Annotated in this window: 98 protein-coding genes and 1 riboswitch (2 of these 99 only partly in view); of the genes, 57 read left to right on the plus strand and 41 right to left on the minus strand. The window is 69.8% G+C overall.

Features of this window, described 5'->3' with window-relative positions; genetic code table 11:
- The 4 genes from ABD259_RS07250 to ABD259_RS07265 form a co-directional block, all read left to right on the plus strand.
- Positions 1 to 741, plus strand: the 3' portion of a protein-coding gene (locus ABD259_RS07250; RefSeq protein ID WP_344161068.1) for an acyl-CoA dehydrogenase family protein. The gene continues 609 nt to the left of window position 1, outside the view; the window shows 741 of its 1,350 coding nt (coding positions 610–1,350); the start codon falls outside the window, past its left edge; the stop codon is at positions 739 to 741.
- Positions 742 to 766: 25 nt separating this feature from the next.
- A complete protein-coding gene (locus ABD259_RS07255) occupies positions 767 to 2,404 on the plus strand; it encodes an AMP-binding protein (protein WP_344161071.1) in 1,638 nt (545 codons plus the stop codon).
- 9 nt (positions 2,405 to 2,413) lie between these two features.
- Positions 2,414 to 4,819: a bifunctional salicylyl-CoA 5-hydroxylase/oxidoreductase gene (locus ABD259_RS07260; protein ID WP_344161074.1), complete on the plus strand. Its 2,406-nt coding sequence runs from the start codon at positions 2,414 to 2,416 to the stop codon at positions 4,817 to 4,819.
- Between the two features lie 189 nt (positions 4,820 to 5,008).
- The gene (locus ABD259_RS07265; protein WP_344161077.1) at positions 5,009 to 5,746 is read left to right on the plus strand and encodes an alpha/beta hydrolase family protein; all 738 of its coding nucleotides are present in this window, start codon (positions 5,009 to 5,011) and stop codon (positions 5,744 to 5,746) included.
- A gap of 110 nt (positions 5,747 to 5,856) precedes the next feature.
- Here the strand turns inward: ABD259_RS07265 and ABD259_RS07270 are convergent, their stop codons facing one another.
- Complete coding sequence (locus ABD259_RS07270; RefSeq protein WP_344161080.1) at positions 5,857 to 6,738, minus strand: sulfotransferase; 882 nt, start codon at positions 6,736 to 6,738, stop codon at positions 5,857 to 5,859.
- Positions 6,739 to 7,127: 389 nt separating this feature from the next.
- On the opposite strand from ABD259_RS07270, the gene ABD259_RS07275 reads away from it, so the two are divergent.
- Positions 7,128 to 7,901: an SIR2 family NAD-dependent protein deacylase gene (locus ABD259_RS07275; protein WP_344106722.1), complete on the plus strand. Its 774-nt coding sequence runs from the start codon at positions 7,128 to 7,130 to the stop codon at positions 7,899 to 7,901.
- A gap of 16 nt (positions 7,902 to 7,917) precedes the next feature.
- On the opposite strand, the gene ABD259_RS07280 is transcribed toward ABD259_RS07275, so the two are convergent.
- Positions 7,918 to 11,394, minus strand: a complete 3,477-nt coding sequence (locus ABD259_RS07280; protein WP_344161083.1) for an NACHT domain-containing protein — start codon at positions 11,392 to 11,394, stop codon at positions 7,918 to 7,920.
- A gap of 143 nt (positions 11,395 to 11,537) precedes the next feature.
- Between ABD259_RS07280 and ABD259_RS07285 the strand changes: the two genes are divergently transcribed.
- Positions 11,538 to 11,939 carry a VOC family protein gene (locus tag ABD259_RS07285; protein WP_344161086.1) on the plus strand — a complete coding sequence of 134 codons (402 nt, stop codon included), beginning with the start codon at positions 11,538 to 11,540 and terminating at the stop codon, positions 11,937 to 11,939.
- Between the two features lie 99 nt (positions 11,940 to 12,038).
- Here ABD259_RS07285 and ABD259_RS07290 read toward each other — a convergent pair whose 3' ends face one another.
- Both ABD259_RS07290 and ABD259_RS07295 read right to left on the minus strand, forming a co-directional pair.
- Complete coding sequence (locus ABD259_RS07290) at positions 12,039 to 12,329, minus strand: DUF397 domain-containing protein (protein WP_344161089.1); 291 nt, start codon at positions 12,327 to 12,329, stop codon at positions 12,039 to 12,041.
- Positions 12,326 to 13,138 (minus strand): helix-turn-helix domain-containing protein, encoded by an 813-nt coding sequence (locus tag ABD259_RS07295; RefSeq protein WP_344161092.1) that lies wholly within the window; start codon positions 13,136 to 13,138, stop codon positions 12,326 to 12,328. Before ABD259_RS07295 ends, ABD259_RS07290 begins: the two co-directional genes overlap by 4 nt.
- Before the next feature lie 389 nt (positions 13,139 to 13,527).
- On the opposite strand from ABD259_RS07295, the gene ABD259_RS07300 reads away from it, so the two are divergent.
- Together ABD259_RS07300 and ABD259_RS07305 are read left to right on the plus strand one after the other, a co-directional pair.
- Positions 13,528 to 13,977: an ATP-binding protein gene (locus ABD259_RS07300; protein WP_344161095.1), complete on the plus strand. Its 450-nt coding sequence runs from the start codon at positions 13,528 to 13,530 to the stop codon at positions 13,975 to 13,977.
- Positions 13,974 to 14,183, plus strand: coding sequence for a hypothetical protein (locus ABD259_RS07305; protein WP_344161098.1), 210 nt, complete (start codon positions 13,974 to 13,976; stop codon positions 14,181 to 14,183). Before ABD259_RS07300 ends, ABD259_RS07305 begins: the two co-directional genes overlap by 4 nt.
- A 154-nt stretch (positions 14,184 to 14,337) precedes the next feature.
- On the opposite strand, the gene ABD259_RS07310 is transcribed toward ABD259_RS07305, so the two are convergent.
- From ABD259_RS07310 to ABD259_RS07320, 3 genes are read right to left on the minus strand one after another with little or no spacing between them, the layout of a single operon-like run.
- A complete protein-coding gene (locus tag ABD259_RS07310) occupies positions 14,338 to 15,510 on the minus strand; it encodes a lactate 2-monooxygenase (RefSeq protein ID WP_344161101.1) in 1,173 nt (390 codons plus the stop codon).
- A gap of 53 nt (positions 15,511 to 15,563) precedes the next feature.
- On the minus strand, positions 15,564 to 17,216 hold the full coding sequence (locus ABD259_RS07315) for an FAD-binding dehydrogenase (RefSeq protein ID WP_344161104.1): 1,653 nt from the start codon (positions 17,214 to 17,216) through the stop codon (positions 15,564 to 15,566).
- A gap of 28 nt (positions 17,217 to 17,244) precedes the next feature.
- Complete coding sequence (locus ABD259_RS07320) at positions 17,245 to 18,054, minus strand: SDR family oxidoreductase (protein ID WP_412759442.1); 810 nt, start codon at positions 18,052 to 18,054, stop codon at positions 17,245 to 17,247.
- A 244-nt stretch (positions 18,055 to 18,298) separates the two neighbouring features.
- On the opposite strand from ABD259_RS07320, the gene ABD259_RS07325 reads away from it, so the two are divergent.
- Complete coding sequence (locus ABD259_RS07325) at positions 18,299 to 18,910, plus strand: TetR/AcrR family transcriptional regulator (RefSeq protein ID WP_344161107.1); 612 nt, start codon at positions 18,299 to 18,301, stop codon at positions 18,908 to 18,910.
- 4 nt (positions 18,911 to 18,914) lie between these two features.
- Here ABD259_RS07325 and ABD259_RS07330 read toward each other — a convergent pair whose 3' ends face one another.
- Complete coding sequence (locus tag ABD259_RS07330; RefSeq protein ID WP_344161110.1) at positions 18,915 to 19,589, minus strand: uracil-DNA glycosylase; 675 nt, start codon at positions 19,587 to 19,589, stop codon at positions 18,915 to 18,917.
- A 464-nt stretch (positions 19,590 to 20,053) separates the two neighbouring features.
- Here ABD259_RS07330 and ABD259_RS07335 point away from each other — a divergent pair, with 464 nt between their 5' ends.
- Positions 20,054 to 20,614, plus strand: a complete 561-nt coding sequence (locus ABD259_RS07335; protein WP_344106699.1) for a YcxB family protein — start codon at positions 20,054 to 20,056, stop codon at positions 20,612 to 20,614.
- A gap of 81 nt (positions 20,615 to 20,695) precedes the next feature.
- On the opposite strand, the gene ABD259_RS07340 is transcribed toward ABD259_RS07335, so the two are convergent.
- From ABD259_RS07340 to ABD259_RS07350, 3 genes are all read right to left on the minus strand, one after another.
- Complete coding sequence (locus tag ABD259_RS07340) at positions 20,696 to 21,412, minus strand: MgtC/SapB family protein (RefSeq protein ID WP_344161113.1); 717 nt, start codon at positions 21,410 to 21,412, stop codon at positions 20,696 to 20,698.
- Positions 21,413 to 21,531: 119 nt separating this feature from the next.
- Entirely contained in the window at positions 21,532 to 23,325 is a 1,794-nt protein-coding gene (locus ABD259_RS07345; RefSeq protein ID WP_344161116.1) for a glycoside hydrolase family 15 protein, read from the minus strand.
- A 366-nt stretch (positions 23,326 to 23,691) separates the two neighbouring features.
- Positions 23,692 to 24,369, minus strand: a complete 678-nt coding sequence (locus tag ABD259_RS07350; protein ID WP_344106696.1) for a Uma2 family endonuclease — start codon at positions 24,367 to 24,369, stop codon at positions 23,692 to 23,694.
- A 346-nt stretch (positions 24,370 to 24,715) separates the two neighbouring features.
- Here ABD259_RS07350 and yczR point away from each other — a divergent pair, with 346 nt between their 5' ends.
- Together yczR and ABD259_RS07360 are read left to right on the plus strand one after the other, a co-directional pair.
- Positions 24,716 to 26,152 (plus strand): MocR-like transcription factor YczR, encoded by a 1,437-nt coding sequence (gene yczR, locus ABD259_RS07355; RefSeq protein ID WP_344106695.1) that lies wholly within the window; start codon positions 24,716 to 24,718, stop codon positions 26,150 to 26,152.
- A 216-nt stretch (positions 26,153 to 26,368) separates the two neighbouring features.
- The gene (locus ABD259_RS07360; protein ID WP_344161119.1) at positions 26,369 to 28,231 is read left to right on the plus strand and encodes an AMP-dependent synthetase/ligase; all 1,863 of its coding nucleotides are present in this window, start codon (positions 26,369 to 26,371) and stop codon (positions 28,229 to 28,231) included.
- 140 nt (positions 28,232 to 28,371) lie between these two features.
- Here ABD259_RS07360 and ABD259_RS07365 read toward each other — a convergent pair whose 3' ends face one another.
- Positions 28,372 to 29,199, minus strand: coding sequence for an alpha/beta hydrolase (locus ABD259_RS07365; protein WP_344106694.1), 828 nt, complete (start codon positions 29,197 to 29,199; stop codon positions 28,372 to 28,374).
- A 377-nt stretch (positions 29,200 to 29,576) separates the two neighbouring features.
- Between ABD259_RS07365 and moaA the strand changes: the two genes are divergently transcribed.
- Positions 29,577 to 30,566: a GTP 3',8-cyclase MoaA gene (gene moaA / locus ABD259_RS07370; protein ID WP_344106692.1), complete on the plus strand. Its 990-nt coding sequence runs from the start codon at positions 29,577 to 29,579 to the stop codon at positions 30,564 to 30,566.
- Between the two features lie 136 nt (positions 30,567 to 30,702).
- The gene (locus ABD259_RS07375) at positions 30,703 to 31,890 is read left to right on the plus strand and encodes an RtcB family protein (protein ID WP_344161122.1); all 1,188 of its coding nucleotides are present in this window, start codon (positions 30,703 to 30,705) and stop codon (positions 31,888 to 31,890) included.
- A 142-nt stretch (positions 31,891 to 32,032) separates the two neighbouring features.
- On the opposite strand, the gene ABD259_RS07380 is transcribed toward ABD259_RS07375, so the two are convergent.
- Complete coding sequence (locus ABD259_RS07380) at positions 32,033 to 32,281, minus strand: hypothetical protein (RefSeq protein ID WP_344104968.1); 249 nt, start codon at positions 32,279 to 32,281, stop codon at positions 32,033 to 32,035.
- Positions 32,282 to 32,957: 676 nt separating this feature from the next.
- Here ABD259_RS07380 and ABD259_RS07385 point away from each other — a divergent pair.
- On the plus strand, positions 32,958 to 33,230 hold the full coding sequence (locus ABD259_RS07385; RefSeq protein WP_344161126.1) for an SAV_915 family protein: 273 nt from the start codon (positions 32,958 to 32,960) through the stop codon (positions 33,228 to 33,230).
- Between the two features lie 241 nt (positions 33,231 to 33,471).
- A complete protein-coding gene (mobA, locus tag ABD259_RS07390) occupies positions 33,472 to 34,107 on the plus strand; it encodes a molybdenum cofactor guanylyltransferase (RefSeq protein ID WP_344161129.1) in 636 nt (211 codons plus the stop codon).
- Here mobA and ABD259_RS07395 read toward each other — a convergent pair.
- Positions 34,035 to 34,247, minus strand: a complete 213-nt coding sequence (locus ABD259_RS07395) for a hypothetical protein (protein ID WP_344104975.1) — start codon at positions 34,245 to 34,247, stop codon at positions 34,035 to 34,037. The two genes, mobA and ABD259_RS07395, sit on opposite strands and share 73 nt — an antisense overlap.
- 456 nt (positions 34,248 to 34,703) lie before the next feature.
- Here ABD259_RS07395 and ABD259_RS07400 point away from each other — a divergent pair, with 456 nt between their 5' ends.
- The gene (locus ABD259_RS07400) at positions 34,704 to 34,913 is read left to right on the plus strand and encodes a dodecin (protein ID WP_344104977.1); all 210 of its coding nucleotides are present in this window, start codon (positions 34,704 to 34,706) and stop codon (positions 34,911 to 34,913) included.
- A gap of 219 nt (positions 34,914 to 35,132) precedes the next feature.
- Here ABD259_RS07400 and ABD259_RS07405 read toward each other — a convergent pair whose 3' ends face one another.
- The 4 genes from ABD259_RS07405 to ABD259_RS07420 form a co-directional block, all read right to left on the minus strand.
- Entirely contained in the window at positions 35,133 to 36,581 is a 1,449-nt protein-coding gene (locus tag ABD259_RS07405) for a metallopeptidase TldD-related protein (protein ID WP_344161133.1), read from the minus strand.
- Complete coding sequence (locus ABD259_RS07410; protein ID WP_344104980.1) at positions 36,578 to 38,065, minus strand: TldD/PmbA family protein; 1,488 nt, start codon at positions 38,063 to 38,065, stop codon at positions 36,578 to 36,580. The genes ABD259_RS07405 and ABD259_RS07410 overlap by 4 nt, the downstream gene beginning before the upstream one ends.
- Before the next feature lie 146 nt (positions 38,066 to 38,211).
- Complete coding sequence (locus tag ABD259_RS07415; protein WP_344104982.1) at positions 38,212 to 38,967, minus strand: VldE C-terminal domain-containing protein; 756 nt, start codon at positions 38,965 to 38,967, stop codon at positions 38,212 to 38,214.
- A 53-nt stretch (positions 38,968 to 39,020) separates the two neighbouring features.
- On the minus strand, positions 39,021 to 39,773 hold the full coding sequence (locus ABD259_RS07420; protein ID WP_344104984.1) for a cell wall anchor protein: 753 nt from the start codon (positions 39,771 to 39,773) through the stop codon (positions 39,021 to 39,023).
- Between the two features lie 251 nt (positions 39,774 to 40,024).
- On the opposite strand from ABD259_RS07420, the gene ABD259_RS07425 reads away from it, so the two are divergent.
- On the plus strand, positions 40,025 to 40,558 hold the full coding sequence (locus ABD259_RS07425) for a flavin reductase family protein (protein ID WP_344104988.1): 534 nt from the start codon (positions 40,025 to 40,027) through the stop codon (positions 40,556 to 40,558).
- 36 nt (positions 40,559 to 40,594) lie between these two features.
- Here ABD259_RS07425 and ABD259_RS07430 read toward each other — a convergent pair whose 3' ends face one another.
- The 3 genes from ABD259_RS07430 to ABD259_RS07440 all read right to left on the minus strand — a co-directional run bounded on the left by ABD259_RS07430 (position 40,595) and on the right by ABD259_RS07440 (position 43,448).
- Positions 40,595 to 41,203 (minus strand): OmpA family protein, encoded by a 609-nt coding sequence (locus ABD259_RS07430; RefSeq protein ID WP_344161136.1) that lies wholly within the window; start codon positions 41,201 to 41,203, stop codon positions 40,595 to 40,597.
- Positions 41,203 to 41,763 (minus strand): hypothetical protein, encoded by a 561-nt coding sequence (locus ABD259_RS07435; RefSeq protein ID WP_344104993.1) that lies wholly within the window; start codon positions 41,761 to 41,763, stop codon positions 41,203 to 41,205. Before ABD259_RS07435 ends, ABD259_RS07430 begins: the two co-directional genes overlap by 1 nt.
- 116 nt (positions 41,764 to 41,879) lie before the next feature.
- Positions 41,880 to 43,448: an LCP family protein gene (locus ABD259_RS07440; RefSeq protein ID WP_344104995.1), complete on the minus strand. Its 1,569-nt coding sequence runs from the start codon at positions 43,446 to 43,448 to the stop codon at positions 41,880 to 41,882.
- Positions 43,449 to 43,769: 321 nt separating this feature from the next.
- Between ABD259_RS07440 and ABD259_RS07445 the strand changes: the two genes are divergently transcribed.
- From ABD259_RS07445 to ABD259_RS07455, 3 genes are all read left to right on the plus strand, one after another.
- Positions 43,770 to 44,741 carry an Lrp/AsnC family transcriptional regulator gene (locus ABD259_RS07445; RefSeq protein WP_344104997.1) on the plus strand — a complete coding sequence of 324 codons (972 nt, stop codon included), beginning with the start codon at positions 43,770 to 43,772 and terminating at the stop codon, positions 44,739 to 44,741.
- A gap of 176 nt (positions 44,742 to 44,917) precedes the next feature.
- Positions 44,918 to 45,799 carry a dihydropteroate synthase gene (gene folP, locus ABD259_RS07450; RefSeq protein WP_344104999.1) on the plus strand — a complete coding sequence of 294 codons (882 nt, stop codon included), beginning with the start codon at positions 44,918 to 44,920 and terminating at the stop codon, positions 45,797 to 45,799.
- A gap of 179 nt (positions 45,800 to 45,978) precedes the next feature.
- A complete protein-coding gene (locus ABD259_RS07455; protein ID WP_344105149.1) occupies positions 45,979 to 46,665 on the plus strand; it encodes an RraA family protein in 687 nt (228 codons plus the stop codon).
- A gap of 497 nt (positions 46,666 to 47,162) precedes the next feature.
- Here ABD259_RS07455 and ABD259_RS07460 read toward each other — a convergent pair whose 3' ends face one another.
- A complete protein-coding gene (locus tag ABD259_RS07460; protein WP_344105001.1) occupies positions 47,163 to 47,843 on the minus strand; it encodes a FadR/GntR family transcriptional regulator in 681 nt (226 codons plus the stop codon).
- A 253-nt stretch (positions 47,844 to 48,096) separates the two neighbouring features.
- On the opposite strand from ABD259_RS07460, the gene ABD259_RS07465 reads away from it, so the two are divergent.
- Positions 48,097 to 49,281, plus strand: coding sequence for an MFS transporter (locus ABD259_RS07465; protein WP_412759417.1), 1,185 nt, complete (start codon positions 48,097 to 48,099; stop codon positions 49,279 to 49,281).
- Here the strand turns inward: ABD259_RS07465 and ABD259_RS07470 are convergent.
- Together ABD259_RS07470 and aceA are read right to left on the minus strand one after the other, a co-directional pair.
- Positions 49,244 to 50,068 (minus strand): CPBP family intramembrane glutamic endopeptidase, encoded by an 825-nt coding sequence (locus ABD259_RS07470; protein ID WP_344161235.1) that lies wholly within the window; start codon positions 50,066 to 50,068, stop codon positions 49,244 to 49,246. The genes ABD259_RS07465 and ABD259_RS07470 overlap by 38 nt on opposite strands.
- A 322-nt stretch (positions 50,069 to 50,390) precedes the next feature.
- Positions 50,391 to 51,689 (minus strand): isocitrate lyase, encoded by a 1,299-nt coding sequence (gene aceA / locus ABD259_RS07475; RefSeq protein WP_344105005.1) that lies wholly within the window; start codon positions 51,687 to 51,689, stop codon positions 50,391 to 50,393.
- Between the two features lie 214 nt (positions 51,690 to 51,903).
- Between aceA and ABD259_RS07480 the strand changes: the two genes are divergently transcribed.
- From ABD259_RS07480 to ABD259_RS07500, 5 genes are all read left to right on the plus strand, one after another.
- Positions 51,904 to 53,340, plus strand: coding sequence for a helix-turn-helix domain-containing protein (locus ABD259_RS07480; RefSeq protein ID WP_344105007.1), 1,437 nt, complete (start codon positions 51,904 to 51,906; stop codon positions 53,338 to 53,340).
- 317 nt (positions 53,341 to 53,657) lie between these two features.
- On the plus strand, positions 53,658 to 56,276 hold the full coding sequence (locus ABD259_RS07485) for a S8 family serine peptidase (RefSeq protein WP_344105009.1): 2,619 nt from the start codon (positions 53,658 to 53,660) through the stop codon (positions 56,274 to 56,276).
- Between the two features lie 176 nt (positions 56,277 to 56,452).
- A complete protein-coding gene (locus ABD259_RS07490; protein ID WP_344105011.1) occupies positions 56,453 to 57,427 on the plus strand; it encodes a helix-turn-helix domain-containing protein in 975 nt (324 codons plus the stop codon).
- A 285-nt stretch (positions 57,428 to 57,712) separates the two neighbouring features.
- A complete protein-coding gene (locus ABD259_RS07495; RefSeq protein WP_344105013.1) occupies positions 57,713 to 58,951 on the plus strand; it encodes an acyl-CoA dehydrogenase family protein in 1,239 nt (412 codons plus the stop codon).
- Between the two features lie 344 nt (positions 58,952 to 59,295).
- On the plus strand, positions 59,296 to 59,439 hold the full coding sequence (locus tag ABD259_RS07500) for a Scr1 family TA system antitoxin-like transcriptional regulator (protein WP_344105015.1): 144 nt from the start codon (positions 59,296 to 59,298) through the stop codon (positions 59,437 to 59,439).
- 262 nt (positions 59,440 to 59,701) lie between these two features.
- On the opposite strand, the gene ABD259_RS07505 is transcribed toward ABD259_RS07500, so the two are convergent.
- Positions 59,702 to 60,826, minus strand: a complete 1,125-nt coding sequence (locus ABD259_RS07505; protein ID WP_344161139.1) for a methyltransferase domain-containing protein — start codon at positions 60,824 to 60,826, stop codon at positions 59,702 to 59,704.
- Between the two features lie 240 nt (positions 60,827 to 61,066).
- Between ABD259_RS07505 and ABD259_RS07510 the strand changes: the two genes are divergently transcribed.
- Entirely contained in the window at positions 61,067 to 61,447 is a 381-nt protein-coding gene (locus tag ABD259_RS07510) for a VOC family protein (RefSeq protein WP_344105019.1), read from the plus strand.
- Between the two features lie 41 nt (positions 61,448 to 61,488).
- Here the strand turns inward: ABD259_RS07510 and ABD259_RS07515 are convergent, their stop codons facing one another.
- Positions 61,489 to 62,328 carry a CDP-alcohol phosphatidyltransferase family protein gene (locus ABD259_RS07515; RefSeq protein WP_344161142.1) on the minus strand — a complete coding sequence of 280 codons (840 nt, stop codon included), beginning with the start codon at positions 62,326 to 62,328 and terminating at the stop codon, positions 61,489 to 61,491.
- 485 nt (positions 62,329 to 62,813) lie between these two features.
- Here ABD259_RS07515 and ABD259_RS07520 point away from each other — a divergent pair, with 485 nt between their 5' ends.
- The 5 genes from ABD259_RS07520 to ABD259_RS07540 all read left to right on the plus strand — a co-directional run bounded on the left by ABD259_RS07520 (position 62,814) and on the right by ABD259_RS07540 (position 67,462).
- Entirely contained in the window at positions 62,814 to 63,662 is an 849-nt protein-coding gene (locus ABD259_RS07520) for an SAM-dependent methyltransferase (protein ID WP_344161145.1), read from the plus strand.
- A 326-nt stretch (positions 63,663 to 63,988) separates the two neighbouring features.
- Positions 63,989 to 64,831 carry a PaaI family thioesterase gene (locus ABD259_RS07525; protein ID WP_344105025.1) on the plus strand — a complete coding sequence of 281 codons (843 nt, stop codon included), beginning with the start codon at positions 63,989 to 63,991 and terminating at the stop codon, positions 64,829 to 64,831.
- A 93-nt stretch (positions 64,832 to 64,924) separates the two neighbouring features.
- Positions 64,925 to 66,043, plus strand: a complete 1,119-nt coding sequence (locus ABD259_RS07530; protein WP_344161148.1) for an acyltransferase — start codon at positions 64,925 to 64,927, stop codon at positions 66,041 to 66,043.
- Positions 66,044 to 66,170: 127 nt separating this feature from the next.
- The gene (locus ABD259_RS07535) at positions 66,171 to 66,803 is read left to right on the plus strand and encodes a TetR/AcrR family transcriptional regulator (RefSeq protein ID WP_344161151.1); all 633 of its coding nucleotides are present in this window, start codon (positions 66,171 to 66,173) and stop codon (positions 66,801 to 66,803) included.
- 107 nt (positions 66,804 to 66,910) lie between these two features.
- The gene (locus tag ABD259_RS07540; protein WP_344105031.1) at positions 66,911 to 67,462 is read left to right on the plus strand and encodes an SRPBCC domain-containing protein; all 552 of its coding nucleotides are present in this window, start codon (positions 66,911 to 66,913) and stop codon (positions 67,460 to 67,462) included.
- Here ABD259_RS07540 and ABD259_RS07545 read toward each other — a convergent pair.
- Positions 67,396 to 69,831: a HelD family protein gene (locus ABD259_RS07545; RefSeq protein ID WP_344161154.1), complete on the minus strand. Its 2,436-nt coding sequence runs from the start codon at positions 69,829 to 69,831 to the stop codon at positions 67,396 to 67,398. The genes ABD259_RS07540 and ABD259_RS07545 overlap by 67 nt on opposite strands.
- Before the next feature lie 331 nt (positions 69,832 to 70,162).
- Between ABD259_RS07545 and ABD259_RS07550 the strand changes: the two genes are divergently transcribed.
- The 3 genes from ABD259_RS07550 to thyX all read left to right on the plus strand — a co-directional run bounded on the left by ABD259_RS07550 (position 70,163) and on the right by thyX (position 74,344).
- On the plus strand, positions 70,163 to 72,397 hold the full coding sequence (locus tag ABD259_RS07550; protein ID WP_344105036.1) for an anthranilate synthase component I: 2,235 nt from the start codon (positions 70,163 to 70,165) through the stop codon (positions 72,395 to 72,397).
- A gap of 99 nt (positions 72,398 to 72,496) precedes the next feature.
- On the plus strand, positions 72,497 to 73,303 hold the full coding sequence (locus ABD259_RS07555) for an NAD-dependent epimerase/dehydratase family protein (RefSeq protein WP_344105038.1): 807 nt from the start codon (positions 72,497 to 72,499) through the stop codon (positions 73,301 to 73,303).
- 243 nt (positions 73,304 to 73,546) lie between these two features.
- Positions 73,547 to 74,344 carry an FAD-dependent thymidylate synthase gene (gene thyX / locus ABD259_RS07560; protein WP_344105040.1) on the plus strand — a complete coding sequence of 266 codons (798 nt, stop codon included), beginning with the start codon at positions 73,547 to 73,549 and terminating at the stop codon, positions 74,342 to 74,344.
- A 152-nt stretch (positions 74,345 to 74,496) separates the two neighbouring features.
- On the opposite strand, the gene ABD259_RS07565 is transcribed toward thyX, so the two are convergent.
- Both ABD259_RS07565 and ABD259_RS07570 read right to left on the minus strand, forming a co-directional pair.
- Positions 74,497 to 74,943 (minus strand): GNAT family N-acetyltransferase, encoded by a 447-nt coding sequence (locus ABD259_RS07565; protein WP_344105042.1) that lies wholly within the window; start codon positions 74,941 to 74,943, stop codon positions 74,497 to 74,499.
- 34 nt (positions 74,944 to 74,977) lie between these two features.
- Positions 74,978 to 75,805 (minus strand): hypothetical protein, encoded by an 828-nt coding sequence (locus ABD259_RS07570; protein ID WP_344161157.1) that lies wholly within the window; start codon positions 75,803 to 75,805, stop codon positions 74,978 to 74,980.
- A gap of 168 nt (positions 75,806 to 75,973) precedes the next feature.
- Between ABD259_RS07570 and ABD259_RS07575 the strand changes: the two genes are divergently transcribed.
- From ABD259_RS07575 to ABD259_RS07625, 11 genes are all read left to right on the plus strand, one after another.
- Positions 75,974 to 77,734: a carbon starvation CstA family protein gene (locus ABD259_RS07575; protein ID WP_344105047.1), complete on the plus strand. Its 1,761-nt coding sequence runs from the start codon at positions 75,974 to 75,976 to the stop codon at positions 77,732 to 77,734.
- A gap of 50 nt (positions 77,735 to 77,784) precedes the next feature.
- Positions 77,785 to 78,072 (plus strand): cory-CC-star protein, encoded by a 288-nt coding sequence (locus ABD259_RS07580; RefSeq protein WP_344105153.1) that lies wholly within the window; start codon positions 77,785 to 77,787, stop codon positions 78,070 to 78,072.
- A gap of 213 nt (positions 78,073 to 78,285) precedes the next feature.
- The gene (locus ABD259_RS07585) at positions 78,286 to 79,227 is read left to right on the plus strand and encodes an ArsA family ATPase (RefSeq protein WP_344161160.1); all 942 of its coding nucleotides are present in this window, start codon (positions 78,286 to 78,288) and stop codon (positions 79,225 to 79,227) included.
- Positions 79,228 to 79,640: 413 nt separating this feature from the next.
- Positions 79,641 to 80,351 (plus strand): cardiolipin synthase ClsA, encoded by a 711-nt coding sequence (gene clsA / locus ABD259_RS07590; RefSeq protein ID WP_412759418.1) that lies wholly within the window; start codon positions 79,641 to 79,643, stop codon positions 80,349 to 80,351.
- A gap of 55 nt (positions 80,352 to 80,406) precedes the next feature.
- Positions 80,407 to 82,905, plus strand: coding sequence for a sugar phosphate nucleotidyltransferase (locus tag ABD259_RS07595; RefSeq protein WP_344105052.1), 2,499 nt, complete (start codon positions 80,407 to 80,409; stop codon positions 82,903 to 82,905).
- A 591-nt stretch (positions 82,906 to 83,496) separates the two neighbouring features.
- Positions 83,497 to 84,039, plus strand: a complete 543-nt coding sequence (locus ABD259_RS07600; RefSeq protein WP_344105054.1) for an FHA domain-containing protein — start codon at positions 83,497 to 83,499, stop codon at positions 84,037 to 84,039.
- A 340-nt stretch (positions 84,040 to 84,379) separates the two neighbouring features.
- A complete protein-coding gene (locus ABD259_RS07605) occupies positions 84,380 to 84,850 on the plus strand; it encodes a bifunctional nuclease family protein (RefSeq protein ID WP_344105157.1) in 471 nt (156 codons plus the stop codon).
- A gap of 328 nt (positions 84,851 to 85,178) precedes the next feature.
- Positions 85,179 to 85,775, plus strand: a complete 597-nt coding sequence (locus tag ABD259_RS07610) for a MerR family transcriptional regulator (protein ID WP_344105056.1) — start codon at positions 85,179 to 85,181, stop codon at positions 85,773 to 85,775.
- A 418-nt stretch (positions 85,776 to 86,193) separates the two neighbouring features.
- A riboswitch (glycine riboswitch) is annotated at positions 86,194 to 86,283 on the plus strand.
- Between the two features lie 120 nt (positions 86,284 to 86,403).
- A complete protein-coding gene (gcvP, locus tag ABD259_RS07615; RefSeq protein WP_344105058.1) occupies positions 86,404 to 89,295 on the plus strand; it encodes an aminomethyl-transferring glycine dehydrogenase in 2,892 nt (963 codons plus the stop codon).
- Between the two features lie 333 nt (positions 89,296 to 89,628).
- Positions 89,629 to 90,873, plus strand: a complete 1,245-nt coding sequence (locus ABD259_RS07620) for a tetratricopeptide repeat protein (RefSeq protein WP_344161163.1) — start codon at positions 89,629 to 89,631, stop codon at positions 90,871 to 90,873.
- Between the two features lie 25 nt (positions 90,874 to 90,898).
- Positions 90,899 to 91,576 (plus strand): alpha/beta hydrolase family protein, encoded by a 678-nt coding sequence (locus ABD259_RS07625; RefSeq protein WP_344161166.1) that lies wholly within the window; start codon positions 90,899 to 90,901, stop codon positions 91,574 to 91,576.
- A gap of 135 nt (positions 91,577 to 91,711) precedes the next feature.
- Here ABD259_RS07625 and ABD259_RS07630 read toward each other — a convergent pair whose 3' ends face one another.
- The 6 genes from ABD259_RS07630 to ABD259_RS07655 form a co-directional block, all read right to left on the minus strand.
- Positions 91,712 to 91,909, minus strand: coding sequence for a DUF5999 family protein (locus ABD259_RS07630; RefSeq protein ID WP_344105064.1), 198 nt, complete (start codon positions 91,907 to 91,909; stop codon positions 91,712 to 91,714).
- 238 nt (positions 91,910 to 92,147) lie between these two features.
- Positions 92,148 to 92,867, minus strand: a complete 720-nt coding sequence (locus ABD259_RS07635; RefSeq protein WP_412759419.1) for an endonuclease V — start codon at positions 92,865 to 92,867, stop codon at positions 92,148 to 92,150.
- Positions 92,868 to 92,961: 94 nt separating this feature from the next.
- Positions 92,962 to 94,389 carry a threonine/serine exporter family protein gene (locus ABD259_RS07640; protein ID WP_344105068.1) on the minus strand — a complete coding sequence of 476 codons (1,428 nt, stop codon included), beginning with the start codon at positions 94,387 to 94,389 and terminating at the stop codon, positions 92,962 to 92,964.
- 352 nt (positions 94,390 to 94,741) lie between these two features.
- A complete protein-coding gene (locus ABD259_RS07645) occupies positions 94,742 to 95,425 on the minus strand; it encodes a response regulator (protein ID WP_344105070.1) in 684 nt (227 codons plus the stop codon).
- A gap of 47 nt (positions 95,426 to 95,472) precedes the next feature.
- Complete coding sequence (locus ABD259_RS07650) at positions 95,473 to 96,657, minus strand: sensor histidine kinase (protein ID WP_344161169.1); 1,185 nt, start codon at positions 96,655 to 96,657, stop codon at positions 95,473 to 95,475.
- A gap of 320 nt (positions 96,658 to 96,977) precedes the next feature.
- Positions 96,978 to 97,826, minus strand: coding sequence for a RecB family exonuclease (locus ABD259_RS07655; RefSeq protein WP_344105075.1), 849 nt, complete (start codon positions 97,824 to 97,826; stop codon positions 96,978 to 96,980).
- 76 nt (positions 97,827 to 97,902) lie between these two features.
- Between ABD259_RS07655 and ABD259_RS07660 the strand changes: the two genes are divergently transcribed.
- Positions 97,903 to 99,066 carry a site-2 protease family protein gene (locus ABD259_RS07660; protein ID WP_412759420.1) on the plus strand — a complete coding sequence of 388 codons (1,164 nt, stop codon included), beginning with the start codon at positions 97,903 to 97,905 and terminating at the stop codon, positions 99,064 to 99,066.
- Positions 99,067 to 99,098: 32 nt separating this feature from the next.
- On the opposite strand, the gene ABD259_RS07665 is transcribed toward ABD259_RS07660, so the two are convergent.
- Together ABD259_RS07665 and ABD259_RS07670 are read right to left on the minus strand one after the other, a co-directional pair.
- A complete protein-coding gene (locus ABD259_RS07665; protein WP_344105161.1) occupies positions 99,099 to 99,572 on the minus strand; it encodes a hypothetical protein in 474 nt (157 codons plus the stop codon).
- 219 nt (positions 99,573 to 99,791) lie between these two features.
- Positions 99,792 to 101,063 carry a helix-turn-helix domain-containing protein gene (locus tag ABD259_RS07670; RefSeq protein WP_344105077.1) on the minus strand — a complete coding sequence of 424 codons (1,272 nt, stop codon included), beginning with the start codon at positions 101,061 to 101,063 and terminating at the stop codon, positions 99,792 to 99,794.
- Positions 101,064 to 101,226: 163 nt separating this feature from the next.
- Here ABD259_RS07670 and ABD259_RS07675 point away from each other — a divergent pair, with 163 nt between their 5' ends.
- Complete coding sequence (locus ABD259_RS07675; protein WP_344105079.1) at positions 101,227 to 101,595, plus strand: hypothetical protein; 369 nt, start codon at positions 101,227 to 101,229, stop codon at positions 101,593 to 101,595.
- 40 nt (positions 101,596 to 101,635) lie between these two features.
- Here ABD259_RS07675 and ppgK read toward each other — a convergent pair whose 3' ends face one another.
- Positions 101,636 to 102,418, minus strand: coding sequence for a polyphosphate--glucose phosphotransferase (gene ppgK, locus ABD259_RS07680; RefSeq protein ID WP_344105081.1), 783 nt, complete (start codon positions 102,416 to 102,418; stop codon positions 101,636 to 101,638).
- A gap of 283 nt (positions 102,419 to 102,701) precedes the next feature.
- On the opposite strand from ppgK, the gene ABD259_RS07685 reads away from it, so the two are divergent.
- Complete coding sequence (locus ABD259_RS07685; RefSeq protein WP_344105084.1) at positions 102,702 to 103,685, plus strand: tRNA (adenine-N1)-methyltransferase; 984 nt, start codon at positions 102,702 to 102,704, stop codon at positions 103,683 to 103,685.
- Between the two features lie 236 nt (positions 103,686 to 103,921).
- The gene (gene arc / locus ABD259_RS07690; RefSeq protein WP_344105086.1) at positions 103,922 to 105,688 is read left to right on the plus strand and encodes a proteasome ATPase; all 1,767 of its coding nucleotides are present in this window, start codon (positions 103,922 to 103,924) and stop codon (positions 105,686 to 105,688) included.
- A 53-nt stretch (positions 105,689 to 105,741) separates the two neighbouring features.
- Here arc and ABD259_RS07695 read toward each other — a convergent pair whose 3' ends face one another.
- Positions 105,742 to 106,203, minus strand: a complete 462-nt coding sequence (locus tag ABD259_RS07695) for a nuclear transport factor 2 family protein (RefSeq protein ID WP_344161172.1) — start codon at positions 106,201 to 106,203, stop codon at positions 105,742 to 105,744.
- Between the two features lie 325 nt (positions 106,204 to 106,528).
- Between ABD259_RS07695 and dop the strand changes: the two genes are divergently transcribed.
- Positions 106,529 to 108,049, plus strand: coding sequence for a depupylase/deamidase Dop (gene dop / locus ABD259_RS07700; protein WP_344105091.1), 1,521 nt, complete (start codon positions 106,529 to 106,531; stop codon positions 108,047 to 108,049).
- Between the two features lie 177 nt (positions 108,050 to 108,226).
- Here the strand turns inward: dop and ABD259_RS07705 are convergent, their stop codons facing one another.
- Positions 108,227 to 109,387: a S1 family peptidase gene (locus ABD259_RS07705; protein WP_344105093.1), complete on the minus strand. Its 1,161-nt coding sequence runs from the start codon at positions 109,385 to 109,387 to the stop codon at positions 108,227 to 108,229.
- Positions 109,388 to 109,933: 546 nt separating this feature from the next.
- On the opposite strand from ABD259_RS07705, the gene ABD259_RS07710 reads away from it, so the two are divergent.
- The 5 genes from ABD259_RS07710 (at position 109,934) to ABD259_RS07730 (ending at position 114,850) form a co-directional block, all read left to right on the plus strand.
- Positions 109,934 to 110,137 carry a ubiquitin-like protein Pup gene (locus tag ABD259_RS07710; protein ID WP_344105095.1) on the plus strand — a complete coding sequence of 68 codons (204 nt, stop codon included), beginning with the start codon at positions 109,934 to 109,936 and terminating at the stop codon, positions 110,135 to 110,137.
- A 269-nt stretch (positions 110,138 to 110,406) separates the two neighbouring features.
- Entirely contained in the window at positions 110,407 to 111,252 is an 846-nt protein-coding gene (prcB, locus tag ABD259_RS07715; protein ID WP_344105097.1) for a proteasome subunit beta, read from the plus strand.
- An 85-nt stretch (positions 111,253 to 111,337) separates the two neighbouring features.
- A complete protein-coding gene (gene prcA / locus ABD259_RS07720; RefSeq protein ID WP_344105163.1) occupies positions 111,338 to 112,090 on the plus strand; it encodes a proteasome subunit alpha in 753 nt (250 codons plus the stop codon).
- 188 nt (positions 112,091 to 112,278) lie between these two features.
- Positions 112,279 to 113,637, plus strand: coding sequence for a Pup--protein ligase (gene pafA, locus ABD259_RS07725; RefSeq protein WP_344105100.1), 1,359 nt, complete (start codon positions 112,279 to 112,281; stop codon positions 113,635 to 113,637).
- Positions 113,638 to 113,743: 106 nt separating this feature from the next.
- A complete protein-coding gene (locus tag ABD259_RS07730; protein WP_344105102.1) occupies positions 113,744 to 114,850 on the plus strand; it encodes an FKBP-type peptidyl-prolyl cis-trans isomerase in 1,107 nt (368 codons plus the stop codon).
- Positions 114,851 to 114,922: 72 nt separating this feature from the next.
- Here ABD259_RS07730 and ABD259_RS07735 read toward each other — a convergent pair whose 3' ends face one another.
- Positions 114,923 to 115,343: the 3' end of a DUF3866 family protein gene (locus tag ABD259_RS07735; RefSeq protein WP_344105104.1), read on the minus strand. 740 nt of this gene lie beyond the right edge of the window; 421 of the gene's 1,161 nt are visible here — the last part of the coding sequence; its start codon lies beyond the right edge, outside the window — the gene reads right to left on this strand; the stop codon is at positions 114,923 to 114,925.

Genomic DNA, 115,343 nt, shown 5'->3' on the forward strand with positions numbered 1-115,343 from the left:
GCCGACATCTACACCGTGTTCGCCCGCACCGGCCCCGACGCCGGGGCGCAGGGAGTCTCCGCGTTCCTCGTCCCTGCTGACCGTCCCGGGCTCTCCGGCGAACCGCTCGACATGATCGCGCCGCACGCGCTGGGGCACCTCACCTTCGACGGGGTCCCGGTCACGCGCGACGACCTCCTCGGCGCCCCCGGGCGGGGCTTCGGCGTCGCCATGCGCACCCTCGACCTGTTCCGCCCCAGCGTCGGCGCGTTCGTCGTCGGCATGGCGCAGGCCGCCCTCGACCTCGCGCGCGACCACGCCGCCCGCCGCACCGCCTTCGGCGGTCCGCTCAAGGACATGCAGAGCGTCGCGCACACCCTCGCCGAGATGGCCACCCGGACCGAGGCCGCACGCCTGCTCGTCTACGCCGCCGCCACCGCCCGTGACGACCGCGGCGCCACTGCCTCCGGCCCGGCCCGGGCGCCCGCCTCGAACCCCCCGGGCTCCACGAGCACAGCGGAGGAGCCGCACGTCGGCGCGAACGGCGCCCTCTCGCTCACCGCACGCGCCGCCATGGCGAAGCTGTACGCCACCGAGACCGCCCAGTACGTCGTCGACGCGGCCGTCCAGCTGCACGGCGCACGTGCCCTGCGACGCGGCCACCCGCTGGAGGAGCTCTACCGCGAGGTGCGCGCACCGCGCATCTACGAGGGAGCCTCCGAAGTCCAGCGCACCATCATCGCGCGGGAGCTGTATCGCTGACCCGCACCGGACCAGGAGATCCGCGATGGAGCCGACCCTCTCACCGTCCGCCTACACCGACACCTTCGCCCGAGACCACCTCCCCCCACCCGACCAGTGGCCCCACCTCTACTTCCCCCTCCCCGAACTCCGCTACCCCCACCACGTGAACTGCGCTGAGGAACTCCTGGACCGCACCATCGAGCGCCATGGGCCCGAACGCCCCGCCATCCGCGGCGAACGCGAGTCGTGGACGTACCGGGAACTGCGGTGGCTGGTCGACCGCGCGGCGCGCGTCCTGACCGACGAACTCGGCGTGTGCCCCGGCAACCGGGTCATGCTGCGCGGCCCCAACTCGCCGTGGCTGGCCGCCTGCTGGCTGGCCGTCCTCAAAGCCGGCGGCATCGCCGTCACCGTCCTGCCAGTGCTGCGCGGCGGAGAGCTCACCGACATCCTGCGCTCCGCCCAGATATCCCACGCGCTGTGCGACGCCCGGTTCGCCGACGACCTCGAAACCGCCGTCGATCGCGCGGAGCCCGACCTGGCCGCCCGCACCCGCGTCACCCTCTACGGCTCCGGTCGCCCCGACGACCTCACCGCACGCGTCGCCGCCGCGCCCGGCACGCCCTTCCCCGCCTTCCCGGCCGCGGCCGACGACGTCGCCCTCATCGCCTACACCTCGGGTACCACGGGCCGCCCCAAGGGGTGCGTGCACTTCCACCGCGACGTTCTGGCCATCGCCGACACCTTCTCCGCGCACGTGCTCCGCCCGCACACCGACGACCTGTTCGTCGGCAGCCCCCCGCTGGCCTTCACCTTCGGCCTGGGCGGACTGCTCGTCTTCCCGCTGCGCGCCGGTGCCTCCACCCTGCTGTTGGAGAAGGCCGGACCCGACCGCCTCCTGCGCGCGATCGAGGACGACCACGCCACCGTCGTCTTCACCGCTCCCACCGCCTACCGCGCCATGCTCGGCCGGGCCGCCGGACACGACCTGTCCTCGCTGCGCCGCTGCGTCTCGGCGGGCGAACACCTCCCCGCCGCCACCTGGAAGTCCTGGCTCGACGCCACCGGCATCCGGCTCATCGACGGCATCGGCGCCACCGAGATGCTGCACATCTTCATCTCGGCGGCCGACGACGACATCCGCCCGGGCTCCACCGGCATCCCGGTCCCCGGCTTCACCGCCGCCGTCCTCGGCGCCGACGGCGACCCCGTGCCCGACGGGCAGCCCGGCCGCCTCGCCGTACGCGGCCCCGTGGGCTGCCGCTACCTCGCCGACGACCGCCAACTCCGCTACGTGCGCGACGGCTGGAACATCACCGGCGACACCTACGTCCGCGACGCCGACGGCTACTTCTGGTACCGGTCCCGCTCCGACGACATGATCGTCTCGGCCGGATACAACATCGCCGCCATCGAGGTGGAAGAGGTCCTGCTGCGCGCGCCGCAGGTCGCCGAGGCGGCGGTCGTCGGCATCCCCGACCCCGAACGCGGCCAGATCGTCAAAGCGTTCGTCGTCCCCCGGGACGGCGTCCCCGCGTCCGAGGACACCGCCGACGAGCTCAAACGGTTCGTCGCCGCCGAGATCGCCCCCTACAAGGCGCCGCGGGCCGTGGAGTTCGCCCGGGCCCTCCCGCGCACCCCCACCGGCAAGCTGCAGCGATTCAAACTGAGGGAGGGGTGAACGGCGTCCATGCGCATCGCCTGCATCGGCGGCGGCCCCGGGGGCCTGTACTTCGCCGCGCTGATGAAACGGCTCGATCCCGCCCACGAGATCACCGTCTATGAGCGCAACGCGCCCGACGACACCTTCGGGTTCGGCGTCGTGCTCTCCGACGAGACCCTCGGCGGGATCGAACACGCCGACCCCGCGGTGTACGCGGCCCTCAGCGCCGAATTCGCCCGCTGGGACGACATCGACATCCACTACCGGGGCCAGGTCATCACCTCCGGGGGACACGGCTTCTCCGCCATCGACCGCGGACGACTGCTGCGGATCCTGCGCGACCGCTGCGCCGACCTCGGCGTCGGCCTGCGCTTCCGCGCCACCGCGCCGCCCGCCACCGATCTCGCCGCCACCCACGACCTCGTCGTCGCCGCCGACGGGGCCAACAGCACCACCCGTCGCACCCACGCCGCCGACTTCGGCGAACACCTCGACCGCCGCCACTGCAAGTACATGTGGCTCGGTACCGACCTCGTGTTCGACGCGTTCAACTTCCACATCGTGACCACGCCGCACGGGACCATGCAGGTACACGGCTACCCCTACTCGGCCGACGCCAGCACCTTCATCGTGGAGATGCACGAACGCGTGTGGCGCGCCGCCGGCTTTACCAGCCGCCCCGACCTGCGTCCCGGCGACAGCGACCACGACGCCGTCGACACCTGCGAAAAGCTCTTCGCCGACATCCTCGGCCGCGGCCACCGCCTCGTCCCCAACAACTCGCGGTGGCTCGCGTTCACCACCGTGCGCACCGACACCTGGCACCGCGGCAACGTGGTGCTGCTCGGCGACGCCGCCCACACCGCCCACTTCTCGATCGGCTCGGGCACCAAGCTCGCCATGGAGGACGCCCTCACACTCGCCGCCTCCCTCCATGAGAACCGGGGCGTCCGCGCGGCCCTGGCCGCCTACGAGGAGGAGCGCCGCCCCGTCGTCGCCAGCACCCAGCGCGCCGCCCAGGCCAGCCTGGAGTGGTTCGAGGACATCGAACGGCACACCGCGCAGGAACCGCGCCGGTTCGCGTTCAACCTGCTCACCCGCAGCCGCCGGGTCACCTACGACAACCTCCGGGTGCGCGACCCCGCCTTCGTGGCCGACGTCGACGCGTGGTTCGGCGCGACCGCGTCCTCGCCCCAGCCTTCGGCCCCGTCCTCGCCCGCGCCCATGTCCTCGCCCGCACACCGGCCGCCCATGTTCTTTCCGTTCCGGCTGCGCGGCCTGGAGCTGAAGAACCGGGTCGTCGTCTCCGCCATGGACATGTACTCCGCGACGGACGGCACCCCGGGCGACTTCCACCTCGTCCACCTCGGCTCCAAGGCGCTGGGCGGCGCAGCGCTGGTCATGACCGAGATGGTCTGCGTCTCCGCCGAAGGGCGCATCACCCCCCGCTGCGCCGGGCTGTACGCCCCCCACCACGAGGCCGCCTGGAGCCGCGTCACCGATTTCGTCCACCGCCATACCGACGCCGCCATCGGCGTGCAGATCGGACACTCCGGGCGCAAGGGCTCGACCCGCGTGATGTGGGAGGGCATCGACCAGCCCCTGGAGGAGGGCAACTGGCCGGTCGTCGCCCCCTCCCCGCTGCCCTACCGGCCCGGCGTCAACCAGGTCCCGCACGAGCTCACGCCTGCCGAACTCGACGCGATCCGCGACGAGTTCGCAGCGTCGGCCCGCGCGGCCGACCGCGCCGGATTCGACCTGCTGGAACTGCACTGCGCGCACGGCTACCTGCTGTCCAGCTTCATCTCGCCGCTCACCAACCGGCGCACCGACGCCTACGGCGGGGACCTGGCGGGACGGCTGCGCTTCCCCCTGGAGGTGTTCGCGGCCGTCCGCGCAGCCTGGCCCGGCGACCGGCCGATGACCGTCCGCATCTCCGCCACCGACTGGGTCGACGGGGGAACCACCGCCGACGACGCCGTCGCCATCGCCCGCGCCTTCGCCGACGCCGGGGCCGACGCCATCGACGTCTCCACCGGGCAGGTCACCCCGGACGAGGAACCCGCCTACGGGCGCAGCTACCAGACCCCGTTCGCCGACCGAATCCGCGGCGACACCGGAATCCCGACGATCGCCGTCGGCGCGATCTCCTCCTACGACGACGTCAACTCGCTCATCCTCGCCGGCCGCACCGACCTGTGCGCGCTGGGCCGCCCCCACCTCTACGACCCGAGCTGGACGCTGCACGCGGCCGCCGAGCAGGGCTATTCCGGTCCCGGCGTCACCTGGCCGGTTCCGTTCCGAGCAGGCTCCCGTCGGCCGCAGACCGGGCGGACGGACGGCCCCCGCCCGCGACTGGAGCTGGTGCGGGGGAACGACGACGCGACTACGGCCCACCGCCGATGGCGCCCGCAGCGGTCCGCGGGGACGTGAGCCCGTCCGCGAACTCCCGGGTGCCCGCTGGCGGTCGCGTGTACCGCGAGCGGGCCGCCGCGGATTGAGCGGTGCCTGCCTTATCGCCTCTTCAGCGGATATTCGACCCTGGCGGCGGCGGATATCGGGCGCTACGGTCGGACCCAGCGGCGGCTCACAATTGTGAGAACTGAGGAAAGGGGCGCGCCCATGACGGTGACAGATACGCTCTGCTATGGGAAGCACCCCAGCCAGGTGATCTACGTCCGGCAGCCCGACGCCGACGCGGACGCCCCCTTTCCCGTCGCGGTGCTGCTGCACGGCGGATGGTGGCGCGACCGCTTCGACGCCCGGTTGATGGAACCGATCGCCGCCGACCTGGCCGACGCCGGGTGGCTCGTGTGGAACATCGAGTACCGCCGCACCGGCGGCGATGACGACGGCGGCTGGCCCCAGACGCTGGACGACGTCCGCGCCGCTCTTGACCTGCTCAAGGTCAGGCTCACCGAGGGCGCCGAACCTGGCGATCCCGCCCGCGTGGTCGCGATCGGCCACTCGGCCGGAGGCCACCTGGGTCTCATGGCCGCCCCCAATTCGCCGCTGACGGCCATCGTCGGTCTCGCCCCCGTCACCGACCTGCGGGCCAGCCGGGAGGCGGGCCTCGGCGAGGGTGCCGTGACCGCCTTCCTCGGACCGGACCCGGGCGAGTCCCTGGTGGAGGGCTCCTCCCCGCGGTACCGCGTCCCCATCGGCCTCCCCCAGATCATCGTGCACGGAAAACGCGACGACCGCGTCCCTGTCGAGCAGAGCCGCGCCTATGTGGAGGCCGCCCGCGCCGCCGGGGACCGGGTCGACTACGTCGAACTGCCCCACGCCGACCACTTCGACGTCATCGATCCCGCCCACGAGGCGTGGTGGGCGACCCGGGAGCGGCTGGACGCCGGGTGACCGCGGTCGGGCGGGTCAATCCCCCGTAGCGGCGGCCCCGGGCGGGACGTGGAGCGCGGGGGAGAGGGCCGAGGGGAGCAGGCGGGACCCCGGCCGCGGGAGCGCGCGGATCAGGCGTAGCCGAGGCGGGACAGCTCGGCGTGCGCCGCCGACTGCACGTCCTTGCGCTGCCCGCCGCTGAGCCGGTTGCGCCACGAGCCGATCCCGGAGGCGTCGGTCCGCACCAGTTCCACGGCCGACACCCGCGCCCCCGTAACCGCGCGGAGCCGTTCCGCGGTCGTGACCTCGCCCCCGAACATGTCCTCGTAGCGAAGCGTCATCAGCCGGTCGGCGCCGAGCATCTTGCGCAGCTGGGCCGACAGCCGCACCGCCCCCCGCCAGCGCATCGCGCACTTGGCCGCGATCGACAGGTTCGGGTACTCCTCGCGCTCCTGCTCGGTCTCGATGCCGAAGAACGGGTTGGGCAGCTCATGGTCCAGGTTGGCCATGCTGGGCCGGAACCACGCCAGCGACTGCTCGTCGTCGAGCATGTCGGCGACGACGTCCCGGCCATCGCGGATGACCTGCACGAACACGGCGTCGCTGAACGCGGCGTTGAGGGCCGTCGCGCTGTAGAGCAGGTCCGGGCTGGCGTCCCCGAAGCGGGTCACCTGTCTGGCGTGGCGACAGGGTTCGGCCGACTCGCGCGCCGCCACCCGGCGGCCCGGCGGGCACAGCGGGCAGGTGAGCGGGGTCAGCAGCCAGGACTCGGCGAACGCGTCGCGCAGCAGGCTGGCCGTGCCGGAGGCGCGCTGCTCGACGACGGAGGGGCGGCGGGCGACCGCGTAGATCGCGTTGAGTACGCCGGCGTCGCCCTGGCCGACATGGAAGCCGGGCGCGCGACGCAGCGCCCTGGCGATCAGGTTCACTCCTGAGTGCGGGGCGCCGAGGACGAAGACCGGGCGGTGGACCTTCGTCCCATTGACGACGAGGATGTAGGACGGCTGCTTCATGATGTATGTAGATTTTGACATCGTTTGACGGACTTCGGTCCATCCGGCCCTCTTTTTGCCGGAGAATGCGGTCAATTCCGACAGCCGCGCGGGGATCACCGTCCCGAGTTGCCTACCCCGGGGTGACGCGGCTGGGTCTGCGGCGGATCAGTGACACCTACTCCCAGCCGGTGTGACGTGAGCGTACCGCGTCACACCACGTCCGGGCGGTCGGTCCGGCCGCCTTCGTTGTTCTTCGCCGGGTAACACATTCGCCAAGCGCGGGGAAGGACCGTCCGTAACCGACCGGGGGTCCAGAAGTCCCAACCCAGGGGTAGACGGGCGGCGGACAGGGTGACGCTGCCACAATGGGCGAACAGTGTGTGAACGAGACCACCGAGGATCCCTCTATGCCCCCACCCTCACGCCACACCGAGGTCGCTGCGCTGCTGGGCCAGACCGACCGGGTCACCGTGCTCACGGGCGCGGGCATCTCCACCGACTCCGGGATTCCGGACTTCCGCGGCCCGCGGGGTGTGTGGACCGTGAACCCCGCAGCGGCCGCGATGTTCGACATCGACACCTACATGGCCGATGTCAACGTCCGGCGGGAGGTGTGGCTGATGCGTCGCGCCCATCCCGCGTGGACAGCGAGTCCGAACGCGGCGCACTACGCGCTGACCGAACTCGACCGCGCCGGGCGGCTGCGCGCCCTCGTCACACAGAACGTCGACGGCCTGCACCAGGCGGCGGGCATCGACCCCCGGCGCGTGATCGAGGTGCACGGGACGATTCACTGGGTCGTGTGCATGTCCTGCGGGCTGCGGACGGCCAGCCCCGAGGTTCTGGCCCGGCTGGACGAGGAGTCCGACCCGCACTGTCTGGAGTGCGGCGGTATCCAGAAGGCCGACACCATCTCGTTCGGACAGCGGCTGAAACCGGAGGTGCTGGAGGCCGCCGTCGAGGCCGCGGAAGACTGCGACGTCTTCGTGGCCGTCGGCACCTCGCTGACGGTGCACCCGGTGGCGGGCCTGTGCGACCTCGCCCTGGAGTGCGGCGCCCGGCTGATCGTCATCAACGCCGACCCCACCCCCTATGACGGGGTAGCGGCGGCGGTGCTGCGCGAACCTATCGGGGAGATCCTGCCCGAGATCGTCAAGGAGTCCCTGGCACGGCGGACATGATGGCCGCGGGACCGGGCTAGTTTCCGCTGTCCTGAGTCGGGTGGTGCAGGCGGCGGTCCGTGGGTCGCGGACGGGCGCCCTCCCCGCTGCCGCCCCCGGAGACGCGCCCCTCGGATGCCTCCACCCTGCGGGTGGCACCCGGCCCGGAATCGCCGTTGAAGGCGATGTAATGCCAGTGCGGATCCTCCTGGGGTGCGGTGTTGCCTTTGGCGAGGTCCAGGATTCCCTCGAAGAGCTGCTCGGGGTTCTGGCTCAGCTCGTCCAGGAACTCGAAGAAATAGGGCTCCAGCGCGATCAGGACGGGCCGAATCGCCTCCGGCGACAGCCTCGTGCCGTGCACCACTTGGCGGACCCGCCCCAGATACGACCAGACCTCCGAGGCGACGTCCGCCATGTAGGAGGGGTCGATTCCCGCGGCCTGGCCGAACCGGAGGTCCTCGGCTGCTTGCCGGAGCACCAGGAGTTCCAGGCGGCCGAGCCATTCGGTGTTGAGGAGTCGTGTATACCGCTGCAGGCGTTCGGCGCCGCCGTCCCCGGGCGGGGCGAGACGCAGTTCCACGACATCGTGCATCTCTCCCCACACCGAGTCATCGTTGAGAACGGCGGACCCGGTGTACCACGCCAGCATGTCGGACGACGCGTGGAGGAAATACGGCCCGAGCATGAGGAACATTCGCGCCGCGGTGCCGTTGGCCCGCAATGCCGCGGCGCGCAGCAGACTCGATGTCACTCCCGTGAAGGGGATGGTGATCCCATAGGGGTCGGTGATGGCGGGAGCTTGCCGGAACGAGTTCGCCCTCAGCTCGAATCCGATGCACTCGCCGACATTGACGTCGTCGCCGTTTTCGAGCTCGATGAAGGTCGAGCCGTCCCCGCCCCACGTGTAGTTGTGGCGGACGCGGATGACGTCGACCAGCCCGTGCCACTCGTGGTCGACGATTCCCCGCCACTGGTTGGCCAGCACACGCCAGTCCTGCCACGGGTTCTGGGAATCCGGGAAGAGCTCGGTGACGCTGATCTTCGTGCCGCCGAGAACGAGCATCAGGACAAGGTTGGCCGTGTAGGTCGACTGCCGTGTGACGATGGGAAGGCGGACCGGCATGTAGCCGCTGAACGACCGATTGGGCTGCGGGAACGGCGCTTCGTGGAAGAGTTCGAGGAGTAGCGAGCGGTACTCCTGCTGCTCCTCGGGGTGCTGCTCGAACCGTCGCTCGAAGTGGTCGCCAAGGAACTCCACGATCGCCTGGCGTCCGGACAGCGCGGCGAACGAGGCGATCGCGTACAGCAGCCCGTCGTCCAGGGGCGTGGAGAAGCGGCGGCGCCGGGCGTTGGCCCGATCGATGACGAGATCGTGGAGTGTCGCCGCCACATGTCGTGCGACGAGGAACTCGCCGAACGTGGAGTGCAGGAACTCGTACACGCTTTCCGTGCGCGCGTCGCGCTGAGCCTGTGATTCGTGTACGAAGAAGAAGCGCCCGAAGACCTGGTGCGCGTCACTGATCGTGCCGCTGAGGTCGGCGTCATGCCTTCCCACGTTCGTCTCGGGGATCAGCACCGATAGGTCGGAGTCGAGCTGGTCCGCCGTCACCGTCTGCCGACGCCGGGTGAACATGGCCACGGCGACGATTTCCAGTCGACGTAGTTCGAGGTCGATGGCGTAGCCCATCCCGTCATCACTGAGATGCGGCTGGTGCTTGCGTACCTCGCGCCGGGCGAAGGAGGTAAGGAGTTGTTCGTAGAGCTCTCCCTTGGACCCGCTCCCGGCCTCCGCATGGGGAGCGGGGTCACCGGCCCCGCCCGATGCGTCCTCGCCACTCCACGCGATGTGGCCGGATGGATCGCGCTCGGGTGGCCAGGATGACCGAGGAGGGGCCGCCTGTCTGGTCTCACCGGCCGATCGCTGCAGCGCGTTCTCGTCGGCGTCGTAGATCAGCAGCATCATGAGCAGAAGCGGCTGCTCGGCGAGGTCTTGGAACCGGAGCACGGCGTCGACCGATAGCGGCCGTAGCCCGCGGGATTCGAAGACGTCCTGGTTGGCCCGGTTCCACACCTCGATCATCCGGCCGATCTGGTGCTCGTCGAACGCCTCCAACCGCACGATGAGCGACCCGTCGGGGATCCGGGCGCGGTTGGCGACCGCGGTGCGCGTCGTCACGATGACGGCGGTGGGCCGGTCGAGCTCGGCCTCGCGTTCCTGGAAGAGGCGGACCTGTTCCAGGTAGTCGGACTGGCTGGCGCCAGTGGCCTGCAGCAGTTCGTCGAATCCGTCGAGGATCACCACGGGCAGCGCGCCACTGGCGGAGCGGACGAGGTCAGGCCAGGACACCCGTTCGCCAATGGTGGCGTAGATGCCCTGTTCGATCTGGTCCTGAAGCGGGGCGTCGGCCGTCACGGAGCGCAGCTCCACGAGGACCGGCAGGAAGTCGGCGGCAGGGAGCCGCGCGGCGAGGACCTGGCTGAGCTTGGACTTTCCCGAACCCGGCTGTCCGAGGACGACGATCGGGTGGGTGATCGCCGATGGGCCGGTCAGCGCACCGGCGATCACGCCTTGCAGATCGTCGATGACGGGGTGATCGTTGCCCCACTCCTCGGTGGACGGCTGACTGTTCGCCGCGGCCCGTCCCACGCGGCCGCGCGGGTTGATGTAGGCCGTGCCGAGGGCGGGCAGAGTGAAGTCGGCGGGGGCGTCATCCGAGGCGAGGACGGGGCGCTCCAGCGCCTTGGCGTAGCGGTGGGAGAGCGCGGCGCGTTGCTGGCTGGGCCTCGCCCCCGTCGTCATGTCGGCGAGCAGGTCGCGGAGCCCGGCGAGCCCGGTGTCCAGGTGGGCGCGGGTGCTCTGATGCTCCCGCATCTGACTCCACACCATGAACTCGGGAACGTCTACGGCGAGCTGCCGGTAACTCTCGGTGTAGCGGAGCCGGGCACGCTCAGGGACACCCATCACCAGAACCCGTCGGACACGGTCCTGATCGGTCCGTGACAGCGACTCCCAGCAAGCGAGACCCGAGAGGAACCGGAACAGTCGCGTTCCCAGGCCCACGCGGTAGTAGTCGTCGAGGACGTTCTGGTGTGCCTCGAACGTGTGGTGCGGCTCGGGGAGCGGTACCTGCCGCGATCCCAGAAGCCCTTCGGAGAAGCCGGACAGCTGCGCCTGTTCGTCCGCGGTGAGTTCGAGATCGTCCAGCGCGAGCGGAGAGCCCTCCTCCGCCAGGCATTCGTCTACGGCCTCGAAGAAGGCGACCACCACCAGCACGGTGTGCGCGGCGGTGATGCGTTGGGTGCGGTCCAGGCGCCCTATCCCGTTGACGCGCTCCCGCACCGAGGTCAGCAGCTTGCGGCCGTGCTTGATGACGGCGCCTCCTGCACCGAAGAGGTCCGGGATGCCGACCACACTCAGCGCACCGTCGGCGGCCTGTTCAGCGAAGTCCAGGACGGCGGAGTCGTCCTTGCCCAGGATCTTCAGTGCGTCGGCGTAGCTGAGCCTTTTCGCCATCTGGGTAAGGGCCTCTCACGTGGTCCGTCTGCGGCAGCGCGCACCATTCAAGTACGGGAAGTACCGGTGGCTCAAATCCGTTCTCGGAATGACCATTATGAGAGGATGCGCCGACAATCGAACCACCACATCGGAGGACCACAGTGCCGTCGCCCATCCGCAACGTGACCATCGACTGTGCCGACCCGTATGAGCTGGCCAAATTCTGGAGCCAGGTGATCGGTGCGCCGCTTCACCCGGAATGTGAGCCCGGTGAGGAGGAGGCATTCATCGCGACCCCGGACGGGCAGCCGGGTCTGCTGTTTCTGCGTGTGCCAGAAGGCAAGAAAGTGAAGAACCGAATCCACCTTGACCTTGGTCCCAACGGAAACACGCGCGACGGCGAGATGGAGCGGCTCCTCGGGATCGGGGCCACATTCCTGTCCGACTTCCGGAGGGACGACGGCACGGGCTTCGTGGTCCTGGGCGATCCCGAGGGCAACGAGTTCTGCATCGAGCTCAGCGACGAGGAACTTGCCGCTGTGGGCAACAGGGGAGCCAAGTGAGCTTGGAGGACTGAGCGGCCTGCTGCTTGTGCGTGTCATAGGCCCCCGACCGCGAACGGTAGGAGGCCCCCTGAAGCGCCGGGAGCGGAGGGAGGACAGTTACAGGCGGTCGGCGCGGACCCCCGAGAGGAAGGCGCTCCACTCCTGGGCGGGGACGGTGAGGTGGCCGAGGTGGCGGTTCTGCGTGTCCCGTACGTGGGCCGCAGCGGGGCGTCTGGCGACCTCCACACAGTTCGGGTTTCCTCCGCCGCTGTAGCTGCTCTTTCTCCAGTGGTCTTGGTTCTGCGTGTCGCGCACGTGGGCCGCAGCGGGGCATTTGGCGACCTCCACGCAGTTGGCCTCTGCCTTGCTGTAGCTGGACTTATGCCATTCGGATTCGGTGATGTTCACGTGTACTCTCCTTGCGCGCCCTCAAGCAGGGCGCGCGACTGATCAGGGGGAAGGGCCACCGCTCGAAGGTCGCCCATGAGGGAAACGTGTTCATCAACCGCCTCAGGGTCAATGATCACGCCACCGGTGGACCCTGCCTCACGATAAAGGATCGTCCCAGCTCCGGGGACTTTGAGGAGTCGGAAGCTGCCGTCGACACCCGGAGGATTCCATGTGCTGCTCGGCACGATCAGTACTTCGACGCGGTCCCAGGTCGACGCCTTGCACAGGTGCTGAAGCTGCTCCCGCATGATCTTGGGGTCTCCCAGCCGTCGTGACAGCACCAGCTCGTCAATGACGGCCACCAGGAAGGGCGCATCTGTGCCTTGCAGGATCTCTTGACGTGTGAGTCGCTCTCGGACCTTTGCCTCTACCTGGTCGTCGGAGGCCAGCCTGTCCCCGGCTCGTATGGTGGCTCGCGCGTAGTCCTCCGTTTGGAGGAGTCCAGTCACTACAAGTGCCTGATAGTCCTGGATCTGGCTGGAGCGGCGTTCCATCTCAGGAACCTTGCGGTACCAGTCCGGAGGCTCGTAGCCGTCGTAGTGGCTTTTCCATAGAGCTAGTAGCTTTCCGTCGCTGGCAAGCTCCTTGTCGATACGTACCGCTTGATCCTCTTTTGCGTGAATCTTTCCTAGCTCAATGTCGCTGATCGCGGATTGAGATGTCGGGATCATCTCAGCGAGGCGCGTCTGGGAAATCCCAGCTTGAACACGACGTCGGCGCACCTCTGCGCCGAACTTACGGCTCGCTCCATCGCGCTCTATCGCCATGTATTGAAATCTACCAGCACTCTATCTGGCTTCATTTTTCCGCATAGTAGATAATCGCAGCTCAAGGATATATCTGGAGAACCGCCGAATGGCGGTGACACGATATTGGCGGGATGCGGGCCACCCCTGATCACGTGAATCCGCGTCCGTTTGGCCTATGGGCGTCACAAGTGGTTCGCCCACATGAAAAGCGGCCCTGGTCGGTGCCGAGAACACCTGACGCAGGGCCTTGATCCCCAGGCGAGGTGAGGATCCAGCATGAACACTAGCGTCCGTCCACCCAAGCAAGTGACCAGGACAGCGAATCATCGCGTTCGGAATGTGGGCCACCGACGGGCCGCACGGGTGCGCCCCTACATCCGAGTCGTCACGGGGGAGGCGGCCTGACCATGGACGTCTTCACTCGCAGCTTCCCCGGGCATCCCAAACAGGTGGCCGAGGCCCGCCACTGGGTCGAGGAGGTGCTGACCACCGCACCCCGTGGATCCGGTGTCCCGGACGACACCGTCGCAACCGCCGTCCTGCTCCTGTCGGAGCTGTGCACGAACGCCGTCCGGCACAGCCGGAGCGGAGAGCACGAAGGGCGGTTCACCGTCCGCCTCGTCCTCACATCCGGTGAGCTTGAGGCACGCGTCGCTGACAACGGCGCAGCGAATAGCGTGCCCCACCTGACGGACTGCGACCCGGACACTGAGGGCGGCCGAGGGCTGCGGCTCGCACTGCACTTCGCCGACGAGTTGGGCACCCTGCCCAACGGCCGCGGAATGTACTACCGCCTCGTCTGGGACGCCACCCCGGCGGGGGATGCCCCCACGGCGGCAGAGGAGCCGTGCCAATGAGTGGCGACCAGGGCGACCGGCGCACCCAGGCCAGGGCCGACAGGCTGCGACGCGAGATCGAGGAGTTGCGCGTCCTCGTCATCTTCGGCAAGTCCTACCCGGTCGAGCCCCGGGAGCCGCCCTATTTCATCGGGGACGAGGTCGCCTATCTGGAGTGGCAGCGCGACGACATCGAGTGGCGCCGCTTCTGGATCAACAAGGGTTGACCGACTGTTGATTCACCTGCTGTGAGAGGGCCGCCGATCAGGACTCGGCGGCCTCGCAGCAGATACGGAGCTGACGTCGCGGGGACCGCCCCCGCGTGCCCGTCCGCCGTGCGGTCCGGCACCCGGGCCACCGGGCCGCGAGCAGTCCCCGCCGTCAGGTCCCTGGGACCCTCATGAGGGTGCCCCGGCTCAGTTCGGCGGGGGTGCGGTATCCGGCAAGCCCCAACGTCAGGTCGAGGTCGGCCAGTACGCCCCGCAGGACATCCCGCACCCCCTCCTCGCCGCCGTGGGCCAGCCCGTAGACATAGGGGCGCCCCAGCAGCACCGCACGCGCGCCCAGTGCCAGCGCCTTGATCACGTCGGATGCGGAGCGGATGCCGGAATCGAACAGCACCTCCATCCGGTCGCCCACGGCCTCCACGATCGGTGGCAGGGCGTCCAGCGACGCGATGGCCCCGTCGACTTGGCGGCCGCCGTGGTTGGAGACGACGACGCCGTCCATGCCCGCGTCCGCCGCCCGGCGCGCGTCGTCGGGGTGCAGGATTCCCTTGAGGACGATCGGGCCGTCCCAGAGTTTCCGTAAGAGGGACAGCTGCCCCCAGCTCTTGTCGGTCCCGGTGAACATCGCCACCCATTGCAGCACCGCCCCGGCCAGGTCTTCCTCGGGCGGGCGCTCCAGCAGGGCGCGGAAGGCGGGGTCCGAGAACGGAACGGCTGTGCCCACACCCCGGACGAACGGCACGTAGGCGTTATCGAGGTCGCGCGGCCGCCAGGCCAGCGTCCACGTGTCCAGGGTGACCACGAGCGTGGTGAAGCCCGCGTCGCGGGCGCGCCGCAGGATGCTGGCGGTCACGTCGTCGTCGTTGGGCCAGTACAGCTGGAACCACCGCGGCCCATCGCCGCAGGCGTCGGCCACGTCCTCGATGGTGTGCGATGAGGCCGTGGACAGCACGCTGGTCACCCCCAGTCCGGCCGCCGCCCGCGCCGTGGCGAGCTCGCCGTCCGGGTGGACGATGGACTGCACCCCCACCGGAGCGAGCAGCACCGGAGCGGGCAGGTGTTCGCCGAAGACGGTGGTCCCCAGGTCACGCGTTGTCGCGTCGGTGAGCATCCGGGGCACGATCCGCCACTGGCCGAACGCGTCCTCGTTCGCCCGCGCGGTGGAGCCGGTGCCGGCACTGCCCGCCACGTACCCGAACGCGTGCGGTTCGAGGAGGGCGCCCGCCGCGTCCTCCAGGGCAGCCGGGTTGGTCGTGATCTTCGGGGTGTGCCCTTCCAGCCCTTGCGCGTAGATCTCGCTCTGGAAGTTAGCGAACGATGTGCCCATGGGTCCTCCTTCAACGCTTCGCCATTGGTGCGGGCATGTGCCGGGGGAAGCGTTCAGCCGAGATCGCGCGCGATGGCGCGGCCGGCGGTTCGACCGGAGAAGATGCAGCCGCCCAGGAAGGTCCCTTCCAGGGCGTTATAGCCGTGGACCCCGCCGCCGCCGAACCCGGCGGCCTCGCCCGCTGCGAACAGGCCGTCGAAGGGGCTGCCGTCGGGACGGACGACCTGGGAGTCGAGATTGGTCTCCACACCACCCAGGGTCTTGCGGGTGAGCAGCCGCAACCGCACCGCGATCAGGGGCCCGTGCCGAGGATCGAGGATCCGGTGCGGCTTCGCGATGCGGACCAGGCGGTCGCTGAGGAACCGCCGTGCCGTGTGGATGGCGGCGATCTGCAGGTCCTTGCCGTAGCTGTTGCCGAACTGGTGATCACGTGCGACCACCTCCCGCTTGACCTGCTCGTGGTCCAGCAGCGGTGTTCCGGTGACGGCGTTCATCCCCTCGACCAGCTCCCGGAGACTGTCGCGGACCACGAAGTCCTCACCGTGCCGCAGGAACGCCCGGATCGGTCCGGGAACGCCCCCGCCCGCGCGGCCCAGCGACGCCGTGAGGCTCTTGCTCGTGAAGTCGGGGTTCTGCTCGGAGCCGGAGAGCGCGAACTCCTTCTCGATGATCGACCGGTTCAATACGTACCACGTGTGGCCGTATCCGGTGCCGAGGATGTGCCGGAACGTGCCCAGCGTGTCGAAGCCGGGGAAGTACGGGGCCGGGAGCCGGTGACCGGTGGCGTCCAGCCACAGCGATGACGGCCCGGGGATGATCCTGATCGCGTGGTTCGGCCAGATCGGGTTCCAGTTGGCGATGCCCTCGGTGTAGTGCCACATGCGGTCGCTGTTGACGATGTTGCCGCCGGCGGCTTCGGTGATCGCCAGCATCCGCCCGTCGACGTGGGCGGGAACACCGGTGAGCATGGGCTCCGGCGGCCTGCCGAGCGAGCTGGGCCAGTTCTTCTCGACGAGTTCGGGGTTTCCGCCGATGCCGCCCGAGGTGACCACCACCGCCTGGGCGCGGAACTCGAAGTCGCCCGCGGGTGTGCGCGAGGACCGCACACCCCGGGAGGCCGTCGACGGCTCCAGGATGGTCCCGCGGACCCCCTGGGTGCTGCCGTCGGCCACCAGCACCTCGTCCACCTGGTGGCGGTACCGGAACACGACCCGGCCGGCACGCGCCGCCTCCAGGACGCGGTCGGCGAACACGCGGACCACTTCGGGCCCGGTTCCCCAGGTCATATGGAAACGCGGGACGGAGTTGCCGTGGCCGGACGCGGTGCCGCTGCCCCGCTCGGCCCACCCCACGGTGGGCAGGACTCGCAGCCCGAGGTCGTGCAGATACTCCCACTTCTCCCCAGCCGCGAACGCGACGTAAGCGCGGGCCCATTGCCGCGGCCAGTGGTCGTCGCGCTCCCGATCGAAGCGGGCCGAGTCGAACCAGTCCTGAAGCGCCAGCTCGTAGGAGTCGTTGATCCCCAGGCGCCGCTGCGCCGGACTGTCGACGAAGAACAGCCCGCCCAGTGACCAGAACGCCTGCCCGCCCAGGTTGTCGGCGCTCTCCTGCTCCACGACGAGCACTGTGCGCCCGGCCCGCACGAGCTCGTAAGTGGCCACCAGGCCAGCCAGGCCCGCACCGACCACGATCACGTCCGCATCCATCGTGCTGCCCCCGTTCGACCGATGTTCTCTAGAGCCCGAAGCGGCGGGAGACCAGCCGCTCGACAGTCTGCCGCGGCAGCAGCCGCCGCAGAGCGAAGATGAGGGGCGCGTTGCTGCCGACGGCGTAGAGCGGCTTCGGCTTCCGCGCCTCGACGGCCTGCACGATCGTCTGGGCGACCCTGGAGGGCGGGGTTCCGGTGGCCTCACCGGCATCCAGCATCGCCGAAACCCGGAAATAGCGGTCGGCGTAGGGGGAGGGGTCAGCGATGAAGCGGTCGCGGCGGGAACTGATACCGGTGTTGATCTGCCCCGGCTCGACCACAGTGCAGGCCACGCCGAACGGTTCGAGCTCCTTGCGGGCCGCGAGGGCGAATCCCTTCAGCGCCGCCTTCGATGCAACGTAGCTGGAGCGGAAGGCCAGCGGGAAGCTCGCCTGCATCGAGCCCACCATGACCACCCGCCCGTACCCCTGCTCGCGCATTCCCGGCAGCAGTAGTTGCGTGAGCCGGACCGGACCGAGCACGTTGGACGCGAACTGCTGCTCCAGGACCGCCGGCGGCAGCTCCTCGAAGGGGGCGAGCTGACTCTGGCCGGCGTTGTTCACCAGCACATCGACGACGCCGGCGCGGTCCGCGCAGCGCGCCACGCTGTCCGGGTCGGTGAGGTCCAGGGGGAGGTAGCGCACCTCCGGCACCTGCTGGTCGGCGCGCAGGCTCTCCGGATCCCGACAGGTCCCCAGCACCCGGTAGCCCCGCTCGGCCAGGAGGGCGGCGGTCGCGCGCCCAATCCCCGACGACGCACCGGTCACCAGGGCAGCTTTAGCTCCTGACGTGCTCATCTCCGCCCCCGCATCGGAAAGATGCATGAATGAATCGGATACACCACTGTATTCTCGATCACACGGATGCGCCAGTAAGGGTGTCCTGTATCACATCGAGGTGTGTCGCGGCGGCAGGGGCGACGGGGCCCACGGGCGGACTGCCGCCGAGCGCTTGGATACAGCAGCGCATCGGATACGATCGCGTATGAAAGATGGTTGCGGAACTCGCGGAAGTCAACGTGCCGACCAGCAGGGGGAACCGGTGCCCAAGGGGTCCACGAAGCGGCGTCCGCGGACGCTGGCCAAGCTGCTGGACGCGGCCCTAGAGGTCTTCGCGGAACGCAGCTTCTACGGCGCCTCCATCGAGGAGATCTGCGACCGCGCGGGCTACACCCGCGGCGCGTTCTATTCCAATTTCACCAGCAAGGAAGAACTGTTCCTGGCCCTGTTCGACCGGCACAGCCAGCAGACACTCGACGGGCTGGCCGAAGCCGTGACCCGGGCGGAGAACGCCGCGGATCCGGTCGCGGCGCTGGCCGAGTGGGCCGGCGCGCAGGCGCCCGCCGAGCGCAGATGGCAGCTGGTCTCGACCGAGTTCTCCCTGCTCGCCGCGCGCGCTCCGGAGACCGCCGCCCGACTGGCGCAGTACGAGGCGGAGGTGCGCGCTGGGATCGTACGGCTGCTCGAACTGCTGTTCCGGCGCATGGGCGTCCAGCCGCAGGTCGATTTGGAACTCGTGGCGCGGCTCGCTATCGCGGTCCGGGAAGGTGGGATCCTGCAATCACTCGTGGAACCCGACGCCCTGCCCGCGGGTGAACTGGAGCGGCAGTTCTTCCCCCTGCTCCTGCGAGCCGTCGCAACGCACCAGGAGTGAGGTCCTAGGGAAGCCTCCAGTCGACCGCCTCGGCGCCCTGTTCCTGGAGAAGGGCGTTCGCCTTGCTGAAGGGGCGGGAGCCGAAGAAGCCGTACTTCGCCGACATCGGGCTCGGGTGCGGCGCCTCGACGCAGGGCACGCCCGGCATGAGGGGACGCAGGTTGCGGGCGTCGCGGCCCCACAGGATCGCCACCAGCGGTTTTCCGCGCTCCGCCAGCGCGCGGATCGCCTGTTCGGTCACCTCTTCCCAGCCCTTGCCCCGGTGCGAGGCGGGCTTGCCCGGCATCACCGTCAGGGCGCGGTTGAGCAGCAGCACCCCCTGCTTGGTCCACGGGGTGAGGTCACCGTTGGACGGCTTGGGCAGGCCCAGGTCGTCCATGTACTCCTTGTAGATGTTGCGCAGGCTCCCCGGAAGCTTCACGTCGGGAGCGACGGCGAAGCTCAGCCCGATGGCGTGCCCGGGGGTGGGGTAGGGGTCCTGGCCCACCAGCAGCACCCGCACGTCATCGAAGGGCTGCTGGAACGCCCGCAGCACGTTCTCTCCGGAGGGCAGGTAGGTGCGTCCCTCGGCGACCTCCTTGCGGAGGAACTCGCCCATCTCGGAGATACGGCCGGCCACCGGCTCCAGGGCCTTGGCCCAGCCGTCATCCATGATCTCGTTCAAAGGTCGTCCGGACATGGTTCAGAACCCTAGCGGTGAGCGGCGACAGCTACGCCGTGTTCGCTGTGTGGGACGGGTGACCCGCCCCACACCCGCTCAGCAGCGAGGTCGAGGGCGGTCGCACCAAGGAACCTCTGCCTACCTTTCGTATCCGTGCCCGTCACGCCAGCGGCACGAAGCACGCCGTGCCCGGTGCCCGGTGCCCCGTGCCCCGTGCCCCGCGCGCTGCACGTCGGGCGTGGGCCGAGCCGACGCGTCAGCAGTGCGCTGTCTTCATCGTCGCACTGTCGTCCGCGGCGCACCGGGCGCGGAGGCGATGCGTTCCTGGTCAGCGACAGTGGCCAAGCCGAGATCATCGAGCGGCAAAGTTGATCACACATGGGCAGAGGCGACAGTGGCGTCGAGGCCGAAAAAGCGCCACCGTCTTCCTTAGCCCGATCACCGAACGAGACGTGCCGAGGCGGCGTCGGCGGGAAGGGAACATGAGCGAGCAGCGGACCGAAGCGGAACCGATCGAACTGGTCTATCGGCCGACGAAGAGGGACCTCCGCGAGGCGATGCGGGCGCGGGACCGGGTGACCGGGGTCAGACGGTACGCCCTGGGGGGAGCTTTGGCGACATGGGCGATGACCGCCGCGCTTATCCTGGCCGCCGTCATCTTCGACTACCCAGCCGTGCTGGTGCCTATTATCGGCGGCGTCGGCGGCGCCCTGTTCGTGCTCGTGCCGTGGGCGCTGCGCGGCATACACCTGCGCGCCATGTACCAGGCCCTGGAACCCGAGGGCGAAGTGCGCACGGTGGCCGACAACGGAGGACTCCGCTGTGAGTCCCGCGCCTCGACCGTGACGTTCACGTGGGGCTCGTACACCGAGTACGTGGAGACGATCGACCAGTTCGTCCTACTCGGCGGTCTCCTCGGGGCTGACTGCGTCGCCGTGCTCCCCAAACGCGGACTGCGGGCAGGGGAGGATGTCGATCGTCTGCGACGGCTTCTCGATGGGAAGCTGAGATGTGCTGACTCTCCCCGCAGCCCAGACCATTAACACAGGCCACACCATCGGCTCCGCAATATGTTCGGCGAAGTTTCTTGATGAGGGTGGACCGGAACGCGGGCGCTGCTCCCGCTACTCCTTCTCGTTCTCCTCGTCCGGCCCCACGTCCACGCGGTGCACTCCGGGGATGTCCGACAGGTCGGCCGCCAGCTCGTTGACATCGCCCTTGCCCTGGACCCGCAGGGCCAGGTCGATCTGCGCCGGGCCGGGGCGGCTCGACTCGGCGCGCTGGCTCCGCACCTCCTCGATGACGAAGCCGCTGCGGGTGGCCTGGGTGACGATCGAGCGCAGGATGCCCCGTCCGTCCTCGTAGCCGACCTGGATGAGGGCGGTGGCCGGTTTGCCCCGGGCGAGCCGGTCGAGGATCAGCGGGTAGCAGAAGGCCACCACGAAGTACGCGGCGGTGACGGCGACCGCGACGAGCCACAGCCCGGCCCCGGCCGCCGTGCCGACAGCCGCCGACAACCACACGGCGGCGGCCGTGGTCAGCCCGCGCACGATGTCGCGCCGAACGAAGACAAGACCGGCGCCGATGAAGCCGACACCCGAGACGATCTGGGCCGCGACACGGGAGGGGTCGAGTACCACACCCGGTGGGTCGAGCACGTCCCCGAAGCCGTACTTGCTCACGATGACGAACAGTGCGGCGCCGAGCCCGACGAGGGTGTGGGTGCGCAGCCCCGCGCTCTTCTGCCGGAGCTGGCGCTCCAGGCCGATCAGGCTGCACAGCACGAGTGCCAGGAGCAGCGCCACCAGCTGCTCCCACCCTTGCACGGCGAGGCTCTGCATGGGGCTCTCCTACCCACTGGCACGAGTCCATCCCCACCCCGGTCCGGGGTGATGGGGGAGCGGTGGTCGGTGGGCTCCGGCCGGGGCGCGCTCATCCCGCCGCGCCCCGCCGAGCCGCGTCAGTTCCCGCCGCGGCGGTGGCCGTCGTGGTGGGAGAGGTTGAGCGCGGTCGTGACCAGGGGCACGTGGCTGAACGCCTGCGGGAAGTTGCCGACCTGGCGCCCCTGCTTGGGGTCGAACTCCTCGGCGAGCAGCCCGACGTCGTTGCGCAGCGACAGCAGCCGCTCGAAGAGGTCGCGCGCCTCCTTCTCCCGGCCGATCGACAGCAGGGCGTTGGCCATCCAGAAGCTGCAGGCCAGAAACGCGCCCTCCTCGCCGGGGAGCTTGTCGGCGGCGTCCTCGCGGTCGGTGCGGTAGCGCATCACGAAGCCGTCGATCATCAGGTCGTCGCGGATGGCCTCGATGGTGCCGACGATGCGGGGGTCACTGTAGGGGAGGAAGCCCACTTCCGGCAGCAGCAGCAAGGCGGCGTCGAGCTCCTTGCTGCCGTAGTACTGGGTGAACGTGTTGCGCCGCGCGTCGTAGCCGTACTCGCACACCTCGGCGTGGATGGTGTCGCGCAGTGCCTTCCACCGCTCGATCGGGCCCTCCTTGCCGAACTCCTCGATCGCCCGGACGGCGCGGTCGGCGGCCACCCAGGCCATCACCTTGGAGTGCACGAAGTGCTGGCGCGGGCCGCGGACCTCCCACAGGCCCTCGTCCGGTTCGTCCCAGCACCACTCCAGGTAGTTCACCAGTGACCGCTGCAGGCCCCACACGTGCTCCCCGCCGTGCAGCCCCGAGGTGCGGGCGAGGTGCAGCACGTCCATGACCTCGCCGTAGACGTCGAGCTGGTACTGGCCGACGGCGGCGTTGCCGATGCGGACCGGACGCGAGCTCTCATAACCGGGCAGCCACTCGGCCTCCCACTCGGCGAGGCGCCGCTCCCCACGCACGCCGTACATGATCTGCATGTGCTGGGGTTCTCCGGCCACCGCGCGCACCAGCCACTCGCGCCAGGCGCGCGCCTCGTCGTGGTAGCCGCTGCGGATCAGCGCCTCCAGAGTGATCGTGGCGTCGCGCAGCCAGCAGTAGCGGTAGTCCCAGTTGCGCACGCCGCCGATCTCCTCGGGCAGTGAGGTGGTGGGGGCGGCGACGATGCCGCCGGTGGGGCGGTAGGTCAGCGCCTTGAGGGTGATGAGGGAGCGCACCACGGTGTCGCGGTAGTCGCCCTCGTAGCGGCACTGCTCCACCCACCTGTGCCAGAAGCGCTCGGTGCGGGACAGCGCCTTCTCGGCGTCGAGGTGATCCGATTCCTCGATGTGCGACGGGTGCCAGGTCATGACGAAGGGGACGCGCTGGCCCTCGCTGATGGTGAAGGTGGTGTCGTGGGAGAAGTTGTGGCCCTCCATCGGGATCGGTGAGCTGAGCCAGACGGAGTCGGGGCCCGCGACCGCCACCATTTCGGTGCCGCTGCGGCGGATCCACGGCACGACGTTGCCGTAGTCGAAGCGGAGGCGCAGCGCGGTACTCATCCGGACGCTGCCGCGCAGCCCGACGACGATGCGCACGATGTGCGGGGCGCCGCCGCGCGGCGGCATGAAGTCGATGACCCGGACGCTGCCCTCGGGTGTGTCCCAGTCGCTCTCCAGGATGAGCGTCTCGTGCCGGTAGCGGCGGCGGGTGGCGTGGGTGGCTCCGCTGGCGGGGCGGATCCACCAGTTGCCGTTCTGCTCGTCGCCCAGGATGCCGGCGAAGCACGCGGGTGAATCGAAGTGGGGGAGGCACAGCCAGTCGATAGAGCCGTCGCGCCCGACCAGCGCAGCGGTCTCCATGTCGCCGATCAGCGCGTAGTCTTCAATCCAGCCGGACACGCGGCTTCACCCCCTGAGTATCCAAGATCACGTTCTCGCGGACGTACCGTATCCAACTCCGGTCAGCCCCGTGGTCATCCCCTGAACAGGCCCAGGGCCTGTGTTCCCTATGCCCGGAACGTTGTTACGGGGGCGGCTGATGTCGCGGCGCCGCGCCCTGGCCATGGTCACGGATTCGTGTGGCTTTAACGTCACGCTACCCGCTGTTGATCCTGGACTGGAGGGAACAGAGCGCAAATGTGGGGGAGTTAAGGGGTTCGTCCCCGAAAGATTCCCGCAGACGTTACCCGTGCGTGATCAGATGCCTCCGACGCTGCCGTCGGAGGTTGCGGGGACCGATCGCGGGCGGGAGAAGGCGGTCGGCGATCAGTACTCGTCCATCTCCGCGAGGTCGATGTCGATGTCGAACGGCACCGTGAGCTTCAGCCGGTCACGGTAGATTCCGGTCGCGACATAGGCCTGAGTGGCTGGGTCCAATTCGTAAACGTAGACCACCGGCATCCCCCCGTCGTTCTCGACGCGCCAGAAGTGGGGGATCCCTGCCTTGGCGTAGAGCTGCGGCTTGCGCTCCCGGTCGCGCTCCTCGGACTCCGGTGAGACGACCTCAACGGCGAGTTCCACTGCCTCGCGAAGGTAGTCGGAGGTCGCCGCGCCTTCGTCCTCCGCTGCGTCCTTCCTCACCACCAGCACATCCGGCTCGGGGCGCTGGCGCTTTCCCAGCGTCACGGTCATCTCGCGGCGGACACGGAGGCGGGTTGGGGCCTGGCGTCGAAGCTTGTCCTTCAGCAAGTCCACGACCTGCATGTGGAAGAGCATCTGTGGACTCACGAATACGAGGCTCCCGTCGATGAGCTCGGTGTGTGGGGGGAGATCCGGAATCCGGTCGAGGTCGTCGGCGGTGTAGCCCTCCGGAGGGGGCACTGGCCATGTGACACCCTCCGATTCCGATGGTGGGGACGCCGCCGCTGACCGCTCGACACCAGGAGCTGTGGTCATATCACTGCCTCCGCGTGTCGGATCCTTGTCGTCGCCCACCGTAGCCATTCGCACCCCTCCGTCCCCGTCGGTTCTTCAATTCTCGCATTAAGACCCCCTCCCCGGGAGAACCGTTAACCGCAGATTGGCCTGACCAGAACAGGCCGGTCGGTGGAGTCAGCACGAGGCGGCCGAGCGCCCTGCCGCCGGTCACTCGTGTCGAGGGCCGCAGTGACGGAGACACGGGGGATGTGGGGCCGACGAGCGCTGTGGTGTCAGTGGGACGGAAGTGGCGGAGGAACGCGGACAACTGCTCAGGTACTGCCTATATCGGTGTAGCGCGCTGTGACAGCGAGGTAAGAATGGCCTGATACGGCTGCGACCAGTGCAGAGCCAATCGGGGGAAAGTGGTGCCATGCCGGTCGGCGAACGAAGGATCAACGGACAGCTCCTGGCCCGTCTGATCGGGCGAAGTGCGTACGAGCGCCCCTACTACATCGCCGTGGGGAGATCGATCAGCGGTCTCATCCTGGACGGCCGGATTCCCACCCACACGCGGCTGCCCGCCGAGCGCGACCTCGCGACCGCGCTCAAGCTGAGCCGCACCACCGTCACCGCCGCCTACGGGTGGCTGCGCGAGAACGGGTTCCTGGACAGCCGCCAGGGGTCGGGCAGCTGGACCGTGCTGCCCGACGTGGGAACCGGCGCCGGACGCGGGGGATCGATCGTTCCGGACGCTGAGCACATCGATCTGGGAGTCGCGGCCCCCTCGGCCATCGACGGGCTGCGCGACGCCGCCCGGCTGGCCGTCGGCCAGCTCGACGCCCACGTCGGCGGGCTCGGGTACAGCCCGCACGGCCTGCCCGAGCTGCGTCATGCCATCGCCCGCCGCTACGTCGAGCGCGGCCTGCCCACCACGCCCGAGCAGATTTTCGTGACCAACGGGGCCCAGCACGGCCTGGCGCTCCTCATGGACCTGCTGATGGAACCCGGCGACGGGTTCCTGGCGGAGTCGCCGACCTACCCGCACGCCCTCGACATCGCGCGCCGCCACGGGGCGCGGGTGCGCACCGTCGGGGTGACGCCCCGCGGCTGGGACATGGAGTACGTCGTCGACGCCTTCCGCGCCACCAAACCGCGGATGGCCTTCCTCATCCCCGACTTCCACAACCCCACCGGCGCGCTCATGGACGACGACGAGCGGGCCGCCGTGGTCACCGAGGCGCGCCGTTCCGGAACCTCGCTGATCATCGACGAGAGCGTCGCCGAACTCGCCATCGACTCCGGCGACCAGCCGGCCCCCGTCGCCGCGCACGACACCGACGGCCGCGTCTTCACCCTCGGCTCCGCGGCGAAACTGCTGTGGGGAGGGCTTCGCATCGGCTGGATACGGACCACCCCGCCGATGGTCTCCCGGCTCATGGCGGTGCGGCAGCGCGGCGACCTGTCCAGCCCCGTCCTCGACCAGCTGATCGTCACCCACCTGCTCTCCGACGTCATGCGGATCCGGGCCGAGCGCAGCAGCGGGCTCCGCAGGAACCGCGACGCGCTGATCGCGGCACTGCGCGACCGTCTGCCCGACTGGCGGTTCACCCCGCCCAGCGGGGGCCTGGTGCTGTGGGCCGAGCTTCCGATGCCCGTGGCCACGGTGCTGCGCGAGAACGCGGTACGCCACGGCGTGCACTCGGCTCCCGGACCCGTTTTCGGGGGCGAGGGCACGCTGGAGCGCTTCATGCGCTTCTCCTACACCCAACCGCCCGACGTGCTCGTCGACGCGGTCGACCGGCTTGCCGACGCCTACGCCGACACCGTGGCGCGGCCGGTCCCGCTGAATCGGGACCTGTTCGTGTGACCGGAATCGGCCACGGTGCGTCCTCGGCGGCGCCGGCAGAGCGAGCCGACGGCGGAGAACGCGTGAGCGGCGGCGCGCCGCCGCTCACGAGAGGCGGTGGGAAACGCGGCGCGCCACCGAAACCCGGCGCCCGCGTCTTGCCGCGTGGGCGCGAGCGTGGTGCGATTGGCCACCGGGGGTGAGCCAGGCCACACATCACGCATAGGAGTGCGAGTGATGGAGCAGACGGACGTCCTGCGGGCGCGCAAGAGCGTCGAAGCCGAGATCGAGGGCCTCACCCTGGTGGACCTGCTCCACCGGACCGCCACGGAGCACGGCGGCCTGCCGGCTCTCTCCGACCGGGTGGGCGATGGATGGACCACCCTCACCTGGGGGGAGTACCGCCAGGCCGCACTGGAACTGGCCGCCGCCTACACCGACACCGGCGTCGACCCGGGCGACGTCGTCGCCCTGATGATGCCGAACCGCTCCGAGCACCTGATCGCCGACATGGGCGCCGTGCACGCCGGAGCGGTCCCGTTCAGCGTCTATTCCACGTTCTCCGCCGAGCAGATCGAGTTCGTCGCGGCCGATTGCGGCGCCAAGGTCGCCGTCCTCGACGGCGCGGACGAACTCGCCCGCTGGAGACCGGGGCTGGCGCGTCTGCCCCGCCTGCGCACGGTGGTGCTCTTCGATGCCTCGGCGGTGCCGGAGACCCGGTCCGAGGGCGAACCGGAGTTCGTGTCCTGGGCGGAGTTCACCGCGACCGGGCGGCGCGCGTACGCGGCCGACCCCGCCACCGTCGAAGCCCGGACCGCCGCTGTGACACCCCAGAGCAACGCCACCCTCCTCTACACCTCCGGCACCACCGGCAACCCCAAGGGCGTCTTCGAGACCCACCGCCAGGTCCTGTACCAAGTCACCATCACCCAGCGGACCAGTGGACTGCCGCACGGCGGGGCCTCGCTGTCCTACCTGTCCATGGCGCACATCGCCGAACGGATTCTCAGCGCCTACCTGCCGATCACCCTCGCCGGCCACATCCACTTCTGCCCCGACGTCCTGCGCCTGGGCGAGTTTCTGGGCCTGGTCCGGCCGCACGGCCTGTTCGGTGTCCCGAGGATCTGGGAGAAATTGCAGGCCAAGCTGTCGGCCGCACTCGCCGCGGCGCCGGAGGAGCAGCGCAGGGCGATGGAGTCCGCGGCGGAGGTGGCGCGCGCGTACGCCGAGGATGGCCAGTACGGCCGCACCCGCAGCCCCGAGCTGGAGAAGCACTTCGCCCGCGTCGATGCGGAGGTGCTCCAGCCCATCCGCGCGCTGATCGGGCTCGACCGCGCCGTCGCGTGCATCGTCGGGGCCGCCCCGATGCCCGCGGACACGCTGCGGTTCTTCGCCGGTCTGGGCCTGCTCATCCGGGACGTGTACGGGATGACGGAGAACTGCGGAGCCGTCACCGCCAACCGCGAGGACGCCTACCGGTTCGGAAGCGTCGGCAGGCCCCAGGACGGGATCGAGCTGAGCACCGGCGCCGACGGCGAGCTGCTGGTGCGCGGCCCCGTTAACGTCAGCGGCTACCTCGACCGCCCCGAGGAGTCCGCCGCGCTCGTCGACGCCCACGGCTGGCTGCACACGGGGGACATCGGGCACATCGACGACGACGGATTCGTCTACGTCGTCGACCGCAAGAAGGAGCTCATCATCACCTCCGGCGGGGAGAACATCGCGCCGGCCACGATCGAGAACCAGCTCAAGGCGCACCCGCTGATCGGGCAGGCCCTGGCCTACGGCGACGGCCGCCCCTACCCCGTGGCCCTGCTGACCCTGGACCCCGATACCGCCCCCACGTGGGCGGCGGCCCAGGGCGTGGACTCCGCCGACCTGGCCGAGCTCGCCGCACACCCGCGCGTGCTGGAGGAGGTGGGCCGGGCCGTGGAAGCGGCCAACGGCAAGTTGGCCCGGGTCCAGCAGGTGAAGAAGTGGTGCCTGCTGCCGACGGAGTGGACCGTGGAGACCGAGGAGCTCACCCCCTCGCTCAAGCTCAAGCGGCGGGTGATCCAGAGCAAGTACGTCGACGAGATCGGGCGCCTGTACAGCGAGTGAGCTCCGGCGGCGTCGCTGCGGGCGGCTGCCGGAGGACAGCCCCCCACCAACGCCCAGAGCACGGCCCGGGAGTCCGGCGAGCACTCGCGGCCTTCGGCGGATGCGGGTCGGCGGCGCGCCCGTCACCGACCCGTCGCGTCTCAGCCGCGATCTGCGAAGCGCCGGGCGAACCGCACGACCTCGTCGAGTACCTCGCCCCGGTTGGTCTCGTTGAAGACCTCGTGCCGGGCGTCCGGGAAGATCCGTGCCGTCACGTCGTTTCCGGCCAGGGCGTCGATCCCGGTCCGGGTTCCGTCGATGGGCACCACGCGGTCGTCGGAGCCGTGCAACCACAGCAGCGGCATCGTGCCGACGCAGCCGTCGGCGGCGATGAGCTTCAGCTCGGTGTCGATGGCCTGCAGGGTGGGGCGCTTGAACGGGCCGTGCCAGACCAGCTCGTCGGCGGCGTAGGCGGCGCCCACTTCGGGATCGCGCGAGAGCGCGCCCGGATCGATGGGGGTGTGCGGGATCTCGTCCAGCGGCAGCAGTTCCTCCAGCACGTTCCACCTGCCGAGGACCGGTCCGGACAGCACCAGTCCGGCGACCTCGGCGGGGTGCACCTGCGCGTAGCGCGACGCGATCATGCCGCCGAGGGAATGTCCGATGAGGACGAGCGGGAGGGAGCGGTAGGCCGTACGGGCCTGGGTGATCACCCGGTGCACGTCCTCTACGACCCCGGAGAAGTCGTCGATCAGCACCCGCTCACCCGAGGAGTGGCCGTGCCCGCGGTGGTCCAGACCGTAGACGGCCGCGCCGTGCCCGCACTGGTGGCGCGCCACGTGCTCGTAGCGTCCGATGTGCTCGCCGTAGCCGTGGACGAGCACCGCCAGCCAGTCGGGCTCCTCGTCGGTCGCCACCCAGGCCCGCGCTGACAGGTGACCCGATCCGTTCGGCCCTCCCGGCAGCCGCCACTCCCTGGTACTGATCACCGTGCCCCCTCGATCCCGGTCCCGGATTCGCCGTCCATCGCCCAACCGCGATGTCATCGGCAGGGTAGCGGGGACACCGCCCCGCTCTCGCGCACCTCCGCGGAGAGGTGACGGCTGTCACATGATCTGAATCCTCTGAACGGGAACGACGCCTCTTTGTGCGGCTCGACGAGTGGATTCAACTGAAAATGGGGTAATTGTCGGTATTGCTGATGTTCGTTGCTGTTCATCCTGCGGCGTGGCGGACGAACCCGGTTTCCACCGTCTTCTAGGCTGGAGATCACATGGCGGGGCGCCACGGCACGGCATCCCGCCCGCAGACACGTATCCGTACCGGACCGCAGCTGGACTGCCACCGGAAATGGGAGGTGACGCCCATGCTGACCGATTCCTACGGAAGAGTGGCTACCGATCTCCGAGTCTCGCTCACCGACCGTTGCAACCTGCGGTGCACCTACTGCATGCCCCCCGAAGGCCTGGAATGGCTGCCCAAACCCGAGCTGCTCACCGATGACGAACTCAACCGTCTGATCCGCATCGGCGTCACCATCCTGGGCATCGAAGAGGTCCGCTTCACCGGCGGCGAACCGCTGCTCCGCCGCGGGCTGCCCGGCATTATCGCCGCGGCCACCGCCCTCAGCCCGCGCCCCAGAACCGCACTCACGACCAACGGCATCGGGCTGGACCGCATGGCGCCCGCGCTCGCCGAGGCCGGGCTCGACCGGGTCAACGTCTCCCTAGACACGCTGCGCCCTGAGGTCTTCGAGAAGCTCGCCCGCCGCCGCCGACTCGGTGACGTCCTGGACGGCATGGCGGGTGCGGCCGCCGCCGGGCTCACCCCCGTCAAGGTCAATGCCGTGCTCATGCGCGACATCAACGACGACGAAGCGCCGGAGCTGCTGCGCTACTGCATCGAGCACGGCTACCAGCTCCGCTTCATCGAGCAGATGCCGCTCGACGCCCAGCACGGGTGGCGGCGCGACACCATGATCACCGCCGACGAGATCCTGGACCGGCTGAGCGCGGCCTTCACCCTGGAAGCCGCCGACGCCTCCACCCGCGGCAGCGCCCCGGCCGAACTGTTCTATGTCGACGGCGGGCCCGCGACGGTAGGCGTGATCGGCTCGGTCACGCGGCCCTTCTGCGGCGCCTGCGACCGGGTCCGGCTCACCGCCGACGGCCAGATCCGCAACTGCCTCTTCGCCCGCGAGGAGTCCGACCTGCGGTCCCTGCTGCGCGACGGCGCCACCGACGACGAGATCGCCGACCGCTGGACCGCCGCCGTGGCCACCAAGCTGCCCGGACACGGCATCAACGACCCCACGTTCCTGCAGCCGGCCCGGCCGATGTCGGCGATCGGAGGCTGAGGCCGGGGGCCCGGCAGCGGGCATAACGGGAGAAAACAGGTTGCCGCCGCACCGCGCCTTGTGGCTTTATACAGGGGCGCGAAAGCGTTGGGCCGTCGCGCGACCGATTCCCCGTTGTGAAAGGGAGGTGGCCCTCATGCCGTACACCGAAGCTCCGGGTGCGCGTGTTCCGATCCGGATGTGGGCCGACCCACACACGGTCGAGGCCGCGGCCATGGACCAGCTCCGCAACGTCACGCGCATGCCGTGGGTGCACGGGCTGGCCGTGATGCCCGACGTGCACTACGGGAAGGGCGCCACCGTCGGCTCGGTCATCGCCATGCGCGACGCGGTGTCCCCGGCCGCCGTCGGCGTCGACATCGGCTGCGGCATGACCGCCGTCCAGACGTCGCTGACGGCCCAGGACCTCCCCGACGACCTGCACCGCCTGCGCTCGGACCTGGAGAAAGCCGTCCCGGTCGGGTTCCAGATGCACAAGACGCCGGTGAACCCGCGCCGCATCCACGGGCTCAAGACCGGTGACTGGTCGAAGTTCTGGGACCGCTTCGACGACCTCGCCCCCGCGGTCCACGCCCGGCGCCAGCGCGCCGAGAACCAGCTGGGCACGCTGGGCGGCGGCAACCACTTCCTGGAAGTCTGCCTGGACGACGCGGGCACGGTGTGGGTCGTGCTGCACTCCGGGTCCCGCAACATCGGCAAGGAGCTCGCCGAGTGCCACATCGAGAAGGCCCGCAAGCTGCCGCACAACCAGGACCTGCCCGACCGCGACCTCGCGGTGTTCGTCGCCGACACCCCGGAGATGGAGGCCTACCGCCGCGACCTGTTCTGGGCCCAGGAGTACGCGCGCCGCAACCGCGACGTCATGATGGGCCTGGCCTGCGACGTCGTGCGCAGGGCGTTCCCGAAGGTGCGCTTCGAGCAGTGGATCTCCTGCCACCACAACTACGTGGCCGAGGAGAACTACGACGGTGTCGACGTGCTGGTCACCCGCAAGGGCGCGATCCGGGCCGGGGCGGGGGATTTGGGGATTGTTCCTGGAAGTATGGCGAGCGGCACGTACATTGTGCGCGGTCTGGGCAACCCGGCCTCGTTCAACTCCGCCTCGCACGGCGCTGGCCGCCGGATGAGCCGGAACAAGGCCAAGAAGACCTTCACCCGGGCCGACCTGGTCGAGCAGACCCGGGGCGTGGAGTGCCGGAAGGACACCGGCGTGATCGACGAGATTCCCGGCGCGTACAAGGACCTTTCCGAGGTGATCAACGCCCAGTCCGACTTGGTCGAGGTCGTCGCCCACCTGCGCCAGGTCATCTGCGTCAAGGGTTAGGGGCCTGGTGCGCGGACGCTCGCACGGGACGGCCGGGAGCTGGAAACATTGGGCGTACGAACCATCCCGAGATTGGGGCGCCTGAGGGCGCGTGGCGTGCCGCCGGTGCTGGTCAGCACCGGCGGCACGGGGCGTCCGGATGTCAGCGGAAGTGGATCATCAGCGCCCACACTCGGTTCCCGTCGACGTCGGTGGCCGGATTGCAGGCCCACTTGTCCGCGGCGGTATGGGTTTTGACGTAGGCGCGGCCCGTCTTATCGCATCCGATGGCGGTCCGCTGCAGACTGTGGAACCTCCACGAGTCGGCCACGGCCGTTCCCGCCAGCAGGGTGAGGCTCATCAGCGACGCCGCGGCGACCGCCGCCGCGCGCTTCACCAGCATTCCGGTCATAGATGCCCTCCTGTGCTACGTCGGCAAGTCGAAGCCGGAACCATAGTGGCGAGGGCTTGCGAGGGATAGGGGACGCGGATGTCCGGACGCGGCCACGGCCAGCGGGCGTGACGCGGTGGATCATTCGCGGGAGAAATCGACCGGGAATTCCCCCGCCACCGACCCTGCCATCTTTTGGGAGATTCCTTCCGGCTCCGGCCGCAGATCCCGCTGGGCGCGCTGGCTATCCGGCACGGTGTAGCAGCAATGGCAAAATTCGGTCACCTGGCCGATTCCGCCCCGGGTTTCCGGCCGACCGCGGGTACTTTTCCTCGCTGTGCCAGCCAGCCGGCGCATCGGCGCGATTGGGGGTGATCCAGTCGTCAGCTGCTGGTCGAGGCGATACACGACCGTCATCGGAGTGCGCCGCGTCACACCGCCGTTAACACGTCGTCAATATGGCCTGGCCGTGTGTTGCGCCCGCGTTAACGAGCCTTCTGTCTGGGCAGAGGACTCTTAGCTTGGGCACGGGTCCCCTCCGGCGGGGCCCGAAGCACACCTACGAGGAGGCATTCCCACGATGGAACCGGGAACAGGACCGGAACCGGATGAAGAAACGCCATTACGACCGGGCGGACCGGGAGCCACGGCCACCACGGTGTGTGTACCGGTCCGCGTCACGAACGGTGTCGAGTGCGTGCGGCTGGCACGCCTCGGGAGCGGAGAGCGCGTCGCGCTCGAATTCAGTAGCCCGGAGCGGCTGCGCGCCGCGATGGGCCCCCGGCAGCGGTGGATCCGCATGGCCGAACCGGCCCTGCGCTCGCTGGTCCGGCCCCTGGGCGTGACCCGCATCCAGTCCGACCCCAATGTGGTGGCGACCCCCGCGAGGACACCGCGGACCCGTACCGTCGTCCGCCCCATGAACCAGCGGGCCGTCGGAGCAGCGACCCGACACACGCGGCGCGGCTGACGGACCGCCGATACCCCCGCCACCTCGCCCCTTCCCATCGGCGGCCCATGCCGCCGGGCGTCGTGGCCGCGCGCCCCCGGGCACCGGCCGGTGCCCGGGGGCGCGCGTGTGGCGGATCCGCGGGGGCATATCTGGGATGCTGGGAATGACATGGGCGGTCGGCCGCCGATCGCCGCGCTGACGCCGCACCGCGGGGACGACACCGTTCCCGGTCCGGCACCCGCCATCCCAGGAGCGCCCGATGTCCATCTCCGACCCCTTCGACGCTGTGATCCTCGCCGGAGGCGCGGCACGGCGGATGGGCGGGGCTGACAAGCCCGGTATGGACGTCGGCGGCGCGACCCTGCTGGAGCGCGTGGCGGCGGCAGTGCCCGACGCGGAACGGCTGATCATCGTGGGCCCGCACCGCACCAGCCCCCCGGCCCACTACGTACGCGAGGATCCTCCGGGCGGCGGCCCGGTTCCCGCCCTGCGTGCCGGGCTCGCCGCGGTCGAGGCGCCCTTCTGCGCCCTGCTCGCGGGGGATCTGCCCTTCCTGCGCATCGAGCACATCGGCCTACTCCGGCGCGCGGCCGCTGGGCGCAGCGGCGCCGTGTTCGTCGACTCCGACGGTCGGCAGCAGTGGCTGGCAGGGGTCTGGAACACCGCTGGGCTGCGTGCCGCACTCGACTCCTACACGGGGCGGTCCCTGCGCGGGCTGCTCAGCCCTCTCGACCCGGTGCAGGTCGCTCCGGTCGGACCCGACGACCCCGTGGTGCACGACTGCGACACCCCCGATGAGCTGGCGCGCGCCCGCGCGCTGCTTCACCCCTCGAACTCGGAGAAGGGGACGACCTCGCGCAGGAACCCCCGCATGTCCAGGAACCTCGACAGGTAGTCGCGGTGCTCCTCGCAGGCCGACCAGGTCTTGCGGCGGTCGGGGGTGTGGATCTTGGGGTTGTTCCACACCAGGACCCACTCGGCCGGCGCCCGGCAGCCCTTGCGGGAGCACTGCACCGGCTCGTCGTCGAAACTCATCGTTTACCCACACGGTTGTCGGCCGTCGTCACGGCCAGGGATCAGTCAGCAAAAGGTCACGGCGGCTTCAGCGCCAAAGAAAAAGCGACGCCGGGTGGCTACGGGGGCAAACCACCCGACGTCGCGCACGGTGTTCCGACGGGGGCTCGAAACACCGGCCAAGCGCTCCGACGGGGGACCGAAGCGCTGAATCCCAATGTACACCGCCAGTCCCCTCTGTACGTCAAGAGTCTGTTACGACGTTATCTCGGGAGAGTCCCGTAGAAACGAGGCCAACGCCCACAACCGGAAACTAACCTTCGTGCGCCCCACAGACATCGAAATCGGTTGTCAAAAAACCGACAAATCGCGGGTGCTCCCCTGGTCAAGGCAGTTTCAGCGGTCACACGGCTCGCTGATTGAGCGCAAGCGCGGTGGGAAATGTGCCAGAAGACACACGGAAAGGGGAGCGGTGCCATGACCGAGCACACCTATCGGGTCACCGAGATCGTCGGAACGTCCACCACTGGGCTGGATCAGGCCATTCGCAACGGAATCGACCGTGCTTCGTCCACCTTGCGCGGTCTGGACTGGTTTGAGGTCACCGAGATCCGCGGCCACCTTGAGGACGGTGCCATCGCGCACTTCCAGGTGGGCATGAAAGTGGGTTTCCGGCTCGAAGAATGACCCGGACACCGCCCCTCGCCCGCCCCGCCCCGTCCACGCGCCGTGGCCGGAGCGGGGCCCGGACCGCCTTCGCCCGGGTGAGAGACCGGCGTCGGCAGGCCGCCACACGGTCCACCACGTGAGCCGACACGTGCGTCGGCGGAACCGTCAGAAGCGGCCCGGGGCACCGCCCCGGGCCGAGCATCTCGTCGTCCCGCGGCGCACAGGCGGACGACGCCGTCAGAACGCCTGGCTCACCGTGGACATGTTGAAGTCCGGGATCCGCAGCGGCGGCATGGCGGTGCGCGAGAAGAAGTCGCCCGTCTCGCGGGCCAGCGTACGCGTCGGCGCCCCGGCCTCGGTGGCCCGCTCCAGCAGGCTCACCGGTGACTCGTTGAACCGGAAGTTGTTCACCGCTCCGCTGACCTTCCCGTCCTCCACCAGGTAGACGCCGTCACGGGTGAGGCCGGTCAGCAGCATCGTCTGCGGGTCGACCATCCGGATGTACCACAGGCACGTCAGCAGCAGACCGCGCTCGGTACCGGCGATCATGCCGTCCAGCGTCGCCGACGCCCCCGGGAGGTCTAGGACGAGGTTGTCGATGTGGCCGGTCATGGGCAGACCGGTCAGAGCGGCCGAATGCCGGGTCTGGTTCAGCGCGGCCAGCTCACCGCCGGAGATCCACTCCGTGCGCCGTAGCGGCAGCCCGTTGTCGAACGCCGTGGCGCGCCGCCCCGGCGCGTCGGTCAGCACGAACGGAGCACACTCCAGGCCCGCGGCGGCCGGGTCGCTGTAGAGGGTCAGCGGCAGCCGCGCCAACCGCTCGCCGAGCCGGGTCCCGCCATCGGCACCGGAGAACACCGTCCGGCCCTCGACCGCGTCCCGCGCGCCGTTCTCCCCGTACAGCTCGATCATCATGTCGGCGACGGCCGACGGCGGGAGAAGCGTCTCGTACCGGCCCGCCGGGAGGTCCACCCGGTTGCGCGCCCACTCCATCCGCCGGTTCAGCTCCGCGCCGAGCGCCTCGGTGTCCACGTCGGCGAAGTCCCGGGTGGCCTGCCCCACCCACGTCGAGTGGCCGCCCGCCACTCCCGGCGCCGCCGACTTCGCGTTCAGCTCCACCGTCCCGGTGGGTTGGTCGTGGCGCAGCCGCAGCCCGCTGGAGGTCCCCAGGAACGTCGAGGTCACCTCGTGCTCGGCGTACCCGTAGAGCAGGTGGTTCGCGGCACCGTAGCGATCGAACTCCCGCCCCAGCCCCGGAGCGAACTCGGCGAACACCGAGATGTCCGTGGTCGAGGGAGCGGCGTCCCATTCGCCGCCGGCACCCGCCTCCTGCGGCGTCACCATCGGCTGGGCGTCCTCAGCCGGGACCGCTTCGCGGCTCGCCCGCTCGGCCGCGCGGACCAGCTCCTCCAGCTCATCCGGAGCACCGGGGACCGCCTCCCCGTCGGCGCCCGTCCGCAGCCCGCTGCGCTCCATCACGCCCACGGACGTGCCGTGGGAGCCCTCGGTCAGCGCGATCACGGTGACCGTCCGGCCTTCGGTGACGCCGTTGGTCGTCAGCGAGTTCCCGGCCCAGCGCAGGTTCGCGGTGCTCCGCTCCTCGACCAGCACCATGCAGCCGTCGCCGCGGGACAGCTTCAGCGCCCGCTCCACGATCTCCTGGGCGGTCGACGACGATCGGCTCACTTTCCCGCCTCCTGAACCGTGTTGAGGACCCGCACATCGGCGAACAGGGCGCTCGGGCAGCCGTGGCTGACGGCTGCCACCTGACCGGGCTGCCCCTTGCCGCATCGGAACGTGCCGCCGAGGACGTAGGTCTGCGGACCACCGAGCGCCGTCATCGAGTTCCAGAAGTCGGTCGTGGTCGCCTGGTAGGCGACATCTCGCAGCATCCCCGCGAGCCGGCCGTTCTCGATCCGGTAGAAGCGTTGCCCGGTGAACTGGAAGTTGTACCGCTGCATATCGATCGACCAGCTGCGGTCGCCGATGATGTAGATGCCGCGCTCCACACCGGAGATGAGCTCCTCGGTGGAGGGCCCGTACTGCGCGGGCTCCAGCGACACGTTGGCCATGCGCTGGATCGGCATGGTCGCCGGGGAGTCGGCGAACGCGCACCCGTTGGAGGCGGGCTCGCCCCGCAGCGCCGAGATGCGGCGGTCGCGCTGGTAGCCGACGAGGACGCCGTCGCGCACCAGGTCGAAGGAGGACGTGGCCACGCCCTCGTCGTCGTAGCCGATGCTGGCCAGGCCGTTGGTGACGGTCCGGTCGCCGGTGACGTTCATGATCGGCGAGCCGTACCGCAGCGAGCCGAGCTTGTCCACGGTCGCGAACGAGGTCCCGGCGTAGGCGGCCTCGTAGCCCAGTGCGCGGTCCAGCTCGGTGGCGTGGCCGATGGACTCGTGGATCGTCAGCCACAGCTGGGACGGGTGGATGACCAGGTCGTAGTTGCCCGGATCGACGCTGGGCGCGGCGAGCTTCTCGGCGAGGAAGTCGGGGAGCTCGGCCAGTTCCGCCTCGACGGTCGGCATGTACTCCCAGCCGCGTCCCGCGGGCGGCGAGATCGTGCGCATACTGTCCAGCAGGCCGTCCCGCGTGGCCAAGACCTCGGCCTCCGGAGCGATGCGCACACGCTGCTGCGTGGTGACCGTGCCGGCGGTGTCGGCGTAGAACTTCTGCTCCTTGGCCTGGGAGAGGTTCGCGTCCACGTGGTCGACGCGGGCGTCCTCCAGGAGGCGTCGGCTCCACGCGGCCAGGAGTGAGGTCTGCTCCCGCACCGGGATGTCGAAGGGGTCGACCTCGTAGGCCGATACCCAGGTGGCGTCGGGGTGAGCGGGTTCCGGGGCCAGCTCGATGCGTTCGGTGGTGACGTCCGCGGCCACTTTGGCGACCTCGATGGCGCGGGCGGCGACCGCCGCCGCGGCGTGAGGCGTCAGGTCGGCCCCGGCGGCGAACCCCCAGACGCCGTTGTGGATGACGCGTACCGCGAACCCGAGGGTGTCGGAGTCCGCCGCGGTCTCCACCGCGCCGTCGCTCAGGGAGAGCCGCCGCTCACGGACGCGTTCCAGTCGGAAGTCCGCGTGGTCGGCGCCGAGGTCGCGGGCGCTCTGAAGTGCGGCGTCGGCCAACCCGCGGAGTGGGAGGGCGAGGAAATCCGGGTCGATATCAGGCACGGTTCCCCAACCTAACGGGGGAACCGGCCGAGAACCAGGGGGTGACGCGCGGGTCGCCCTCTGTGACGGTTCCGCCCGATCGCGGCACACGGCCCCACCGGCACGGACATCGCCGCCGGTGTCGTCGGCTCCCCCGGGAGCCCGGGTCACGCGGCGTCGGATCCGCGCTGCACGTCGACATGCACGTGGTCGAGGTGGCGCAGGATCTCGTTGTCCGGGTCGGGGGCGTCGTAGTCCCACCATCCGCCGCGCGAGCCGTGCACGTTCCAGATCTTGTCGTCGAAGATGACGTTGGCCAGGTGCAGCTCCTCGGCGTGGGCCACCAGCCAATGGGCGAGGAGCCAGCCCTCGCGCCGGTTCTCCTCGCTCACCGGGCGGTAGAAGACATCGATGGCGCGGCCGTCGTAGTGCGCGGAATCCGTGCCGTGGCCGTCGCTGATCCCGCCCGGCTCGAAGCCACCGAGGCTCTGCTCGCCGAACACCTCGGCCATCGCCTCGCGCACCTTTGCGGCGCGCGGGGTCAGCCCGGACTCGGTGAGCCCCTCGGCGCCGAGATCGGACGTGGTGGACGCCCGACAGGTGAGGACGGGGCCGGCGTCGCCTCGCGGCCCCTCGGAGAGACGGCGCAGCACGGCCTCGCTGATGCCGGAGGTGTCGGGCGCGTCAGCGCCCCGCGCCCGCAGGGCCACGGCCGTGGTCGCCAGCCGGGCGTCGTCCACGGACAGCGCCACACTGCCCTCCTCGGTCCGCACCGAGCACGGCGGCCCCCACGGTAGCGCGGTCGCGTCGAGCCCAGCGCGCTCCATCAGCCACGGACCGGCCACCACGAGCGATCCGATCAGGGCCACGGCGATCGCCGCGACGACCAGCGTCCGGCGCCCCCCGCAGCTTCGTGCGCGCATGTACATGACTCTAGTGGCTTCCGTGGGGCGGGCGGGGTGGTCGGGAGCCGGCCTCACATGGCGGTCCACAGCACGAACACACCGCCGACGATGAGGGTGAACGCCCACACGCGGTCCAGGGTGACCCACCGCAGCCGCATGGCCTGCACCCCGAGGAAGTCGTAGGCGATCAGCGCGGTCACGGCGGCCGCCACGAACATCGCGGCCGTGTGGACGACGGTGGCGAACACGCCCAGGAGCGTCAGGTCCACGAGGCTCCACCCTCCGCCAGCGGCTATGGCGTCTGATGCCGCTCCGGCGTCGGGTGGACCGGGATCGGCGGGAGCGGTGTCGTCCGCGGGAAGGTGGGCCTGACCGGACGGGGCCGCATGCCCGCCGTGGCCATGGTCTGAGGCATGGCCTTCCCCGATGTTGCCCGCGAGGACCGGAAGCAGCATCAGGCCGGCCCCGTGCATCGATGCCATCAGGAACGACCAGCCGGTCAACTGCCACAGGGACATCCGCACGTCCCGCCAGTGGAAGCTGTGCCGCGCCAGCAGCACCCACAGCCCGGCGGCGACCACCAGGGCACCGCCGACCGCGGGGAACCAGCGCGAAACGATGAGGGAACCGGTGACCGTGATGACGACGGCGACCAGCGCGATCGACGCCGCGTGCCCCGCGGCGAGTGCCGGCAGCGCCCCCAGCACCGCCGCTCTTCGGTGTTCCTGAAGCCCGCGGGCTGTGGCGAGCAGCCACCCCATGGCGGGATTCACACCGTGCAGGGCGCCAAGTCCGACCAGTAGCCACAACTGGGCGACGCTCATGGGGGCTCCCGTCGCTGGGTACGTGCCCGTGAGCGTCACACGGATGGATTATTCCGATCAACGGAAGGGTGTGGTATTGGCCGTTTCCGGCCATATATGTGAGGTGTGTCGTGGCGGTCGATATCGGATCGGGAATACGGTGTTGACGGCTCCGGCTGTCCCAAGAAGGCCAGGGAGGCCCGGATACGACGAAGGCCGAGATGGAGGCGTGCGTGCGGATATCGCCGATAACAGGGGCGTGGGCAGGAACGATGGCCGAACCCGACCGCGCGGAGGAGCCCGAGCGGCTGTCGCGCGAGGCGGGGGTAGGCGCCGAGACGTTCCGCCGCGCCCTGGGCTCGCACGCCGCCGGGGTGGTCGTGGTGACCGCGGCTCCGGCGGAGGGCCCGGTGGGCGTGACCGCGACCTCCTTCACCAGCGTGAGCCTGGACCCGCCCCTGGTCTCCTTCTACATCAACGCGCGGTCGGGCACCTGGCCCGGCATCCGCGACGCGCCCGCTTTCGCGGTCAGTCTCCTCGCTGAGGACCAGTGGGAGATCGCGCAGCGGTTCGCCACCAAGGGGGTCGACCGGTTCGCCCCGCCCACACGGTGGCGGCGCGGAGCCGAGGGACTCCCGCTCATCGAGGGCGCGGTGGGGCACGTCCTGTGCCGCCGCCACGACCTACTGGCCGTGGGCGACCACTGGCTGGTGGTGGGCCGCGTGGCCGCGGCCGAGGTTCGAGCCGAAGACGGCGGCCGCCCGCTGCTCTACCACCGCGGCCGATACGGGCGCTTCGAGGCCTGAGCGGGCCGGCGCGGGCGCGGTGCTGCGCCCGCGCTGTTAGGACCCGTCGAAGCTGATCTCCACGCGGCGGTTCTTCGCGCGGGCGGAGGGGACGTCGTTGCCGTCGTCGTCCGTCTCCTCGGCGACAGGCTCTGACGAGCCCTTCCCGCTCGCCTCGATGTCGGGGCCGTCCGATCCGAGTTCGTCCTCCAGCGCCTTCTTCACGGCTTTGGCGCGGTCCTCGGAGAGCTTCAGGTTGTAGTCGTTGTCGCCGACCCCGTCGGAGTGCCCGACGACCTCGACCGTGCCCGAGACGTTCTTCAGTCGCTGGGCAATGCTCGTCAGCCGCTTCTCCGCGCCCTTGTTGAGCGTGGCCTCGTCGAACTCGAAGAGCACGTCGGCGGAGATGGTGACCGTGGTGGTGGAGCCCTCGACCTCCTCCTGCTCCAGCTTCTCCATGAAGCCCGAGGGGTCAATCCCCGTGACGAACTCGGAGGGGGTGATGTCGGAGACGGATTCCTCCACCGCGCTGCGCGAGATGTCGTTCGGATTGAGATCGCTGAAATCGGGCGGTGCGTCCGCCGTAGCGGGCCCGGTCAGGGCGACGATGAGGCCCAGCGCGGGCACGGCCGTCAGGGTGCGGCGGGCCGCGACTCCTCCGCGCATCAGGAAACCCCCTCGGCCCGGGTCACGGGCACGTTCATGATCGGCGGGAACTGGTAGAAGTAGACGTCCATCGCGTCGGTGTCCTCCGCCGGGGCGGCGAAGATGGCGCTCAGCTGCGTGGGCTCGTCGTAGGAGAGGTGTGTCTTGACGATGTCGGGGGCGAGTCGCCCGTCGGCCCGGACGATGGAGTGCCGCCGCAAATTCTGGGTGTCGACGAGGTAGACGAATTCGGAGACGTTGCCGAACTGGTTGTACAGGTTCAGCCTGCTCCTCCCGTCCGGCCGTTCCGGGGCGATGCTGAAGTCCATCTGCAGCAGCTCGCCGCGGACGGTCAGCGCGTGGATTTCGAACTTCGCGTCGGTCTCGTACTGCGTGGTGAATGTGGCCTCGCCGATGACGTCCTCTGCATCGGGCGCTGACCCCGGGTCCTGGGCCGCTTGGTCCTGGCCCTTCTTCTCGTCTTTGTCGTCCGCGCCGTCGCTACCGCCGAACATGCCGCAGCCGCTCAGCAGGGCCGCGAGCGCGACCGCGCAGACCGATGCCTTCAGGGGGGTTCTCACTTACTTCGTCACTCCTCAGGGGGAAGGGGGAATGAGGGTGGTGCACCGGAAACGCCGGCGCCGGCTGGTACGACGCCGACGCCCGGCACAAGGTTCCGTCGCACGCGCGGGTCAGCCTAGGGGCAGAGGGTGTCCAGCGACGCGGCCGCGTCGCCGACCTGCCGACCGGGTGTCGTCGGCGACGGGCTGGACTGACCGGGGTGCTCCTGCCACTCGGTGGACTCGCCGACCTGGCTGTCGTCCTGGTGAGCGGGGCCGACGCCCTGGCCGCCTTCCTGCTTCTCGCCGCTGGGGCCGACCGACGGGACGGGGGAGGACGCATCCTTGGGCGTGCCCTTGGCCGTGTCGGGGCCCTGCTTGCCCTGCTGGCCCTCCTGCTCCTGGATAGCGTCGGAGACCAGGCGCTGGATCTCCTTCCAGTCCGGGTAGGCCGTGTTCACCTGCGGTGGCGAGAGCTGGAACGTCCGCATCTCGCCTTCGTTCTTCACGCGGTCGGCGAGTGCGACGAATGCGGGCAGACGCGACGCCGGGATGTCGGTCCGCAGCGTCTGCTTGGCGGCGCCAGCCAGCGACTGGAAGCTGGTGAGGATCTTGGCGGGCTCGGCCTGCTCGGCGACGTACTTGATGAGGCAGCCCTGCCGCCCCATGCGGGTGTAGTCGTCGCTGTTGACCCGGCTGCGCCCGTACCACAGTGCCTCGTTGCCGGTGAGGACCCGGTCTCCGGGCTCCAGGATGTCGCCCCGCTGGCCGTAGGGGATCGGCTTGTCGATGTGCACCCGGATGCCGCCGATGGCGTCGATCAGGCCTTCGAAGCCCTTCATGTCGACCAGCGCGTAGTAGTCGAGGTCGATGTCGAGGAGGTGGGCGATGACGCCCTTCAGGGTGTCGGCGGCGGGGTCCTTGGCCGTGGGGTCAAAGGCCAGTTCCCGCGGGTTCTCGGCGACGGTCTGGTAGACCTCGTTGAGCAGGTCGTTGAAGCCGTGCGGCGGCGGAAACCGCTGGGCGAGCGCGGTGCCCTTCGGGAACTGCGCGTTCTCCAGGTTGCGGGGGATTCCGATGAGGACCACATCGCCGTACTCGATGTCGATGCTGGCCACCATCATCGAGTCGGTGCGCATGCCGTAGCGGTTGCTGCCGGAGTCGCCGCCGATCAGCAGGACGTTGACGCGGGCCTGGTCGTCGCCCCAGCGGCTGGCGAGCTCACCGTGCGGGTCATCGGGTTCCGGGCCGAACACCGAGGAGATGGCGTCGTGGGTGGTGTAGGTGGCGTACATGACCGCCCCGGCGGGTGCGGCGATCATCAGGCACAGGGCGACCACGAGTGTCCCGCCGGCCAGCTTCGTCCCCACTCCCGCGGACTCCGGCCGGGTGATGACCCATGAGTGGACGACGACGGTCATCCACAGCACGGCGATGGCGAAGGCGACAGCGGCGGCGGTGAGCAGCCAGCGCCCTTGGACGGCGATGGCGGCGCTCATCGTGAGGTCGCCGCCCGCCACCAGGGCGGCGGCGACGGCGGCCGCGATCAGGACCAGGTAGACGGCGAGGATCACCCATCCGAGTGTTCTTCGCCCGGTGCGTAGGTGAGCGACTCCCGGAAGAACTGCGGAGCCTGCGGTCCACAACAGCGCACGACCAGTGCCGGCAGGGCGGCTCTCGTTCTCCTTCTGCCGTCCTGCTGCCATAGTCGTCCTTCCTGTTGGTCGTAAGCATGTCCGGATGCCGCCGACCCATACATCTCCGGTGGTGGCATTCCGGAGATACAGTGTCTCGCTTTGCCGGAGTTGTTCGCACACGGGTCCCTGGCGGGAGCATGTTCGGACGATGTCCAACATGTCACGCGGGGGGCTCTAATGTCCTGTTCTCCGCGTGTCGCGCGCCAAAGTAGTCCTTGTTTCTTTCGTGATCAGTAGTTAAGTGACGCTACAACTGCCATGATCTGGCCGCAGGAGGGGGCGGTGTCCGGGGGGAAAGGGCGCCGTCATGGGAACGAAAGGCATGCCATCGTGCTCGATGCGGTCGATGTCGCGCTCATGCGGGCGCTTCAGGGGGACGGAAGAGCTACATATCAGGCGCTCGCGGACGGAGTCGGGCTGTCGCGGACAGCGGTGCGCGCGCGGGTCAGGCATCTGGTCGGGACCGGTGCGATCCGGATCGTGGGCGTGCTGCACGCCGGTGTTCTCGGCATGGAGGTGTTGGGCCAGGTTTCATTCAATGTTTCGGGTCCCGTAGCGCCGGTTCTACGGGAGATCGCGCCGCGGGACGCGGTGACGTTCGCCGCGCAGACGGCGGGCCGCTTCCCCCTGGTCGCGGACCTGCGGGTGCGCGACGACGAGGCGCTGGCCAACGAACTCGCCGCCCTCCGCGCTCTGCCCGGTGTGACCGGCGTGGAGGTGTTCCGCGCCGACTCCGTCATCAAGGACGCCTACAGCAGTGTGCGCAGGCTGCGGGACATCGTCATCGACCCGCTCGACTGGCGCCTGGTGCGCCACCTGCAGCGCGACGGCCGCGCGTCCTACGCCGAGCTGGCGCGGCAGGTGGGCCTGTCGCAGGCGGCGGCACGCTCTCGGGTGGTGCGGCTCATCGACGCGGGGGTGGTGCATGTCACCGCGCTCGTGGAACCGTCGATGGTGGGCGCCGACGAGCAGCTCGGATTCGGCGTGCGATGCCGGGGGGACGCGAGCGCGGCCGCTGTGCACATCGGTACGCTGTCCGGAGTGTCCTTCCTGGCGACGGGGTTCGGCCGCTACGACATCGTCGGTGGTGTGACCGCGGCTGACCGCCACTCCCTGATCGAGGCGGTGGAGGCGATCCGCTCGAACGGGGAAGTCGCCTACGTCGAGACTTGGGAACATCTCTCGGTGGCCAAGGAACGGCGGCGCGGAGACCCGGGAGTCTCGGTCGCGTCCGCGGCGACTGCGGAGCAAGGCGGCCTGCTGCGGCAGGGAGCGTGCTCGGGGGATCCGGTGACGGTGTAGGCGGCGCCCAGCCAGCGGGACCGCTGACGTGTGCTTGCGCCCGCGGCGGTGCGGGCGCGACCAACAGCGTCCACCTGGTTCGCGGGGCGGGGGCGGGCGGATTCCGGCTGGGTACCGGAACGCCCGGAGCCCGATTCCGGTGCGGCGCGGTGAGCAACGGACGGGGGAGTCGGGTTATGCGGGAATCGGTGACCACGCCGCCGGGGGGCGTGCTCCGGCTGCGCGGGCGCGAGTTCGGGCCCGGCCGGTACGCGGTGATGGGGGTCATCAACCGGACCCCCGACTCGTTCTACGACCGTGGCGCGACCTTCGCCTTCGACGCCGCCCTGCGCGCCGCCGACGTGGCCGTGCGGAACGGCGCGGACATCATCGACGTGGGCGGCGTCAAGGCGGGCTACGGCGAACACGTCCCGCCCGAGGAGGAGATCCGCCGCACGGTGCCGTTCGTGGCGGAGCTGCGCGAGCGCCACCCCGACGTGATCATCTCGGTCGACACCTGGCGCGCGCGGGTCGGCCGCGAGTGCGCCGCGGCGGGAGCCGACCTCATCAACGACACCTGGGCCGGGGCCGACCCGGACCTGGCGCTGGTGGCCGCGGAGTTCGACGCGGGGCTGGTGTGCAGTCACAGCGGCGGTCTCGCACCGCGAACCGACCCCCACCGGGTCGCCTACGACGACGTCATGGCCGACGTCATCGCGACCGTCACCGGGCTGGCCGAGCGTGCCGTGGCGGCGGGGGTGCGTCCCGACCGGATTCTGGTCGACCCAACCCACGACTTCGGCAAGAACACCTACCACTCCCTGGAGCTCACCCGCCGCCTGGCCGAGATGGCCGCCACTGGCTGGCCGGTCCTGGTGGCGGTCTCCAACAAGGACTTCATCGGCGAAACGCTCGACGCGCCGCTCACCGACCGGCTGGCGGGCACGCTCGCCACACTGGCCGTATCGGCGTGGGAGGGGGCGCGTGTGTTCCGCGTGCACGACGTGGGTGCCGCACGGGTCGCGCTGGACGCCGTCGCGGGACTGGTTCTCGAAGACGCCCAGCACGAGCGCGTGTAACCGCCAGTAGCATTTTTTGCTCAATTTCGACCGGTATGTCTTGCATCACGCTGAAGTTACCCGTGAGTATGAGGGGGTCGGGTCGATTTCAACCGCGCAGCGCGCTGCGCTGCGGGGCGGCCCGCTCAGGCGCGGTGTAATGGGAGGCAGACGTGGCGCTTGCGGATACCTTGACGGCGGTGGGCACAGCGGCACTGACACGCTGCGGGGCCCGCCCCCTCGGTTCGCACCTCTTCCCCGTATGGCCCGAAATGGCGTTCGCGGCCACAGCACTGCCGGTGCGGTGTGCCCCGGGCGACAACCTCGCCATCCACGTGGCCATCGCCCAGGCACGGCCCGGAACTGCACTGGTCATCGACGTCGCGGGTGAATCCGAATACGGCTACATCGACGCGATCCTCGCCGTGGCGGCCCAGATGCGCGAGGTGGCCGGCGTGGTGGTCGACGGATGCGTCCGCGACGTGGCGGGCATCGCCCGCGCCCAGCTCCCGGTCATGAGCGCGGGCGTCTCCGTCCGCGAGCCCAGCCGCGAGGCGGGCGGCACGGTCGGCGAGGAGATCGTGATGAACTCCGGCAGCGCTCCGGTCCCGGTGCGCCGTGGCGACTGGATCACCGCCGACGACGACGGTGTGGTGTGCCTGCCCCGCGGCCGGGCCACCGCCATCGTCGCCAAGGCCGTGGAAGCGGTCTCCCACGACCAGGAGGTCCTCGACGCGCTGTGCTCCGGCCGCAGTACCCTGGACATCCTCGACCTCGACCCGTCCCGCGTCGCCGGCTGGGAGGGCGGCCACGTGCCCGGAACCGCGCCGTGGCCCGAAGCCCCCACCGCCGACGGCCCCCGCTCGGCGGCCCCAGGCCACCGCTGACGCGGGGCCCGCGCGAAGGCGCGCGCCGGACATCATGTCCGGGCCGCTACGGCCTCGACGTGAACCGGGAGCCGTCCGCAGGACTGACGGCTCCCGGTTCGGTGGGAAGTGCGCTTGGCCTGCCCCGGCCGCGGACGATCACGCGTTCGTCCCTCCGACAGGACGGACGACAACAGCGACAGGCGCGTCATCGCGGGGCGCTGTGGGACACCGGGCGGCGAGCGGTCAGGCGCGTCGTGCGGCCGGGCGGCTGGTCGCGGCCCCATCCGTCGTCCGCGTCACGCACCCCGCCGGGCAGCTTCCCGGAATCAACGCCTCAGCGACTCGATGACTCGGCGCCTCGATGCCTCAACGTCGGCTTGGCTGCGGCGCTTCTCGGCGGCTCTGTTCGACGGGGTCGGGCCGAAGGGGTGGCGTGGGGCCTCACTGCGCCACTGTGCCCCCGTGGTGGGCGCAGCGAGGTCTTCCTCACACCTTCTTCGCGTGCGGGGTCGGGGTCAGTCGTCTCCGGCGCGGGCGATGAGCTCGTCCAGGTAGCACGCCGCCTCGCGCAGGGCCCGTTCGGGGTCGGAGGCGCGGACGGCTTCGGTCAGGCCGGCGTGGTCGATGCCTTCGTCGCTCTCCGGCTGTGCGTAGGCCGTATGGGCGATGCTCTCGTAGACTGTTTGGGCGATGTCGTCGTAGAGCTCGATGAGCAGCGTGTTGTGCGTCGCGTTCACGATGGCGCGATGGAACGTGAAATCGGCCTCGACGAAGGCCCCCATGTCCTTCTCGCGCCAGGCGGCGTCGCGCAGCGCCATAGCGCGGTCGATGTCGGTGAGGTCCTCCTCGGTGTGCCGCAGCGCCGCCAAGCGGGCCGCCTCCATCTCCAGGGCGCGGCGGACCTCAAGGTTTTCGCGTAGCTCCGAGCGCTCCAGACGACGGCGTAGCGCGCCGCCCAACTCGCTGGATGCGCGGATGAAGGTCCCGGCCCCCTGCCGGATCTCCAGCAGGCCTGCGTGCGCAAGCGCCCTCACCGCCTCGCGGACGGTGTTCCGCCCGACTTCCAGCTGGTCGGAGAGTTCGGATTCGGTCGGGATGCGATCGCCCACTCGCCACTCTCCGGAGTCGATCTGGGCTCGTAATTGGCTGATGACCTGGTCGACAAGGCCGGTCCGACGCGTCGAGGCGAGGGGCACGCGGATACCTCCTGGGAAGGTGACGGCCGCCATAGGGGGAGGCCGATCGGATGTGCGGTCGGTTAAAGCCGGAGCTTAGACCAGTTCCGGGCGCGAAATAGTCCGGCATGGCCAATGCGTTACGCTCATGAAGCAGATCCTGTCATCCTACGAATGTGAGAGTCGTGTGACAAGCGCCACGGTAACCAGTTCGGGAAAGTCCGATATTGAACCTTCGGCGCCAGGGGGCGCGCGTCCGCGTTCCGTGGCGTGGTTGCTGATCGCGGGTGTCGGGCTCGCGGCCCTTAACCTGCGTACCGCTATCACCAGCGTCGGCCCACTGCTCGACGAGGTCACCGGCGGGCTTCACATGTCCGGCACGCTCGCGGGCGTGTTGACCACGCTCCCGGTGCTGTGCTTCGCGGTGTTCGGGGCGCTGACCCCCACCCTCATCCGTCGCTTCGGCGAGCACCACGTCCTTGTCGCGGCGCTGGCGGCGCTCGCCGCGGGCCTGGGCGCCCGCGCCTTCTCCGCCGACCCCTGGCTGTTCCTCCTCCTGAGCGTGATCGCCCTGTCCGGCGGCGCCGTCGGCAACGTGCTGCTGCCCACCCTGGTCAAGCAGCACTTCCCGGCCCGTGTCGGGGCGATGACCACCCTCTACACCACGACGCTGGCGCTGGGGACCACCATCGCGGCCGCCGCCACCGTGCCCGTCCAGCAGGCGGCGGGCAGCTGGCGGGTGGCCCTGGGCTCCTACGCCGTCTTCGCGGTGATCGCGATCGTGCCCTGGCTGCTGGTGCTGCGCCACGAGCCGCCGCGGGCCGACCCCGCCGAGGCGCTCAGCCTGGGCCGCGTCCTGCGCACCCGCATGGGCTGGCAGAGCGTGCTCTACTTCGGCACCCAGTCCACGGTCGCCTACATCCTCTTCGGCTGGTTCGCGCAGATGCTCCGCGACCAGGGCATGGACGCGACCAACGCGGGCCTCATGCTCTCGTACCTCACCGCCCTGGCGGTGCCGATCTCGCTGCTCCTGCCCGGGCTCATGGCCCGCGTCCGCGACCACCGCGGGTTCGTCGCGTTCTTCTACGCCGCCTACGTCGTGGGCCTGGTGGGTATGTGGTTCTCGCCCCTGCAGGGCATCTGGATCTGGACGACGTTCCTGGGCCTGGGCATGGGCGCCTTCACGCTCGCGCTGACCTTCTTCGCGGTGCGGACTCGGACCGCCCCCGCCACCGCCGCGCTGTCAGCGGCTAGCCAGAGCCTCGGCTACCTCATGGGCGGTCTGGGGCCGTTCCTGTTCGGCACGCTGCACCATCTCACCGGCGGCTGGCACGCGCCACTGGCGCTGGTCTTCGTCATCATGACGGTCAACTTCTGCATGGGCCTGCTGCTGGGTCGTCCCCGTTATCTGGAGGACCAGCTCACGCCGGCCCCGGAAGCCAGTCGACCCGTCCGATGAGGTACACCGACCCCACAAAGGCGATGATGTCGATCAGGGAGTGGGCGATGACCAGCGGCATCACGCGGCCGTAGCGGTGGTAGAACCAGCTGAACACGAGCCCCATGACGAGGTTGCCGAAGAACATCCCCACCCCCTGGTAGAGGTGGTAGGTCGCGCGGAGGAGCGAACCGGTCACCGCCGCGCTCACCGGCGACCAGCCCAGCTGGCGCAGCCGCAGCATCAGGTAGCCCACGACGATGACCTCTTCCAGCACACCGTTCTTGACGGCCTGCAGGATGAGCACAGGGAGCTGCCACCAGTGCTCGTTCAGGGTGCTGGGGGCCACGGTCACCGTGAGCCCCAGCTGCCAGGAGACCAGGTAGACGGCGAGTCCGCCGATACCGATCAGCGCCGCCAGTCCGGCACCCGACGCCAGATCCCCGCCGGGGCGGCGCACGTCGAACCCGATCGTGGCGGCCGACTCCCGTGACCGGTGCAGCAGGTAGACCGCCAGCAGCACCGGAGTGACCGCGAAGGCCAGGGAGAACAGCTGCCGGGAGAGGTCCAGCCACGGGCGCTCGGCGCCGGCCTGCGAACCGATGAGACTCGCCGTCTGCTCGGCCAGGGCCTCCGGCGCGGTCAGCGCCCCGACGAAGGAGATCGTCGACGAGACGGCGGCGGCACCCAGCGACAGCGCCAGCACGCACGCGATCTCCATGCCGATGAGACCGCGCGTCAGCTCCGCGGGCCGCGGCGGTCCACCCCCGGCCGCACGCGCCGCGTTCGACGCGCCCTCCGCGGGCATCGCGGGCGCCGAGCGGGATCCGGTGGACGGGCTGCCCGATGATGTGCTGCCCTCGGACGTTGTGGGTCGAGGATCGAAGGCGGGGTCGGCCATGTGCCAGATCATGCCATCAACGCGCCATGTCCCACGCCACGGGTCCGTTGTCGGGCCGACAGCGGAAGCGGGCAGGGGGCGAAGGGCACCGGGCGGCGGACAGCAAAAAGCCGCCGGTCTCGCGAGTGACACGGTTTCCGCGAGACCGGCGGCGGGGGGACGGCGACCCGCCGCGCCCCAGCCACGAAAGCGGGGCGGGTCGCCATCAGGGAAACGAAGACCTGATGTCTCAGTGAGCCTCTGAGAACTGGTCTTCTTCGGTGGAGCCGGTGAGGGCGGTGGTCGAGGCGTCCGGTGTGATGGCCGTGCTCACCTGGTCGAAGTAGCCGGTGCCGACCTCGCGCTGGTGGCGGGTCGCGGTGTAGCCCTGCGCCTCGTCGGCGAACTCGGCCTCCTGCAGCTCCACGTAGGCGCTCATGCCGTTCTCGGCGTAGCCCTTGGCCAGGTGGAACATGGAGTGGTTCAGGGAGTGGAAGCCGGCCAGCGTGATGAACTGGAACTTGTAGCCCATGTGGCCGAGTTCGCGCTGGAACTTGGCGATGGTGGAGTCGTCCAGGTGCCGCTTCCAGTTGAAGGACGGCGAGCAGTTGTAGGCGAGCATCTGGTCCGGGTACTCGGCCTTGATCCGCTCGGCGAACTGGCGGGCGACCTCCAGGTCGGGGGTGGAGGTCTCCATCCACAGCAGGTCGGAGTAGGGGGCGTAGGCCAGACCGCGGGCGACGCAGGCCTCCAGGCCGTTGCGGACCCGGTAGAAGCCCTCGCCGGTGCGCTCACCGGTGACGAAGGGGCGGTCGCGCTCGTCGATGTCGCTGGTGATCAGCGTCGCGGCCTGGGCATCGGTCCGCGCGACCACGAGGGTCGGGACACCCGCGACGTCGGCCGCGAGACGGGCGGAGTTCAGCGTCTTGATGTGCTGGCTGGTTGGGATGAGGACCTTGCCGCCCAGGTGGCCGCACTTCTTCTCGGAGGCGAGCTGGTCCTCCCAGTGGACGCCCGCGGCGCCGGACGCGATCATGCCCTTCATCAGTTCGAAGGCGTTGAGCACGCCGCCGAAGCCGGCCTCGGCGTCGGCGACGATCGGCGCCAGCCAGTGCGGCGCGTCGTCGTCGCCCTCGGACCAGGAGATCTGGTCGGCGCGGAGCAGGGCGTTGTTGATGCGGCGGACCACCGCCGGAACCGAGTTGGCGGGGTACAGGCTCTGGTCGGGGTAGGTGTGACCGGACAGGTTGGCGTCGGCCGCGACCTGCCAGCCGGAGAGGTAGATGGCCTTGAGGCCGGCGCGGACCTGCTGAACCGCCTGGTTGCCGGTGAGCGCACCGAGGGAGTTGACGTAGTCCTCGCTGTGCAGCAGGTCCCAGAGCCGCTGGGCGCCGTGGCGGGCCAGCGTGTGCTCTTCGGTGACCGAGCCGCGCAGTCGGATCACGTCTTCGGCGGAGTACGTGCGCTTGATGCCGGCCCAGCGCGGGTCGTTGTTCCACTCCTGCTGCAGCGCGGCGGCTGCTTCCTTCTGCCGACCAGTGATGCTCATGGTCTGTCCTGCCTTCGGTTCGTCCCCTGGAAAAGTGCCCCGGCTGGAGACACTGGACGGGGGAGCTGGGGCGCCCCCGGCGTCATGTTCCCCGCCGGTAACTATGATTCTGAGCAAAGATCCAGCGTTTTTCGAGACCAATGTTTGCGAAGAACCTTGATTCTTTCCTTATGATGAACGCATGGCGTACTTTGGGAACGAAGAAATACCGTCTTTGCCGGGTGACCTGGATCTCGTCACCTTTGGCCAGAGGCTTCGTCATCTGCGGCGCAGCCGCAAGATGACCCTTGCTGACCTGGGAGAACGCGTCGGCCGGGCGCCATCCCAGCTGTCGCTGCTGGAGAACGGCAAGCGCGAGCCCAAGCTCTCCCTCCTCACCTCCCTCGCCCAGGCGCTTGGCGTCTCCGTGGAGGAGCTGCTGTCCCGACAGCCCCCGAGCCGCCGCGCCCAGCTGGAGATCGCGGTGGAGGAAGCGCAGCGCGACCCCGTCTACCAGACGCTCAACCTGCCGCACCTCAAGGTCGGCAAGCGCGTGCCCAACGACGTCCTGGAGCACATCGTCGGCCTGTACGACGAGCTCAAGCGGCGGAACAACAAGCCCACCGCCACCCCCGAGGAGGCCCGGCTCGCCAACGCCGAGCTGCGTCGGCAGATGCGCGAGCGCGGCAACTACTTCGAGGCCATCGAGAAGTCCGCGCAGGAGACGCTGGACGCGGTCGGCTACAGCGGGGGCGCCCTGTCCCAGGGACAGATCCTGTCGATCGTGACCCACCACGGGTTCACCCTGCGCTACGTGCAGGACCTGCCCCGCTCGGTCCGCTCGGTCACCGACATTCGCAACCGGCGGCTGTACCTCAAGCGCGAGTCACTGGGGATGCACAGCCCCCGCACCATCCTGTTGCAGACGCTGGGGCACTTCGTGCTCGGCCACAGCCAGCCCCGCGACTTCGCCGACTTCCTGCGCCAGCGCGTCGAGGCCAACTACTTCGCCGCGGCGGTGCTCATCCCCGAGTCCACGGCCGTGCCCTACCTGCAGGAGGCCAAGCAGGCGCGCGACCTCTCCGTTGAGGACCTGCGCGACGTCTACTCCGTCTCCTACGAGATGGCCGCGCACCGGTTCACCAACCTCGCCTACCGCCACTTGGACCTGGTCTGCCACTTCATCCGCAACGACGAGACCGGGATCATCTACAAGGCCTACGAGAACGACGGCCTGGTCTTCCCCACCGACGACACCGGGGCCATCGAAGGCCAGCGGATGTGCCGGTACTGGTCGGGGCGCCAGGTGTTCGCGTCGCCCGACCGCTACTCGATCTACTACCAGTACACCGACAAGCCCAACGGCACCCACTGGTGCGTCGCGCACGTCGACCCCAGCCGGGAGCGCAACTTCGCGATCACGCTCGGCGTCCCCTACAAGGAGTCCCGCTGGTTCCGCGGGCGCGAGACCACCAACCGCACCCAGTCCAACTGCCCCTCCGGTGAGTGCTGCGTGCGCCCGCCCTCCGAACTCGCCGCGCGGTGGGAGGGCAACGTGTGGCCCTCGGCGCGCGCCCACTCCCACGTGCTGTCGGCGCTGCCGTCGGGGACCTTCCCCGGCGTCGACGAGACCGACGTCTACACGTTCCTGGAGCGGCACGCGGCCGAGTAGCGACTGGGGCGGCCGCCGCGGAACCGGGCACTCGGGCAACGCGACAACCGGACTCGCTGGCGCGAACCGGGCAGCGGCCGGCCCTCACACGAAAAGACCGAAAAGATCGACCAAACTGTGGTGGCCGGGGCGCGTGCGCCCCGGCCACCACCCCTGCGCGGCCCCGTTCCGGGGCGCGGATGCCCTGTGGCGCCGGCTGTCCGGTTTCCGCCATGACGTATGTACGACATAGCGCGCATCTACCGGTTGATCACTCTCTGCTGCAACGTTAGCGCTGTTGGCCCGCTTCCGACCCCCAATGACCCACGGGAAGAGGCATGCAGCAGAATTCCCCCACAATTCCCCCTGCCCAACAACCCCCCCGTTCCTCCCGTTCCCCCCGCTCATCCGGTGCCGCCCTGCTCACGGCCGGCACACTTATCGCCGCGACCCTCACTGCGGTCGCGCTGCCCCAATCCGCGTCGGCCGAGCCCCGGGCCGACAAGATCGGTGACCACGGCCGGGCACTGCTGGAGGAGTACAAGAAGCAGCCCTGGATCCTGCCGAAGTCCACGAAGAGTGACTTCGCCACCCTGATCCTGGCCACCGACGACGGCCGCGCCGACGAGGTCCGCAGCGAACTGGAGTCCTTCGGCGCCGAAGTCACAACGGTCGCGGAGGAGATCGGCTACATCAAGGTCAACGTCGACTTCGGCGACGTGGACAGGGTCGAGGCGATCGACGACGTCGTGGCCATCGACGTCGACGAGCTGCTCCCCCTGCCCGACCCCGCCCCGGCCGACACGGGCGCGGACACAGGCGCCGCCACCGAAGGACCGTCGGCCGAGACCCCCGACGACAACCCCTACATGCCGACCAACGAGATCGGCGCCGTGGACTTCCGGAAGAAGAACCCGGAGGCGGACGGGCGCGGCGTCACGATCGGCGTCCTGGACACCGGCGTCGACCTGGAGCATCCCGCACTCCAGAAGACGACCACGGGCGAGGACAAGATCGTCGACTGGGTCAACGCCACTGACCCCACCAACCTCATCGACCTCATCTACGACCCGACGTTCGTCGTGACTACGGGCGTGACCGGGCCGACCTTCGAGCGCCGGGGCCGCACCTGGACCGCACCCGCGGGTGACTGGCGCTTCGGCCAGTTCGACTTCCAAGTCGCCGGGTCCGACGACGACGCCTGGGGCGTGCTCTACCGGCCCGCCGACGGAACAGTCCTGGTCGATCTCAACCAGAACCGCGACTTCACGGACGACGACGCGATCGGCGACTTCGGCGACACCCGGGACTTCGGCAAGTTCGGCACCGACGACCCCGACACCCCGATCAACGAGGCCCCCGCCTTCGTCGTCTCGGCCCTGCCCGATGTGTTCCGCGGCACCGTGCACATCGGTCTCGACACCCACGGGCACGGCACCCACGTGGCCGGGATCGCCGCCGGAAACGGCCTGTTCGGCGGGGAGATGAACGGCGCGGCGCCCGGCGCCAAGGTCGTCTCGATGCGTGCCTGCCACAACCGCGGCTGCTCCTCGGCCGCCCTCACCGACGGCATGATCAAGCTGGCCACCGACCTCGACGTGGACGTCATCAACATGTCCATCGGCGGCCTGCCCCCGCTCAACGACGGACAGAACGCCCGCGCCCTGCTCTACAACCGGCTCATCGCCGAGACCGGCGTGCAGATGTTCATCTCCGCCGGGAACTCGGGTCCCGGCATCAACACGGTCGGCGACCCATCGGTGGCCGGTGACGTCATGAGTGTGGGTGCGACCGTCTCCGGTGCGACGTGGAAGGCCAACTACGGCCGGGACGTCGACTACGACCGGGGCCTCTTCTCCTTCTCCTCGCGCGGCCCCCGTGAGGACGGCGGGTTCAAACCCGACATCACCGCTCCCGGCGCGGCCATCTCGGCCATCCCCACCGACCAGGAGGGCGACCCCGTCCCCGGCGCCGGATACGGCCTGCCCCCCGGCTACGGGATGAAGAACGGCACCTCCATGTCCGCCCCGCAGGCGACCGGGGGCGCGGCGCTGCTGCTCTCCGCCGCCGCGCAGAACGGACAGAAGGTCACTCCGACCCAGCTGCGCACCGCACTGCGCACCAGCGCGGAGTTCTCCGACGACCTGACAGCGCTGGATCAGGGCCACGGCCAGATGAACGTCGGCGCCGCCTGGAAGCTGCTGCGCAAGGACCTCGCCACCGATGAGCTGACCGTCACCGCCCCGGTGTGCACCGAGCAGTCGGACAAGCTCGTGGAACCGGGCTTCGGCCGCGGCCTGTACAACCGCTGCCTGCCCGGCGCCGGTGGACAGAAGGCCGGTGAGAGCAAGGACTACGAGCTGAACATCACACGCGACAGCGGCGGTGACGCGATGCGGCCGTACCGGGTGAAGCTGGTCGGCGACGACGGCACGTTCTCCGTACCCCGCCACCTCAAGCTGGGCAAGGGGGAGGAGACCTCACTGAAGGTCACCGCCACTCCCGACGCCGGGGCGCACAGTGCCGTCCTGCAGCTGGACAACCCGCGCACGCGGGGCGTCGACCACACGGTCATGCTCACGGTGATCGTGCCCGACGTCGAACTCGGCGGCGGGGACACGTCCTGGTCGGGCTCGGGCGAGGTGCCGCGCGCCGAGGCCCGCAGCCGCTTCGTCGCGATCCCGCCCGGCACGGAGTCGTTCACCGTTGAAATGTCCGGTGTGGCCGAGAACAGCCGCCTGCGCTGGACCGCGTTCACCCCGTTCGGCCCGAGCGGGGAGAACGTGAGGGGACACTGCTACACCAACATCCCGGAGACGGGGAATTGCAACGCGCTCAAGCGCACTTACAACAACCCGATTCCCGGCATCTGGGACCTCTCGCTCGACGCCGCGAGCAGCTCTCCCGTCGCGAACAACCCCTATGAGCTGGACGTGAGCATGACCCCGGCCGACTGACCCCGCACGCCGGCGCCACGGGGCGGGAGAACCAGCCCCGTGGCGCCGGACGGCGGCCCGTGCCATCGCGCGGGCGGGCAGGTGGCCCGCCCGCGCGGTCGTGCGTACAGTCCCATGCATGCTTCGGCCGCTACGGCCGAGCGGGAGGACTGCGACGATGAGGCGGAGGGCAGCGAATGCTGGAGATGATCGGCTTGGCGGAGGACGAGGAGAAGGTCTATCTGGCGCTGCTCCGCTCCCCAGCCGGCGACTCCGGCGAGCTCGCCGCACGGCTGGGCATGGCCACACCGGACGCCGAGGACGCGCTGGCCCGCCTGGCGGACAAGGGTCTGCTCGGCCGTGCCCCCGGGGGGACGTCGGCGCTGCGCGTCGCACCGCCCGACGCCGCGCTCAGCCCCCTGCTGGTCCAGCGCCAGGCGCAGCTCCACCAGACCCAGACCGAGGTGGCCCGGTTGATCGAGGACTACAGGGCGCGTGCCGCGCTGCATGACCCTGAGGAGATCGTCGAGACCGTTACCGGCCGGGACGCGGTCACCGAGAGCTATCGGCGGATCCACCAGGGTGCCGCCAAGGAAGTGCGGGTGCTTGTCACCGGGCCGCCCATGGTGGTGAGCTCGGCCGACAACGACGTCGCGCGCGCGTCGATGGCCGCGGGCGTGCACTACCGCGTGGTCTACGACCGGGCGCTGCTGGACGGGAGCGACGACCCCCTGCTCCTGGCGGAATCGTGCGAACCGGGCGAGGATGTGCGAGTGGCGGGGGATATCCCGATGAAGCTCAGTATCGCCGACGACCACGCGGCGTTCCTGCCGACGGTCACGTCGGGGCTGGAGGAGCCGTCGGTGATCATCGTGCGTCCCAGCGGGCTGCTCGACGCGCTCGAATGGATCTTTGAGACCATCTGGGAGACCGCTGTCCCCTTTCCCGCGCACGACGGGGAGGGGAGCCTGACCGCGATGCCTGAAGCTGAGGTGGAGGCCCGCCGCCTGATCTCCCTCATGCTCTCCGGGTGCACGGACCGCGCGATGGCCAACCAGCTGGGGGTAAGTGTGCGCACGGTGCAGCGCAGGATCAACCGGCTCAGTGCCCAGATGGGGGTCCGAACCCGCCACCAGCTGATCTGGCAGGCGACCCGGCGCGGCTGGCTGTGAGCGACCGCGAGCGGTGAGCGGGGGAGCATCGGCGTGGCTGTCGCGGACTGGGGCTTCCCGCGGACGCCGCCCCCTGTCCACCCCTCCGTCGCCCCTTCCGAGCTTGATTCGGGAATCAAGGGTGGTGCCCGTTGTGCGCGTTATGGGCCGAGTGTTACCGTTGGTAACACGCTCGTTCGGCACACCACTGAGTCATGCCATCGACCGCTATGGCCCGGGATGTCGACGACGACCACCACCCTCTTCTCCGGACACCGCCGAAGGCGCAGCGAAGGACGTGTGCACATGACCGACACCGCCGCAGAGACCACGACCGGCTTCAGCCTGGAACTGAGCGAGGACATCCGCGACATTCGCGATTGGGCACACGGCTTCGCCCGCGATGTGATCCGCCCGGCCGCGGCGGAGTGGGACGAGCGCGAGGAGACCCCCTGGCCGATCCTCCAGGAGGCCGCCAAGATCGGGCTGTACTCGCTGGACTTTTTCGCTAACCAGTGGCTGGAGCCCAGCGGTGTCGGTATCCCCGTCGCCTTCGAGGAGCTGTACTGGGGCGACCCGGGCATCGCCCTGTCTCTCACCGGCACCGGGCTGGCCGCCGTCGCCGTGGCGGGCAACGGCACCCAGGAACAGATCTTCGAGTGGGTACCCCACATGTTCGGATCGGCCGATGACATCAAGCTCGGCGCGTTCTGCTCCTCCGAGCCCGACGCCGGAAGCGACGTCAGCGCCATCCGCACCCGCGCCGTCTACGACGAGGCCAAGGACGAATGGGTCCTCAACGGCACCAAGACCTGGGCCACCAACGGCGGCATCGCCAACGTGCACGTCGTCGTCGCGTCCGTTGACCCCGACCTCGGCTCGCGCGGCCAGGCCAGTTTCATCGTGCCGCCCAACACGCCCGGCCTCTCCCAGGGCCAGAAGTTCGCCAAGCACGGCATCCGCGCCTCGCACACCGCGGAGGTCGTCCTCGACGACGTGCGCGTCCCCGGACACTGCCTCCTCGGCGGCAAGGAAAAACTCGACGAACGCCTCGCCCGGGCCCGCGAGGGTCGCAGTTCCGGCGGCCAGGCCGCGATGAAGACCTTCGAAAAGTCGCGCCCCACCGTCGGCGCCATGGCGGTCGGCTGCGCCCGCGCCGCCTACGAGTACGCCCGCGACTACTCCGTCCAGCGCGAGCAGTTCGGCAAACCGATCGGCGACAACCAGGCCATCGCCTTCACCCTCGCCGACATGGCCACCCGCATCGACGCCGCCCGCCTCCTCGTCTGGCGCGCCGCCTGGATGGCCCGCCAAGACAAGGACTTCGCCCAGGCCGAGGGATCGATGTCCAAACTCTTCGCCAGCGAGACCGCCACCTGGGTCACCCAGCAGGCCATCCGCATCCTCGGCGGCAACGGCTACACGCGCGACTACCCGGTCGAGCGCTGGCACCGCGACGCCACCATCTTCACCATCTTCGAGGGCGCCAGCGAGATCCAGCGCCTCATCATCGGCCGCACGGTGACCGGACTGCCGGTCAGATAGCGTTCTAGCAGTTGAAAGGGGCATGCGGGGGGGAAGGTGACTTCCCCTCCGCGCTGATTTGTGCCGGATAGTGAGGGTCCGTCCGATCCGCCCCCGAAGGTTGCCGGACCTTGCTGTGGCGGACGGCGTTGGCGACCAGCTCGTTGGCCACCTGCTGAAGCGGCCGGGCGTTCGTGCCGATACTCCGATCGAATCCGGCCGCAGAGCGCTCAAAATCGGGCATGATCGAAGCCCTCGATCACACACTTAACACGTCGGGTGCCCTGGCAAGACACTGGTCCCGTATTAACAGCCAGGACGGCCTTCCAACGCTGGTTTGAGAAGGTTCCTGATATGGAGCGGCCATGTCAGGTTTCCGGGACTATCAAACCGTCCTTATCCCGGGTCTCCCGCAGACGGAGGACTACGCCAGAACTCTGTTCGTCAGTGGTCAGCCGTGGCTTGACAACGATCAGATCGATCGGCTCGTGGCGGGAAGGATGAACTGACGTAAAGCTCCTGACGGGCCAGAGAGGCCCATATCGTGGGTCGTGCTTGATGAGGTGGTTATCCGTCGTATCGTGGGTAGCGTTGAAACGTCGGAATCGCGTTTACGCTCCTCAGGGGTGGCGTCCGGAACTTGCTACACCCTGCCCGTACCCCTGCACCCCGAACACGGCCGCTCCTCCTGCGTGCCGTCCCGGCTGACGGTCACCCTGCCCGTTCCATTGCACATCGAGCAGTCAACTCCGCCGTGCTTGCCCATGCTGGTCACACCTTCCCGATCGGGTTGGCCGGATCGTCCAGCCAGATGGACTGACCCTCGGATGTCACCGCTACGCCGAACCGTTCGAGGCCGGGGGAGCCCCAACTCAGCCACTTCAGATAGGCCGCTTCGAACTCCACCCACAGCGAACGCGGGCCGTGCTCGCTGACCCTTGCCTTCACACCGTCATCGGACCGGACCGCCAGCGCGTAGGAACCGGTGGCGGGATGTCTCAGGCCGACCCGGTCGTCACCGCTTCCCAGCCCGTTCACGGCCACACCCGGCATGAACGCCGCCACTGCCATCTCCAACCCGGGACCGGCACAGCTGATCCGCATCGGATCCACCCTCCCCGCGGACGCCCGCCGGTCCCCGACAGGCGTTGGGTAGCCGTGCCGCTGGCCGCGCATCATCATGAACCCCGCCCGCCCACCGAGTCGGCCGATAGCCGTGTCACCGGTGACCGTGAGTACGAGCTTGTGTCCCAACGCCTGGGCCGGGGCCCACGGTGCAACGATCACCCCGCCGGGGCGTGTCTGCTCCACCCAGGTGTAGGGGATCTCCCTCATTCCGCACGTCACGTGCACCCGGTCGAAGAGCGCCGCCTCGGGCCACCCATCGGCCCCATCACCTACCCGAAGGTGCGGGCTGTGCCCGGAACGCTTCACGTTCGCGGCGGCCTGTTCGGCGACCTGCTCGTCCACCTCGATCGAGTAGACGTTCTCCGCGTCGAGCCGTTCGGACATCAGAGCGGCCGTCCACCCGGTTCCGGTCCCGATCTCTAGCACTCGGTCGCCCGGGAAGGGGTCGAGGAGGTCGAGGAACTCGGCGACGAGGCTGGGGGCGGTGCTGGAGGACGACGGGTCGATGCTCGTCGTCGCGGTCTCTTCTGTGAGGGGCGCCTGCCCGTCGTCAACCTGGGTGAGGATCGTGGTGTCGGAGTAGACCGCCCGCTGCCAGGTGGCCGGGTCCGTCTTGCGGTCGATCCAGTGGCTGGGTTCGTCTCCCATGTAGGAGGCGTGGGCGGCGTCGGGTATGAAGTGCTCGCGCGGTACTGCGCGGAACTCCTCCGCCCAGTCTGTGCCAGCGAGGGCCGCGAGGTCGTCCGGGCCGGGGGGGTCATCAGTCATGGGGTGACGGTAACCGGGCGGTGCCGCAGTGTCAGCGGAACCGGCCAGAAACGGCCACTCTGGCGATCAGCCCCGATGTCGCGTTCGCGGATGATCGAGGAGCACGCGGCATCACTGTGCCATGGCTCTCGGCTCAGACGTGGACGTCGGCCTCGCCCGGTACGATCGCGGGATCGTATTCACTGCTGGGAGCCGTGAAATTCATGTGTGGTCTCCCCGGCTGAAAGCAGGTTTCGTTTCATGGCATGTCGTATCAGTGAGCTCGTGCTCGGTTGCCGCGACCCTGAGGTGCTGGCGCGGTTCTGGTGCGAGGTCCTGGACTTCGTCGTGCTCGATCGCGAGGACGACGGCACGGTGGAAATCGGGCCGCGCGCAGGGTTCGGTGGCCCGCAGCCGACGATCATCCTCAGCCGCAGGGATGAGCCGGAGCAGGGAAAACCCCGGTTGCATATCGACGTCAACGCCACCGACCGCGATCAGGACGCCGAGCTCGAACGCCTTCTAGAGCTCGGTGCGCGCCCGGCCGACATCGGCCAGACAGGGCAGGAGCAGTGGCATGTCCTGGCCGATCCCGAAGGTAATGAATTCTGCCTACTCAAGGCCCGCCTCGACCCACTCTGATGCCCATTCGTCGCGCCTCGACACGTTGAGTCGGCCGCCCCTCAGGGGACGTACCTCGCGCTCTTTCCGGCTCTGCCTTCGGACTCCCGTGCTGTTGCGCACGGAGCCGGACGGCTCGTCCGATGTTCGTCGTATCGGCCCTGCGATCCGGGGGCCAGGGCCGGGCGGAGACGGTTCCGGGACGAGCCGGGGGCACAACCGCGGAGGAACCTGCGGGCGATGATGGCCGCCTCGATGGCGGTCGCCGGGTGGAGGCCGCGGATTCGGGGGACGTCCACCATCCGTCCGCGCGCGAACGCGGCAACGGTCGCGCCCGCCAGGGGCAGCGCCCAGGCTGCGATCAGGGCTCCCCTCCACCGCGGGTCCGGCTCGTGGCGGAGGGCGTAGGGAATCCAGAAGGAGGCGTCGGCGAGCGCGTCGGCGTAGGCGCCGAAGGGGGAGGCGGTCCCGGTCCCGCGGGCCAGGCGTCCATCGAGGAAGTCGGTGACCAGCGCGGCCGGGCCGGTCCAGGCGCTGTCGGACAGCGCCGGAAGGTTAGCGCGCAGCAGGGTGAGGGCGTCGGCCGCGCTCAGGCGGGTTCGCCCTTCCAACATGCCCAGGTGGGTTATGGCCAGTAACCAGCTCGCGGCGGTGCGGGCGCGCCCGCACCTGTCCCGGGCCGCCCACAGGAGGGCGGCGTGCAGCGCGGTGGCTTCGACGGCGGCGCGGGGGCGGCGGGCGGCCTCCCGCGCGGACGAGGCCGTGGCGCGGGCGGCGAAGGCGGCCCAGGCGCGCGGCCGCCACCCGCCCTCACGCAGATCGTTGAGCAGGGCGTCGGTTCTGCGCCTGCTGGAGCCGTTACCGGCACCCATGCGAACCTCGGCGAATCGGAACTCGGTCACGTCCTTTTGCTCTCGCTTTCCGGAGGCCACGTCGGGAGGGTGAGAACCCTCCCGCATGTTGCCTCGGCGGAGTCCCCCCGCCGGGCCGCGGCTGGAGTCGGGGAGGCCCGGCGAAAGCGATCACTAGCCAATGTAGGGCGCGCGAACCGTCGCGGCTCGCTGCCTTGGAGCGGGCCAGGTCGTCGGTGGTGTCGGGCACGTGCGGGCGATGCACTTGATCGTCCCCGACCGCCAGAAAGCGATCAGGATCAGTAGCCCTACTCAGCGTCCCGGGTCGTCCTGTGCGGACAGAAAGACCGCGATCGGGGTCAGGAGATTCACGTGTGTGGACGCGGCGGGCGGCCTCCCCTGGTTTCGTGCGGGCGGGCAATCCCAGGTCCGAGGACCGGATTCCCCATGGTTTTGCGGATTCGCCGGATAGCCGGATTTCCGTCGTCGTACGATGTTGCCCGACTACTTCCCCGAGTACGCAAAGGCCTTGCCATATGACCACCACCGAAGGGAAGCCGACGCCTGAAGAAGGCGCGGAAACTATCCCCGGCGTCGATATGTCCACGCCGAGCATCGCACGTCTCTACGACGCGCTTCTGGGCGGAAAGGACAATTTCCAGGTCGACCGTGATGCGGCCGTCGTCTGGCTGGAACATGTTCCCGAGGCGGGGCTTATTGGCCAGGACAACCGGTCCATGCTGATCAAGGGTGTGCAGTACCTGGCGCGGACCGCCGGCATCGACCAGTTCCTCGATGTCGGCAGCGGGCTGCCCACGGTCAAGAACACCCACGAAGCCGCGCAGGAGGTCAACCCCAACGCGCGGGTCGTGTACGTCGACAACGACCCCATCGTTCTGGCCCACGGCCGGGCGCTGCTTGCTGATAATCACACGACCACCGTGGTCACCGCGGACCTGAAGCGCCCCAAGGAGATCCTCGGGCACGAGGAGACCCGCCGCATGCTCGACTTCACCCGGCCTGTCGGGGTGATGGTCTTCGGCCTGCTGATGCACTTCTCCGACGAGGAGCGGCCTAACGAGCTGGTGGCCGAACTGATGGAGGATGTGCCGTCAGGTAGCTACCTGTTCATCTCCGACTTCGTGGACACCGGAGAGCCCATCCAGCGGGCGATCGAGCAGGCTGGCCTGCAGACGCTCGGCAACGGGTGGATCAGGTCCAAGCAGGAGATCCTCGATCACTTCGTCGGCCTTCCGCTCGTGGAGCCTGGGCTTGACCACCCGCAACGGTGGTTCCCCGAGGAGCCCGATCGCGAGGTGCCCTCCTACGAGGAGCTGGAACCGTACCAGCGTGTCATGTATGGCGGAATCGCCCGCAAACCGTAATCAGTCGGGCAATTCGAAAAAGGCGCACGACTCGCTCCGTGCGCCTTTGCGTGATTCGGTTCCTGGTGCGTCGGGAGTGGATTTATCCCCGGGGTGCTCCCGCTCCAGAACTTCTTCACCCCATGGCGAATCGCTCTACCGGGGGCAATATGTCTGTTTCGTTCGTTTGGGGGTGTGTGGCGCGCTCACGGGTTGATGAGGTCAGTGGAGCACGTACGGAAATCCACGAACGTCCGCTGAGATCGTGCCCCCAGGGGGACACGTTCCGCTCACCGACTGCGGGGTCGGCCGCGGCCCATGTGACGGCTGTCTCCTAATCTGGCCCCATGAGCGACAGCACAGGCAACACCGCGTCGACGGTCGGGCACATGGCGGGCGCGGAGGACACGCAGGGCACGGGCGATCCCCGAACCCTCGCCGAACTCACCGTCGACTCCCGTTACAACGGGCCGCCCGATTCCGCCAACGGGGGATACATCAGCGGGCTGCTGGCCGGCCGCCTCGGCGCGCGTGGCGGGTCTGGACTGCGCGTGACACTGCGCAAGCCGCCGCCACTGGACACCCCGATGAAGGTGGAGAAGACCGGCGACGGTGGGCTTCGGTTGCTCCACGGCGATGAATTCGTCGCCGTCGCAGAGTCGGCCGAGGCGCCCGCCGCGACCGTCCCGCCGGTCTCCTACACCGAGGCGGAGCAGGCGCAGGCCCGCTACCGAGGGTGGTCCGGTCACCCGTTCCCCACCTGCTTCACCTGCGGGACCGACCGAGCGACCGGCGACGGGCTGCGGCTGTTCGCCGGTCTGGTCAGTGACAGCGACCCCACGACCGTCGCCTGCGCCTGGACCCCGGACCCTTCCCTCGCGCGGGCAGAGCGCGGCGCCGACGAGGGCACCGCACGCGACACCGTCCCCGTCGAGATCGTGTGGGCGGCGCTGGACTGCCCCGGCGGGTGGTCCAGTGATGTCAGCGAACGCCCGATGGTGCTGGGCCGGATGACAGCGGCCGTCGTTCAGGCTCCCCAGGTCGGTCGGCCCCACGTGGTCATGGGGCGGCTTCTCGAAAGCGACGGGCGAAAGGTGTTCACCGCTAGCACGATCTACGACGGGGACGGCGAGGTCGTCGCTCGCGCTCAGGCCACCTGGATCATGATCCGCCCCGATGCGGTGGCCTGAAGTTTCCTGGGAATGAATTGAGAGTTCGGTAACGGAATGGTATCAGTGGGAGGGATTCTCGGCTGACGACGGAGGGGAGCGGCAACCCCGCCCATGGGAACCACGATCGAACGCTCCGCACCCGGCGGCGCCCCGAGCGCCGCCGTTCGCTATCCATCGACCCCCTCGGCCGCTACCGCATGGCTGGACCTCGCGCGCGTCTGCGCCATGCTCGCGGTCGTACTCGTGCATGTGTTCGCGCCCGTCGTCACCGCCCGCTACACGGACGTGGGCACGACCACGTGGTGGACGGCCAACGCCGTGGACGCGTCCCTGCGGTGGTGCGTCCCGGTGTTCATCATGATCAGCGGGTCGCTGCTGCTGCGCCCGCGCGAGGAGCGGCTGTCGGTCTTCTACCGGCGCCGCTTCTCCCGTATCGGCATCCCACTGGTCGTGTGGGTCGCCGCCTACCTGGCCTGGGAGGTGTACCGCACCGGGATCACCCCGAGTGAGGCGGGCGGCGAGATCCTGTCCGGGGCGCCCTCGATCCACCTCTACTTCCTGTTCGTGCTCGCCGGCCTGTACCTGCTCACCCCGTTCCTGCGCGTGTTCGTCGAGCACGCCGGTACCCCCACGGTGTGGTGGTTCGCCGGGCTGATGTCGGTGATCGGCATGGCCGACCAGGCGATCGCCGGGCTGGACGGCACCGGCGAAGCCAACGCCGTCACCCGATTCCTGCCGTTCGTCGGCTACTACGTCATGGGCTACCTGCTGCGTGAGGTCGCACCGACCCGCAGACGCACGTGGGGCGCGGCGGTGACGCTGCTGCTGGGCATCGTCGCCACGGCGGTCGGGGCCGGGCTCCTCGCGCGCGCCGACGGTGCCTGGGGAAGTGCGTCCGACTACCTCTACGCCTACCTCTCGCCCACCGTCCTGGTCATGTCCATCGCTGCCTACCTGCTGTTCCAGGCCGTGGGCGGGCGGCTGCTGGCGCGGGCGGGCGCGGGCGCCGCGGCGTGGCGCTCCCGCCTCAAGACCGTCTCCGACCTCAGCTTCGGCGTCTTCCTCGTGCACGTGATGATCCTGTACACGCTGCGCGACCTCTTCGGCATGCCCGACAGCCCGATCGCGATGTTGTCGCAGGCGGGACAGTACGCGATCGCCGTCCTTGTGCTGAGCCTCGCCGTCACCCTCGTGTTCAAGCGGATCCCCGGGTTACGGGCCACGGTGTAATAGCGGGGGGACGGCACGATATCCGTCAACGCGCCTCGCCCCCCGCTGCGGCCGGAGCGAGCGCGGAGCGCGGCGATGACGTCGGAGTTGGGCGACTGTTCCAGCGATTCCGGCTACCGTGAACGGTGTGGCCCCTCAATCCGCACAGCAGACCAAGCCGGCCGCTCGCGGCCGAAACCCGGAGCGCCGCCGCGCCATCCTGGACGCCGCCGATGAAGTGATCCAGCGCGACGGGCCCGACGCCTCGATGTCGGCAATCGCCGCCGAGGCAGGCATCAGCAAGCCGATCCTCTACCGCCACTTCGGCGACAAGAGCGGCCTGTACCGTGCCCTGGCCGAACGGCACGTCGACCCGCTCATCGACCGCATTCGCTCCGAGCTCCACGGCGGTTCCACACTCCGGCTGCGCGCCCGCGCCACGGTCGGCGCCTACCTGCAGATGATCGCGCGCAACCTCAACCTGTACCGGTTCCTGATGGACCGTGCCACAGCGGAGGACCCCCGCACCCGCGGCGACGTGGGGATGATGGTGCGCCGCATGGGCGAGGAGCTGGCCGAAGTGCTGACCAACGAAGGCCACGTCCAGGATCCGCTGCGCGCCCAGGTCGTCGCACACGCCGTCGTGGGCATGGTGCAAGCGGCGGGGGAGTGGTGGCTGGAGCACCCCGAGGTGGACGACAACGACATCATCGAGGACCTCACCGACGCCGTCGTCGGCGCCATCTCCGGAAACGGCGAGGCACCGGCCACACTGGTCTAGCCGTTGCCGGTGTAGACGCCGTAGGCGTGGGGAGATGACCATCGTGCGGATTCCGTGACCGCTCACTCGCACCATCGGGCCACGCAGACCACAGCGCGGGGGATCACATGTACGCAAGCCTCGACCAAGCCGGGAACCAGTGGAAACTGACCTACACCCGCGAACTGCGGCAATCGCCGGACGAGGTCTGGTGCGCGCTCGTCGAGCCCAGGAGCCTCGCGGTCTGGTTTCCCACGGCCATCGAGGGCGAACGTGAAGAGGGCGCCAAGATCCGCTTCGTCTTCCCGATGGGTGACGCCTTCGGTGCCGAAGAGGCCGCCATGCTCGGCGAGATCCTCCACTTCGACCCACCAGCGCTCCTCGAATACACGTGGGCCAGCGAGAACCTGCGCTACCTCCTGGAACCGACCGGCACGGGCGGCACCACGCTCACCTTCTCCTTCACCTTTGACGACGTGGGAACGGCGGCGCGGGACGCGACCGGCTGGCACGTGTGCCTGGACCTCCTCGCCGAGCACCTCTCAGGCGCCCTGGACGCGGCCCCGGAGCGGAAGAAGATGATCGAGGAGCAGTGGCGCCCCCTGTTCGCCCACTATGCCGAGAACCTCGGCCCGGATTCCTCGACGCAGGGCGGCCCGCCCGGCGCTGACCTCTCGTGACGGGAGAGCCGCCCCAGCATGCCCGGAAGCGGGTCTTCATGGACCACGGTCAGCCTGCGGGTCGCCCTCGTCAGGGCAACGTAGAGGTCGTGGCCGCCCTGGGGAGACTGCGCGAGGATCTCACCGGGCTCGACCACGATGACGGAATCGAACTCCAGGCCTTTGGAACGGGTCGTGGTGAGGACCGTCGCCGGTGAGTCCAACGCGTCCGGGGTCGCGTCCGACGCGGCGTCCGGGAGAAGGGCGGCGACCTCGGCATGGCTGGTGTCGGGGGTGATGACGACCAGGCGTCCGTCGCCTATGGCCGTCAGCTCCTCCGCGACAAGCCGAGGCAGGGCATCCGCCAGTGTTGTGCCGTCGCGGCCTACGCGCACCGCGCGCGGCGGGTCGCCGTCGTCGCGGACCGACTCCGGGGGCTGCTGGTCCGGGGCCACCTCCGCCAGGACATCGGCCGCGACCGCCATGATCTGCGCCGGGGTCCGGTAGTTCACCACCAGCCGCTCCTCGTGCAGCCGTCCGTGGGCGTAGGGCGCCAGCATCGACCTCCACGACCGGGCGCCGGCCGGGCTGCCGGTCTGGGCGATGTCGCCCACCACCGTCAGGGAGCGGGTCGGGACCCGGCGCATGACCGTGCGCCACGCCATCGCCGACAGCTCCTGGGCCTCGTCCACGATCACGTGTCCATAGGCCCATGTGCGGTCCGCCTCCGCGCGCTCGGCGGTGCTGGGGGGCGGGCCGGAATCGACGTGACGCTCGGCCAGGGCACTCGCCTCCATCATGGACTCCTCGAACAGGCCGGTGAACTCCAGCACGCCCTGGGCGTAGCGTTCCGCGTCGGCGCGGTCCCGCTCCGCGCGGCGGCGCCGGGCACGCTCCTCCGCGTCGTCCTCGCCGAGTAGTTCGGCGGCTTCGTCGAGCAGGGGGACGTCGGCGACCGTCCACGGGCTCCCGAAAGGCCGGTGCAGCGCTTCCCGCTGGGCGTCCGACAGTCCGGCATTCGCCCCCACCCGGGCGACCGCCGCCTCGTCGGCGTACAGGTCCTCCAGGAGGCGCTGCGGCGTGAGTAGGGGCCACAGCTCGTCGAGGCCCCTGCGGACCGGTTCCTGCTGCCACAGCGCCGCCCGCATGTAGGCCAGGTCGGTCTCGTCGTAGTAGGCGGGTTCCGCGGGATCGAGCATCGGGTCCAGCTGTTCCGCCTGGTCGCGCGCGAGCAGCCGCAGCATCTCGGTGACGAAGAACTTGCGCGCGACGTTGTGTGGCAGCCGCAGCGACCGCGCCCGATCGCGGATAGCGAGACAGTCGGCGTGGTCCACCCGCAGCGTCATGCCGCCGAGCGTGATCTCCAGATCGCGTTCGCCGCCCGATGCGCCCTGGCCGTGGCTCCCGCTGTCCGCCTCCGCGGACATGCCGGGTGTGGACGGGACCCGCTGCCGATCGGCCACCGCCGCGCGTACCAGGTCGACCATGGACTCCGACCCCTTCACCGCGGTGGTGGCCATCGGGTCCGTCGCCGTCGCGCGCACGCCCGGGTAGAGCTCACCGACGGTGGACAGCACCACGTCGCTTTCCCCAAGCGAGGGCAGGACCCGGCCGATGTAGCGAAGGAACGTGGGGTTCGGGCCCACGACCAGCACGCCCCTCCGTTCGAGTGTGCCGCGATGGGTGTAGAGGAGGTAGGCGGCACGGTGCAGTGCGGCCACGGTCTTGCCAGTGCCGGGGCCACCCTGGACCACGAGCACGCCCTGCAACTGGGAGCGGATCACCCGGTCCTGCTCGGACTGGATGGTGGCGACGATGTCGTTCATCCTGCCGGTGCGCCCCTGGCGCAGCGCCGCGAGGAGGGCGGCTTCGCCGACGAGGGAGCGCTGCTCTGTGCCACTCAGCCCGTCGAGGTCGAACACCTCGTCGTCGATGCCCGTCACGACGCGGTCGCGGGTGTGCAGATGGCGTCGTCGGATGAGGTCGCCGGGGGAGGCGGGGGTGGCGGCGTAGAAGGGCCGGGCGGCCGGTGCGCGCCAGTCGACCAGGATGGTCTCGTGGGACTCGTCGCGCAGTCCGATCCGGCCAATGTAGAGCGTGTCGCCGGTGGCCCCGTCCCGGTCACGCCGGTGATCGATGCGTCCGAAGCACAGGCCGTTCTCCACGCCGGCGAGCTGGGACAGCCGCCGGGCCTGCTCGTCGGACCTGGCCTCGCGATCCATGAGTGCGGCGTATCCGGCACGGCCTCCCTCGGCGTGGGTAGCGCGGAGGGCATCACGGGTGCGCTGGCGCAACGCGTCGAGCCGCTCGTAGAGCCGGGTGACATACGCCTGCTCGGCGCGGATGGCGTGGGTCCATGCACCATCGTCGTCGGATTGACGAAGCTCCATTGCCTTGCTATACTCCTAACATAGGTGACGTGTTAGCTTTTTTCTGAACAGCGAGCCATCTAAGCTATCACACCCCCGCTCGACACACGGCCCTCTGCCGTCGCGAGAATTCCAACGGGGGTTCCCCACGGATCAGGCGGCACGCGCTACACTCACTCACATGCGTATCGAACCCACCCTTCACCAGTGGTGGCGCCGCTGAAAGGCGGCGCATCTGGTTCGCATACCCACGATCAGACCTGACGAGCGGCCGCCGGACCGGCGGCCGTTTTCTTTTCCCGGTCGGGTCCGCGCGGTCCTCACCACCGGCACAGCGCGAAAAGGACCGGCCTTGGACGCGAGTTCCACGCCCTACCGCACCGCGGGCGGCATCACCGTACGTCGACGCACTACGCCCTGCGATCCCGCCTCCCTCACCGAACTGGTCGCGGCCGTCGAACACCGCCGCGGCGGAGTGCTGTCCTCCGGCATGGAGTACCCGGGCCGATACAGCCGCTGGCACCTCGGCTATATCGACCCCTGCCTGGAGGTGGCCGCTCGCGGGCGGCGCGTCACCGCGACCGCGCTCAACGACCGGGGGCGCGTGCTGCTCCCCGTGGTCGCGCGTGCCCTGCGCGAGCACGCGCTCGCCGTCGGCGACGGCACGGCGGACGGCAGCGGTGTCGTCGAGGTCGAGATCCCCGAACCCGAGGGCTTCTTCACCGAGGAGCAGCGCAGCCGCCAGCCCAGCGTCTTCTCGGCGCTGCGCTCCATCGTCGCGCTCTTCTTCGCCGACGACGACCCCCACCTCGGCCTCTACGGCGCTTTCGGCTACGACCTCGCGTTCCAGTTCGAACCCATCGAGCAGGTCCTGGAGCGCGACCCCGACGATCGCGACCTCGTGCTCCACCTCCCCGACGCCATCATCGTGCGGGACCGCAAGCGCGAGACGTGCTACCGGTACACCTACGAGTTCACCGTGCCCGCCGACTACGCGGAGGCCGCTGCCGACACGGCGGCCGACACCGCTACCGACGGCCTGCCGCGGACGACCGAGGAGACCCCGGCCGTCGTCGCCGCGGAGGTCCCGCCCCAGCCCGAACCCGGGTCCTACGCCCGCATCGTCGCCAAGGCCAAGGAGCGCTTCGTCCGCGGCGACCTCTTCGAGGTCGTTCCCGGCCACCGAACCTACGGCGTCTGCGAGTCCCCGGCCCGCTTCTACGAGCATCTGCGCGAACGCAACCCCGCCCCCTACGAGTTCTTCTTCAACCTCGGCGAGGGCGAGTACCTGGTGGGCGCCTCACCGGAGATGTTCGTCCGCGTCAGCGGAAAGCCCGGCCAGGGCCAACGCGTGGAGACCTGCCCGATCTCCGGCACCATCAAGCGCGGAGCCGACGCCCTCGGCGACGCCGACAACATCCGCGAGCTCCTCTCCTCCGCCAAGGAGGAATCGGAACTCACCATGTGCACCGACGTCGACCGCAACGACAAGTCCCGCGTCTGCGAACCCGGCAGCGTGCGCGTCATCGGCCGTCGGCAGATCGAGATGTACAGCAGGCTCATCCACACCGTCGACCACATCGAGGGCACCCTGCGCCCCGAGTTCGACGCGCTGGACGCCTTCCTCACCCACATGTGGGCCGTCACCGTGACCGGTGCCCCCAAGACGTGGGCGATGCGCTTCATCGAGCAGCACGAGTCCACTCCGCGCCGCTGGTACGGCGGCGCCGTGGGCGTCATCGGCTTCGACGGGTCGATGAACACCGGCCTCACTTTGCGGACCGCGCACATCGCCAACGGGGTGGCCACCGTCCGCGTCGGCGCCACCCTGCTCTACGATTCCGACCCCGACGCCGAGGAGCGTGAGACCTTCCTCAAGGCGCGGGCACTGCTGGAGACCCTCGCGCTGGACGACGAGGCCCGGAACGGCACCGCCGCGGCCGACGGTGCGACCTCCGACGTCGAGGAGCGGACCGACGCCGAAGGCCCCGCCGGTGCCGGGATGAAGGTCCTCCTCGTCGACTACGAGGACTCCTTCGTCAACACGCTCGCCGACTACGTGCGCCGCCACGGCGCCGAGGTGACGACCGTGCGGCACGGCTTCGATCCCGCGCTGCTCGACCAGCTCGCCCCCGACCTTGTGGTGCTCTCGCCTGGCCCCGGCCTGCCCGTCGACTTCCGCATCGACCGCTTGCTCGACGAACTCGACCGGCGCGGACTGCCGGTCTTCGGCGTCTGCCTGGGTTTGCAGGCGATGGTCGAGCACGCCGGCGGCGAACTGGTGACTCTCGACGAGCCCGTGCACGGCAAGCCGGGGCGCGTCCGCGTCACGGGCGGCGACCTGCTGGAGGGGCTCGGCGAGGACGCGATGTTCACCGGCGCCCGCTACCACTCCACCTCCACCACCCCCGACCGGGTGAAGAACTACGCGGTCACGGCGGTGGTGGAGGACGGCCCTGAGCCGGTCGTCATGGCCATCGAGGACCCGCGTGCCAAGCGCTGGGCCGTGCAGTTCCACCCGGAGTCGATCCTCACCGCGGCGGTGGGGGAGGGGATCATCGAACGGGTCCTCCGGATGGCGCGCTGAGTGACGTATTGCATGCCCAGAGTAGTGAAAGGGGTGTCATCTCGCGCGTCGCGTGAAGAAAGCGCCGATGCCTCATAGGCTCCTGGCATGGACCAGGGCATGGAAGCGAAACTTGGCAGGGTCGTGATCACCGGAGCGGCTGGTCGCGTCGCTCCCACCGTGCGCGCCGCTCTCAGTGAGGACGCCGATCATCTCGTTCTCGTCGACCGCGAATCCGTCACGGCGGACGGCGAGAACGAGACGGCGGTCAAGGCCGATGTCGCCGATATCGACGCTCTGGTGAGAGCGTTCGAGGACGCCGATGCGGTCGTTCACCTCGCCGGCCTGTCCCGGGAAGCCTCCTTCGGTGAGCTGCTCGATACCAACGTCCAGGGCACGTTCAACGTCGTGGAGGCGGCCCGGCGCACCGGCGTGCGGCGCGTGGTGCTGGCCTCCAGCAATCGGGTCACCGGCAACTACCCGATCCACCACCACGTCTTCCCGGACGAGCCGCCCCGTCCCGACGGGCTCTATGGCGTCAGCAAGGTCGCGGTGGAGGCGCTGGGGCAGATGTACGCCGATACCTTCGGCCTGGAGGTCGTGGCGCTGCGCTTCGGCTCCTTCGAGGAGGAACCGACCGAGACCCGGCACTTGGCCACGTGGCTCAGCCCCCGCGACTGCTCCGGCTTCGTGCGCGCCGCGCTCACCGCCCCCAACGTGAGTTTTGTCGCCGCCTACGCGGTCTCGGCCAACGCGCGCCGCTTCTGGGACCTCACCGGCGGGGAGAGCGAGCTCGGCTACCGGCCGGTCGACGACGCCGCGCGGTTCGCCGGCAACTTCGCCGACGACGACCCCTTCTGGCACGGTGGGCCCCAGGGCGGCGCCTACGCGGGAGCGGACGCCATCCTGCCCTACGTGGGGGAGTAGCCGGGAGTCGCGAGGAGGGCCGTCGCTGAGGCGGGCGCCCGCACAGGTACCCGGGCCGCGGTGATGCCCCGGATGTCACCGGTGCCGTGTAAGGTCAGAAAAGCTGTGGCCGCCGGCGGCCGAGCACCCCCTTTACCCGTGTTGAGCGGCCGTGATCTGATGAGACCGGAGTTCTCGGATCGATCACGGCCTTTTGTCCGTGTGCACGGGGATGGCGCCGAGACGTATGAGGAAGAGAATCCTGTGAAGAGGGTCGAGCCTGAAGTCCATTTGGTCGCGCGTCCGCAACTGGACTATGACGAGGTCGCCCGCTACCTGGCCGATGTCGGCGGGCAGAGCTGGCTGGAGCGGCTGGACCGCGGGGACCTGGACTCCGCGCTCAACGACCCGCAGAACCTCGCGGAGTTCGCCGGTCGCCTGTGCTACCGCTCCTGGGAGCCGGGCCTCAACCCGAACGTGACGCGGGTCCGCACCGATCAGGACAAGTACCTGAGCAACATCCTGGCCAGCATGCACGGCTCGGTCCTGGAGCACGTCAGCTTCAGCTTCGTGCTGCACAACGTGAGCCGAGTGCTGACCCACGAGCTGATCCGCCACCGCCCGGGCGTGGCCGTCTCCCAGGAGTCGCTGCGCTTCGTCCGCCTCACCGACCTCCCCTTCTGGTTCCCGGAATGGGCCCAAAAGGACCCGGAGCTGATGAAGCGGGCCAGCGACATGCTCGCCCAGATGGAGGAGTTCCAGTACTGGATGGCCGAGCACTTCGGCCTGGACGACGAGGGCGTGAAGTTCGCGGAGAAGAAGCACAAGACCTCCTTCATGCGCCGCTTCGCCCCCGAGGGTGTGGCCACCGGCCTGGTGTGGACCGCCAACGTCCGCACCCTGCGCCACACCCTGGAGGCCCGCACGGCCCCCGGCGCCGAAGAGGAGATCCGCCTCCTCTTCGGCAAGATCGGCGAGGCCCTGAAGGCGGAGGCCCCGGCGCTGTTCGGCGACTACGAGATCGAGGACGGCGCCTGGGTGCCCAAGTGGCGCAAGGTGTGACCCCACCGGGCCGCTGAGGACCCCTCACGCGTCGTCCACCGCCCCGCGACCGCCGCCGCCGGTCGCGGGGCGGCCGTGTCCCTGCGCCGTGGTGCGGCATGCCCCGGTCCGCGCATCCGTCGTGGGCGCCGCGGTTCGGCAGCGGTGGGAGGTCACGGAGGCGGCAGGTAGTGCCGGAATCCGTGCGCGGACGACTCGAACCCGCAGGACCGGTAGAAGTGGTGCGCCTCTTCCTCGTCGGCTGCCAGGAGTTGCACCTTGTAGCAGCCGGTGGATGCGGCGAGTCGAACGGCGGCGTCCATCAGCCGTCGCCCGATACCGCGTCGGCGGTGGGCGTCGGCCACGACAACGTTCTCCACGACGAGGATGGATCTCCCACCGCGCGTGAGGTTGGGCAGGACCGTGCAGTCCGCCGTACCGACGGGAGTCCCGCCCAGGTCGGCGATCAGGACCGTTCGGCCGTGCTGGGACGCGATATCGGCCCAGACCCGGTCGGCGATTTCCAGCGGCAGCGGCTCGTCGTCCGGGTTCAGCTCGCCGTAGAGCGTGAGGAGGGCGGGCAGATCCGCATCGACCGCCGGGCGGATGGTGATCCTCATGGCCCCGATGTTACGAAGGCCGCACCCAGTGGGTTCAGGAGCTGTCCACCAGGCGGGCCTCGGCGGTGGCGATGCCTTTGCGGCATGCCCGCGCCACGTCGCGATGGTTGCGGAGGCGGTCGAGGACGCCGAAGGGGCGCGGTTCGGCCTGCGGGAGGCCGCGGCCGCTCTGGACGCGGAGCTCTTCGCCGACGAGGGTGCCCGTGCGGTGCCAGCGCTCCCAGCGTTCGCGGTCGGGGCTGTAGGCGTGCGAGAAGGCGAAGGCCGGTTCCCCGGTGCCCTCCAGCGGGCGGCCGTGGCGCTCCCACAGGTCCACTGCGCCGCCCGACTGCGCGGGCCATTCGCGGGAGGTCACGATGTCGACGCGGGGGAGGTCGGGGCGGTGACCGCGCGTGCCCCGCTCGTCCGGGCGGACGAGGAGCGCGTCCTCGGGCCGCGAACGCCCCGGGAGCTCGCGGATCTCGTCGGCGGCGACCAGGGTGATGAGGACGCGCGCCAGCCACCACCAGTTCTCGCGGCGGGCCATCATGCTGTCGGAGCGCAGGCGCGTGGGCGGGTGCTTGACGGCCTCTTGGTCCAGCAGGTGGTCGACGAAGCGCTCGCCCTCCAGGTCGAAGCGGATGTCGACGCGTCCCGTGCCCACCACCGCCGGGGCGCCGCCGGGCCGCTCTCCGGTCACGGCGAACGCGGCGTGACCGGAGGTCATGGTGTCGACCGCGTCGAGGTGGGCCAGCGGCAGCGCGACGCACGGACGGTCCTCCCAGGCCAGCGGAACGACAGGGATTCCGGTGGGGCCGTCGGGGGCGATCCAGCACAGTTCGGCCGCCGTGGAGCGCCGCCAAACCGTGATCAGCTCACGCACAATCTGCCCTTTAGGTGAGGAAAGTCTCATGCTACGTTCAGGCTGACCTTAACTGATAGATAACGCCAACAGTGATCCGCCAGATCATTTTTCCGGTCGGCGGACGCCCCCGCACGCTCCCGGGTCCCGGCCGGGCGCCGATGCGCGTGATCCTGGTGAGGAGCCTCTATGCCCGCAGTCGTCGTGTTGCTGGCCGTACTGGCGGTCTTCGCGCTGGGGTACCGGTACTACTCCGCCTACCTCGCCAAACGCGTCTACGCACTGGATCCCGCGTTCGTCACCCCCGCCCACCGCTACTCCGACGGGGTCGACTTCGTCCCGACCAACAAGCACATCGTCTTCGCCCACCACTTCATCTCGGTGGCGGGGGCCGCGCCCATCGTCGGCCCGGCGATCGCGGTGTTCTGGGGCTGGGGACCGGCGCTGCTGTGGGTGGTCCTCGGCACGATCTTCGCCTCGGGCGCGCACGACTTCGGCTCGATCGTGGTGTCGGTCCGGCACCGGGGCCGGAGCATCGGCACGCTGGCGCGCGACGTCATCGGCACGCGGGCCCGCATCCTGTTCCTGCTCATCATCTTCTTCCTGGTGACCATGGTCAACGCGGTCTTCGCCGTGGTCATCGCGGGCCTGTTCATCAACACCCCCGAAGCCGTGCTGTCGGTACTGGTCACCATCCCACTGGCGATCGGGGTCGGGCAGATCGTCTACCGCCGGCGCACCGCCGCGCTGCTCCCCTCGATCGCCGCGCTGGCCATCGTCTACGCCTGCATCCCGCTGGGCGCACAGTTCCCCATCACCGTGGACCCGCTGGCCCAGCTCATCGGCGTCGAACCGCTGACGGTGTGGATCGTGCTGATCTTCACCTACACCTTCTTCGCCTCGCGGCTCCCGGTGTGGCTGCTCCTCCAGCCGCGCGACTACATCAACCAGCAGCAGATGGTGCTCGCGCTGGCCGTGATCATCCTCGGCGTGATCGTCGGGATGGACACCATCGCCGCCCCCCTCGTCAACGACGTCCCCGCGGACTCGCCCTCCTGGTTCCCGCTGCTGTTCATCACCATCGCCTGCGGTGCGGTCTCCGGCTTCCACAGCCTGGTCTCCTCGGGGACCACCGCCAAGCAGCTCGACAAGGAGACCGACGCCCGCTACGTGGGCTACCTCAGTTCGCTCGGCGAGGGCACCCTCGCCCTGTGCTCGATCCTGGCCTGCACCGCCGGTGTGGTCGTCCTCGCCGCCGACCCCGCGGCGCAGTGGCAGGTCCTCTACGCCGACTGGGGCTCCGCCCAGGGCGGTGCGGCCGGGAAGTTCACCGAAGGCGTGGCGAACTTCGCCGGCAACCTCGGCGTCCCAGTCAGTGTCGGCCTGGTGTTCGCGACCGTGGTCGTGGTCAGCTTCGCCGCCACCAGCCTCGACACCGCCGTCCGCCTGCAGCGCTACATCATCCAGGAGATCTCCGAGATCGTCGGGTTCACGCCGCTGGCCCGCAACATCACGCTGGCCACACTGATCGCCGTCATCATCCCGATCGGTCTGGCCATGGTGCCCGGCGACTTCGCGCTCGGCACGCTGTGGCTGCTGTTCGGCACCACCAACCAGCTCACCGCCGGGCTCGCGCTCGCCGTCATCGCCGTGTGGGTGACCAAGAACGGCCGCAACCCCGTCGCGATCCTCGTCCCGCTGGTGTTCCTGGTGATCATGACCTCCTGGGCGCTGGTCATCCAGCTCATCGGCTTCGCCACCGCCGACGACCCGCTGCAGGCCTTCCTGCTCGCCCCGCTCGACGCCGTCATCTTCGCCCTGGCGGTCTGGATGGTCGTCGAGGCCGCGCTGGCGCTGCGCCGGGCCTGGGCGCTGCGGACGGCTCCGTCCGCAGGGAGCGGCGCCGAGGCGAGTACCCCAGAGGGTGTCGCCGACGGCGAGGAGCAGTAGCGGTGTCGGCGCCCGCGCCCGAACCCGCCGGGACCGGTGAACCCGCCCGGTTGCGTGAGCGTGCCACCCGCGCCTGGCGGGGCGCGGTCGCCGCCTGGCGCCGCTTCGAGGCCGCCCACGACGCCGTGTTCGACGCCCGCTGGGGCCACGCCCGGCGCCGCGAGGCCCGCAAGCAGCAGGACACGCTGCGCGCGCTGCTCATGCTCGACACACTGGGGGTGGACAGTCCGGTGGCCTATGAAACCCTGGAGCTGATCCCCTTCATGGTTGCCGACCTGCACGAATGGCACCGTCGTGCGGGACGCGAGGAGTTCGGCGACGGTCAGGTGTGCTGCTAGATCACTGATGGGAGATATTCGGCCTGGTCCTGGGGCACGCGAGCGGCGCACGCGTGAGCGCGGCACCGTGCCCGCACCACCGACGCCGCCACACCCTGCGTTGATCTCGGCGGTATCGACGGAATTCCGTCGATACCGCCGAGATCAACGCAGAGGGGCACGGGGCGGCCGGAAACGCGACAGGACCCACCAGGAGAGAGCGGGAGGGACAGGGTGAACGCGGGCACGGGGGCACCCGACGCGGTCGGCCCAACGCACGTCCCCATCACCTTCTTCGGTGGCAAGGGCGGCGTGGGCAAGACGACGACGGCCGCTGCCGCCGCCCTCGCGCACGCCGACGCGGGCCTGCGCACCCTGGTCATCTCCACCGACCCCGCCCACTCGCTCGGCGACGCCCTGGAGACCCCCCTCGGGGACCGCCCGCGGCGCGTGGCCGACGGCCTCTGGGCGGCCGAGCCGGACGCCGAAGCCGCGGTGCGGCGCCGCGTCGCGCAGGTGACCGAGGACGCCCACGCGGCCCTGCCCCGCGAGATCATGCCCGCGGTGCGCCGCCACCTGGAGCACGCCGCGGCGGGCCCCGGCATGGTGGAATCGGCCCTCGCCGACCTGCTCATCGACGCGATGGACCAGGTGCCGGGGAAATGGGACCGGCTCGTCGTGGACAGCGCCCCCACGGGGCACCTGCTGCGCATGCTCGACCTGCCCGCGCTGCTCACGCCCTGGGTGCGCGGGCTGGCGCGGCAACGAGAGCGCGCCCTGGACGCCGACCGCTTCGCCGCGGACGTGGTCGGCTCCGAGGAACCCGATACCGCGGACGACCCGCTGCTGCGGCGGCTGCACGAGCGCCGGCTGCGCCTGGAGCGCGCCGCGCGGCGGCTGCGCGGTGACGCGTGCGTGCGCCTCGTGCTGCTGCCCCGGCGCATGGTTCTGGCCGAGACCGAGCGCGCCGCCGACCAGCTCGCCGCGGCCGGTTTCCGGCTCGGCCCGGCCGTGCTCAACCAGGTGCCCGACTCCCCCGACGAGCGGGTGGTGGAGGCCGCCCGGCGCCGTTTCGCCGAGCAGGGCCTCATCGAGCTGCCCCTGGTGGCGGAGGAGCCGACCGGTCCGGCCCGGCTGCGCGCGCTGTCCGCTCGGGTCGCCGTGCCCGGCCGCTGACCTCCTGTGGTCCGTGCGGGGCGTGCGGTGATCCGCGCCCCTCGGTGCGGCGGGGCGCTCGTTCCGTGATCCTTCTCCCATGCCCGGGTCCCAGCCGCGGAATCTTGGTTTTCGTTTTACCGTCGCCCCGCATTTCGGGGCCCGATGTCACACCGTTCTTCTGTCCGGTATCCCCCCTTCTGATCTCTGACATCGGACACTTCGGCGGTTCCGGTCACCCCGGGCCGCGGACGTTCGCGGGCCCGCGTGGGGCCTTGGTCACGTGTGGGGAAGGGTGCTACGTGGCACGTGGCACACATGTGGAGTACTGCTGTCCCAGGTAGGCTCGACTTCTGGGTAATACGGGAGGTGGGGTGGCGATCCAAGCGAATCCGGCGAGTGATCGGATCTGGACGGTCCCGAATCTGTTAAGCATGCTGCGGTTGATCGGGGTCCCCTTCTTCCTGTGGCTTGTCCTGGTGCCGCAGGCGGATTGGTGGGCGCTGGGCGTTTTGGCGTTCGCCGGGGTCTCCGACTGGCTCGACGGCAAGATCGCGCGGGCGTGGAACCAGGTGAGCCGCCTGGGTGCGCTGCTGGACCCCATGGCCGACCGCCTGTATATCTTCGCCGCGCTGCTCGGCCTGGTCGTCCGGGGCATCGTTCCCTGGTGGCTCATGGCCGTCCTCGTCGTGCGCGACGTGCTCATCGTGCTCGCGCTTCCGGTGCTGCGCCACTACGGCTATGGCCCCCTTCCGGTGAATTTCGCCGGAAAGGCGGCGACACTTTGCCTTCTTTACTCGTTCCCCCTGCTGTTCATCGCCGGTTATGACGGAATTGTCGGAGATGTGGCAAGAATTGTGGGTTGGGCGTTCGCGATCTGGGGAACGGCTATCTACTGGTGGGCCGGACTGCTCTACGCAGTGCAGGGTCTGCGCTTGATCGGGCAGACCCGCCGGGCCGACCGGTCGTCGGCGGCGGGTGTCGAACCCGCGCAGCGACCGGCGGCCACGGCCGGCGACGCCGGTGAGGTGCCCGGCGATCGGGCGAGCACGGAGACCTGTCAGGAACCTGACCAGACTCCGCGTCGTCCTGATGACTGCGGGCCACCGTTCAGCGACAGGAAGGGAGCGACATCCCCACCATGAGTTCACGCCCAGGGGCGTTTCGCCGCCGTACGACAGGGGTCGGGGGGTGGCCCCGATGAAGGCCGTTGTGATGGCTGGAGGCGAGGGGACCCGCCTTCGGCCGATGACCGCCAACCAGCCCAAACCCCTGCTGCCCGTTGTTAACAAGCCGATCATGGAACACGTGCTGCGTCTCCTCAAGCGGCACGGGATCGACGACACGGTTGTCACCGTGCAGTTCCTCGCCACCCTGATCCGGAACTATTTCGGTGACGGCGAGGAGCTCGGGATGAACCTGAAGTACGTCGCCGAGGAGGTGCCCCTCGGCACGGCGGGCAGCGTCAAGAACGCCCAGGAGCATCTGCGCGGCGAGCCGTTCATCGTCATTTCCGGTGACGCGCTCACCGACATCGACCTGTCCGACATGGTGCGGTTCCACCGTGAGAACGGCGCCATGGTCACCATCGGTCTCAAGCGCGTCGCCAACCCCTTGGAATTCGGCATCATCATCGTGGACGACCAGGGGCGCATTCAGCGCTTCTTGGAGAAGCCCACATGGGGGCAGGTCTTCTCCGACACGGTGAACACCGGCATCTACATCATGGAGCCGGAGGTCCTCGACCATGTCGCCGAAGGCGAGGTCGTCGACTGGTCCGGTGACGTCTTCCCGAAGCTGCTGAAGGACGGGGCGCCGCTCTTCGGCTACATCGCCGACGGCTACTGGGAGGACGTGGGGACCCACGAGAGCTATCTCAGGTCCCAGGCCGACGTCCTCTCCGGCAAGGTCGACGTCGACATCGACGGGTTCGAGGTCTCCCCGGGGGTCTGGGTGGCCGAGGGCGCCGAGGTCGACCCGGAGGCCGTGCTCAAGGGGCCGCTCTACATCGGTGACTACGCCAAGGTCGAGGCGGGGGCCGAGCTCCGCGAGTTCACCGTCCTCGGCAGCAACGTGGTCGTGCGCTCCGAAGCGTTCCTCCACCGCACCGTGGTGCATGACAATGTCTTCATCGGCGCCAGCACCAACATGCGCGGCTGCGTCATCGGCAAGAACACCGACGTGATGTCGGGGGCCCGGATCGAGGAGGGCGCCGTCGTCGGTGAGGAATGCGTCATCGAGTCCGAGGCGTACCTCTCCAACGACATCAAGGTCTACCCCTTCAAGACCATCGAGGCCGGGGCGGTCGTCAACGCGAACGTCATCTGGGAGTCGCGCGGCCAGCGCTCCCTGTTCGGCCCGCGCGGCGTCTCCGGGCTGATCAACGTCGAGATCACCCCCGAGCTCGCGGTGCGCCTGGCCAGCGCGTACGCCACCACCCTGAAGAAGGGGTCGGTGGTCATCACCTCCCGGGACGTCTCCCGGGCGGCGCGCACGCTCAAGCGCGCCGTGATCAGCGCGCTCACCGCCGCCGCCATCGACGTCCGCGACCTGGAGGTCGTGCCGCTGCCGGTGGCGCGCTTCCACACATCGCAGAGCGGCGTGGCCGGGGGCATCAGCCTGCGCACCACCCCGGGCGACCCGCAGTCGGTGGACATCGTCTTCCTCGACGACCGCGGCGCCGACCTGTCCCCGGCGGCGCAGCGCAAACTGGAGCGGGTCTTCTCCCGCGCCGAGTACCGGCGGGCGTTTCCCGGTGAGATCGCCGAGCTGTCCTTCCCCTCGCGCGGCGTGGAGTCCTACGCCCACGAGCTGCTGCGGAACATCGACACCACGGGTGTCGCCGAGGCGGAGCTGAAGGTCGTCGTCGACTGCGCCGGAGGATCCGCCTCGCTCATCCTGCCGTCGCTGCTCGGCCGAATCGGGGTCGACGTCCTGACGGTGAACAACCGGCTGGACGAGAGTTCGCCCACCGACACGCTTGCCCGGCAGATGCGCGACCTGCAACGCCTGGGCGACCTGGTGAAGTCCTCGGGGGCCGACTTCGGCGTGCGGTTCGACCCTGTGGCCGAGCGGCTGGCGCTGGTGGACGAGAACGGTGAGCTGGTCGACAACGACCGCGCTCTGCTGGTCGTCCTCGACCTCGTGGCAGCCGAGCGCAAGGGCGGCCGGGTGGCCCTGCCCGTGACCACCACGCGGGTGGCCGAGCAGGTGGCGTCGTACCACGGCGCCCACGTGCAGTGGACACCGACGTCCACCGACGAGCTCACCAAGGCGGCCAAGGCCGAGGACATCATCTTCGCCGCCGACGGGCGGGGCGGGTACCTGCTCCCCGAGTTCTCGCGCACCACCGACGGGATCGCCGCGTTCGTCCGACTGCTCGGCCTCGTGGCGCGCACCCGGATGTCGCTGAGCCAGATCGACCGGCGCATCCCGCAGGCGCACCTGCTGCGCCGGTCCGTGCCCACGCCGTGGGCGGTCAAGGGCAGCGTCATGCGCGCCGTGGTGGAGGCCGCCGGCGACCGCGAGGTCGACACCACCGACGGTGTCCGGGTCCTCGACCCCAGCGGCGGGTGGGCCCTCATCCTGCCCGACACCGCCGAAGCCGTCACCCACCTGTGGGCCGAAGGCCCCGACTCCGACACCGCGCAGCGGCTGCTGGACGAGTGGGCGGCCGTGGTCGAGCACGCTGAAGGCTGACGGCGACCGTGCGTGGACGGCTGGAGAACACCTCCCGGCGGCACCTCCGGGAGGCCTCGCAGCGGGGCACGCACGGCCTTCGCCGTCATGCCGAACGGCGGTGCGAGGCGCGTGAGCCCGAGCCGCCCGCGGGGCCGTCGATGGCTCCCGCGGGCGGCCCCATCCGGCGTCGGCGGCCGCGGCACGCCCATCACGCCGGTCGGGCGTCGAGGGCAGTCACGGGCGGTGTGTCCGTCGGGCGCCGGTCCGCCCCATGCGCGGGCCCTCCCGGACGTGCGCGAACGCGGCCGCGGTCCCTTTCCCTGGCAGGCAGCCACGCCGGCGGCAGTGTCGCGGCGCCTTCCTGTCTGCTTCGAACCGCGAATATGGTTTAGAGTCGAGTGTCCCCGCAAGGCCGTGCGACACGGGAGTGTGGGGCTCAGCGATCGTGGGGGATGAAGCCTTGTAACGAAGCGCGAGGTGAGCCGGGAACCCGACGCCGGTACGCGGCGTTACCAGTGTTGGGTGAACGGGCCGCCCGATCACCCGGCACCTACATGACGACCAGCCGAATCAAGCACCGCCCCGTGCGGTAGGAGGCCGAGCCGACCTATGTCGAGCGTTTACTGCACGCAGTGCGGTCACGCCGTTGCGGATGATGCCCGTTTCTGCTCCAACTGTGGTTCCCCCATCCGCGCGGCGGGACAGGAGGCTCCTCGTTCCGGCGAGCGCCGCGACTCTGTCGGTGAGACCACGTCCACGATCTCCATCTCGGGGATCCAGGCCCTCGAAGCCGAGATCGACGCGGGCGACGAGGCCCCCGCCGACCCCGCCAATGTCGAGGCGCTGCCGGCCGGTACAGCGCTGCTGGTCGTCAAGCGCGGCCCGAACGCTGGAAGCCGCTTCCTGCTCGACAGCGATGTCACCACGGCCGGGCGCCACCCCAACAGCGACATCTTCCTCGACGACGTGACCGTCTCCCGGCGCCACGTGGAGTTCTTCCGGCGCGGCGACGGTTTCGGGGTCCGCGATGTCGGCAGCCTGAACGGCACCTACGTCAACCGCGAGCGGATCGATGAGGCCGAGCTCGGCGGCGGCGACGAGGTGCAGATCGGCAAGTTCCGACTGGTCCTGCTGACCAAGCCGCGGCGCTGAGCGGAGCACAACGGGGAGCCCGGTCGCACCGACGACCCGGCGGACGCGTCCGTCCGCGCCGTGGGCCGCACGGTCGGCCCGCGGCAGGTTTGCACTGCCTCTTCACCGGAGAGCCTTATCCCAACGAGGACCGTCACGGATGGTGCGTTTGACAGGGGGTTCCCGAAATTCCCGCCCATAGGCGGGGCCAGTGGCCTGGCCCGCGGCCGCCTTCGGCCCCGGACAGGTCTCGGACATCCGGCCTGTCGCGGTGTACCGTGAAATGACGGATAAGAGCACGGAGCAGAGCACATCCTGGCGAGTGCCCATCCGGCACGACGAGTCGTGGGACGGAGCCGCAGTGAAGCACATGGAGGTCGTCGGCGTACGGGTCGAGATGCCCTCGAACCAGCCGATCGTCCTGCTCAAAGAGTCCGACGGAGAACGCTACCTTCCGATCTGGATCGGTGCGGTGGAGGCCACCGCGATCGCTCTGGCCCAGCAGGGAGTCGTCCCCGCGCGGCCGCTGACCCATGACCTCTTCCGGGACGTCCTCGACGCGCTCGACGCCAGCCTGAGCACCGTCAACATCACGTCCCTGAGCGATGGCATCTTCTACGCCGACCTCGTCTTCTCCAACGGTGTCGAAGTGAGCGCGCGGCCATCGGACTCCATCGCCCTCGCCCTGCGCACCGGCGCGCCGATCTACGCCCATGACGACGTCGTCGACGAGGCGGGAGTGCCGATCCCGGACGAGCAGGAGGACGAGGTCGAGAAGTTCAGGGAGTTCCTCGACCAGATCACGCCGGAGGACTTCGGCCGGACCACCTGAGCGGCACCGGCCGACCCCGCCCCGCCGGGGCGGCGGGGCGGGCTGCCGCAGGTGACGCCCGCTGGGAGGCCGCACCGCGGCGGCTCCGGGAAAAGACTCGTTCGCGCCGCGCGTCCGCCGCTGCACCCGCTCGTGAACGGGCCCGAGCGCCGGGTTGCGGATGGTCGGTCGGGGAGCCGCAGAACAGCCGAAGAGGTTCCACGACGCGCCGATGGGTGTCGTTGACGCTGTCCATCCGACCGGCTTACCTTCATTGTCGAAGGAACCCGCGGCGCACCCTCCGACCCCCTGTCAAACCGCCGTGGGCCGAGGAGCCGGAGGTTCGGCGGTGGCGGTTACGAGCGGCAAGCGGCAAGCCTCGGGTCTCACACGCTCAGCGATACGGCGGGCGGGGGAGCAGGGGCTGCTGTGTGAAGAGGACGTGGTGGCGCTGCCTATGGACGTCGGCTATCGCGGCCCAACGGCGTGTGCGGCTGCTGGCATCACCTACCGGCAGCTGGACTACTGGGCGAGAACCGGGCTGGTCAGCCCGAGCATGCGCCCGGAGAGCGGCCGCGGCGGTCCGCCGCTGTACAGCGTCCGCGACATCCTCATCCTCAAGGTCGTCAAGCGGCTGATCGACACGGGCATCTCCCTGCAGCAGATCCGAAACGCGGTGGAGCACCTCCAGTGCCGCGACACCGCGGACATCGCCCAGATCACCCTGATGAGCGATGGCGTCAGTGTCTATGAGTGCACGACGCCCGACGAGGTCGTCGAGCTGCTCCAGGGCGGACAGGGCGTGTTCGGGATCGCGCTGGGCCGGGTCTGGCGCGAGGTCGAGGGCCGACTGCGCGATCTCCCCGGCGAGCACCTGCCGCTCCCGGCCGACGCTCACCCCGACGACGAGCTGGCGCGCCGCCGCCGCGAGCGGCGGATCGGCTAGGCCGTGCCTGGTGAATGCTTCCGGCGCGGCGAGCGGCCGATGGGGGCGCGCCCGCCGCGCGCCGTGGCGGGGGTGATCCGCGGGCCCGGCCGCCGACGGTGTCCGACTCGCCGTGATGCGGTGGCATGCCCGCGCCGGCAGTCGTTGGGCCACCACGTCGTGGAGCAACTGTGACATCCCAGGTGGCGGTGCCGTTGTGCCCCGTGCGGGGGCGGCCACCGGGCAGGGGCAGCGCTGCGGCGCTCGCGACGGTTTAGTACGGTTTGAGGAGACGCCGGGCTCACGATCTGCCGTCAGGGGCCGCTGGGACATGCCCGATGGATGGTTCGTGGGCCAGTCGTCGTGTACCGCGCGCGGGCACCGCACACCAGCGGTGCTCACGCAACGCATTGCCCACAAATGAACATGACCGGACCGTAGATACCACGCGGGAGAGACCCCCGACAGGGGCGCCGACGGGGCAATACTCCCCAGTAACCTCTCAGGCACCAGGGACCGCGTGGAGGAGGCCACTCTGGAGCGGCAGGCGCACTGCCGCCTGCGCCGCGCTTGCGCGGTATCGCGTGACAGAGGGGGAGACCACATAGGAGCAGCCGCGAGAAACGGCTACTGCGACCAGGAGGTCTCCATGCCGGAGCAGCCCACCCATGAGAACACCACGGGGGGAGCGCCCGCGCGCGTTTTCGCCGACCGGCACATCGGCCCGGATCCGTCGGAACTCGACCACATGCTCAAGGCGGTCGGATTCGGGTCCACGACGGACCTGATGGCGGCCGCCGTCCCGGAGAGCATTCTCAGCACGCCGGGTGGCCCCGCTCCATTGCGGCTCCCGCAGGCGGCCGGTGAAACCGACGCCCTCGCCGAGCTGCGCGCCCTTGCCGACCGCAACCAGGTCCTCACGTCGATGATCGGCCGCGGGTACTACGGCACCATCACCCCGCCGGTCATCCTCCGCAACATCCTGGAGAACCCGGCCTGGTACACGGCTTACACCCCCTACCAGCCCGAGATCTCCCAGGGGCGCCTCGAAGCCCTGCTGAACTTCCAGACGATGGTCAGCGACCTGACCGGGCGCGCGGTCTCCGGGTCCTCTCTGCTGGACGAGGCGACCGCCGCGGGCGAGGCCATGACGCTCGCCCGGCGCGCGACGCGCGGCAAGGCCGCGGCGTTCATCGTCGACTCCGACGTTTTCCCGCAGACGCTGTCGGTGCTGCGCACCCGCGCTGAGCCGCTCGGTATCGACATCGTCGTCGCCGACCTGAGCGAGGGGCTGCCCGACATCGAGGCGTTCGGCGTGCTCGTGCAGTACCCCGCCGCCAGCGGCGCCGTCCGCGACCCGCGCCCGGTCATCGAGGCCGCGCACGAGCGCGGCGCCCTGGCGGTCGTCGCGGCCGACATCCTCGCCCTGACCATGCTCCGCAGCCCCGGCGAGCTGGGGGCCGACATCGCGGTCGGCTCGACGCAGCGCTTCGGCGTGCCCATGGGCTTTGGTGGTCCGCACGCCGGCTACATGTCGGTGCGGGAGGGCCTGCAGCGCCAGCTGCCCGGCCGCCTCGTCGGCGTCTCGGTCGACAACGCGGGCACGCCCGCCTATCGCCTCGCCCTGCAGACCCGCGAGCAGCACATCCGCCGTGAGAAGGCCACCAGCAACATCTGCACCGCCCAGGTCCTGCTCGCGGTGATGGCCGGGATGTACGCGGTCTACCACGGTCCGCACGGGCTGCGCGCGATCGCCGAGGACGTGCACGGCCGCACCGTCCGGCTCGCCGAGGGACTGCGCGCCCGCGGCTTCGAGGTCGTGCACGGGGACTTCTTCGACACCCTGCGCGTCCGCGTCCAGGGCGGCGCCGACGGCGTGCTGCAGGCGGCCCGCGAGCGCGGGGTCAACCTGCTGCGCGTCTCCGACGACATCGTCGGCGTCTCCTGCGATGAGACCACCACCGACGCGCAGCTGGACCTGGTGCTCGCGGCGTTCGGCGGCAAGGAGGGCGCCGGCGCGGGTGACGGCGCGGCCGTCGCCCTGCCCGAGGCGTTGCGACGCGGCGTGGACTACCTTGACCACCAGGTCTTCAACACCCACCGCAGCGAGACGTCCCTGCTGCGCTACATGCGGCGGCTGGCCGACAAGGACCTCGCCCTGGACCGCAGCATGATCCCGCTCGGCTCGTGCACCATGAAGCTCAACTCCACGGCCGAGATGGAGTCCATCACCTGGCCGGCGTTTGCCGAGCTGCACCCGTTCGCTCCCCTGGAGCAGGCGGCCGGAACCGTCGCCCTGGTGCGCGACCTGGAGACGTGGCTGGCCGAGGTGACCGGGTACGACGCGGTGTCGCTGCAGCCCAACGCCGGTTCGCAGGGCGAGCTCGCCGGCCTGCTGGCGATCCGCGGCTACCACCGCGAGCGCGGTGAGGCCAAGCGCGAGGTCTGCCTGATTCCCAGCTCCGCCCACGGCACCAACGCGGCCAGCGCCGTGATGGCCGGTATGCGGGTCGCCGTCGTGGCCTGCGACAAGGGCGGCAACATCGACATGGACGACCTGCGCGCCAAGATCGACAAGCACGGCGACGAACTGGCCGCGCTGATGGTGACCTACCCGTCCACCCACGGCGTCTACGAGGACACCATCACCGAGGTGTGCCACCTGGTCCACGAGGCCGGCGGCCAGGTCTACGTGGACGGTGCTAACCTCAACGCGCTGCTGGGCTGGGCCAAGCCGGGCAAGTTCGGCGCCGACGTCAGCCACCTCAACCTGCACAAGACCTTCTGCATCCCGCACGGCGGCGGCGGTCCGGGTGTCGGCCCGGTGGCGGTGCGGTCGCACCTGGCCGGGTTCCTGCCCAACCACCCGGGCCAGCCCGACGCGGGGCCGCACACCGGTGTCGGCCCCGTCGCGGCGGCGCCGTTCGGCTCGGCCGGGATCCTGCCGATCTCCTGGGCCTACATCCGGATGATGGGCGAGCAGGGCCTGCGTTCGGCCACCGAGGTGGCGGTACTCAGCGCCAACTACGTGGCCAAGCGACTGGAGCCCTACTACCCGGTGCTCTACACCGGAAAGGGCGGGCTGGTCGCCCACGAGTGCATCATCGACATCCGCGACCTGGCCAAGAAGACCGGTGTCACCAACGAGGACGTCGCCAAGCGGCTCATCGACTACGGCTTCCACGCCCCGACGATGTCCTTTCCGGTGGCCGGGACCCTCATGGTGGAACCCACGGAGAGCGAGAACCTTCAGGAGCTGGACCGCTTCATCGACGCGATGATCGCGATCCGCGCCGAGATCGACCGCGTCGCCGACGGTACCTACGACGCCGAGGACAACCCGCTGAAGAACGCCCCGCACACCGCCGAGGCGCTCACCGCCGACGACTGGAAGCACGCCTACAGCCGGAGCGAGGCCGGCTACCCCGTGCCGGAGCTGCGGCTGAACAAGTACTGGTCCCCGGTCGGCCGCATCGACCAGGCGTACGGCGACCGCAACCTCGTCTGCGCGTGCCCGCCGCCCGAGGCCTTCGGGGAGTAGGAGGGGGCCTCAGCGGAGGCGCGCCAAGCGGGCGATGAATCCGACGTGGCGTCGGTCCCCGAACCTCGGGGACCGACGCCACGTCGGTGTGTCCCGGCGGTGTTCGGCGCTCGGGAGCGACGCTGGATTCGGACACCGCGTCGCGCGCTATTAGGCCGCGATCTACGTATCTACATCGTAAAGGCGCGGGTTCCTCGGTCCCTCAGCCAATAACCGACCTCGATTCGTCCGCAGACCCGCGTCCACACGTTAGTCTCCGAGAAACACGGCCCGAATCGACTGCGGCTTCGGCGGTCCGAGGGCCACATCCCCTCGTGCGGAAAGCGACGCCTCATGACCGCGACGTCCAGAAACTCTCCATTCGCCGCCGCCGACGAGCCCCCGGAGCCGGATTTCCAGAACCTCTGCGATCAGGCACGAGATCTGGCCGAAAGCGGCTACCTCAAGCGTGCCGCCCAGGTGTACACCCGAGTGCTGGAGGGCGGGTCGCGGAGCCACCGTGCGCTGGCCGCGCTCGGGCTCGCGGTCGTCCGGCACGACATGGGCGACATCAGCGGCGCCCGCGAGGCCGGCCGGATCGCGATGGACACCGGTCACCCCGAGTACGCTCCGCGCGCCGCCTACCACCTCGCCCTCTCCTACGAGGCGGAGGGCGTCGCCGAGCAGGCGGAGCGGGCGTGGCGCGGTGTGCTCGACGCCGGGAACGACCGCTACACCCCGGCGGCCCACTACGGGCTCGCCCGGCTCGCCGAAGAACGGGGCGATGCGGCGGGCGCGGTCGCGCACTGGGGGCAGGTCCTGGAGGGACCGGATACCGCACTCGCCGCGCGGGCGGCCCACGACTACGCCGAGCGGCTGCTCGCGCGGGGCGAGGTGGACGCCGCGGCCGAGGTCGTCCAGCGGGGACTGGCCGCGGAGGAGCACCCCCGGCTGCGCCTGCTGCTCGGCGCTGTCTGCGTGGAGCGCGCGATCGGCGAGTTCGGCGCGGTCGTCGACGCCTCCCGGAGCGACCCGGAGGGCGCGCGGACCGTGGAGCCCGCCACCGCCGCGGCCGCCGTCGAACTGCTGGCCCGCCTGCTCGCCGTGCGCGGCGACGCGGACGGCGCCGAGCGGACGTGGGAGCTGGGGCTGACGCACAGCGACACCGCGACCGCCGCCGACGTGCGCTCACGGTTGCGTCGGGGCTTCTTGGCACCCCACACCGACAGCCCGGCCGAGGGGGGCATGGACGCGGCACCGGGAACAGGGGCGGGAGACGCCCCGGCGGAGGAGGTTGTCGCCTGGTGGGACCCCTATCTGGAGGCGGCCGTCACCCAGGGCAGCCTGCCGATGCTCACCGGCGAGCTGTTCTCGGCCGTCGATCAGATGTACACCCGCCTCGCCGTGCCCCTCGCGGACGGCGAGACACGGGTGGCGGCTCTGCGGCACACTCTTCAGGAGGCGGTCCGCTCACCGGGCGCGTACGTGTGGGGGCGGTCGCTGCACGAGGACTTCGCCGAACGCCTGCGCCTGGCCACCGGCGCCGAAGCGGACGTCCTCTCCGAAGGCTGGCCGGACCACGACGGTCCGCGCCGGTGAGGCCGAGACAACCAACGAAGGTCTAATGGAGATCGCTACGCCCCGGGGACCGGCCCGGGTGGACCTGGATCACCCCGACGGCCGCCCCCGGTACCTGCTCGTCATCACCACGCCCCGGGGACCGGCCCGGGTGGACCTGGATCACCCCGACGGCCGCCCCCGGTACCTGCTCGTCATCACCCACGGCGCCGGCGGCGGCGTGGACGCGCCCGATATCGACGCGGTGTGCGGCGCCGCGCTGAAGGAGGGCGCCGCCGTCGCCCGGGTCACGCAGTCCTACCGCGTGGCCGGGCGCAAGATGCCCGGGGCGAAGACGGAGCCGCAGGACGAGGCGTGGCGCGCGGTGGTGGAGGCCCTGACCGCGCGCCCGGAGTTCGCGGACGTGCCGCTGGTGCTCAGCGGCCGGAGTAACGGCGCCCGGGTCGCCTGCCGGACGGCCGCGGGGCTGGGGGCGGCCGCCGTGGTCGCACTGGCGTTCCCCCTGCATCCGCCGGGCAAGCCGGAGCGGTCGCGCGCGGCGGAGCTGCGCGCGGCGGGTGTCCCCACGCTCGTGGTCAACGGTGATCGGGATCCGTTCGGTGTGCCCGACGCGGCCGACGCCACGACGCTGGCGGTCCGGCCGGGGGAGCGGCACGATCTCGCCAAGGATCCGGGGGCCGTGGCGGGGGTCGTGGTGGAGTGGGTCGCCCGCCACGTTGCGTGAACGGGCGATTCCCCGTCGTCGGATCATGCGGTGCGTCGTGGAGCTGACGTGGCTGTCGGTGGCGCGGTCGCGGGCCGCGCCGTCGCGGGGCCGATCCCGCCCGGAGGAGGGGAAGGGACGGGCGGCGGGGGTGGCTCAGGCCGCCGCGTGAATGTCGGTAGGCCGATGCGGATCGATCACACCACCGTTGGGAAGGAGCTCCCCGGTGTCCTCGAAGATGACGACGCCGTTGCACAGTAGGCTCCACCCCTGTTCCGGGTGGCTGGCGATCACGCGCGCCGCTTCACGGTCGACGTCGTCGAAGCCCGGGCAGTCGGGTACATGCTGGCACATCGTGTGCCTCCGGTTCGTTGGTCTCGTGTTTCCTGCGAGATGCACCAAACGCACTCTAGTGGCCTACACCACATAGCATCTCCCTTTTCGTGTGATGTGATGCGCGAAATGCCAGGTTGGTGCGGAAACGGCCAGGTGTGGCCATCGTCCGGTCTGGGGGAACCTGGGACCCGCGGCCTGCGTCCCACCCCTTCGGCCCGCCGGTCCTCGGCGACACCGCCGCCGGGGCGGTGGGCGGTCACACCCCCAGGCGGTCCCGGGACAGCCGGTCGGCGCGGCGGATCGGCTCGGGCACGCGGTAGCTCGGCGCCATCCGGAGCACCAGCTCGGTCGCGCTGTCGAGGTCGACGCGGTGGCCGATGGAGACATAGACCGGCTTCACCCCGGTGCGGGTGCGCAGCGCGCGCCCCACCACCTCGCCGTCGTCGACCAGCGGCGACCACGCCCCGCGCTCCGGCGCCGGAGGCTCGGCACGGCCGATGAACGGCGTCTTGCCGACCCCGAGGGTCGGCCGGTCCAGCAGCACCCCCAGGTGGCAGGCGAGACCGAACCGGCGCGGGTGCGCCAGGCCGAAGCCGTCGCAGACGAAAACGTCGGGCGGGGTGCCCAGTCGGTCGATCGCGTCGGTGAGCGGCGGCAGCTCGCGGAAGGCGAACAGCCCGGGAACATAGGGGAAGCGCGGCTCGGAGGCCACCGTCGCGGAGTCGACGACCTCCAGGGTGCGTGCGGACAGCACCACCGCGGCCGCCACCAGGCGCCCTTCGGTGTAGCTGACGTCGAGCCCCGCGACCAGCTCCACCCGCTCCACGTCCAGGGGCTGCGCGCGGACCTCGGGGGCCAGGCGCTCCTGCAGGGCGCGCGCCTCCTCCACCGACGGCGGCTCGGCGGCGCGCGGCCACAGCGTGGACGGCAGGGTGGGGGAGCCGGGCGTCGTGGAGGGGGACGGCTCGCTGTTCATGGGGCTCGCGTTCATGGGGCCAACGTAACGGCATCGGTGGGACGCCGCGCCAGACCGGTCCGCACCGGGGGATACGGCTGCTCCGAGCCGTCCCTCAGTACCCGCCGCGTGTCCGGCGGGCCGCCGGACGGGTGCTCCGCCCCCCGCCCGCGAGCCCGCCGCGGTAGAAGGCGCGAATGAGTTCCCCACCGAGGTTGACGCCCGCACCCAGGGCCATGCCGATCGCGACCGCCTCGGCGAGGCCCAGCAGCCCGGCCAGCGGCTCGCCCAAGGCCATGTGCAGCAGCCCCCGGTACAGGACGCTGCCCGGCAGCAGCGGGGCAATGGAGGGGACGACGTAGGACAGTACCGGCCGCCGGGTGCGCCGCGCCAGCCAGTGCCCGACGATCCCGATGGCCATCGCACCGGCGACGGTCCCAATGATGGGCGGCGCTTCGGTCACCGACCGCAGCCCGGCGTTGATGACCCAGATCAGTACGCCCATCGCGCCGATCACGGGCAGCATGCGCGGAGGCACGGTCAGCGAGACCGCGAAGGCCATCGCGATCCCCGCCGCGCCGATGAGCACCACGATATCCAGACTGGTGCCGGCGCTGGGCAGGTTCTCCAAGTCCATGTTGACGCCCAGCCGGACCGCCGTGTAGGCGACGGCACCGACACCGGACACGATCGCGCCGAGAGTGAAGAACACTTCCAACAGCCGCGCCGCCGACGACACATAGGCGCCCGCGATCCCGTCCTGCAGGCTGGAGACCAGGGGGCGCCCCGGCAGGAGCGCCATGATGTTACCGGTGATGATCGCCCCGGCGTGCAGCCCCAGCTCCAACTCCGTGCTGACCCACAGCAGCGCCACCCCGATGCTCGACGCGGTTACCGCCGCCGCGGCCATCTGGTAGAACTCCGCGATCCCGCGCTTGGCCAGGAAGGCGGAGGTGCGGTCGCCCAGCACCGTGGCGAGGAACGCCGCCGTGGCGACGATGAATTGCCCGCCGACCATGAGGCTGGCGCTGGAGGCGATCAGCCCGAACCCGACGATGATCAGCCAGTTGGGGTAGGGCGGGCGGCTCCGCTTGATGGCGCGCAGTCGCGCGATCGCGCCCTCCAGCTCCACCTGCCCGAGAGCCGCGTCCTGGACGAGGGCGTGCAGCTCGTTGACCCGGAAGTAGTCGAGCGTGCGGCGCCGGACGACCCGCTCACCCGTGACGGGAGGGTAGTCCCCGCCGGGGTGGGCGGAGATCGTGATGGCCGTAAACGTCACCGAGACCTCGGTCCGCGGCATCTCGAAGGCGACGGACAGGCTCAGCATGGCCTCGCTGACCGCCTCGGTGCTCTCGCCGCTGGCCAGCAGCAGTTCGCCGACGCGCAGCACCAGGTCGATGGCGCGCGGGTCGGGCAGCTCGATGATGTCGTCGTCGAGGCCGTCGGCGTGGAGTTCCGGTTCGCGCGCCGTACGCCAGTCCCGAAGGCGGGTCAGTAGGTTGTTCTCGTTCAGCGAGGTCGGCTTCTTCGGGTTCTCGGCCATCGGGGACCTTCGATTACTCCTCAATGGGGCAGTGTGCCGCCGGGGTCGGTACGGCGGCTGGGTCGGGTCACGGATGGGACGCCGCGTCTCCGGTCGTGGTTGGCCGCACATCCCACCGTAGGACGAGTGAAATCGGTCACTCGCTGGCCGAGCGGACAGCCCCGCCGGGTGATGGCGCGGAGTGTCGCTCCGGATCATCGTCGCAGCTCGAAATGGAATCGATGGGAACCGGGGTCGCCGTCGCGGTGTCGCGCCGCGTGCGGAGCCACGTCGAGGCGACGGAGGCGGTGGGGGGCGGGGCCAGTGCCACACACTATCCGAGACGCCGCTGCCCAGCGCCGCCCATGGTCCGTCAATCCTCGCTCTCACCTGGTCGGATGATGCCGGTTTCGTAGGCGTGCACCACCGCCTGCACCCGGTCGCGCAGGTCGAGCTTGGTCAAAACATTGCCCACGTGCGTCTTCACCGTCGTCTCGCTGACGACCAAACGGCGCGCGATCTCCGCGTTGGACAGGCCCCGCGCGAGCAGCCGCAGCACCTCGCGTTCGCGCTCGGTGAGGTGGTCCAGGCGCGGAGCGGGCTGCTCCCGCGTGGATGGCAGCTTGTCGGCGAAGCGGTCGAGCAGCCGCCGGGTGATCGTCGGCGCGACGATCGCGGCACCGTCGAAGACCACGCGGATCGCCCCCACCAGCTCGTCGGGCGGCACGTCCTTGAGGAGGAAGCCGCTCGCCCCGGCCCGCAGCGCCTCGACGACGTACTCGTCGAGGTCGAAGGTGGTCAGGACGAGGACGCGGATCTCGCGTCCGGTCTCGTGCGACCAGCGCAGGATCTCGCGGGTGGCGTCGATGCCGTCCTTGCCCGGCATGCGGATGTCCATGAGCACGACGTCCGGAAGGAGCCGCTTGGTCGAGGCGATCGCTTCGTGGCCGTCGGAGGCCTCACCGACGATGGAGATCTCGGGTTCGGATTCCAGGATGAGCCGGAAGCCGGTGCGGAGGAGCGGCTGGTCATCGACGAGCAGGACACTGATGGGCATGTGAAGATTGTTCCCGATCGTCGGACTTATGGTGACCCCGGGACCGGTCAACGGCCGGATCCGGCCTCCACGGGCACCCGCGCACGCACCTCGAAGCCGCCGCTGGGGCGTGGACCCGTGTACAGCTCCCCGCCGTACAGGCCGACCCGTTCGCGCATGCCCACCAGGCCGTGGCCGGGTTCGTCGGCCGTGCGCAGGTCGGCCGCGGGCCCCGTTCCGTCGTCGGCGACCGTCACCGTCACGGTCCGCCGCTCGAAGGCCAGGGTCACAATCGCGGCGGCCCGCCGCCCGGCGTGCTTGAGCACGTTGGTCAGGGACTCCTGCACCACCCGGTAGAGCGTGAGGTCCAGGCCCGGGGCCAGGTCCGGCGGCACCTCGCCGTCGACGCGCAGCTCGACCCGCATTCCGGTCTCACGCATCTGCTCGACCAAGTCCCGAAGACCGTCGACGCCGGGCCGGGGCGAGCGGTCGGCCTCGTCCTGCGGTGTCCGCAGCACCCCCACGATCCGGCGCATCTCCGACAACGCGAGCCGCCCCGTCTCCTCGATGTCGAGCAGCGCCTGGCGCGCCCGGTCCGGAGACCGGTCGATGATCCGCTGCCCGGCCGTGGCCTGCACGGTCATCACGCTGATGTGGTGGGCGACCACGTCGTGCAGCTCGCGGGCGATGCGCGAGCGCTCCTCGGCCAGGACCGCCCGGGTACGGGCGTCGCGCGCTCGCTCCAGCCGCTTGGCCCGGGCCTTCAGCTCCCGCATGTCGTAGACGCGCATGCGGACCAGCCGCCCCAGCCACCAGACGGCCACGAGGCAGCCAAGATAGAAAGCGAAGTCGACCCACAGCGGGATCGCCAAAGTATCCATGGGCGTGAGCTGGAGGGCCACAAGATACAGAACCACTCCGAGCACCGGCCCGAAGAGGGCGCGGCGCAGCTCCAGATAGCGCGAGGTCGAGTAGACGGCCACGCCGAGGCCGGGGGTGGCCGACCCCCAGACGAACATCTGTGCGTTGTCGGCGCCGATCCCGCCGAGGATCAGGACCGACATCGCGAGCATCGGATGGGAGCGGCGTATCAGCAGGACCAGCGCCAGCACGGCGCCCGCGACCAGCCCGCCGATCCGGTTCGGCCACAAGCGGGCGAGTTCGGGGTCGTCGAGCGCCAACGGCAGCAGCGCCGTGTTGAGCGCGATCAGCAGCAGCACGATGAGCACGTCGGTGATGCGCGCGCGGGACACCTGACGCCAGCGACCCCACGGGAATGAGGGTGACGGGTGCTGTGGCGTCGGGTAGGTCACGCTCTCCACGCTAGACGCGGGACCAGGGGCGGACCGACCTCCGGCCGGGGGATTTCGCCTCCTACGCCAGGATGAACTCGCTTCACGTTTCCAAGCCGCCTGGCCCGAACCCGTGCGGGACCGTTGGCACGGCTCCCGGGTTCACGTCACCACCCCATCCCCACCCTTCTCCGTTGATCTCGGGGTGTCGACCGAATTACGGATGACACCCCGAGATCAACGGAGGGGCGCGGCGGAAAACCGACATCGCGCGTGCGGGGTCAGTGGGAGCCGGGACGCGCGGAGGGCGCGCCCGACGGAGGGTTCAGCGGCAGGGGCGGGGGAGTGCCGCCGAATTCCGGGCACACCTCCTGGTGGTCACACCAGCCGCACAGCTTGCTGCGCCGCGGCTCCCACCGGCCCGACCGCGCGGTCGCCTCGATCTCCCTCCAGATGGACAGGATCTCCGCTTCGGCCGCCAGCAGCTCGTCCTTGGTCGGCTCGTACCAGCGCACCCCGCCGTCGCCCAGGTACATCAGCTGCAGCCGGGTGGGGATCTCGCCGAGTTCGCGCCAGATCATCACCGCGTAGAAGAAGATCTGGAACTTCGCTTTGTCCTCGAAGCGCGGATGGGGGGACTTGCCGGTCTTGTAGTCCACGACGCGGATCTGGCCGGTGGGCGCCACGTCGAGGCGGTCGACATACCCGCGCAGCCGCAGCCCCGATTCGAGGGTCACCTCCAGCCGCATCTCGCGCTCACGGGGTTCGAGACGCTCGGGCCGCTCCATCTCGAAGTAGCGGCCCAGCAGAGTGCGCGCCTCCTCCAGCCACGCCTCCCGCTCCTCGTCGGAGGAGAACAGCTCCTCGCTCTCCGGACGCTGCCCGCGCAGCCGCTCCCACTGCGGTCGCACCAGCGACAGGGCGGTGCGCGGGGTGCGGTTCTCGGCGGGCAGCTCGAAGAGCCGCTCCAGCACGGCGTGGACCAGGGTGCCGCGCAGGGCCGCCGCGCTCGGCTTCTCCGGTAGCCGGTCGATGACGCGGAACCGGAACAGCAGCGGGCACTGCAGGAAATCGGCGACGCGGGACGGGGAGAGGGCCGGGATCGCGGGGCCGGAGTGCGGGGAGTCCATGACCCACCAGCCTATGACGGCGAGCCTGGCCGCGTGCCACGCTTTCCACGGCGTCGGCCTGGGTAGCCTGGACACCGTGACCGAACACGGAAGTGCCACGACGCCCACACCGCCGGAGAACGGCTCCCGCCCGGCCGACCGCCGCGCGGGACTGCTCATGGGGCGGCCGTTCGGCATTCCCGTGTACGTGACGCCGTCGTGGATCGTCATCGCCGTCATCATCACCGTGCTGTACAAGCCGGTGGTCGAAAGCACGCTGGCGCTGGGCCCGCTCTCCTACGTGGTGGCGTTCGTCTTCGCGGTGCTGCTGTACGCCTCGGTGCTCATCCACGAGCTCGCCCACTCGGTGGTCGCCCGTCTCTACGGCCTGCCGGTCCGGCGCATCACGCTGTACATGCTCGGCGGGGTCTCCGAGATCGAACGCGAGGCGCCCACCGCCCGCCAGGAGTTCTGGGTGGCGTTCTCCGGGCCGCTGCTGTCCCTGGTGCTGGCGGGCCTGGGCTTCATGGCCTACGGTCTGGTCGACCCGTTCACCATCGTCGGTGTGCTGCTGTGGCAGCTGTGGGTCGCCAACCTCCTCGTCGGCCTGTTCAACCTGCTGCCGGGGCTGCCCCTGGACGGCGGTCGGCTGGTCCGCGCCGCCGTGTGGCAGGTGACCCGCCGCCCCACCGCCGGGACGGTGGTCGCCGCCTGGGGCGGTCGGCTGCTCGCCGCCGTGGTCGTGACCCTGCCGTTCCTGTTCGCCTGGTGGCAGCAGACCTCCCCGAGCGTCTTCGCGGTGCTGTGGGGCGTGCTGCTGGCCGCCTTCATCTGGATGGGCGCCGGATCGGCGCTGCGCACCGCGCGGATCCGTGAGCGTATCCCGCGGCTGAGCGCCCGGCTTCTGGCCCGGCGGCCCGTCGTCGTGGCGGCGGACACGCCCCTGGCCGAGGCACGGCGCCGCATGGAGGAGGCCGAAGCCGGGGCGATCCTCGTCATCGACACCGCGGGCACCCCCACCTCGATCGTGAACGAGGACGCCGCCCAGGCCGTCCCCGACGCCCGCCGCCCCTGGGTGCCGGTCTCCAGCGTCGCGCGCGCCATCACCTCCGGGTCGGTCCTCGGAGCCGACCTGGGCGGGGAGAGCCTGCTGGGTGAGCTGCGCCGCCACCCCGTGCCCGACTACCTGCTGGTCGAGCCGGACGGCAGCGTGTACGGCGTCCTGCGTGTCACCGACGTCGAAGCGGCGTTCAGCCGGTAGGGCCGGACCCGCGCGGCCGAGTGAACCCCGCCTCAGCGCCGCGCGCCCTCCGGCCAGATCACCACCACCGGACACTCCTGGTCGTGGGCGTAGTCCACGATGTCGGCGGTACCGCCCTCACCGCGCGACGGCGCCCCGTCCCAGATCGCGACGAGCTCGTCGCAGTGGTCGACCATGTGCCGTCCCGCGTCCATGTGCGACTCCGGCGTCGACTCCAGGTGAGGGAGCCGGTGCACCAGCACGGCCCGCCGCAGCAGCGCGTCATACTCCGCGTGGTGTTCGGCGGGCAGTGCGTCTCGGTACGCCTCGGCCGGAACGACGACCTCCAGCGGCGCCCCGGCGTCCACGACGGCCCGGGCGAAGAGCGTGTCGGCGCCGTCGGCCAGACAGGAGAGCCCCACCATCTCGCCGTCGAACGGGGCGAGGTGGGCGCGGAGCGCGGTGTCGACGGCTCGTTCCACCTCCGGAGCCAGTCCCCGGTGGCCGGTGACGGCGATGCGTCGCAAGGTCATGCTGCTCCCCTCCCCAGAGCCGATGCCTTGCTGAGGGAACTACCCCAGTTTCAACGGTTTGTTCTTCAACCTGATCGCTCCCGACCCGGTGGCGTGAGCCATGGTTGCACTCACCACTTGACGCGGCCCGCCAGAATTCCGTCGATACCGCCGAGATCAACGCAGGGAGTGGCGGCGTCGATGGTGCGGGCAGCCGACACCGCGCGCGAGAGCTCAGGAGCCGGACAGCAGCTCGGGCAGCCGCTCGTCGAACTCCCGCACGCTGCGGGCCCGGGGTCCCCGATAGGCGCGGCGGAAACGGCGCACCCGGCCGATCACCCGCTCGGAGCGCATCCGCACGCCGACGCCCAGTGCCTCGGTGGCCAATCGGAACGCCTCGTCGACATCGCCGGCGTCGGCATGCGCCGATGCCAGCTCCACCTGGAGCACGGCCCCCTGCTTCCCCGCCGGACCGGCGCCGTCGAAAGCCTCTCTGAAGGCGGTGCGGGCATCGTGGGGCCGACGCAGCCGCACCCCCGTCAGCGCCCGGTACCCGGCGACCTTGGCCTGGTCGAAGGCGAACACCCAGGGCCACGGAGGGTCGGTGTTGTCGCGGCGGTTCACCCCGGCCTCCGCCAGCGCGATGTCCCGCGAGGCCGCCGCCGCGGCGCCGATTGAGGAGTGCCCCAGCGCCCGCACGCACGCCAGCCACGCCCGAGCGGTGGGGTGAGCGTCGGGACCGAGATGGCGCCCGGCCTCGCGCGTCAGAGAGAGTCCCAGCTCGGGGTCTCCGCTGTCGATCTCGAACGCCGCGAGACTGCCGACCATGTAGGCGGTCAGCAGGCTGTTGTGGGCGCGCCGGGCGTAGGCAATGGAGGCGCGGTAGTGGTGCCGGGCCGACCCGGCGTCGCCCATGTCGTTGTGCAGCCAGGCGGTGAAGCCCGCCGCCTCGCTGGCCGCCGCGGCGATCTGCGGCGCGTACGGTGTGCGGCCCGATCGTTCCAGCGTCGTGGTGATGAGGTCCAGATGGGAGGCGGCCGCCCCCGCCAGATCGCGGGCCGGGGCCATGGCGTCGAGGCGCCTCTGGCTCCCGGTGATCGCGCGGAGCGCGGCCGCGGTGTTCTCGTCGATGTCGACGCTCATGGCCGCCATAGCGGGCAGTGTGACCGCCGCGGCTGCGACCACCCGGCCGAATTCTCTGCGTCTCGTTGGTTCCGCCCCCCTCCCCGGTGCGGTGGCCCGCGCGAACCGGAGCAGGTGGATCGGGACCTCAAGCCGCTCCGCGACTTCGCGAACCTGGTCGACGGTCAGCGACTGCTGCCCGTTGACCACACGCGAGACCCAGCTCTGCGAATAGCCCACGATCCGGGCCAGCTCGCCCTGGGACCAACCGCGGGCGAGCCGCACCTCCTCAACGATCACCGCCATGTCACACGTTGCCAGTGCGGCGGCCATCGAGGAGCGGGACCAAAACTCCGGCGAAAGTGCGCCGTCACGTTGAGGCATGAGCCTAGATTAGGGCGGTGGGCCCTCCGCCGGGGCTATGAGGAGGAGAAATGGGGCAATGCACAGCACGCATAGACCGGATCGCGACCGGCCGCGGCGGTGCACAGTGGTGAGACGGACGTCCCCGGGGGATCGAGAGATCAAGGTCAGGAGTGGAGCGCCGATGACCGCTGAGCCCCCTCCGCAGGGCACACCGGGCATGGCCGGACGCGGCCCATGCTTCGATGGCAGAAGTTCGGTCGACTCCGGCTGGCTCCGGGAGCTCAGCAGCCTCACGGTCGAGCTGCGCTCCTGCGGGCTGGAGGCGCGGATGGACGGGGTCATCGGGGCCGTTGACGCGATCGCCTACGGTCCCGCGCGCCGTATCCAGCGCGCTGTGCTGCGCCCGCACCGGGGACGTCTGTGGTGGTGGCTGCGGTGGGCCGGGGACCCCTCTACCTCGGCCCCCCACCACGCTCCCCTCGCTCCGGCGGCCGAAAGCGCCACTGCGGCCCGTCGTATCGTCCAGGTCCTGCACACCGCTCGTCGCTAGGCGTTCTCCACCGTCGGGGCGGCCGCCGTCCACCAGGAGGTCAGGACGGAGCGCCGAAGCGCTCGGCCGCCATCACGGCCGCTCCGACGATGCCCGCTGTGTTGCGCAGTTGAGCCGCCACGATGGGGGCGCGCAGATGCAGCAGCGGCAGAAACCTGTCGGCCTTGCGGCTGACGCCGCCGCCCACCACGATCAGGTCGGGCGACAGCAGGTCCTCCACCACCGAGTAGTAGCGCTGCAGGCGCTGGGTCGCCCACTCCTCGTAGGAGAGATTGTCGCGCTCCCGCGCGCTGGTGGCCGCCCGGGTCTCGGCGTCCTGACCGTCGATCTCCAGATGCCCGAACTCCGTGTTGGGCACCAGCCGCCCGTCCACCAGGAGTGCCGTACCGATCCCGGTGCCGAGCGTCGTCAGCAGCAGGACGCCCTCGGTATCGCGCGCCGCCCCGAAGCGGTCCTCGGCCACGGCCGCGGCGTCGGCGTCGTTCAGGGCGTGCACCCGGCGGCCCGTCACTTCCGAGAACACGTGCTCCAGTTGCACACCGACCCAGGAGTCGTCCACGTTGGCCGCGCTGTACGCGACCCCGTGCTTGACGACCCCCGGGAAGGTCACGCCCATCGGGCAGTCCTCGCCGACATGCTTGGGGAACGACGCGGCGATCTCGGCGACGACCTTGGCCAACGCCTCGCGTGTCGCGGGCCGCGGCGTGGCGATCTTCACCCGGTCCACCACGAAGGTCCCGGAGTCCAGATCCACGGGGGCGCCCTTGATCCCGCTGCCGCCGATGTCGATCCCCAGCCCGATCCGGGGCGTGTGGCCCGTCATCGTCTCCCGCCCTTTCCCTCCGCGCGCCTGCGCGTCCTGTGCAGCTCATCGGCCGGCCTGATGCTGTGCCCGCACGGCCAACGCGCGTAGGCGGCCGTGCGGTCCAGATGCCATTCTTCCCCGCTTCTGGTCTCCCTGATCCCCGTCCCGGCCGACACGTGCCGGAGCGCGCCCGGTGGCCTGGCCGCCGGGCGTCCGGGATTGCGCCGACCGGGAGAAAAGACGGATACCCTGGACGACTGCCCTGACCAGACCATCCACGACGTGGGAGATACGAGCACCAGTGACCGGCATCCACGGCCGCCGCGGACCCTTCGAAGACGGCGACAGCGTGCAGTTGACCGACCCCAAGGGTCGGATGCACACCATCACCCTGCGCGCCGGCACGGCGTTCCACACCCACCGAGGACGGTTGGACCACGACGACCTGATCGGGCAGCCCGAGGGCAGCGTGGTGCGCTCGACCTCCGGGACCGCCTACGTCGCGCTGCGGCCCCTGCTCAGCGACTTCACCCTGTCGATGAAGCGCGGCGCCACCATCGTCTACCCCAAGGACGCGGCGCAGATCGTCGCGCAGGCCGACATCTTCCGCGGCGCCCGGGTCATCGAGGCCGGCGCCGGATCGGGGTCGCTGTCGTGCTGGCTGCTGCGCGCCGTCGGCGACGAGGGCATGGTCTCCTCCTACGAGCGCCGCGAGGACTTCGCCCAGATCGCCCGGAACAACGTCGAGCGGTACTTCGGCGGGCCGCACCCGGCCTGGCGGCTCACTGTCGGTGACCTCGCCGAGTCCATCTCCGACACCGAGGTGGACCGCGTCATCCTCGACATGCTCGCCCCCTGGGAGTGCCTCGACGCCGTCGCCAAGGCCCTCATCCCCGGCGGCGTGCTGTGCGCCTATGTCGCCACCACCACGCAGCTCTCCCGCGTCGTGGAGGAGCTGCGGGAGCACGGGAACTTCTACGAGCCGCACGCGTGGGAGACCATGATGCGCAACTGGCACGTGGAGGGCCTGGCGGTGCGCCCGGACCACAAGATGATCGGGCACACCGGTTTCCTGGTGACCGCGCGCCGCCTGGCCGACGGAGCGCAGGCGCCCGACCGTCGGCGCCGCCCCGCCAAGGGTGCCTACGGCGAGGACTACCAGAAGTCGCGCGGCGCCCGCGAGGGCGGGGGAGCGGCCGCCAAGGAGACGGGACCCACGGAGCCCCCGGCCCCCGCGGACACGGCCGAGGCCGGCGCCGACGGTCGCGGCGGTGACGCCGAGTAGCTGGGGCCGGGATTACCGCGCCGCGGGCGTCGGCAGGGGCCACGTCCGGTGGCCGGATCAGGCCGCGCGGCTGGGTGAGAACGTTACTTTCTCATTACGTCGCGTGGCCGTCTGCCAGGGTGACCTAGGCGTTTACAAGATCAAAAAGTGAGTCCTTCCACACTGACGGCGGACCGGAGGTTAGGAATAGTCCACGGGTAGGTAGGGTTCCGAGTAGTCGTCCTCTTAATAGGGAGGTGGCGGACGTGGCCGAACGCGACGACGAGCGTCAGGCGGAGCGCGACCGTGAAGTCGCGGAACTCACCGCTCAGGTCTCCTATTTGGAAAAGGAACTCAGCGTAGTCCGGCGCAAGCTCGCGGACTCCCCCCGCCACGTGCGGCTCCTAGAAGACCGGCTCCGCGAGGCGCAGGCCAACCTCGCCGCGGCCAATGGTCAGAACGAGCGCCTTGTGGCAACCCTGAAGGAAGCGCGCGACCAGATCGTGGCGTTGAAGGAGGAAGTCGACCGGCTCGCGCAGCCGCCGTCCGGATTCGGCATTTTCCTGGAGGCGCGCGACGACGAGACGGTCGAAATCTTCACCAACGGCCGCAAGATGCGCGTCAATGTCAGCCCCTCGGTCGACATCGAGCAGCTGAGCCCCGGCCAGGAGGTCATGCTCAACGAGGCCTTCAACGTGGTCGAGGCCCAGTCGTTCGAGACCGTGGGCGAGGTCGTCATGCTCAAGGAGTTCCTTGAGGGCGATCGCGCGCTTGTGATCTCCAACCACGACGAGGAGCGGATCGTGCGGCTGGCCGAGCCGCTGCGCGACGAGCCGGTCCGGCCCGGCGACTCCCTGCTGCTCGAACCGCGCTCGGGCTACGTCTACGAGCGCATCCCCAAGTCCGAGGTCGAGGAGCTCATCCTCGAAGAGGTCCCGGACATCGCTTACACCGACATCGGCGGTCTCAGCGGGCAGATCGAGATGATCCGCGACGCTGTCGAGCTGCCGTACCTGCACAAGGACCTCTTCTACGAGCACCAGCTGCGCCCGCCCAAGGGCGTGCTGCTCTATGGTCCTCCCGGATGCGGTAAGACCCTCATCGCCAAGGCCGTGGCCAATTCACTGGCCAAGCAGGTCGCTCAAAAGACCGGCCACGATGTCGGCAAGAGTTTTTTCCTCAACATCAAGGGTCCCGAGCTGCTCAACAAGTACGTTGGCGAGACCGAGCGGCACATCCGCCTGGTCTTTCAACGGGCTCGGGAGAAGGCCGGCGAGGGCACACCGGTCATCGTGTTCTTCGACGAGATGGACTCGATCTTCCGCACCCGAGGGTCGGGCGTGTCCAGCGACGTCGAGAACACCATCGTCCCGCAGCTCCTCAGCGAGATCGATGGTGTGGAGGGGTTGGAGAACGTCATCGTCATCGGCGCCTCCAACCGCGAGGACATGATCGACCCGGCGATCCTCCGGCCTGGCCGCCTTGACGTGAAAATCAAGATCGAGCGCCCGGACGCGGAGGCAGCCCGGGACATCTTCTCCAAGTACATCACCACCGACCTGCCCCTCCACGAGGACGACCTGGCCGAGCACGGCCAGTCCGCCTCCGCCACGGTCGACGCCATGATCCAGCGTGTGGTCGAGCGGATGTACACCGAGAGCGAGGAGAACCGCTTCCTGGAGGTCACCTACGCCAACGGCGACAAGGAAGTCCTGTACTTCAAGGACTTCAACTCCGGCGCGATGATCGAGAACATCGTGGACCGCGCCAAGAAGATGGCCATCAAGGACTACATCGACCACCAGGCCAAGGGTCTTCGGGTCTCCCATCTCATGCAGGCCTGCGTCGATGAGTTCAGCGAGAACGAGGACCTGCCGAACACCACCAACCCCGACGACTGGGCCCGGATCTCCGGAAAGAAGGGCGAGCGCATCGTCTACATCCGGACCCTGGTGTCCGGCAAGAAGGGCGCGGATTCCGGCCGGTCCATCGACACGGTGGCCAACACCGGTCAGTACCTGTAACGACGCGGCAGGACGGGCCCGCCGGAGGATCCGGCGGGCCCCCTGCGTTGCGGCTAGAGAGCGGGCGTCGGGTGTCCGCCGTCGGTGTGCCAGGGGTAGCGGCTGGTGTCCTCGCCGCCGAAGTCGGGGTCGAGGTAGATGAAGAGCCGCTGGATCTTGAAGTCGCGGATTTCCATGACGTCGGCCCAGCGCCCGCCGTGCGTGAAACCGCCCCGCCATTCGATGCCCTTGGCCGTGACGCCCTGCGTGGTCCCCTCCACGACGACCACGTCGCCGGCGACGTAGAACTTCAGCCACTCCAGGTTGTGGCTGATCAAGTCGAACAGCTGCGCCACGTCGTCGAACATGCGGCCGATGGCCTGGCGGCCGTGGGCGACCCCCCACTTGGGGAACCAGGCGTCGGCGTGCTCATCGAAGAGTTCGAGTACGTCTCCGCCCCGGTCGAAGCGGCGGAAGAACTCGAACGCCACCGACTTGCGCTGCTCGTCGGTCATCGGCTCGACCACGAAGGCCATATCTCCTCCTCGGTGCTGGATTCAACTGGTCGAGAGGAGGGCATGTTCGACGATTCTCGCATGTCGTGCCTGCTCAGCTGTGATGCCGAGGTGCGCGTGCCGCGGTGTGGCGGGGCTTTGGCGAGTTTCGGCGCGCGCCGCCCGCCGGCGTCATCGACCCAACGTCGCTGTGGCCGCGGCACCGGGGCCACCCGCGTCTCTCGACGTAGAGCATCTGCCGCCTCACCGCTCACCCGGGTACCGGTACTCCCATAAGAAGGCAGCTGTTGGGCCACAATTCGCTACGCCGAGTTCAAGATGGCGCGACGGTGGATAACCTTCCATCATGAGTGTTCGGCGGATTATGGGCATCGAGACCGAGTACGGCATTTCCGTACCCGGCAATCCCGGAGCCAACGCGATGGTGACCTCCACGCAGGTGGTCAACGCCTACCTGGCGGCCTCGGCCGCGCGGGCGCGCAAGGCGCGGTGGGACTTCGAGGAGGAGAACCCGCTGCGCGACGCGCGCGGATTCGACCTCGCTCGGGAGGTGGCCGACCCCACCCAGCTCACCGACGAGGATCTCGGCCTGGCCAACGTCATCCTCACCAACGGCGCGCGGCTGTACGTCGACCATGCCCACCCCGAGTACTCCGCGCCCGAGGTCACCAACCCCCTCGACGCCGTGCTGTGGGACAAGGCCGGTGAGCGGGTGATGGCCGACGCGGCCCGCCGCGCGGGCGCGATCCCCGGCGTCGACCCGATCCAGCTCTACAAGAACAACACCGACAACAAGGGCGCCTCCTACGGCTGCCACGAGAACTACCTGATGCGCCGCGCGACCCCCTTCGGCGACATCGTCCGGCACCTCATCCCCTTCTTCGTGTCCCGCCAGGTGATCTGCGGTGCGGGACGCGTCGGCATCGGTGCCGACGGCCGCGACAGCGGCTTCCAGATCAGCCAGCGCGCCGACTTCTTCGAGGTCGAGGTGGGCTTGGAGACCACCCTCAAGCGCCCCATCATCAACACCCGGGACGAGCCGCACGCCGACCCCGACAAGTACCGGCGGCTGCACGTCATCATCGGCGACGCCAACATGAGCGAGGTCTCCACCTACCTCAAGCTCGGCACGACCGCCATCGTCCTGGCCATGATCGAAGACGGCTTCATCAGTGTCGACCTGTCACTGGAGACGCCCGTCGCCGACCTGCGCGCCTTCTCCCACGACCCGGGCCTCAGCCACGCGGCGCGGCTGCGGGACGGCCGCCGGATGACCGCGGTCCAGATCCAGCGCGAGTACCTCGACCAGGCCCGCAAATACGTCCAGGACCGCTACGGCGCCGATGTCGACCTCGAAACCGCCGACGTCCTGGACCGCTGGGAGTCGACCCTCGACCGCCTCGACGAGGACCCCATGCAGCTCGCCGAGGAGCTCGACTGGGTGGCCAAGCTCAAGCTGCTGGAGGGCTACCGCAGCCGCGACGGGCTGGACTGGGGCCACCACCGCCTGGAACTCGTCGACCTGCAGTACTCCGACGTGCGCCCGGAGCGGGGGCTGTACAACCGGCTGGCCTCGCGCGGGCGGATGCGCCGCCTGCTCGACGACGCCGCGGTGGAGCGCTCCATCACCGAGCCGCCCGAGGACACCCGCGCCTACTTCCGCGGGCGCTGCCTGGCCCAGTACGCCGACTCCGTGGCCGCCGCCTCGTGGGACTCGGTCATATTCGACCTGCCCGGCTACGACTCCCTGCAGCGCGTCCCCACGCTGGAGCCGCTGCGCGGTACCAAGGAGCACGTGGGGGCGCTGCTGGACCGCTGCGCTACCGCGGCCGACCTGGTGGCCGTCCTCACCGGAGGCCGCCGCTGAGGGGTGCCTGAGGCTCCTCGGTGTCGTCCACCCCAACGCCCGCTACGGGGCGCTGGGCCGTCAGGTCGTCCGGAGGCGTCGCACCCCGCCGACCGCCGTCGCGGCGGTCGGCGGGGCTCCCTGGAGGGGGGCTGCGGGCCTCGGACCCGCTCGGAGGCGGGTCCGAGGGAAGCGGGGTCAGCCGGTGTAGAGCGTCAGGTTGAACTGGCTGAGGATCGGGTTGACCGGGAAGAAGAACGTGGTGCCACCGCTGCGGCAGTTGCCCGAGCCGCCGGAGGTCACGCCCTGGGCCTGGTTACCGGAGATGTAGGAGCCGCCGGAGTCACCGGGCTCGGCGCACACGCTGGTACGGGTCATGCCGTAGACCGTGCCCTGGGGGTAGCGCACCGTCTGGTTCTTGGCCTGGATCCTGCCGCAGTGCCAGCCGGTGGTGGAACCGGAACGGCAGACCGACGCGCCGACGTTGGCCTCGCGTGAACCGTCGACCTCTCGGTAGCCGCCGTTGTACATCGACACCAGGTTGGTGGGGTTCAGGTTCGAGGTCGCGCGCACGAACGCCATGTCGTAGTAGGGGAAGATGCTGTTCTCGAAGACCCCGCGGCCGTTGCCGAGCCGGACGGAGTCGCCGCGGTTGCCGCAGTGTCCGGCCGTGACGAACCCGGGCTGCCCGGAGCTGTTGGTCGCGGTGAACCCGACCGAGCAGCGGCTCCGGTTGCCGATGTAGTAGGCGAGCCCGCCGACGATGTTGGCGTACAGCTCGGGGCGCTCGGAGCTCTCCTCGATACGCACGGCGTCGGCGTCGACTCCGGCATCCGCGATGAGGTCCTTGGCGGCCTTCGTCTCGCCGGGCAGCGCTGTGACGACGACGCTGTCGTCCGCAAGGTCGGCATACCAGCCCGTGACCTCGGCCGGAGCCGTGTCCTCGGCGTCGTTGAGCTCGTCCACGACGTCGTCGAGCTGTTCCTCGCCGTGCTCGACCAGGCGGGTCTTCATGCCGAGGGCCTCGATCTTCTCGGTGGCCGAGGCGTCGGTCAGCGAGACCGTGAGCTTGCCGCTGCCCTGGTCGTAGACCGCGCCGCCGAAGGCGTCGCCCGCGGCCTTACGTGCCGTGCGTTCGAGCTTGCGGGCCTTGGCCTCGTCCGCCAGGAGCTTCGTGGCTTCGGAGGGGGAGGACAGGCCGAGGTCGCGCTGCAGCGCCTCGGTCTGCGTGTCGGCTCTGTCGGGGGCGTTCTGGGGCGCGTCGGTGGGGGAGTCGGCGGAAGCGGGGGCTGGGGAGGCGATGAGGCCGACGGTGAGGGCGGTCGCGCCCAGCGCGCTGAAGATGGGGGATGTTCGCACGTTCCCTGCTCCTTGCTGGTCTGAGTGAACAAGGCAGGGCCGACGCCGTTGCCGGCGATGGCGTCGAACCTGACGTCGGGGACCGTCCTTGTGGGGCGGTCTCTGACGTGTGCCTACCGTGCATTCGGTAGGCGATTGGGACTATAAATCGGTACACGCTTCAACAACAGGGAGGAAATGGAAACAAAAATGACGTTTGTCAACCTATGATGGTTTCATCCGACCTGTCCGCAAGATCCACGGATGGGGGCATGTGCGACGAGCTGGAGTCATGCGAACGCATGGGGTAAAAAATCTAGGTTTGTTGCGATTTCAACCCTGGTTGTGTGGCCGGATGCGGCCACGTCTGCGGGAGCTGGCCGGCGAAACTGATCAAAAGTTGCCCTGGAGGAGCATGGGGAATCCCGGGCGCCACATCGTTGTTCGTACGGATGTACGGGACCCTTGGGGGTAACGTGCACACAACGGGCATCACGATCAAGGTTGAGCCGGGGCTCGTTGGGCCAAGATAAGGGCGAGAGTCCCGCGACCGAGGAGGTTGATCCGATGGCGACGAAGGACACCGGCGGGCAGCGGCACGCAAACCGCCGCGACGAGGACGTCGAGGAAGTCGAGGCGAATACCGACGTCCAGGAGCGCAACGAGAAGCTGGACGAGGAAGTCGACGACATCCTCGACGAGATCGACGAGGTCCTGGAGTCCAACAGCGAGGACTTCGTGCGCCAGTTCGTGCAGAAGGGCGGAGAGTAGGCCGCCGGTCGGCGTCCGTCGCAGCGCGCGATCGCGGGCCGGGTAGGAATCGGGGAGGGCCGCGCCGAGTCCTTCACCCATCGCGGGCACAGGGCGGCTGCCGCGTGGGCATCGGCGCGCACCGACCCGACGTGGTTCGCTGACAGCGGAAGTCAAGATCGGTGAGTACACCGGTCCCACGGCGTCAGTAGGGTCAACGGTAGATGGAATTACCCCATGCGCCCCGCCTGCCCCCGGTCGATGGGCGGGACGCGACCGAAGGGAGTCGCGTGTCTGAAGCGTTCGAGTTCGGTGGTCGGCTGCCCGCCGCCTTCATGAATCCCGGAACCTCCTCCTTCGCCGAGTTCCTCGGTCAGGTCGCCCCCGACCTGCTGCCGGGGCGGCGGGAGCTTCCGCAGGGCACCGGTGCGCATCTCACGCCGGACGCCACCACGATCGTCGCGCTGACCTTCCCCGGCGGCGTGGTCCTGGCCGGTGACCGCAGGGCCACCTCCGGCAACGTCATCGCCAACCGCGACATGGACAAGCTCTTCCGCACCGACGAGTTCTCGGCCGTCGCGATCGCCGGGGCTGCGGGTATCGGCATCGAGCTGGCCAAGCTGTTCCAGGTCGAGCTGGAGCACTACGAGAAGATGGAGGGCCGCTCCCTCTCGCTCGAAGGTAAGGCCAACAAGCTGGCCACCATGATCCGCGGCAACCTCCCCATGGCCCTTCAGGGCTTCGTGGTGGTGCCGCTGCTCGTCGGGTACGACCTGGCACGCGAGGCGGGACGGATCTTCAGCTACGACCCTGTGGGCGGGCGCTACGAAGAACACCGCTACCACTCCGTCGGGTCGGGGTCGGTCTACGCCAAGGGCGCCTTGAAGAAGCTCTACAGCGAGGACTTCAGCCAGCAGGACGCGGTGTTCGCGGCGGTCCAGTCGCTGTACGACGCCGCCGACGACGACTCCGCCACCGGCGGGCCGGACGTGCACCGCAAGATCTACCCGCTGGTCGACGTGATCACCGAGGACGGCCACCAGCGGCTCCCGGCCGACGAGGTCGAGCGGGTGGCCACACAGGTCGTCGAGGGACGCGCGCAGCGCCCCGACGGACCGACCGCGCCACTGCGGTGATTGCGACCGAACTCTTGCACACCCGCGGTGCCGCACCGACGCCCCGAACCCGACGACCTGAGCAAAGGAACGATCTGCGGTGACGATGCCGTTCTACGTCTCGCCCGAACAGAGCATGAAGGACAAGGCGGACTACGCGCGCAAGGGAATCGCGCGCGGCCGCAGCGCCGTCGTACTCCAATACGACGGCGGCATTCTGTTCGTCGCGGACAACATGTCCCGGACCTTGCACAAGATCAGTGAGCTCTACGACCGCATCGCCTTCGCCGCTGTCGGCCGGTACAACGAGTTCGAGAACCTGCGGCTGATGGGTGTGCGCTTCGCCGACGTGCGCGGCTACGCCTACGACCGCAGCGACGTCAACGGCCGCCAGCTGGCCAACACCTACGCCCAGGTCCTCGGGTCGGTGTTCAGCGAGAGCAACAAGCCGGCCGAGGTGGAGATCGTGGTCGCCGAGGTGGGCGACGATTCCGACGGCGACCAGATCTACCGCATCACCTTCGACGGCTCGGTCGTCGACGAGCGCGGATTCTTGGCCATGGGCGGCTCGGCCGAGCGGGTCAGCAGCGCCCTCAAGGAGCGGTTCGACAAGGACGCGCCGCTGGGCACGGCCCTGGTCTCGGCGATGCACGCGCTCAAGCACGAGAACGGCGAGCAGCGCGAGTTGGAGGCGAGCAGCCTGGAAGTGGCCGTCCTGGAGCGGGACCGCGAGCACCGCAAGTTCCGCCGGATCCAGGGCGACCGGCTCACCCGGCTGATCGACGAGGGCCACGCCGCGCAGGAAGCCGAGCAGGGCTCCGCGTCCGGCTCCGACGCGGCCGGGGGCGGCGCCTCCTGACACAGACGTGAGGGGCCTCGGTTCCGCGGGGGCGGCGAACCCCGCGGAACCGAGGCCCGGCGGAGTTTCCTCGGTGGTTCGTTCGTTTCCGTGGTCGCTCCGGAGCCGATAAATAGGGTGGAGTCGTTGCGATGCCGCGGCGTTCGCCGACCGCTGTGGCCATGGGACGGGAAACGGGTGAGAACCGCATGGAACGTCGGATCTTTGGCCTGGAGAACGAGTACGGCGTCACCTGCACCTTCCGCGGGCAGCGGCGGCTATCACCGGACGAGGTCGCGCGCTACCTCTTCCGCCGGGTGGTCTCCTGGGGACGCAGCAGCAACGTTTTCCTCCGCAACGGCGCGCGCCTCTACCTGGACGTGGGCAGCCACCCGGAGTACGCGACCCCCGAGTGCGACAACCTCGCCGACCTGGTGGCGCACGACAAGGCCGGCGAGCGGATTCTGGAGGGCCTGCAGGTCGACGCCGAGCAACGGCTGCACGAAGAAGGCATCGCGGGCGAGATCTACCTTTTCAAGAACAACACCGACTCCGCGGGCAACTCCTACGGCTGCCACGAGAACTACCTGGTCGGGCGGCACGGCGAGTTCGGACGCCTGGCCGATGTCCTCATCCCCTTCCTGGTGACCCGCCAGATCATCTGCGGTGCGGGCAAGGTGCTGCAGACACCGCGGGGCGCGCTGTACTGCGTGAGCCAGCGTGCCGAGCACATCTGGGAGGGGGTCTCCTCGGCGACGACACGCTCGCGGCCCATCATCAACACGCGGGACGAACCGCACGCCGACGCCGAGCGCTTCCGGCGGCTGCACGTCATCGTCGGCGACTCCAACATGAGCGAGGTCACGACGCTCCTCAAGCTCGCCTCCACCGACCTCGTGCTGCGGATGATCGAGACCGGCGTGGTCATGCGCGACTACACACTAGAGAACCCCATCCGGGCGATCCGCGAGGTCAGCCACGACATGACCGGGCGGCGCAAGGTGCGCCTGGCTAACGGCCGCGAGGCCAGCGCGCTGGAGATCCAGCGCGAGTACCTGGAGAAGGTGCAGGTCTACGTCGACCGCAACGGCACCGACGCCACGGGCAAGCGGGTGCTGGAGCTGTGGCAGCGCACCCTGGAGGCGGTGGAGACACAGAACCTCGACCTGGTCGCGAACGAGATCGACTGGGTCGCCAAGTACAAGCTCCTGGAGCGCTACCGCGCCAAGCACGGCCTGTCGCTGTCGTCGCCGCGCGTCGCCCAGCTCGACCTGACCTACCACGACATCCACCGCGACCGCGGCCTTTTCTACCTCCTGCAGCGCAAGGGCGAGATGGACCGCGTGATCGGCGACCTGAAGATTTTCGCCGCCAAGTCGATCCCGCCGCAGACCACCCGGGCTCGCCTGCGCGGCGAGTTCATCCGCCGGGCGCAGGAGAAGCGGCGCGACTTCACCGTCGACTGGGTGCACCTCAAGCTCAACGACCAGGCGCAGCGCACCGTGCTCTGCAAGGATCCGTTCAAGGCCGTGGACGAGAGGGTGGAGAAGCTCATCGCCGGCATGTGATCGGAGGGGCCCAGGGCCCTCTTACCCGGTTCTCACCCGGAGACGGCACTATTGGCCTTTCGATAGTGTATCGGGGACCCGAGCCGGATTATTGAGGTAGTGACCTATGCGACGACGTGCCGCCGCCCTCGCGGTGCCGTTCTCAGCCGTTCTGCTGGCGATGTCCAGCTGCGCGTCGATTCCCGAGGACTGGAAGACCCCCGCTTTCCTCCGGTCGGACTCCGACCAGATGGACACCCGGCTGCCCTCGGTGACCGGCAAGGTCGGCGAAGCACCCAAGGTCGACTTCGAGGGGAAGGCGCCCCCCGGAGAGCAGATCTCCGGTGTGGCCAAGAAAGGCAGTGGGGAAGGCGCCCTAATCCGCAACGACGACCTGCTCCAGGTGCAGATGGTCGATTACCAGTGGACCGGCAAGGGCAAGGGCGAGCAGAAGCAGTCCTCTTATGAGAGGGGCGCGCCGGTGCTCCTCAACCTGGAGGAGATGAGCGATGACCTGCGCAAGAACCTGGTGAACCAGCCTGTCGGCAGCCGCGTCGTGTTCGTCTTCCCGGGCCAGGACCCCGAGGAGGCCAAGGCGATGGGGCAGCCCAGCCCCGAGCCCGGTGACCAGGTGTCGATCGTCGACGTCGAGAAGCGCTACGGCAAGGGCGACATCGTCGACGGAGAGCAGACCACGGACGGCGGCGACGGCCTCCCGACCGTCCCGGACGCCGGGCACGGCAAGCCGGAGATCACCATCCCCGAGGACACCGACCCGCCCAAGAAGCTGAAAACGGTCGACCTCATCGAGGGCGACGGCCCCGAGGTCACCGACGAGCAGCAGGTCGTCGTCCAGTACACCGGCGCCCAGTGGAGCGACGGCAAGATCTTCGACTCCACCTGGGACAAGGGCGGCAAGCCGTTCACGTTCGCGGTCGGCCAGGGCCAGGTCATCAAGGGCTGGGACCAGGGCCTGAAGGGCAAGAAGGTCGGCAGTCGGGTGATGCTGGTGATCCCGCCGGACCTCGCCTATGGCAAGGACGCCCCGAACGGCGCCCCCAAGGGCACACTGGTCTTCGTCGTGGACATCCTCGGCGCCGTCGACAGCACCCCGCCGCCGCAGGCCGATGCGGGGGACGGCGACAAGAAGGATGACAAGGACGCGAAGAAGGACGACGAGAAGGACAGCAAAAACAAGGACGACGAGGGCAAGAAGGACGACGGCGACAAATAGGTCGCTCTCGCCTGGTCCTGAGGTCGTCTGACGGCTCCCCGCGGGTCTGCCCGCGGGGAGCCACGGGCGGGATCAGGACGGTGCGATGAGGCTCGCCGCGTGGCGTCCTGCGGCGGCCGCCGCCAGGAAGTAGGCGGCGTCGCCGTCCAGGGAGCGGCCCATGGTGGAGAGGTGCACGGGGAGATCCTTCAACGTCTGACGCAGGCCGTCGACGGGGACTTCCACCACGAGGTGGCGCTCGGCGAGCGGGGCGGCCTGGGAGCGGACGCGGGTGCCGAAGGCGCCGGGGAGCTGGGGGACGACGACATCGGCCGGGGCCAGGGCGACCCTGCCGTAGGCGGTGAGGCTGTGGTGGGACACCCCCCGGTGGCGCTCGCGGGGATCGGCCTCGCTGACGCGGAGGGCGGCCACGGCGTGGCCGCCCAGGGCGGCCGCCGCGTTGACCGCCTCGCCGGCCGCGACACCAGAGAAACCCCACGGGGTTCCGGTGCCG

This window comes from Nocardiopsis rhodophaea (assembly GCF_039530945.1).
Lineage (GTDB): Bacteria > Actinomycetota > Actinomycetes > Streptosporangiales > Streptosporangiaceae > Nocardiopsis_C > Nocardiopsis_C rhodophaea.

Excerpts from the sequence above, each read along its gene's own strand:
- ABD259_RS07255 (WP_344161071.1), top strand. The coding sequence starts at position 767 with ATGGAGCCGACCCTCTCACCGTCCGCCTACACCGACACCTTCGCCCGA.
- ABD259_RS07260 (WP_344161074.1), top strand. The coding sequence starts at position 2,414 with ATGCGCATCGCCTGCATCGGCGGCGGCCCCGGGGGCCTGTACTTCGCC.
- ABD259_RS07265 (WP_344161077.1), top strand. The coding sequence starts at position 5,009 with ATGACGGTGACAGATACGCTCTGCTATGGGAAGCACCCCAGCCAGGTG.
- ABD259_RS07270 (WP_344161080.1), bottom strand. The coding sequence starts at position 6,738 with ATGAAGCAGCCGTCCTACATCCTCGTCGTCAATGGGACGAAGGTCCAC.
- ABD259_RS07275 (WP_344106722.1), top strand. The coding sequence starts at position 7,128 with ATGCCCCCACCCTCACGCCACACCGAGGTCGCTGCGCTGCTGGGCCAG.
- ABD259_RS07280 (WP_344161083.1), bottom strand. The coding sequence starts at position 11,394 with ATGGCGAAAAGGCTCAGCTACGCCGACGCACTGAAGATCCTGGGCAAG.
- ABD259_RS07295 (WP_344161092.1), bottom strand. The coding sequence starts at position 13,138 with ATGGCGATAGAGCGCGATGGAGCGAGCCGTAAGTTCGGCGCAGAGGTG.
- ABD259_RS07300 (WP_344161095.1), top strand. The coding sequence starts at position 13,528 with ATGGACGTCTTCACTCGCAGCTTCCCCGGGCATCCCAAACAGGTGGCC.
- ABD259_RS07305 (WP_344161098.1), top strand. The coding sequence starts at position 13,974 with ATGAGTGGCGACCAGGGCGACCGGCGCACCCAGGCCAGGGCCGACAGG.
- ABD259_RS07310 (WP_344161101.1), bottom strand. The coding sequence starts at position 15,510 with ATGGGCACATCGTTCGCTAACTTCCAGAGCGAGATCTACGCGCAAGGG.
- ABD259_RS07315 (WP_344161104.1), bottom strand. The coding sequence starts at position 17,216 with ATGGATGCGGACGTGATCGTGGTCGGTGCGGGCCTGGCTGGCCTGGTG.
- ABD259_RS07320 (WP_412759442.1), bottom strand. The coding sequence starts at position 18,054 with ATGAGCACGTCAGGAGCTAAAGCTGCCCTGGTGACCGGTGCGTCGTCG.
- ABD259_RS07330 (WP_344161110.1), bottom strand. The coding sequence starts at position 19,589 with ATGTCCGGACGACCTTTGAACGAGATCATGGATGACGGCTGGGCCAAG.
- ABD259_RS07335 (WP_344106699.1), top strand. The coding sequence starts at position 20,054 with ATGAGCGAGCAGCGGACCGAAGCGGAACCGATCGAACTGGTCTATCGG.
- ABD259_RS07340 (WP_344161113.1), bottom strand. The coding sequence starts at position 21,412 with ATGCAGAGCCTCGCCGTGCAAGGGTGGGAGCAGCTGGTGGCGCTGCTC.
- ABD259_RS07350 (WP_344106696.1), bottom strand. The coding sequence starts at position 24,369 with ATGGCTACGGTGGGCGACGACAAGGATCCGACACGCGGAGGCAGTGAT.
- yczR (WP_344106695.1), top strand. The coding sequence starts at position 24,716 with ATGCCGGTCGGCGAACGAAGGATCAACGGACAGCTCCTGGCCCGTCTG.
- ABD259_RS07360 (WP_344161119.1), top strand. The coding sequence starts at position 26,369 with ATGGAGCAGACGGACGTCCTGCGGGCGCGCAAGAGCGTCGAAGCCGAG.
- moaA (WP_344106692.1), top strand. The coding sequence starts at position 29,577 with ATGCTGACCGATTCCTACGGAAGAGTGGCTACCGATCTCCGAGTCTCG.
- ABD259_RS07375 (WP_344161122.1), top strand. The coding sequence starts at position 30,703 with ATGCCGTACACCGAAGCTCCGGGTGCGCGTGTTCCGATCCGGATGTGG.
- ABD259_RS07380 (WP_344104968.1), bottom strand. The coding sequence starts at position 32,281 with ATGACCGGAATGCTGGTGAAGCGCGCGGCGGCGGTCGCCGCGGCGTCG.
- mobA (WP_344161129.1), top strand. The coding sequence starts at position 33,472 with ATGTCCATCTCCGACCCCTTCGACGCTGTGATCCTCGCCGGAGGCGCG.
- ABD259_RS07395 (WP_344104975.1), bottom strand. The coding sequence starts at position 34,247 with ATGAGTTTCGACGACGAGCCGGTGCAGTGCTCCCGCAAGGGCTGCCGG.
- ABD259_RS07400 (WP_344104977.1), top strand. The coding sequence starts at position 34,704 with ATGACCGAGCACACCTATCGGGTCACCGAGATCGTCGGAACGTCCACC.
- ABD259_RS07415 (WP_344104982.1), bottom strand. The coding sequence starts at position 38,967 with ATGCGCGCACGAAGCTGCGGGGGGCGCCGGACGCTGGTCGTCGCGGCG.
- ABD259_RS07420 (WP_344104984.1), bottom strand. The coding sequence starts at position 39,773 with ATGAGCGTCGCCCAGTTGTGGCTACTGGTCGGACTTGGCGCCCTGCAC.
- ABD259_RS07425 (WP_344104988.1), top strand. The coding sequence starts at position 40,025 with ATGGCCGAACCCGACCGCGCGGAGGAGCCCGAGCGGCTGTCGCGCGAG.
- ABD259_RS07430 (WP_344161136.1), bottom strand. The coding sequence starts at position 41,203 with ATGCGCGGAGGAGTCGCGGCCCGCCGCACCCTGACGGCCGTGCCCGCG.
- ABD259_RS07440 (WP_344104995.1), bottom strand. The coding sequence starts at position 43,448 with ATGGCAGCAGGACGGCAGAAGGAGAACGAGAGCCGCCCTGCCGGCACT.
- folP (WP_344104999.1), top strand. The coding sequence starts at position 44,918 with ATGCGGGAATCGGTGACCACGCCGCCGGGGGGCGTGCTCCGGCTGCGC.
- ABD259_RS07470 (WP_344161235.1), bottom strand. The coding sequence starts at position 50,068 with ATGCCCGCGGAGGGCGCGTCGAACGCGGCGCGTGCGGCCGGGGGTGGA.
- aceA (WP_344105005.1), bottom strand. The coding sequence starts at position 51,689 with ATGAGCATCACTGGTCGGCAGAAGGAAGCAGCCGCCGCGCTGCAGCAG.
- ABD259_RS07485 (WP_344105009.1), top strand. The coding sequence starts at position 53,658 with ATGCAGCAGAATTCCCCCACAATTCCCCCTGCCCAACAACCCCCCCGT.
- ABD259_RS07490 (WP_344105011.1), top strand. The coding sequence starts at position 56,453 with ATGCTGGAGATGATCGGCTTGGCGGAGGACGAGGAGAAGGTCTATCTG.
- ABD259_RS07495 (WP_344105013.1), top strand. The coding sequence starts at position 57,713 with ATGACCGACACCGCCGCAGAGACCACGACCGGCTTCAGCCTGGAACTG.
- ABD259_RS07500 (WP_344105015.1), top strand. The coding sequence starts at position 59,296 with ATGTCAGGTTTCCGGGACTATCAAACCGTCCTTATCCCGGGTCTCCCG.
- ABD259_RS07505 (WP_344161139.1), bottom strand. The coding sequence starts at position 60,826 with ATGACTGATGACCCCCCCGGCCCGGACGACCTCGCGGCCCTCGCTGGC.
- ABD259_RS07510 (WP_344105019.1), top strand. The coding sequence starts at position 61,067 with ATGGCATGTCGTATCAGTGAGCTCGTGCTCGGTTGCCGCGACCCTGAG.
- ABD259_RS07520 (WP_344161145.1), top strand. The coding sequence starts at position 62,814 with ATGACCACCACCGAAGGGAAGCCGACGCCTGAAGAAGGCGCGGAAACT.
- ABD259_RS07525 (WP_344105025.1), top strand. The coding sequence starts at position 63,989 with ATGAGCGACAGCACAGGCAACACCGCGTCGACGGTCGGGCACATGGCG.
- ABD259_RS07530 (WP_344161148.1), top strand. The coding sequence starts at position 64,925 with ATGGGAACCACGATCGAACGCTCCGCACCCGGCGGCGCCCCGAGCGCC.
- ABD259_RS07540 (WP_344105031.1), top strand. The coding sequence starts at position 66,911 with ATGTACGCAAGCCTCGACCAAGCCGGGAACCAGTGGAAACTGACCTAC.
- ABD259_RS07545 (WP_344161154.1), bottom strand. The coding sequence starts at position 69,831 with ATGGAGCTTCGTCAATCCGACGACGATGGTGCATGGACCCACGCCATC.
- ABD259_RS07555 (WP_344105038.1), top strand. The coding sequence starts at position 72,497 with ATGGAAGCGAAACTTGGCAGGGTCGTGATCACCGGAGCGGCTGGTCGC.
- ABD259_RS07565 (WP_344105042.1), bottom strand. The coding sequence starts at position 74,943 with ATGAGGATCACCATCCGCCCGGCGGTCGATGCGGATCTGCCCGCCCTC.
- ABD259_RS07575 (WP_344105047.1), top strand. The coding sequence starts at position 75,974 with ATGCCCGCAGTCGTCGTGTTGCTGGCCGTACTGGCGGTCTTCGCGCTG.
- clsA (WP_412759418.1), top strand. The coding sequence starts at position 79,641 with ATGCTGCGGTTGATCGGGGTCCCCTTCTTCCTGTGGCTTGTCCTGGTG.
- ABD259_RS07595 (WP_344105052.1), top strand. The coding sequence starts at position 80,407 with ATGAAGGCCGTTGTGATGGCTGGAGGCGAGGGGACCCGCCTTCGGCCG.
- ABD259_RS07600 (WP_344105054.1), top strand. The coding sequence starts at position 83,497 with ATGTCGAGCGTTTACTGCACGCAGTGCGGTCACGCCGTTGCGGATGAT.
- gcvP (WP_344105058.1), top strand. The coding sequence starts at position 86,404 with ATGCCGGAGCAGCCCACCCATGAGAACACCACGGGGGGAGCGCCCGCG.
- ABD259_RS07620 (WP_344161163.1), top strand. The coding sequence starts at position 89,629 with ATGACCGCGACGTCCAGAAACTCTCCATTCGCCGCCGCCGACGAGCCC.
- ABD259_RS07625 (WP_344161166.1), top strand. The coding sequence starts at position 90,899 with ATGGAGATCGCTACGCCCCGGGGACCGGCCCGGGTGGACCTGGATCAC.
- ABD259_RS07630 (WP_344105064.1), bottom strand. The coding sequence starts at position 91,909 with ATGTGCCAGCATGTACCCGACTGCCCGGGCTTCGACGACGTCGACCGT.
- ABD259_RS07635 (WP_412759419.1), bottom strand. The coding sequence starts at position 92,867 with ATGAACAGCGAGCCGTCCCCCTCCACGACGCCCGGCTCCCCCACCCTG.
- ABD259_RS07640 (WP_344105068.1), bottom strand. The coding sequence starts at position 94,389 with ATGGCCGAGAACCCGAAGAAGCCGACCTCGCTGAACGAGAACAACCTA.
- ABD259_RS07645 (WP_344105070.1), bottom strand. The coding sequence starts at position 95,425 with ATGCCCATCAGTGTCCTGCTCGTCGATGACCAGCCGCTCCTCCGCACC.
- ABD259_RS07655 (WP_344105075.1), bottom strand. The coding sequence starts at position 97,826 with ATGGACTCCCCGCACTCCGGCCCCGCGATCCCGGCCCTCTCCCCGTCC.
- ABD259_RS07670 (WP_344105077.1), bottom strand. The coding sequence starts at position 101,063 with ATGCCTCAACGTGACGGCGCACTTTCGCCGGAGTTTTGGTCCCGCTCC.
- ABD259_RS07675 (WP_344105079.1), top strand. The coding sequence starts at position 101,227 with ATGACCGCTGAGCCCCCTCCGCAGGGCACACCGGGCATGGCCGGACGC.
- ppgK (WP_344105081.1), bottom strand. The coding sequence starts at position 102,418 with ATGACGGGCCACACGCCCCGGATCGGGCTGGGGATCGACATCGGCGGC.
- ABD259_RS07695 (WP_344161172.1), bottom strand. The coding sequence starts at position 106,203 with ATGGCCTTCGTGGTCGAGCCGATGACCGACGAGCAGCGCAAGTCGGTG.
- dop (WP_344105091.1), top strand. The coding sequence starts at position 106,529 with ATGAGTGTTCGGCGGATTATGGGCATCGAGACCGAGTACGGCATTTCC.
- ABD259_RS07710 (WP_344105095.1), top strand. The coding sequence starts at position 109,934 with ATGGCGACGAAGGACACCGGCGGGCAGCGGCACGCAAACCGCCGCGAC.
- prcA (WP_344105163.1), top strand. The coding sequence starts at position 111,338 with ATGCCGTTCTACGTCTCGCCCGAACAGAGCATGAAGGACAAGGCGGAC.
- pafA (WP_344105100.1), top strand. The coding sequence starts at position 112,279 with ATGGAACGTCGGATCTTTGGCCTGGAGAACGAGTACGGCGTCACCTGC.
- ABD259_RS07730 (WP_344105102.1), top strand. The coding sequence starts at position 113,744 with ATGCGACGACGTGCCGCCGCCCTCGCGGTGCCGTTCTCAGCCGTTCTG.